This window comes from Pseudomonas sp. C 49-2 (assembly GCF_003970195.1).
Lineage (GTDB): Bacteria > Pseudomonadota > Gammaproteobacteria > Pseudomonadales > Pseudomonadaceae > Aquipseudomonas > Aquipseudomonas canadensis.
This window is the reverse complement of the sequence record NZ_RXYG01000004.1, coordinates 401,349-492,593: the sequence shown is the minus strand read 5'-3', so window position 1 is coordinate 492,593 and position 91,245 is coordinate 401,349. Positions and strand designations below refer to the sequence as shown.

Genomic DNA, 91,245 nt, shown 5'->3' with positions numbered 1-91,245 from the left:
ACCTGCACGGCGGTGCGCACTTGCTCGGTGTAGTGGAACCGGTTCAATGCCGGTTCCAGGGCGTCGCCGCCACTCATGGGCTGGTAGATCACCGGGCAATCGGTGTGGGTGCCTATGGTGCCCAGGCCGCCGACGCGGTCGGTGAGGACGAGGGTGTGGCCGTCGGCGCGGTGTTCGAAGGTGTAGAGCAGGCCCTCTTCGGCGGCGAGGCGGGCGATGAAATCGAGGTCGGTTTCACCGGCTTGCACGCAGTATTCGCGCGGTTGGTGCTCGAAACAGATTTCGTTGCGGATGTCGGTGAGCTTTTGTTCGGCCAGCACGCTGGTGATGATCTCGGGCACGGTCTGGGCCTGGAAGATGCGCCAGTTGGAGCGTAGATCGAAACGCTTCAGGGTCGGCTCGACCACAGCGGTGTAGCGGGTGCGGCGAAAGCCGGTGTCGCCCTGTTGGAACAGGCTGACCAACCCGTGGACGTAGCGCACTGGAGTGTCATCGCGCCAAATGGTGAACACGGCGGCGAGGTCGAGCATGCGGTAGAAGTCGATGGCCGGGTGATGGCTGACCAGCTCCAGCTCAAGTTTGAAGGGCTGCGAGAGGCCTTCTTCGAGGGTGAACGAGACCACTTCGAAGGGATCGCCCCGCAGCGGTTCAAAGGTGAAGCGAAGGTCTGATTGAGCGGCCATGACGTGCTTCCTGCAAATCCAGCGAGCCCGTCGGTTGGGGTGACGGGGTGGCATGGGCATCTATATCGATAAGTTGATGTAGGTCCTATCTGAATCATGTCTTCAGGTGGTGGCCTGTTTAAATAGGAAAAGTCGCTGCTTGATGAAGGGCGCTTCCCAATCAGGTGCTTATCGCTGGCGCGGCGAGGACGTTTCGTCTGAGGATGGAAAAAGATCCGACGTCAACGAGGAGGACATGCTGTGGAAGTCGTCACCGGGGAGCTTGATCACCAGGGGAGCAACCCTTTGCTGGACCGCTCAGCGCCTTTGCGCAGGGCAGTGATGCGCCTGGGGTTGATTTGTCTTGATCGTGAGTGGCGTGGCACGCAGGCGCAGTACCGTTTTCAATGCCCGCGCAACCATGTGTTCTCCAGAGCGTTCACCACCATCACCCAAAGCCGGTCAGGCGGATGCCGACAGTGCGTGGAGCAGGATCAGGATGCGCGGTTGTTTACTTTGGCGGCTTCGGCTGGGGTGACGTGCCAGGAGCCACGCTGGTTGGGGGTTACGGCACAACATCGCTTTCGTTGTGCGCAGGGGCATGAATGGGTGCGATCTGGAGCGCGTGTGCTCGGAAACGCCAGTTGCCCTTCGTGCAGGCGTAGTGAGCATTCGGTGCGGTCGCGTCGACACGATGGTTTGCTGAAGTTGCAGGCCACAGCGGCCGCTCATGGCGGCACTTGCCTTGCTTCGGAGTACCTGGGGGGATCTGAGTCTTACGCCTTTCGCTGTGCCCAGGGACATGTCTGGGAGACGAAAGGCAATGAGGTCATCCGGCGCACCTGGTGCCCGGAATGTGCCCGGTTGCGCAAGGTGGTCGGCTATCGAAGCCAAGACGGTTTGGCGCAGCTGCGGCGCAGGGCCACCGAGCGGGGTGGGGTGTGCTTGAGCGACTACTATGAGGGCGGGCGCGCCTATTACCGGATGCGCTGTGCCAAGGGGCACGAGTGGACGGCGCCGGGTAGAAGAATTTTACGCGGAGGCTGGTGCCTGAAATGCGCGTATGACGCCAAGCGGCTGCGTTTGGAGGATATGCTGGTCGCGGCCAAAGCGCGTGGTGGGCAGTGTCTTTCTGCCACGTACGTCAACAACAGCACCAAGCTCCATTGGGTGTGCCACCGTGGACACAGTTGGCATGCGCCGTTCGCCACTATCAGGGCCGGGCATTGGTGCCCGGAGTGTGCGTATATGGCCAAAATCACCAATGCTCACTCCAAGGCCAGGCGCCGGTATGCCAAGGCGGCAACGGGTGACACGGGGCGTGGTGAGATGCCGAGCTCGCGTGTTCAATGAGCCGTTTATGTGGCCTCGTACAGCGCCTGCGCTGAGGCACCGAACTAACTGCCCAACACCACGCCAATACCGCTTTTGTGCTTGACGGATTTCTGGATGCCAAGCCCGGTCTGTTCGGAAAAATCCACGTGTCGACGATCCTGGCGTCCTACATCGCCTACTGCAAGAAGCGTCCGGACCTGCACGCCAAATCCCTCTACAAAATGCCCGGCGGTGTGCCGATGGCCTGGTTTTCCCTGGGGTTTCTCGCGTTTGTGCTGGGCCTGTTGGCGTTGCGGCCGGATACACGCTTGGCGCTGTGCGTGATGCCGGCCTGGTTTATCTGGCTGGGGGTTGCTTATCAGTTTTCACGCTTTAAGGGGGGCCATTGGATCAAGGCGCCGCATTCGGTCACAAGTGATCCGCATCAATGACCGCCTTGGCAAACGCTTCGGGCGCTTCCTGAGGCAGGTTGTGGCCCACGCCGCCGTTGATCAGGCGGAACTCATACTTGCCGGTAAAACGTTTGGCGTAGTCCTCGGGCTGCGGATGCGGGGCACCGTTGGCATCGCCTTCGAGGGTGATGGTCGGCACGCCAATCGAGGGCGCCTGGGCGAGTTTTTGCTCCAGCGGATCGTACTTCGTCTCACCTTGGACCAGGCCCAGGCGCCAGCGGTAGTTGAACACGGTGATCGCGACGTGATCCGGGTTCTCCAGGCCCTTGGCGCTGCGGTCAAAGGTGGCGTCATCGAACTTCCATTGCGGCGAAGCCAGTTGCCAGATCAGCTTGGCGAAATCGTGGGTGTTTTTCTGGTAGCCGGCTGCACCGCGCTCGGTGGCGAAGTAGAACTGATACCACCATTGCAGTTCAGCTTTAGGCGGCAAAGGGTTCTTGCCCGCCGCCTGGTTGCCGATCAGGTAACCACTGACCGACACCAGCGCCTTGACCCGTTCCGGCCACAGCGCCGAAACGATGTCGGCCGAGCGTGCGCCCCAGTCGTAGCCACCGAGTACGGCTTGCTTGATCTTCAGCGCGTCCATGAAGTCGATCACGTCACTGGCCAGGGCAGCCGGTTGGCCGTTGCGCAGGGTGTTGTCCGAGAGGAAACGCGTACCGCCATAACCCCGGGCATAGGGGATCAGCACGCGATAACCCTTGGCCGCCAGCAGCGGTGCGACCTGGGCGTAACTGTCGATGTCGTAGGGCCAGCCATGCAGCAGGATTACCACTGGGCCGGTGGCCGGGCCAACTTCAGCGTAGGCCACGTCCAGCAGGCCGGCCTTGACGTGCTTGAGGGCACCGAAGGCGGTTTGTGGGCTGGCGACGGCGCGGGTAGGCGCCTCGGGCATTTCGGCTCGGGCCATGCCCAGAATGCCGAATTGCGACAAGGCCACGGCCAGGAAAAGGGATTGGCGGTTGAAACGGCGAGTCAACTGAGTGTGCATGGCGAGCCTCCTGCGGCTGGATGTGTGCCGGGTGCTCAGTTGAACGCCGGGCTGTATCTGGCCTGTTTCAGGAAACCCGTTGAGTTAAAGGCTGTGTATCGCAGTGAGCTCTGTACACACTGCGATACAAACCTTGCAGACGTTGAATTGAGAAGCCCCAAGTCACCCCTTCGGCAGCCGCTGCCAGGTAGGACGAATCGGCGGCTAAGACAGCACGATCTCATAGGGTTCACGCATTCTCTCCAGCAGCACCTGGGCCAGCATCGGTGCCAGGCCGATCTGCGGGTCGCCAGCCAACTGGCTGGCATAGGCATGGGCTGCATGGAGCTTGCGTGCGACGGTCCACGTGTCCAGGCGCACCTTGCGTGCACGTTGCCAGGGGATGATTGCGCCTTCCCGAGCGGGCCAGTGCCAGGCCCAGATCGGCAGTTCATACAGACGCGCGCTCACCAGGCTGCAGGCGTTGGCGCTGGCGCGGCCGACGGTGTCGTGGTCGTCATTGCCGTCGTTGCGCCAAGTGCTGAACACGACATCGCCCGGTTGCAAGTAGCGCGCGATGAATTGGCTCAGTTGCGCCTCACGGCCGGCGAGGGCGTCGTCACAGAAGCCGCCGCGAATCCACTTCAGGCTGTGCAAGGGCATGCCCAGGCGGCGTAGGGCCTCGACACTTTCCTGGGGCCGTACCACGCTCAGGCGGCTGGCGGGCCAGACGTCGGACCCTGGGTGGCTGGCGCTGCCATCGGTGATCGAGATGAGTTGCAATGGATGCTCCAATGTACTGAGCAATTGCAGCAGGCCGCCACAGGCCAGTACTTCGTCACCGGGATGGGGGGCGATGATGACCACACGCGCGCCGGGTGGCACCAATGAGGACGGGGAGATAGGAGGGATTTGCGCCAACTGCGGGGCGCTGTTCCAGATTTGCTCGGGGCCGCGACGGCCGTCGCTTAAGGAAGCAAGCTTCATGGGGTGTCACATCCTTGTCGATTGATGCTGGGTCGTGGTCCGTTGACGGGACGACACTCTTCTATCCACTACAGGCTCCGCCGCAGTGGTTGCATGGCACTCCACCCTTGGAACGCCAGCAAGGCGTCATCAGCATAGACAAGGATCTGTCGGTTTTACATTTTGTAATGTCGTTTTTTTCAAGTAGCGTGCATCAGGGTCTTCAAGTAATCACCGAAACCACCCTGGGCGCGGGCGTCCAGGCGCGCACTGGTGATCACCTGCGGGGTATGGCTCCAGGCGATGGAGGCGCCGCACAACTCCAGGTTACGCACCAATTGCACATCCTCATGGCACGGCAGGGGTTCGAAGCCACCGGCGCGGACATAAGCGCCAGCGCTTACACCCAGGTTGGCACCGTGGATGTGCCGATGGCCGTCCCGCGCCTCGTAAGCCTGGTTATAGCGAATCTGCGCTGCAGAGTCGAAACCTTCACCCCAGGCGTCCACGGTGACCGTGCCACACACAGCATCGGCTCCCAGCGCCAATTGGGCCACCAGCCAATCAGGCGCCACGCGGCTGTCGGCGTCGGTGCAGGAGATCCAACGTGCACCCTGGTTGAGCAGATGCCGCGCGCCCACGCCACGTACGTGTCCCACGTTGCGCGCCTGGACTTCCAGGCATTGCACTGGGTAGGCCTGGGCAATCACGGCGCTGTCATCGCTGCAACTGTCGAGTACAACCAATACAGTCACTTCCTCACCCAGTAAACCTGGATGGCTGGCCGCGATCAATGCCGCGCTCAGGCAGTCCGCCAGCAAGGCCTCTTCATTATGTACCGGGATCAGAATGCCGATCATCGCAAGCCCTCTAGGGTGGCGACCGAAGTGCCGTCACGGCTCCACAAGTCGAGTAGGAAGTCGTGTTCGTGGTGGCTGCAGACGTGAGGCATGTCTAAACGCTGATGGAGCAGGGTGTGCACCTGCTCGGCAGTTTGTGGGCAACCTTCGATGGCGGGGCGCCAGTGACAGGCCAGCACTTGGCCGTTGTCGGTCAGCGAAACGCGAGCACGATCTACCAGCTCGCTCAGGTCATCGGCGTCGAGGTAATAACACAATTCGCTAAATACGATCAGCTCGAACTGGCCCGCGGGCCACTGTTCGGGCAATCGACTTTGCTGCACCTGGGCATGCGCAAAGCCCAGCAAGCGACTGCGTGCCAGGGCGACGGCGGCCGAGGCCGTGTCGCAACACAGCAGGCGGTCACAGCGGGGCGCGAGTTCGAAGCTGAGTTCGCCATTGGCGCAACCGGGCTCGAACACCGAGGCATAACGTGGCCGGGTGAGCACCGCCAGGGTCAACGCGCGTTTGCGCCGTTCGTACCAGCGTTGGCGAAAGGCCCAGGGGTCGTCGTTATTGGCGAACAATTGGTCGAAATACGGTGTGGCCACACTCATACGAATACCACTTCAAAGGGCTGCAAGAGGCGCTCCACCACATAGGGCGCCAGCACGGGCGCCAGGCCGATCTGCGGATCACCCTCCAACTGGCTGGCGAAGGCATGGATGGCGTGGCGTTTGCGGGCTACCGCTTCACAGGTCAATGGAATCTTGCGGGCGCGGTACCAAGGCACCTGGTCATCCTCGGGCGTTGCCCAGTGCCAGGTCCACACCGGCAGTTCATACAGGGTTGCGCCGACCGCAAGGGAGGCCTTGGCGCTGGCACGGCCGACGGCTTCATGGTCGCAATGACCGTCTTCGCGCCAGGTGGTGAATACGACGTCGGTGGGTTTGAGGTAACGCTGGATAAACGCCGCGAGTTCATCCTCCCGCGCCGCCACCTTACTGTCGGTAAACCCCGCACGCAGCCATTTCAGGCTGTGCAGCGGCAAGCCGAGACGATGCAGCGCCTGGGCCGATTCCTGGGGGCGCACGACGCTCAAGCGCTCGACTGGCCAACGCCGCGAGCCGGGATGACTGGCGCTGCCATCGGTCACCGAAATCAGTTGGATCGGACGGCCAAGTGCCGCGAGCCCCTGCATCAAGCCACCACAACCCAGCACTTCATCATCCGGATGGGGGGCGATGATCACCGCCCGGTGGCCTTCGGGAACCAATTGCGCAACGCTGATCGGCGGCAGCTCGGCCATCTTTGGCGATGCCTGCCAGCGATGCAGCGGCGTGCCTTGGCCAACGATTGGATTGGGTTTCATAACTGCCACCTCCCTGTGGGTTCGCCGGCGACCAACTCGCCAAGGCCGGCCAAGTCGCGCTCGGCGTGACTCTGGCGTACATACACCGGCAAGTCCGCCATCAACTGGGCGAAATGCGGATCCTTGCAGTACGGCCCCGCACCCACAGCGCGTCCGACGTGGTGAATCACTTGTTCGACGGTGTCCTCGATACAGGCCCGAGTCTGTTGCGCCAGCAACCTGCCATTGGCCTTGGGTTCGCGGTCGACCTGTTCCGCGCTGGCGCGCAGTACACAAGCGGCGCTGTTCAGTGCGCTGTCGACCGCCCCGAGGTGGGCGAGGGCGTGGGGCTCGGGGCGTTTGCTGCACTGCTCACGCAAGACTTCTGCCAGGCGTTGGGCCGCGCCGTACCAGCAGGCGGCAATGCCAATGCCGCCTTGCCAGAAACCGGGTCGCGCGAGGTAATCACCCGGTCCGCCCACGGCCAGCCCCCAGGCCTCGTCGAACACTATTTCCACACTGCCGGTGGCGGCCATGCCCACGGCGTTCCAACCTTCGTCCGTCACGACGATACCGGGTTGATCCATAGGCACCGCCACCAACTGCTGGCGGTCTTCTTCGTCCCAGGCCGTCAGCAAGCCATGGCTGACCACCGCCGCGCCGGAACACCAGGCTTTACGCCCTTGTACCTTCAGGCGATGGCCATCTTTGAAAACGCGCACCTTGGCGGTGGGTGGCTCAGCTGCCCACATGCCCCAAATGCTGCCCAAGGGGGGTAAGGGGCTATTGAGTTCGGCAATGATTGCCAACGCGTCGGTGTGGCCCTCGAACAGCTTGCACAAGCGCAGGTCATGGGCAGCCACCTGTGCCAAGCGGCTGAACCGTTCCAGTGTCTGACCGCTGCCCGGTAAGGGCAGCTGGTCCAGGCCTTCCTCCTGAAGCGCCTTCAGGGCCGCGCCCAGGGCTTGCGTGTCCGCATAGCCCCGGTAGCCTTGAAGGAATCCATGCAGTGCCATTTCACACCTCGTCTTCACGCTGCAATTCAAACAGTAACAACGAACGCCCAGTCACCGCGTACTCATGATCAAAATCAAAGCGTTCCTGGCCACGTACCGCCGGGGAGTTGGTGTCGAGCATGCAGGTCCAGAACTCGCCTTCGGGCACTGGCGGCAGGCGGAAATTGACCATGTCGTGGTGGGCATTGACCACCAGCAGCAAGGTGGCATCGGCGCCGGCACGGCGTATCCCGGTTTCCTGGGCGCGGCCATCCATCAACATGCCCAGGCAGCGGCCGTGGCTGTCTTGCCACTGTTCGGTGGTCATCTCATTGCCATCCGGCGCGAGCCAGGTGACGTCCTTCACGCCGATGTCTTCGTTGTAGTCGCCCACCAGAAAGCGCCCACGCCGCAGAATCGGATAAGCCAGGCGCAGCTTGATCAGACGCTTCACAAACTTGAGCAAGGCCTTGCCGTCGTCGTCCAGGTCCCAGTTGACCCAGCCGATCTCGCTGTCCTGGCAATAGGCGTTGTTGTTGCCGTGCTGGGTGCGTGCGAACTCATCACCGGCCACGATCATCGGCGTGCCTTGGGCGAGCAGGAGGGTGGCGAAGAAGTTGCGCATCTGGCGCAGGCGCAGTTCGTTGATTTCCGGATCGTCAGTCGGCCCTTCGACGCCATGGTTCCAGGACAGGTTGTTGTTACTGCCGTCCTGGTTGTTTTCGTCATTGGCCTCGTTGTGCTTGTCGTTGTACGACACCAGGTCGTGCAGGGTGAAGCCGTCGTGGGCGGTGATAAAGTTCACCGAACTGTAGGGACGACGGCCACGATGGTTGAACATCTCGCCCGAAGCGGTCATGCGCCCGGCAAAGTCCGCCAGTTGGCCGTCATCGCCTTTCCAGAAAGCACGCACGGTGTCGCGGAAGCGGTCGTTCCATTCCACCCAGCCCGGTGGGAAGTTGCCCACCTGATAACCGCCGGGGCCGCAGTCCCACGGCTCGGCGATCAATTTGAGCTGACGCAATACCGGGTCCTGACGACAAGCGACCAGGAAGCTGTGACGTTCATCGAAACCATCGCGGTAACGGCCAAGAATGGTCGCCAGGTCGAAGCGGAAACCGTCGACGTGCATCTCATTGGCCCAGTAACGCAGGGAGTCGGTGACCATCTGCAACACGCACGGATGGCTCAGGTCCAGGGTATTCCCGGTGCCGGAATCGTTGATGTAGAAACGCTTGTCATCCGGCATCAGGCGGTAGTACGAAGCGTTGTCGATACCGCGCATGGACAGGGTCGGGCCACGCTCGTTGCCCTCGGCGGTGTGGTTGTAGACCACATCGAGGATCACTTCGAGCTTCTGCTCATGCAGGTGCGCGACCATCTCCTTGAACTCGGCGATCTTGCCGCTGGCGAGGTAGCGCGGGTCGGGGGCGAAAAACGCGATGCTGTTGTAGCCCCAATAGTTGGTCATGCCTTTTTGCAGCAAATGCTGGTCGTTGACGAAGGCATGCACGGGCAGCAGCTCGACTGACGACACACCCAACTGGCGAATGTGCTTGAGCACGTCGTCTTCCATTAAGCCAGCGCAGGTGCCGCGTACGGACTCGCCCACGGAAGGGTGGCGCATGCTGATCCCGCGCAGGTGGGTCTCGTAGATGATCGTGCGGTCCCACGGCACCCGCACCGGCTGGTCGTTGCCCCAGGTGTGTGCCGGGTCGATGACTTTGCATTTGGGCACGAAGGGTGCGCTGTCGCGTTCGTCGAAACTGAGGTCGTCGTCCGGGTGACCGATGGTGTAGCCGAACAGCGCCTCGGACCATTTCAATTCGCCCACCAACTGCTTGGCATAGGGGTCGATCAGCAATTTGTTGTGGTTGAAACGGTGGCCGTTGGCGGGGTCATACGCACCATACACGCGGTAGCCGTAAATCAGCCCTGGGTGGGCGTCGGGCAGGTAGCCGTGGAAGGTTTCGTCGGTGTATTCCGGCAGTTCGATGCGCTCCAGCTCGACTTCGCCGGAATCATCGAACAGGCACAGTTCGACCTTGGTCGCGTTGGCCGAGAACAAGGCAAAGTTGACACCCAGGCCGTCCCAGGTGGCGCCAAGGGGGAAGGGCAAACCTTCACGAATCCGCGACGGCTCGTTGCCCGGCGTCGAAGGGGTTTTATCGGGTTTGCTCATTGAGTTGCTCCTGCAAAGGTCTTTTTTCGGGCCGAACACGGCCGTGCTGACGTGAGGTCAGGCAAATGTCTGATAAGTGCAAATCATTGTAGGAGCCGGCTTGCCGGCGATAGCGGCGGTACTGTCAACCTCTGCGTCGACTGCGATTGCGCGATCGCCGGCAAGCCGGCTCCTACAGGTCGGGTCAGCTGGCGGGCTTGCGCGGCGCCTTCGGCTTCTTCTCGGCGGCAGGCTTGGGAGGAGGCGCAGGCTTGGCTTTCGCCGGCGGCTTGGGAGCGCTGGCCTTGGGCTTGGCCGCTGCCTTGGGTTTGCTTGGCGTCAGCGCTTCGGCTTCCGCCAGTTTGCGCGCCATCTCCCAGTGGCGTGCATCTTCACCATGGGGTTTGCCTTCGGACTCCCAGATCTGATGCGCCAGTTCGCGTATGCGTTTGTCTTCAGTACTCATCACAATGCTCCTCACAGAAAATTTTCAGCTTTCTTGATCATCAGGATTGATAAAGACATTGACCGGGAAATCCCCCAGGGCAGCGCTAACCAACAGCTCCTTGTCTGGTGTGACTGCGCCTGTATGAAAAAGTCCCTTCCAGTTTTGCGTTGTGGCGGCGAACGGTAATTTCACCCGTGTATCGCCCCAAACCTGCGCATTGATCTGAGGGTGCACACCGTTTTCAAGCAGGTGATGGGGCCAGCGTGGCACCAACACCAGCAGGTACTTGCCCTGGTGTTCGCGAGAGAATGCGACCACCCGGTCAGCGTGCTCGCCGACCACTTCCAGCGGCGTGTAGGTGCCGCTGCGGAACAATTCAGGCAGGGCCTTGCGCAAGGCCAGCACCTGAGCAATCAACGCCTGTTTGATACGCCCGTCGCGCCAGTTGAACAACAGTTCGCCGATGTCCGGTGGAGTCGCCAGCGCCTGTTGCCGTGCGCTGAAATCCACCGGGCGACGGTTGTCCGGGTCTACCAGGCTTAAGTCCCAGAACTCATCGCCCTGGTACAGGTCCGGCACACCCGGCACGGTCATACGAAGCAAGGATTGCGCCAGGCTGTTCAACGCGCCCGCCGGGGCAATCGCCTGAGCGGCATTGCCGATGGCGGTGCGCAGCGCGTGGCCTTCATCGCTGAGCAACAGCCGTGAAAGGAACGTTTCGACGCCTTGTTCATAGGCTTCGTTGGGCGCGCTCCAGCTGCTCTGCAACTTGGCTTCGCGCAGGGCCTTTTGTTGCCACTGCCACAGGCGCTGCTGGTAGCCGTCAAACTCAGTGCCCTGATCCAACGGCCAACTGCCGAGCAAGACTTGATAGAGGATCAATTCGTCGCCGGCCGAGGGGGCGGTGTCGGTTCGCAATGGAGCGGCCAGGGTGCGCCAGTGTTCCACCTGTTCAACAAACCACGGCGCGCATTCACTCAACACCGCCAGGCGCGCACGGGTGTCTTCGCCGCGTTTGTGGTCGTGGGTGGCGGTCGCCAGGAGGTTGTCGGGGAAGGTCCGCAAACGCTGCTGGTTGACAGCATGAAAGTCGGCCAAGGGCGCGCTGAACTGCTCTGTGCTGAAGCCCACGTCGTTGCGCGACAGCAGTACCGCCGAGCGATAGAACGCGGTGTCCTCCACGGCCTTGGCGGCGGCGGGCGACGTCAATTGCTGGAAACGCACGCAGGCATGCTTGAGGATCTTGCGTTCACGGCCTACCGGGCGATTGCGCCAGGGTTGACCGCCCAACCATTTTTCCAGGTGATCGAGTACCGGCCAGTCGCCTTCGCCTAAGGTGGTGCGTGCGCCGTCCATGGCGTGTTGGAACACTTGGTCGTCAGCGTCGCTGCGGCCACGTGCGCTGATGTAGGTGCGGTACACCGGGAAATGCACGATCAGTTCCTGCAACGCGCGTCGGATGGCGCCTAGCGTCAGGTCGCGGGTCATCACATCGTCGCGGGCTACTTGCAGCAGGGCCTGGGCCACACTTTCGAAGTCGCCGCCGAGTGAGCCGTTGAGGATTTGCTGGCGCGCCAGTCGCGCTTCCTCGAGGAAGGCCGAGGGCCGTTCGCTGTGACGGGTCCACAGTTCGGCCAAAGGTTCAAAACCGTCCGGGTGATGTTGCAGCAGCGACAGCTGGTTCATGAATTCGTAGCCGGTGGTGCCGTCCACCTGCCAGTCTTCGCGCAGGGTTTCGCCTGCACCGAGGATTTTTTCCACGAAGATCGGTAAATGCCGCTGCGGTGACAGCGAATCCACCCGGCGCCGCAGCTTGCGGCAATACCCGCGCGGGTCGGCCAGGCCGTCGATATGGTCGATACGCAGGCCATCCACCAAACCTTCGCTGATCAGTTCGAAAATCTTGCCGTGGGTGGCTTCAAATACGGCGGTGCGTTCCACGCGCAAGCCGCCCAGTTCATTGACATCGAAGAAGCGCCGCCAGTTGATATCGTCCGCTGCGGTGCGCCAGCTGGCGAGTCGATAGGCCTGTTGTTCGAGCAGGTGGTGCAGGCGGTCAAAGTCGAACGTCGCCAACTGTCTGTTGATGGCCTGGCGTACTTCGTCTTCAGTGGCCCGTTCGGCCAGGGCTTGTTTGAGCCAGACGGCCTCGTGGTAAGCATCATCCTGATAGGCCAGGGCGCTGAAGCGGTCGGACAAGGGCTTGAGTAATTCATCGCTACCCAAAATCGCCGCGTAGTCCCGTGGGCAGATCGGAAAGCGATGCTCGTAATGCTCGACGTAGAAAGCGCCGTGGGTGGCATCGAACTGCAGGGTCACGGTGCCAGTCTGCAAGGCTTCGCCGTAGTCGCTGCCGAGGAACGGCATCAGCAACTGGCCTTTGAGCAGCGGGTCGGGCGAATGCCACTGGATATCGAAGAACTCGCTGTAGGGGCTCATGCGCCCCCATTCCAGCAGGTCCAGCCACCAAGGGTTATCCGCGCCACCCACGGCCATATGGTTGGAAACAATATCGAGGATCAGGCCCATGCCGTGTTCACGCAACGCGGCGACCAGGCGGCGCAAGGCGGCTTCGCCACCCAGTTCAGGGTTGACGCGGGTGGGGTCGACCACGTCGTAGCCGTGCATGGAGCCGGCGCGGGCGCTGAGCAGCGGTGAAGCGTACAGGTGGCTGATGCCGAGGTGGGCGAAGTAGGGCACCAGGGGCACCGCGTCGTCCAGGGTAAAACCTTTATGAAATTGCAGGCGCTGGGTAGCGCGCAGGGGCAGTGCTTTCATCGGTCACGCTCATAGGCTTGGTTGCGCGCGACGGCCAACAGTTCGAGGCGGCGGGCGGCCCCGGCATTGTCGAGCAGGCTGGAGGCCTCACCCACAAAGCGACGGCGCCAATTGGGGTGGGTGTCGGTGGTACCGGGCAGGTTGGCCTGCTCCTCGACGCCGAGCGCATCCTCCAACGGCAACAGCACCAACGGTGCGCGGGTGTGGCCGAGGTAGCGCACGCTGGCGTCGATCATATGGTCGGTCTCGTTGCGGATCTCATCGACGAAGTTCTGCGGGTCCTGGCTCAAGGCCTGACGCAGTGCCTGGCGTTCGCGCAGGCGGTGTTCGCTCCATTGCTCCACGGTAGGCGCATCGATAAGGCCGAGCTGGATGTTCCAGTCGATATCGCGGCTGTGCCACCAGCCGTTGAGCGTCGGCAAGTCGTGGGTGCTGGTGGTGGCCAGGGCGTTGTCCGTCCAGTCGAGGATCGGCTTGAACTGGCCGTCGTGGTTTTGCTCGAACAGCAACACGCGCATGCCGAGGATCGAGCGGGCGATGAGTTTTTCGCGCAGGCCGTCCGGCACCGTGCCCAGGTCTTCACCAAGCACGATGGCTTGGTGGCGATGGGATTCCAGGGCCAGCAGGCGTAACAGGTCGTCCACTGGGTAATACAGGTAGGCGCCTTCACGCGGCGAGGCGTCCATGGGCATCACCCACAGGCGTTGCAGGCCCATCACATGGTCGATACGCAGGCCACCGGCATGGGCGAAGTTGGCGCGCAGCATCTCGATAAAGGCGCGGAAGCCGTTGCGCTTGAGGCCTTCAGGCGAGAACGCGGAGATGCCCCAGCCTTGCCCGGCGCGATTGAGAATGTCGGGTGGCGCGCCCACGGTCAGGTCCGCGAGCAGTTCATCCTGGCGGCTCCAGGCTTGGCTGCCGCCGCCGTCGGCGCCCACGGCCAGGTCGGCGATCAATCCGACGCCCATGCCACTGCCGCGAGCGGCTTGTTGCGCGCGTTCCAGGCAGCGGGCGATCAGCCATTGGCTGAAGGCGAAGTAGCCGATCTCATCCTGGTTTTCTGCGGCAAAGGCTGCGAGTGCCGGACTCTGCGGGTTGCGCCAGTCTTCGGGCCAGTGGCGCCAGTCAAGATCCTCACCTTTGGCGGCGCGCGCGGCTTGCACCGCTTCGAAGCGGCAATGGTTTTCCAGCGCTTCACCACCGGCCTGGCGGAAACTCAGAAAATCGGCGTGTTGTGGATGCTGGCCGTGGCGGAAGTCTTCGTACAGCGTCCGCATCAGACGCTGCTTGGCCTTGGCAGCTGTGGGCCAGTCGATCAGGCTGTGTTGTTCCAGGTCGTGCAGTTCATCCGTCAGGCCGAGGGATTCAATGGCGTTGCGCACTTCGCGCTCACCCAGGATGCAACCGGGCGAGGCGTACAAGCTGTTGAGGAACAAGCGACTGGAGGGCGAATACGGGCTGTAGCGCTCGGTGTCGGCGCTGAACATGGCGTGCATCGGGCTGATTGCCAAGGCATCGGCCCCGCGTTCGGCAGCCGAACGGGCCAGATGTTCCAGGGCCAGGGTGTCGCCGAAACCGCCATCGCCCAGGCGGCGCAAGCTATACAGTTGCGCGCTGAGGCCCCAGGCACGGGCGGGGCGACTGTCGACGGCCTCGGCGACGCTGTAGCAGTGGGTGGGGGCGACGGCCAGGGTGAACGTCTGCTCGGCGATATGCACTTGGTGATAACCGAGGGCGATGACGCCGGGCAACACGGCGTCGCCATCGAGGCGCAGCTCCAGGGTTTCACCGTCTTCGAGGCTGACCCGGCACAGGGTGTCCGGTTCAAAGTAACGGGCCAGATCCAGGCCTTCGCCGCTGTCGATGGTCATCAACGGTGGCAGGTGTTTGTCTTGTTTTGCCTGTTCCAGTTCAAGCAGGCTGGCGTCGATCTCGGCATCGCTGTCGGCCGGGTGGCCCAGGCCTTTGAGAACGGCGCGCAAAGCGTCGGGTTTCACACGTTGCGGGCGGCCGTTTGCGTCGATCCAATCGACGGCCAGGCCCGCTCGGCTGGCGAGGATTTCCAGGTTCGCTTCGCTCAAGGGTGCTCTCCAACAGGGGATAGGGTAACGCGTGCGCTGTACGCCGGCAGATGGGCGCCGAGGTTGGCAGGCGTTTCGAAAAGGACAGCGCCCGCCGCCGGGTGATCCAGCGGCGCGGCACTCAGGTTGAGGTCGATCTGCAACAGGCTGCCGTTGCCCAGGCGCCAGCGTGCGCTGACGGCCCCCTCGGCCAGCACCTGCGCACCCAGCGCGAGGCTGCCCGGCAAGTGCGGCACGATATGGTGGTGGCGCAGGTTCAGCAGTTGGCGGTAGAGCTGGGCGTGCGGGTTGTCGGTAAACGAGGGGGCCGATTGTTCAAAGGTGGTCGCGTCGTTGGGATCGGGAATGCGTTCACGTCGTTCCGGATCCTTGAACGCGGCGAAATCAGCAAACTCATTGCGCCGTCCTTCACGTACCGCTTCGGCCAACTCGCCGTGATGGTCGGTGAAGAACAGGAACGGCTCGCTGGCGTTGACTTCGTCGCCCATGAACATCAGCGGGATCATCGGTGAAAGCAGCAGGAGGGTGGTCGCCGCGTTCAACGCTTGTGGCGAGCACAGCTGATGCAGGCGCTCGCCCAGCGCGCGGTTGCCGATCTGGTCATGGTTCTGCAAAAACGCCACAAACGCGCTTGGCGGCAGGTGCCCACTGGGTTCGCCGCGTTCATGACCATGCCGAGTGGTATGCCCCTGGAAGATGAAGCCTTCGCCCAGGCAGCGCGCCAATTTGGCGGTAGGCTCCTCGGCGAAGTCACTGTAGTAGGCGTCGGTTTCGCCGGTCAGCAGTACGTGCAGGACGTTATGAAAGTCATCATTCCATTGCGCGTCGAAATCGTGTTGCAGCAGGCTGGCCTGATTGAGCTCGTTTTCCAGCATCAGCCAGACGTGTCGGCCAGTGTCGACTTGTTCGCGAACGCGGTGAGCCAGTTGTTTCAGAAAATCCGGGTTGTCGATGGCATGTACCGCGTCCAGGCGCAGGCCGTCGAAACGGTATTCGAGCAGCCACATCAAGGCGTTATCCAGGAAGAAGTCCCGCACTTCACGCCGGTCGAAGTCGATACCGGCGCCCCAGGGCGTGTGCACGTCTTCCTGGAAGAAACCTTTGGCGTACTGGCCGAGGTAGTTGCCATCGGGGCCGAAGTGGTTGTAGACCACGTCGAGGATCACCGCCAGGCCGTGTTCGTGGGCGCTGTCGATCAGGTGCTTGAGTTGATCAGGCGTGCCGTAGGAAGCCTGGGGTGCATAGGGTAGGACGCCGTCATAGCCCCAGTTGCGTTCGCCGGGGAATTGCGCCAACGGCATCAATTCAATCGCGGTCACACCCAGCTCGGCGAGGCGTGGCAGGTGCTTCTCGACGCCGGCGTAGCCGCCCATTGCGCCGACATGCAGCTCATAAATGACGGCTTCGTGCCAGGGACGGCCTTGCCACTGGCTGTGGCGCCATGGATAGGCGAGGGGATCGACCACCAGGCTCCAACCGTGCACATCCGAGGCCTGGGCCCTGGAGGCAGGGTCGGGTACATCCACTTCCCCGTCGATATTGAAACGGTAGCGCGTGCCCGCCGGGCACGCTATTTCGGTTTCAAACCAGCCTTCCGCCTGCGGCAGCATGGCAATGGACTTGCCGTTTTCCAATTCAACGCTGACATAAAACGCGTCTGGCGCCCACAAGGCAAAACGCGTGTGTTGCGCGTCCAGCATGATTGCGCCGTGGGGCCAGGTTTCCAGAGTCCGTAACGGCATCTATAGAGACCTCCCGTTGATTATTTAGCGGATTTCCCCAAGGCCTTGGCCACAAGCTGTTCGTACAGTTCGGCGTAGGGTTCCACCGCCTGGCTCCAGTTGAACGGTTGCGTCATCGCTCGGCAGCGCATGGCATTGAGCAGGCCAGGGTAGGCAAACACCTTGAACGCGCGGCTCAAGGCTTCTTTGTAGCTCTCGACTGTGGATTCATTGAACAGGAAGCCGGTCACGCCATTTTCGATGGTGTCGGCCAAGCCGCCGGTGTTACGCGCAACGGGCAGCGAACCGAAGCGCTGGGCGTACATCTGGCTCAGGCCGCACGGCTCGTAGCGCGATGGCATCAGCAGGAAGTCACTGCCGGCGAACATGCGCCGGGCATCGGTCTCGTTGAAGCCGATACGCACACCGATCTGCCCAGGGAAGCGCAGCGCCAGTTCACGCATGGCGTTTTCTTCTTCCGGCTCACCGCGACCGATGATCGCGATCTGCCCACCTTGCTCGACAATAAAGCTGGCCACGGCTTCGGTCAGGTCCAGGCCTTTTTGAAACACTAGGCGTGAGACCACGGCGAACAGCGGGCCGGTGGATTCACTCAGGCCAAACAGCTCACGTACCTGGGCTGCGTTGACCGCTTTGCCTTCCCAGTCGCCGATGTTGAAGTTGTGGGTCAGGTGCGGGTCGGTGGAGGTTTCCCAGCTGTCTTCAATGCCGTTGGGAATGCCGCTGAGCAAGCCTTGCTGGGTCTTGCTGGCAAGAAAGCCATCAAGGCCGCAGCCGAATTCCGGGGTGGTGATTTCCCGGGCGTAGGTGGCGCTCACCGTGGTGATGTGGCTGGAATACGCCATGCCGGCCTTGAGGTACGACATCTTGCCGTAGAACTCCATGCCTTCCTGCTGCAAGGCGTGGGGTGGAATGCCCAGTTCCGGCGTCGAGGCCAGGCTGATCACGCCCTGATAAGCCAGGTTATGAATGGTGAACAGCGTCGGCGTGCGTGACCCACGCCAGTGCATGTATGCCGGCGCCAGGCCAGCGGGCCAGTCGTGGGCATGCACCAGGTCCGGGCACCAGTGGATTTGCGCAAGGTTGGCGGCCATGTCGGCGGCGGCCAGGCCCAGGCGGGCGAAACGAATGTGGTTGTCCGGCCAGTCGCGGCCGTTATTGGCGCCGTAGGGCGTGCCTTCGCGCTCGTACAGCTCGGGGCAGATCAGGACATAAATGACCAGGCCGTCCTTGAGGTCCATGCGCCCGATCTTGCACGGCGGCAGCGCGGCGTGGCCGCCCAGCTCACCGATGATATGGATCGGGTTATCGCTTTCCATCACCTGCGGGTAACCGGGAATCAACACCCGCACGTCGTGCAGGTGGGCCATGGCGCGGGGCAGGGCCGCGGACACGTCGCCCAGGCCGCCGGTTTTCACCAGGTCGGCAAATTCAGAGGTCACGAACAGGACTTTCTTGCGATTAGGATTCTGACTCACGATCGGCCGCACAGTGGTGGGCAGGTCGACCAACGAAGGTCCCCCTACCGGCTGACTGACACGCTCTCCCTGAATATCTACAGCGGCACTGATCATAGTTCTCTCCCACATGTTGGTCGGCTAATGGCCCGCTGCCATTAGCTCCGATGGCCACATCCTGCGGCCAGGCGCACAAGCACTGTACAAACTGGCAAGGCGTATGCCAGTTGCACGGTTAGCCAAAAAAGATTGGATGGACGGGCATTTCGCGTGAACCACGCGTGCACGCCTTACCTTAAAACTGGACCTACGGCAGAGTTGGAAAGTTTCGATTTTTTGCGGGGTTTTTGTTTTCGAACGGACCCATCGGTCATGAGTCTAGGACAGATCCTAGAGCTTGTAGGGTTTCGAGGAGAATTTTGTAGGACAAAAACTTGTAACCATATGCTCTCGTAGAAAACACCGGTATGTAGTAAGCAGGCTTGCCCTGCGCTGGAGTGCGAAGCGCTCCCGACCGGATCTCGACATCAGCGCCGCTTAGCGCCCCAGCGCAGGGCAAGCCTGCTCACCACATGCGGGTTGCCCTTGAATGGTGCGTCAGCCCAGCACGCGAATGGGCACGCCGCTCGCCCACGCGTGAATATCTTCGATCATCTGCGCGTAAAACTGCCGGTAATTCTGTTCACTCACATACCCCACATGCGGCGTCGCCAGCACATTGGGCAGGCGGCGGAAGGGGTGATCCACCGGCAACGGCTCCTCGGCATACACATCCAGCGCCGCTCCCGCCAAGCGACCGTTTTCCAACGCCTGCACCAGCGCCGATTCATCCACAATCGGCCCACGCGCTGTATTGACCAAGCGAGCGCTTGGTTTCATCCAGCTCAGTGCTTCGGCATCCACCACCCCACGGCTGCGGTCGCTGAGCACCAGGTGGACGGTGAGAATATCCGCCTGTTCGAACAATGCTTGCTTGCTGACCCAGGTCACGCCCGATTCCGCCGCGCGTTCCGGCGTGAGGTTTTCACTCCAGGCAATCACCCGCATGCCGAACGCCTGGGCAAACCGCGCCACTTTCTGGCCGATGCTGCCGAGGCCGAGAATGCCCAGGGTCTTGCCATGCAGGTCACCGCCCAGGCCAATCTGCCACTGGCCGGCGCGCAAGGAATTGGCCTCGGCCAGCAGATTGCGGGTGGAAGCCATGATCAGCGCCCAGGTCAACTCCGGCGCGGCGTGTTTATAGCTGTCGGTGCCGCAGACCGTGATGCCCAGCGCCTTGGCCGCCGGAATGTCGATGGCCGCGTTGCGCAGGCCGCCAGTGACCAGCAATTTAAGTTTGGGCAGACCCTGCAGTAGGGGCTTGTCGAAGGTCGAGCGTTCGCGCATCACGCAAATCACCTCGAAGCCCCGCAAACGCTCGATCATGGCGGCGGTATCGGCCGGGTAATCGTGCAGGAAATGCACCTGGCCCACGCCCTCAAGCACTGACCAATCCACCACGCCACTGGCCACACTCTGCCAATCATCAATGACTGCAATCTGTACCGACATTCACGAGTGCCTCGAAGTAGGTTGGATTAAAGCGCGTTCAAACCCTGCAACAGCGCTGTGTGAAACCGAGCCGGTTCCTCCATCTGCGGTGCATGCCCCAAGCCCGGGAATTCCACCAGGGTTGCATGGGGAATCAACTGGGCCACTTGCTTGCCCAACACGGCATAGTTGCCGAGCTTGGCCTTGACCGCCGGCGGCGCGACGTCCTTGCCGATGGCGGTGTTATCCGCCGTGCCGATCAGCAGCAGCGTGGGCATCTGCAAGTTCTTGAATTCGTAGTACACCGGCTGGGTGAAGATCATGTCGTAAATCAGCGCCGAGTTCCATGCGACCAGGGTATGCCCCGGGCCGTTGCTCAGACCGGCATACATGTCCACCCAACGCTCGTACTCGGGCTTCCAGCGCCCGACGTAATAGGTGTTGAGTTGGTAGTTGCGAATGCCGTCGGCGCTGACTTTCAGTTCACGCGCATACCATTGGTCGACGGTGAGCGACGGCACGCCCAGCGCCTTCCAGTCTTCCAGGCCAATCGGGTTGACCATCGCCAGCTGTTCAGTCTGTTCGGGGTACATCAGCGCATACCGGGTGGCGAGCATGCCACCGGTGGAATGGCCAATAACGGTGGCCTTTTGAATGCCGAGTTTTTCCAGCAGTTGATGGGTGTTGGTCGCCAACTGCTGGAAACTGTATTGATAATGGTCAGGCTTGCTGGAGCTGCAAAAGCCGATCTGGTCCGGCGCAATGACCCGGTAACCGGCGTCGCTCAGGGCCTTGATCGAGCCCTCCCAGGTGGCGCCGCAGAAGTTCTTGCCATGCATCAGCACCACGCTGCGACCGTTGGCCTGCCCTTTGGCGGGCACGTCCATATAGCCCATTTGCAGGGACTTGCCCTGGGATTGAAAGTCGAAATGCTTGAGTGGATAGGGGTATTCAAAGCCTTGCAGCTCGGGGCCGTAGACGGGGCCTTCAGTGGCGGGAAGGGTGCAGCCCGTCAGCAGGCTGGCGAGGCAAAATGTGCGGATACGTGGCATGGGCGAACTCCGGGAACAATAGCCGGATACTGTGGAGTGGGGATTAAGGGCAGGTTAACGCTGTGTCGAGCGCAATTGCGGCCATAAAAAAGGCGAGTTTATCGGTTGGATAAACTCGCCTTCTCTGTTCTTTTCAACGGGCTCCGGTTTTAGAAGATTCCGTAACCGTCGAAATTCCCATTACCCCAAGTATCACGTACGAATCCCTGGCCATTGTAGACCCTGACCAAATAACGACTTGAAGGAGATATTGGCGGAAAGCCTTCGTTCACCCATGCTTCTCCCGTGCGAGGGAACTGGAGTCCGAACCTTGAATTGAGCGAAGACGCTGTACTAAATGTGAGCATCGAGCCACCTGAGCCGCCAATGGTCGCGAGCATTTGATCAAACGTGCCGTTCCCGACCAGCCTGCAAATTCTGCCGCCACCCGATACCTGGATGTTGTAACTCTTCGACTGACTATTCTGGTCACGAACAGTGATCGTCGTCGTGCCGGTGCCCGTGAACGTCAATCGTGCCGAGTTATTAACGACAGCGACTGACGTGTTGCTGGAGGAATACGATAAGGTTCCTTCACCACCACTGCCCTGCCGGATAGTACCCGTATAAAGCACGTCGGTAAATCCGAAGCCTTGCAGCAACCAGCCCCCTAGATTTACGAACATGGTACTTTCATCCAGGGTTATCGGACGCACGGTCGTCACCGTGTAGCGGGTCTCAGAGAAGTCGACCGCCTGCTCTACATCATTGGCCCGGGTGTAAGCCACTTTGAGTACCACCCTGATAATCGTGTTATTAGCCAGCGCCGCCAGCCAGGTCCTCAGTACTGGTTTGTTGGTAAACCCGTTCGCTGCCTCGGTGGCGTTGATAGCCTCACCTTCAAGCACGGGCAGTATATTTTCACCCGCGATGCAGTACAGCCATACGCGTTGTTCCCTGGCGCTCAACGCCCATTTCACGACTGCGGCGTTGGGGTTGCCGCTGATGGTTGGCAGATTTATCACGCCGTTGTTGGTGATGTTGTTGATCAGGGGCGCCGGCAAGTCTATGGCAGGAATGGTGTTGACCCGTACCGTCTGCACTTCGGATGGAATCGGCTCGGGGGAACCCTCGCGCAGCACCGAATACTTCAACTGCACGGTGCTGTTCACGCTGTAATTCAGGAAACCCGCGCTGGTGAGGTTGAAGACCACTGTCCCGCCGTCCTGGCCGTCGAGTGTCCTCTGTTCTTCCGTGCAATCATGGAAAAACCAGCTCAAGGTTATTTTGTCTGTACTGCTCATTCCATCGTAACGGACGGTCACCGTGGTGTTGTGCTCAATGGGCAATGGATCCACCGTCACATCCGCCCCGACCCCGGAAGCACCGCCGATAAACGGATGTGGCAGCACGCCAGGAACGGCCTGTACGACATACTCGCGCACGCGGAACAGGGTCGCATGGCTCCTGTCGGAGCTGCGATCAAAGCTGACCCAAAAGCTGATCTTCAGATTCGAGCCATCCTTGAGCTTGCGCAACTCATCCACCGGCGTCGGTGGCATGATGCCTTGCGTCGCGCCGTCGATCGTGACCAGGTTCGCTGTGTAGGTGGCCTCTAAGAACCGCCCGCCGTCGTCGTATTCGCCTTCATATACCATCCACATCCGCTGGACCGCGTGAGAAAACTCCCACACGTTGATCAGGGTGCGCTCCAGGCCGTTGAGTCGGGCAATATCCAGTAATGGGCTGTCCTGCCCTTCGATGGTGGGGATCGGCAGTGTGGTCAGGGGCAACAACTGCAACAGCAGAATCGGTGACGGTATTTTCTTTGTTCCGCGCAGCACAAAATACTGCACGGTAATGACGCGGCCTGCGGGCAGAATGTTGGCTCCGATCACCTCACTGGGTACATCGAAATGCAAGGTTTTAGAGGTATTGCCAAATTTAGTCTCCTCGTGTGTACCAATGTCGGGTAGCCCACTCCACACTGCCAGGATCCTGTCACTCGGCGACATTGTCAGGAACGAGACCTCAATGGTCGCCTTCACTGTGGCGGACTCCGGACGCAGTTCGTCAGGGTGCCTCGAAGCTTCGAGTACTTCCGGTCTAAGCAATACCCCCAGCGACTTGCCGACAGTCACTTCAAGCACTTCAGAGCGCAGCGTGGTCAAGCCGCGAATGAGGGTATAGCTGAACCGAATCGTTCCATTGTTGTTCAAGTCGACAAATTGACGATCCACCGAGAACGCAATTTGCCCCGGCACCAGCACATCAATTTCTCCCCCGGTACTGCCACCCACCCCTGAGCCAATCCAGCGCCAGATTACTTTGTCGCCTGGCACAAAGCGGGTATAGGGGAGCGTGGCGTTGACCTGGAAGATCACATCGTTCGGGTCGAGGTTTTCGTACTCGTCTAGCGGGTCAATCAAGGGGGCCGGCAGGTCGGCATGACGTGCGCCAATCTCTACTATCCGGTGATCGGATTCACGGACCGTCAGCACGCCAGCATCCAGCACTGTGTTCACTCCGTCGTTGACGCGATAGAACACGTTGACCGGGCCGAGCCCAATGAACTGGGCAAAGTTAGCCGCCGTTACAATGCGAAAGCGTGTGGGCGGCGGAGGAGCACCGGCTTGCTGGGTTTGTTCATAAAACACTACGCCGCCACCCGTTTGCTGCGCCTCCATGCGTAACGTGACGGGGAAATTCGCGTTGTAAGGGGTGTATTCCGGGAAGTTGATTTTGAGGAAAGGAACGGTCGGATCGATCAGACCCCCTTCATCCTCCTCGATATCAACCGCCGGCATGGTGGACGAGGTACCAAAAATCGTGACGGTCGTACGACGGGAGTTGCCTATCACGGTGCCCAGTGGGAATTCCAACCGGTGGGTAATTTGTAGAGAACCGTTGATCAAGCGTTTGATGACGCTGTTTTCGACGGTAATAAATCGCGTCAAGCCGACAGTGGCAGTCACCGGTGGCAATTGAACTTCGTACGGCGGAGCGCTGTTGTCGTCAAGCAGCCCGCGCAGCGTCACGATGATCTGGGTACCTACAGGTGTGGCGGTGTTGTTGGGGGGCAGCCTGCGAGGCACAGTGACGCCCACCTGGAAGAGCGCTTCGCTCTGTGTGTCAAAGTTGACCGACAGTGTCGGATCTCCGTCGACCAGAAAGAAGGGGCTTTCCAATAGATTTGGATCCAGGTCACTTTCCAGGCGTACCGCGTCGGACCACTGTTGAACTTCCCCGGAGAAGTTCAGTACGACGTCGTAAACCCGAAACCTGATGATGACCTGGCCGCTGCCGCCTGGCAGCAGGATAATCTCCGGCGGGACGAACACCTCAATGGGCGCGCGCTTGCGGGCCTGGTCTTCGCTCAGCACTAGGGTCACCAAGTGGCCGTTCCAGTACAGCTCGACAGTGTCCCCCTTGTACGCGTCAGGGTAGTGCTCGATGGTTATGAGCACCCCTTCGCTCGCGCGATCGAGGTCCAGCACGGCATCCGGGCCGCTCAGGTCGGCCGGCAGATGAAGACGCAACGCTGAATGGTACGGCTCCCCCGGGTCCTGATCGACTCCACCTGGGCGGGTGGCCTTGATAAAAAAGGTTTGTTCCCGCGACGTGCTTACAGTTCCACTGCCGCTGCGCCTGACCTGCCCATAGCAGGGGAATACACTGCCTACTTCGCCCGGCCTGCCAAATGGCACATTTTCGCGGAGTACCCAGAGCTGGAAGCGGTTCTGGCCGATTTGACCAGGCTGGATTTCCGCCCAGGCCTTGGGAACGCGTTTGTCTCCCATATAAAATTCGTAGATATCGCCGATACTTGGTCTGGTCCAGCTATCAAAGGTAATCAACAAGCGGTTTTCAAGACTTCGAATGCCCACCCCTACGTCAGCAGGAGGGTCCACTACCGGACGCACAGTGTTGTCATTGTAGGGCGGTGGTTCCAGGTCCGCGGTGCGCGTGGTGTACAGGACGGGTAGCTTGTCGAGGGATTCGTCTGACATGGTGGTGCTCCTTGTAGGCTCATTTGAGAAAGTGCCATGCAAGGTCAGCAGACACCGGTCAGATGCCAGCGTCTAGCTGTGAGAAATGACAGTGGCGACTAACGGTCAGGGGACTAGAGGCGGGTCCACTGGCTATAGGTCAGCCATGCCAGCGCGCCATACCGGGTTGCTTTGGCCAGGGTCACCAGCAGCAAAAAACGCCACAACGGCTCACGCATCACCCCAGCGACCAACGTCAGCGGGTCGCCAATGATCGGCACCCAACTGAGCAACAACGTCCAATGGCCCCAACGCTGGTAATGGTTACGGGCTTTGTCCAACTGCTTGTCGCTGACGGGAAACCAGCGCCGCCCCTTGAAGTGCTCGACCCAGCGCCCCAGCCACCAGTTCACCACCGAGCCCAGCACATTGCCCAGCGTGGCAACGCCCAGCAGCAGCCACAGGCTGTAATGCCCGCTGAGCAGCAGACCCACCAGCACGGCTTCCGACTGCAGAGGCAACAGCGTCGCGGCGCCAAACGCCGCGAAGAATAACCCTAGATAGCCGGCGATCATTGCGCCGGGTATTGCGCCACCACCACGTCTTTGCCTTCACGGGTCAGGCCGATGACTTGATAGGCCTCGCTGCGGCCTTCGACTTCCATGCCCGGTGAGCCCATGGGCATGCCCGGCGCGGCGAGGCCCAGCAGGTCATCGCGGTTGCGCAACGCCAGCACCTGTTCGGCGGGCACGTGGCCTTCGACAAACTTGCCGTCGATCACGGCGGTGTGACACGAACCCAGGCGCGGCGCCACGCCCAGGCGTTGCTTGACGGCGCTCATGTCGGCTTCGACGTGGTCATTGACCTTGAAACCGTTGCTTTCCAGGTGACTGATCCATTTTTTGCAGCAACCGCAGTTGGCGTCACGGTGCACGTCGATGGGAATCAGGTCGGCGGCCTGGGCCAGGGTGGTGGTGAACAGGGCTGACAGCAGGGCCAGGCGCAATGTGGTTTTCATAGGAACTCGTGTGTAGGAGAGGGCCGTTGGGATGGCGGCGATCATGACGCTGTCATCGCAGGCAAGCCAGCGCCTACCGGTTGGGAATGTTTCCAAATTATACGAAGGGTGGGTTTTCCAAGCGGTGCTTGAGCTGGCCCAGGGCAATGGTCGACAACTCGATCATGCGTTCATGCAAGGTGGCCAATTGCAACTCGGTCTCGTAGGTCAGCACCCGCTTGAACAGCGTGCCGCCCTGATGAGGCAGCAGGTAGTAGTGAATGGAGCCATCAACGGCCAGGGAGGTGAACACTGTCTTGAATTCGCCAGGGCGCCGGGCGATCTGCACGCGGTAACTCATGGGCACGCGCACCCCCAGCAAGTCAATGAACTCGGTAAAACGTTCACCGGCAGGCAATGAACCGGTGGTGCCGGTATCGGCGCTGAGGGACGTGGGGTGCCATTCGTGCCAGCGATCCGGTTGGGTCACATAGTCGTAGACGGCCTCAATGGGGGCTCGGATAAAGCGTTCCTGACTGATCCGCTCCAAACGGACCGACTGCTCGGCAGCTCGCACGGCACACCTCCTGTGTTGCGACTAGGAGCTGTCAGAATAGTCCCACTCCCGCACATTGCACGGGAGTGTTTCAGCCGTTTATCAGCGCACCTTGAATCGACCCATCAAGGCAATCACCCGGCCATTCGCCTCCAGCAGGCTTTGGGTATTGGTTTCGGTGGCATGGCCGCTCTGCACCAGTTCTTCGACCATTTGTCGGATCTGCACCATGCTGCGGTTGATCTCCTCGGTCACCGCGCTCTGCTGCTCGGCCGCCGTGGCGATCTGGGTGCTGAGGTTGTTGATATGGCTGACCGAACCGGCCATTTCATCCAGGCCAGTGTTTACCCGTGCCGTGGCATCCGCCGCCGACTGGCAACTGGCCTGGGTGTTTTCCATGGCGGCCACCGAGGAACTGACGCCCGCGGTCAGGCGCGTGAGCATGTCGTTGATCTGCGAGGTGCTGGCCTGGGTGCGGGCAGCCAGCGCACGCACTTCATCGGCCACCACCGCAAAGCCCCGGCCTTGCTCGCCGGCACGCGCGGCTTCAATCGCCGCGTTGAGGGCGAGCAGGTTGGTCTGGCCGGCAATCGCACCAATCACACCGAGGGTTTCAGTGATGCGTGCGGCGTCCTGGCGCATGTTTTCCACGCTGTGGGTGGCGCTGGACACTTCGCCGATCAAGGCGCTGACGCTGGTGGATGCTTCACCCACCACCACGCGGGAGCGGTCGGCATGCTCGTTGGCGCGCTGGGTGAACGCGGCGGTTTCGGCGGCGTTTTGCGCGACGGTGTCGGCGGTGGAACTCATTTCGGTGATGGCGGTGACCGTCTGATCGGTCTCCGAGGCATGTCGCACCAGGATCTGGTTGGTGTGCGCCGAGGTGCGTTGCAGTTGCTCAAGACTCGACGACATGGCGCCGGTGGCCTGGGTCACTTCACCAATCATGTTCTGCAGATAGACGATAAAACGGTTCACTGAGTGGCCAATGGCGCCTAGCTCGTCTTCGGCACGGATGGTGATGCGTCGCGTCAGGTCGGCATCGCCGGCAGACAGCGCGTCGATATTGGATTTCAGCGACTTCATGCGCTGCACCAGTTGGCGGATCGCATACACCGCGAGCAGCACCAGCAGCAACACCATGGGGATTTGCAGCAGGGCCAGGGTGCCGAGTACGTCATCGCGCTGTGCAGTGATCAGCGAGGTGGGCAGGGCGGTGGCGAGGAACCACGGCGTGCCACCGATCGGGCGCATATAGAAGGTGCTGGCCACGCCCTGATTGTCGAACTCGCTACGCTGCAGCGCTTGGTCTCGATTGGTCAGCGCCTTGCTGACCTGGGCGGCAAACGCTGAGGTGCCGGTGAGTTCGCTGATGTTTTTCAACACCACCGGGCCGCTGATGCGCGAACTGTTGCTGATGATCTTGCCGTCGCCCTCGACGATCAGCATTTGCCCGCCGATGTCTTTTTCTTTGCTGGCTACCAAGTCATTAAAGAAGCCCAGCGTCACGTCGATGGTGGCGACGCCATAGGGCGCGCCGTCACGCTGGATCGCCATGGCGCAGTTGGTGCGCGGCTCCTGGCTGGCGTCGTCCTTATAGGCGGCGGCCCAGGCGCATTGTCCACGCGGGGAGGCCAGGCCGCCTTTGTACCAGCTCTGGTCGTAATAGTTGGGAGCGGGGTCGCTGTTCCAGAAAGTGTTGACTGCCAGTTTGCCCGAAGCATCCCGGTGCCAGAACGTGCTGTGCTTGTTGCGCCCCGGTGTGCGCTGGTTGGGCAGCGGCCAGATCCCGCCACCGAAGACTTTCAGCTCGCCGTACTGGTCGACCAGGCCAGGCAGGACCTTGTCGATGGCATCGCTGTCGAGCAACGGGATGGTCTGGGTGATGCTGCGTTGCTGGGACTGAACCTTGTTCAGCTCGCCCTGGATCTGTTCAGCCACCTCGGCGATGCGGTTGAGCACCACCTGTTCTTCGGTGTGACGCAGCGTGGGCGCGACCAACTGGCCGATGCCCACTACGGTCAACACAAATAACACCAGGACGAACAGCACCAGGAACAGGGTATAGCGGGCTTGGATGGAGCGCAGTGGGGGCATGGGGTCGTCCTTACGAAGCATTTATGACCGACGCGGCTTTGTTGGAGCTTCATCGGGCTATCGGCTTGGCGAGGAGGAGCTTTAGGTACGGTCGTGCAAGAAAAAACAGCGCCCGTTAAGGGCGCTCCTTCGCTTAGATATCCAGCATGGTCATCACGGCTTCCGGGTAACGCAGGCCGGCGGGTGCCTCGACAGGGAAGATCGCTTCCAGCGCCGCCAATTCGGCCGGGCTGAGGCTGATCGCGAGGGCGGCAACGTTCTCTTCCAGGTACTTGCGCTGCTTGGTGCCGGGAATCGGAATAATGAAGTCACCCTGGGCCAGTACCCAGGCCAGCGCGAGTTGACCTGCACTCACGCCTTTGTCGGCGGCCAGTGCTTGCACTCGCTTGACCAGTTCCAGGTTTTTGCCGAAGTTTTCGCCCTGGAAGCGCGGGCTGAAGCGGCGGTAGTCATCGGCACTGAAGTCATCCGGGCTTTGCAGGGCGCCGGTGAGGAAACCACGCCCCAGCGGGCTATAAGGCACAAAGGCAATGCCCAGACGTTGGCAGGCGGCGAGGCAGCCGTTGTGTTCCTGATCACGGCTCCATAGCGAATATTCGCTTTGCAGGGCGCTGATCGGATGCACCTTGTGGGCGCGCTCCAGGGTGGCGGCAGACGCTTCGCTCAGGCCCAGGTAACGCACCTTGCCCTGTTGCACCAACTCGGCCATGGCGCCGACGGTTTCTTCGATGGCGACATCCGGGTCGATACGGTGCTGGTAGTACAGGTCCAGTGTGTCGACGCCGAGGCGTTGCAGCGTGCCGTCAATCGCCTTGCGAATGTACTCGGGGCGACCGTTGACGCCACGCAACGCAGGGTTGGCCGGGTCGCGCACGATGCCGAATTTGCTGGCCAGGAACACCTGGTCACGTTTACCCGTGATGGCTTTGCCGATCAGTTCTTCATTGGTGTGCGGGCCGTAGATGTCGGCGGTATCCAGAAAGTTGACACCGAGTTCCAGCGCGCGGTGCAGCGTCGCGGTGGCTTCCCGGGTGTCGCTGCCGGGCGTGTAGAAATCGCTCATGCCCATGCAGCCGAGGCCGATGGCGGAGACGAGGGGACCGTTGTTACCGAGTGGGCGGGTGTGCATGGGGTCAGCTCCTGGTTGGGAAGGCCTGCATTGTCACGCTCGACAAAATCGGGATAAACCGGCTAAAAGCACTAACACTATTCGGTATTTCTAAATAATCAGCTTAAGGAGCCGGCGCTTGGACCGTTTCAACGCGATGCGCGTGTTCACCCGGATCGTCGAACTGCGGGGCTTTGCCAAGGCCGCCGACAGCCTGCAACTGCCCCGTGCCTCGGTGACGGTGCTGATCAAGCAGTTGGAAGCGCACCTGGGTGTGCAGCTGTTACAGCGCACCACGCGGCAGGTCAGCCCGACGCTGGATGGCGCGGCGTATTACCAGCGCTGCGTGCAATTGCTGTCGGATCTTGAGGAAACTGAAGCGGTGTTTTCCGCCAGTCGGCAGAGTCCACGTGGCACCTTGAGCATTGATATGCCGGCGGGTATTGGCCGTTTTCTGGTGATACCCGCACTGCCCACGTTCACTGCCCTGTATCCGCAGATTGAGTTGGAAATCGGCTTGAATGACCGACCCGTGGACCTGATCCGTGAAGGCGTCGATTGTGTGCTGCGCGGTGGCCTGGCACTGGACGATTCTCTGGTGGCGCGACCGCTGGCGATGATGGATCAAATCACCCTGGCCAGCCCCGCTTACCTTGACCGTATGGGTGTGCCCGACACGCTCGACGACTTAGCCCACCATCAGATGGTCGAATACGTCTCGGCCGCCAGCGGCAAACGGTTTGGCTTGGAGTTTCTACTCGCATCCCAATTGCGTACGCTCAATTTGCCAAAGGTGGTCGCAGTCAACAGCGCCGACGGCTACTTCTGCGCTTGCGAAGCTGGCTACGGGTTGATTCAGGCGCCGTACTATCACGCCAGACAACGACTGGCCCAAGGCACACTGGTGGAAGTACTGCCCCGGTTTGCCGTGCCAACAATGGCCTTGACGGCGCTGTACCCGCCGCACCGCCAACTGTCCCAACGCGTACGGGTGTTTGTGGATTGGCTGGTCGAACTCTGCGCCACCCCCGGCACCGGTTTGCGACGCTAAGCCTGTGCCTTTCGATAGGCGCCAGGCTGTTGCCCCGTCACCTTGTGAAACGCCCGGGTAAACGCGGCCACCGACTGATAACCCACCGCCAGCGAGACATCCGCCACCGTGTGGTCCTGCTTGAACAACTGGCAGGCATGGCGCATGCGCATCATCAGCAGCACCTGGCCCGGTGACTGTCCACACAGTTCATTGAACCGTTTGAAAAACGCCGAGCGCGACAGCCCGGTGCAAGCGGCCATGCTTTCCAGGGTCCAGGCATTGGCCGGGTGCGCGATCAACTGCTCCAGCAAACCGGCAAACGCCGGCTGCCGACCCAGCGCCGCCAGGCCGCCCAGTTCGCTGTTGTCCAGCACCTGTTGACGCAGTACGTACAGAAACAGCAGGTGGCAAAGCCGTTCCAGCAAGGCCGAAGAGGGCGCAGGCAGGCGCTGGCATTCTTGCAGGATCAGTTCGAACAGGTTGCGCGCGGCGGTCAGAGAGGGATCGCCCGCCCGCAGGATGATCCACGCGGGCAGGGTGTCGACGATCATCGCTGACAATCCCGACTGGAAGTGAAAGAACCCACACACCAGGCCGACGCCATCGCTGGCGGCGCTGTCCAGGGGCACCATTGGCACACGCGGGCATTCCTGCGCACCCACCGCTGTAGGCTCGCCGGAAAGGCGATATTCCAGGTCGCGCAACAGGAACACCGCATCGCCGTTGTCGAGGCGATGAGGCGTGGCGTCGCCGTCGATATGCAGCCAGCACTGGCCCTGCACGATCAGGTGGAAACTCGCGCTCGCCAGGCCATGGGTGCTCGCATGCCAGTCGCCGCAATAACGACCCACATGGAATAGGCTGGTGTCGAGTTCGAGGCTGTCTAATAACCAATCGACAAGTGCACTGGACGAATTCATCTAATGGAAAGACTCAAGAGCAAGTAATCGCTACTTTAGACTATTGAGGCGATTTTTTATAACCAACAGACTGGGTACACGAACCCATCAGGAGACTGCTCCATGTCCCGTGTACCCTTGCTCACCCCAGAAACCGCGCCGGAAGCGGCCAAGCCTTTCCTGGAAAACGCGCTGAAAGGCTCGGGCTTTATCCCCAATCTGCTTGCGGTGCTGGCCAATGCGCCGGCCGCGCTGGAAACTTACATCACCGTCTCCGCTTTGAACGCCAAATCCGAACTCGCCTTGGCCGACCGCGAAGTGGTGCAACTGATTGCCGCCACCACCCACGGCTGCGATTTCTGCGTGGCCGGCCACACCGCCGTGGCGCGTAACAAAGCCAAGTTGCCGGAAGCCGTCATCGAAGCCCTGCGTCAACGCGGCGAGTTGCCCAATGCCCGCTATGAAACCCTGGCTGCCTTTACCCGCGAAGTGATCGCCACCCGGGGTGATGTGAGCGATGCGGGCTATGACGCATTCCGCGCCGTCGGTTACACCGAAGGCCAGGCCCTGGAAGTGATTCTGGGCGTCAGCCTGGCAACCCTGTGCAACTTCGCTAACGTGTTTGCTCGTACCCCGCTGAACCCCGAGCTGGCGCAATACCGTTGGGAAAAATCCGCAAGCTGAAGTTGGCCCACCTGCTGTAAAGGAGAAACAGGAATGCTTGACCCCATCTTGAGCCGTTGGCTCGACATCCAGGCGCAGGCCTTGGACGTGGGCAGTTGCGATCCACAGGAAGTTCTGCCACGGCTGGCAGAGGCCAACGTGTTGCGCATCGGCGTGCCGGCTCAACTGGGCGGCCTGGGCGGCGATGTGGCTGGCGCCGTGGAGGCCATCGCCAATGTCGCCAGCCATTCCCTGGCGGCGGCGTTCGTGTGCTGGGGCCAGCGCTCGTTTATCGAGTATTTGCTGCAGAGTCCGAATGCACGGTTGCGTGAACAGCTGCTGCCGGATTTGCTCAGCGGCAAGTTGGCGGGAGCGACGGGGCTGTCGAATGCGATGAAGTTCTTGTCGGGCATCGAGACCCTGCAGATCAGTGCCGAGCCTTCCAACGATGGCTGGACCCTCAACGGCCGCCTGCACTGGGTGACCAACCTGCGCAAGAACGGTTTTGTCGCGGCGGCGGCCATCGAACTGGCGGAGGGTGGCGCGCCGTTTATCCTGGCCATTCCGGACTCGGTGGCAGGCTTGCAGCGCTCTCGCGACCTGGAACTGCTCGGCTTGCAGTCAAGCAACACGGCGGCCCTGGATTTGGATGGCGTGGAGCTGAGCCGCGATTGGCTGCTGCATGAAGACGCACGCACATTCCTGCCGGCGGTGCGCCCGGCGTTCCTGGGCCTGCAGTGCGGGATGTCCATCGGGTTGGCACGTCGTTCCCTGGCGGAAGTCGCCAACCATCTGGGCGCGACCCGCACGGTACTGCGCGAAGAACTGGAAACCCTGCGCGTGACCCTGGACCACTTGGTCAGCGACTTGAAAAGCGGCCTGCTTGCCGGGCGTTTTGCCGCCGAACCGGTGCCGTTGTTCAAGCTGCGCATCGCCCTGGCGGAGACTGCCGCCAGCGCCGTGCAACTGGAGTTGCAGGCCAGCGGCGGCAAGGCCTATCTCACCGCCCACGGCAATGGTTTTGCGCGACGTTGGCGTGAGTCGGCGTTTGTGCCGATCGTGACCCCAAGCCTGGTGCAATTGCGTACTGAACTGCAGCGTCAGGCCAACCTATGACAAGTGCCGTACTGAGCGCCCAGGGGATCTGCCTGGGCTATGCCAGCGGGCCGGTGTTGCAGCACTTCGACCTGCACTTGCAACCCGGTGAAGTGGTGTCGATCCTCGGTCCCAGCGGCGTGGGCAAGTCCAGTCTGTTGCGCGTCCTCGCCGGTTTGCAGGCACCGCAAGGCGGCAGTGTGCGCGTGTTGGGCGAGCCCTTGAATGGTCCCCATCCACGCGTGGCGGTGGCGTTCCAGGACCCGAGCCTGTTGCCCTGGCTGAGCCTGGAAAAGAACGTCGCCTTTGGCCTGGATTTCGCCCGGCAACCCCATTTGAGCGCTGACGAGCGCCGCCAGCGCGTCGATCATGCCATTGCCGCCGTCGGCCTGGAGCATGCGCGCCAGCACTTCCCGGCGCAGCTGTCCGGCGGCATGGCCCAGCGCACCGCATTGGCCCGTTGCCTGGCGCGCCAGCCCCAGGTGCTGTTGCTGGATGAACCCTTCGGCGCCCTGGACGAAGTGACCCGCGCCGACATGCAGCGCCTGCTGCTCAAGGTCAACCGCGAACAGGGTTCGGCGGCGGTGCTGATCACCCATGACATTGACGAAGCGCTGCTGCTGTCCGACCGCATCTTGCTACTGGGCAACCGCCCAGCGCGGGCGTTGGGCGAATGGCTGATCGACCTGCCGCAACCCCGCGAAGAACAGGTAGAAGCCATTGGCGCGCTGCGCATCGACATCCTAAAAACCTTACGGCAGGCGAGCCGCCCTCAACCCAACCCCCTTGATCTGCTGGAGCCTGCCCATGTGCCTGGATGACCTGACCCATTCGCGCCGCGACTTTCTCAAACTCTCCGCCGTACTCAGCGCCGCCGGTGCGTTGCCGCTGCTCAGTAGTTTGCAAGCCCGCGCCGCCAGCGAGCCGGATGCACCGGTGCGCATCGGCTACCTGCCGATCACCGACGCCACGCCGTTGTTGGTGGCGCACAACAATGGCCTGTTCGAGGCCGAAGGCATCAAGGCTGAACGCCCGGTGTTGCTGCGCAGTTGGGCGCAGGTGATCGAGGCGTTCATCTCGGGCCAGGTCAATGTGATTCACCTGCTGTCGCCGATGACTGTATGGGCACGTTACGGCAGTAAGGTCCCGGCCAAGGTGGTGGCCTGGAACCATGTGGGCGGCTCCGGCCTGACCGTGGCGCCGGGCATCACGGACGTGAAACAGCTGGGCGGCAAATCGGTAGCAATTCCGTTCTGGTATTCGATCCATAACGTGGTGGTGCAGCAGTTGTTCCGCGACAGCGGCCTCACGCCAGTGGCGCGGGCGGCGGGCAGTGCGATTGCGGCCAATGAGGTCAACCTGATCGTGTTGCCGCCTTCGGACATGCCACCGGCCCTGGCCAGCCAGCGCATCGATGGGTATATCGTCGCCGAACCGTTCAATGCCCTGGCGGAAAACCTCAAGGTCGGCCGCGTGCAGCGCTTTACCGGCGACGTGTGGCGCAACCACGCGTGCTGCGTGGTGTTCATGCACGAACACGACCTGGTCAACCGCCCGGAGTGGTCGCAGAGGGTGGTGAACGCCATCGTCAAGGCGCAGGTCTGGACTCGCGACAACCGCGAAGAGGCGGTGAAGTTGCTGTCCAAGGACGGCCCGAACCGCTACACCCCGCATGCCGAGCCGGTATTGAGCAAAGTACTCGCACCCGCCGCAACTGACCGTGCCGCCTACCTGGCAGACGGTGCGATCCAACACGGCAATTGGGATGAACACCGTATCGACTTCCAACCTTATCCATTCCCCAGCTACACCGAGGAGTTGGTGCGGCGTCTGAAGGACACCTTGATCGAGGGCGACAAGAAATTCCTCGCTGACCTCGACCCGGGCTTCGTCGCCAAGGACCTGGTGGACGACCGCTTCGTGCGCAACGCCATTGAGGCCGTGGGCGGCATGAAGACCTTTGGCTTGCCGGACGGCTATGAGCGACATGAGGAGATCGGCGTTTGAACAACCGTGAAATCCCGGGCTGGTTGCTCGGGCTGAGTGGCTTGGCGGGGTTGCTGTTGCTCTGGTGGCTGGGGGTGAAGGTGTTTGGCGCGACGGATGGGTTGTCTGCGCGTTTTTCCCTGGCCGCCACCTTCAGTAGCCTGTGGGAATTGCTGGGGCGCGGTGAGCTGTATCTGCACATTGCTGTGAGCCTGAAGCGCATCTTTGTCGGGTTGTTCCTGGCGTTGTTGGTAGGCGTTCCGTTGGGGCTGCTGGTGGGCAGTTCGCGCAAGCTGGAAGCGGCGACTACGCCGGCCTTTCAGTTCCTGCGCATGATCTCGCCGCTGTCGTGGATGCCCATCGTAGTGATGCTGATGGGGGTAGGGGATCGGCCGATCTATTTCCTGCTGGCGTTTGCCGCCGTGTGGCCGATCATGCTCAACACCGCTGCCGGCGTGCGCCAGTTGGACCCGCGCTGGCTACAGCTGAGCAGCAGCCTGAGTGCGACGCGCTGGGAGACCTTGCGCCGGGTGATCATTCCCGGTGTGGTCGGGCACGTGCTGACCGGCGTGCGTTTGGCCATCGGTATTTTGTGGATCGTGCTGGTGCCGTGCGAAATGCTCGGGGTCAGTGCCGGGCTGGGGTATTACATCCTCGACACCCGTGATCGGCTGGCCTACTCGGAGCTGATGGCGATGGTGCTGCTGATCGGGTTGCTGGGCTTTGCGCTGGATGCCTTGGCGCGTTGGCTGCACCAGCGTTGGGTGCACAGCGCGTAAAGTTTCCAGCGACCGGAGCTTAGAAAACACCGCCTCGGCTCCGGTCTGCCTCGTTTAAACTTTTACATCGATCTGCAGATCGCCTGCCGACATGTCGGAGCCGGATAGCGTGGACGATGGAACTCTGGGCACGTTCGCCTTGCGTACCGCACTCTGGGGAATCGCCGCGTTTTGATAGACCGAAATACCGATGCCCCCGGTTAGTTCGGCGATGCCAGGGACACCTTCCGAGGTGTTCATGTGCGCTCGACCTACCCAAACGACCGATTTTCCTCCCAGTTCATTTTTCATGACTTGTCTGGCACCGTAATAGTTCATCTCTTCAAGACGTTGTTTGGACAACGCTTTGAAGGCAGTAGAGGATTTTGGCAGTGTATCCAATGGGGAAAAATAGCCGGGGTTGTCTGAATGCCGAGTCAAATAGCGATGTTCGAGCGGCATGAGTTCTATATCGAACTCATCAGCCGCTTTTTTTAACTCGTCATAAATGGTGCTTCCACCGGCCCGGTTTTTGATGTTGTTTGCGAGCGCCGCATCTGCGATCAGGCCATACGCATCGAGCGTGGCAGCTTCCAGGTAAATGGCGTTGACGCCCGAGTCCTTGAAGGTTTTCATGGCGTCACGCATCAGCACCAGGCTTGCGACTTCACTATGGTTTTCGCCAAACACCAGCACATCGGTTTTAGTCAGTGCGTCGGCAATCATTTCGTTAGGGCGTGTTGATGCGGTGATATCAGGTATCACGGGGCGTGGGGGCATGCCTCCCGCAGCCATATCTTTATAGAAACCGTTCATTTCCAGAGTGAATTTCTCTCGGGTGAAGGGCAGTCTATCGGCCGCGAAGTGATCGGATATCAGGGCACCATTGGTGCTGGCGCTGGTCGCGTACTCATCTGAGGGCAACGGTTCTCGAGGGCGGGTATCCGGTTGTTTGGGGCGAGCAGGCCTGCTTATCGGATTGTAGCGTGCGCTGTGACGCGTTCGTGGGGACGGCGGCATCAGCACATCCCTGGGGGTAAAATCTTCGAGGGGGGGGCCGTAAGGCTGTTGCTGGCCTGAATCGAAGGCGAACCATTTGCCCTCATGTTGCACCGCACTGCCTTCCAGGCGTCTTCCTCCCTGGTTGATGATGCCGGTTGCGGCCGCGTCAAACCGGTAACTCGCGTCAACCAGGTCACTGCCATAGGCCATGCCGCGCAGGCGCTGAACGCCTTCACCGACAGCGCTGGCACCGGCCAACGTCAGTTTTCCCGCACCTATCGCCAGATCGCCTACACCGCTCAAAGGATTAAGCGCACTCAACGTATTGGCCCCGATTATTCGGGTTGCGCGCAGTACTGAGGCCAAGGCAGAGCCGCCCTTGCTTGCACCGCTCACCACTTTTGCCACCGTGCCCACGCCTGCGGTAACCAGCCCGAATACATCGAACGCCAAGTCCGTGATGCCGTCCTTATAGTTGCCCTTCTGGAAGTTGACGATGGCGGACCTGAAAGGGATAAGGTCAAGCAAAAAATTGCCAATTGAATCGAGGGTGTCAGTGCGTTTTTCCGATCCTGTTCTGCCGGCGGCCTGGCGTTTGACGGAGTCGCTGTCGATCTCCAGCCCTTTGACGACCGTTGCGGCGACTTGCTGAACCCTTGAGTTGCGAAAGTGGTTGGGAGGCCTGCGGCTGTGCTCTAGGGCTACGGTCACGTTACGGTTGGCTGCGTCGGGGTAGTATTCCTCGAACTTAACGACTTCTGGACCTCTGACGTCATTTTTAGGTTCTCTGCTGGATTGATCTGCTGGAATCCTCTGGAGGGTGCCCTTCTCGGTATCGAAGGCATAAGACTGAATTTTTCCCTCTCGCTTGGCTTCCACTCGTATCGTTTTACTTGTATGGAATAATCGATCGGAAACGAATGGATTGCTTGATTTCATGTAACTCTTTTCCGTGAAAAACCTGAGCTCGCCAAAGTTGAATTGGTCACGATCCTCTAAAGGAGCATGCGTGATCGCATTCATTATCAGGTTCTTCTTGATGGCCTTGTAGTGATCAGTCACGTTGTCAAAGGCTGTGTTGAACGCAGCAGGAATATTGAATTCATTGCTATGGGTAAATGCAGTGAATGCTTCAAGATCAAGTGTGTTTGTTCCGAACACTTGCCAACTGTCGTGGAGTTTCAGCCCCTGCATGGTGACGTCCAGCATTGAATATGGATCGCTGAAACGCATGCCTCTGGTTTCGGGGCCGTAGTTGATGCGTAGTATTTTTTGTTCAAAGTCGATGCCATCCCCCCATTTTTTTTTCAGCAGGTCCAGCGCCATTGCTTTTCGATCGGGCATCGGAATGTCGAGCAGTTCGGAGGCTGCTTTCACGTCACTGTGTTGCTGGTTGAACACGGAGCGGGCGTGTTCTATCACCTCGGCGGTGTATTCCTCATCTTCGTATTTAGCAACTACTTGATTGGCAACGGCCCAGTCGATCAATACCGCTTTCTGGGTCGATTCACTGGCCGGCAATTTGGTTTCGGCATCCCGCATGACCTCACCAAAACTCATCGAGGCGGTCTTGCCTGGGCTGTCGGCTTCGACCCTGGCCACTGCCAGGCACAGATTCGCCCACGCCTGGGTGCCGATATTGACCCCTTCGGGAATGTCCTTGACCAAAAACTGCGGTGCGACCCGCGCCAGCAGGACGCGTGCTCCCAACTCGGGTACCGAGGTGCGACTACGCAGGTGCTCCGCAAGCGCGCTCACCACGTCTGCGGGCGCCCTGTTCCAGTAGGTGTCGGCAGCGAGATTGAAGCCCGCGACATGGTTGCGCACCGGACGGTCGATGGACTCGGGGTCAAGGCCCAGATGGATGGCCGCCAAAATACCCTCGTTGGCGCTGCGGTCCGTGGGAATACTTCCGAGAGTGCGCTGGATCGCTTCGCCCAGCGCCTGCGATCTGTTCGAGTCGAGCAGTTTTTCCAAGGCCTTTGCCGGGTCTTGCATGTCGGTTGTCGAAAGTCGCACCGCACCGGCCAGGTAGTCCAACGCGCCCCAACGAGGATTTATCAGCGGCAAGCCGTGCAGGTTGGCGTTGTTGCTGCGAACGACGTCGAGCACTTTGCGCTGGTTTACTTCGCTAAGGGGGTTGGCCCAGGACAACGCGCCAGCGAAGTTGCCTAAGGGGTGCGTCAGCGTGTGATCGATGAGTGCCCCCGCCAAGTCCTGCAACTCAATCCCCGTAGTTGGCATGTAAGTGCCCTTGGACTGGATGAACGCTTCAAGACTGACGCTGGGCTGCATCAGGTTCTGATCGCGGCGAAACGAGGAGTTGGGATGGATCGCCACGCGGTTTTCCTTGAGAACGGCAATCACATCTGTCGGCCCAGCGTTCGCAGGGAGTTTTTCGAAGGCTGCAAGAAGTGCCTGGGCCAGTTTCTGCAAGTCGCTCCGGTCCGCCAGGGCGACTCTCAGCGCTTGCCGCCCGTTTGGCAGCGCGACCTCAGGCTCCGATGGGGATTCGGGTGCTGGTTGAGGTTCAAGAGATTGTTCGGTGTTGCTCAGGAGTATGGAGGGTGGAGCGTACGTGGAAGGCTGCTGGCTATTGAACGAAATCAAAATCTTCACCTCTCTGAAATGCACATGGGCGCGCAAGCTAAGCGCACTGTTGGGTGTGCGATTCAGAGTCAGCTGTTCCTGTCGGGAGGCCCAAGAAGTGTGAGAGAAGAATTCAGTGTCGGAAGGTAATTTAGTCAGGATAGCGAAAACGGTAGGTGTTCCTTGGGGCGGCAGGATCAATCTGGCGTGGGGCAAGCCAAAGAATTTAATCCCCTGTAACATGGAGCGCTTCCGACGTCCGTCCATTCCGTTCACTGAATCAGTGCGGGGCAGGTTCGGCGATACACCGCAGTTGCATTTATCAGTTTCAGGAACCCGTCATGACACAAAAGCAGCGTTTGAAATATTCGATTCTGATTGCCCTGGCCGTACTGGCGACGATGTTTGGCCTGTCCTATTTGCAGAACACCGGGGTTATCAGTGAGAAGACATTCCAGACCATCGCCATTGCCGTCGCCGTGGTTGTAGTCGTGATCAACGGCATCATGCGCCGCAAGGTCAAGCTATAAGGGCGATCAAGCGCGACCTTCGAGCACCTTGGCAGCCTCTTCATGGAGGCTGTAGCTTTTATCCGCATTGAGGGTGATCACGCCCTCGCTGCACAGGCGCTTGAGCACCTCGCGCACGCTGAGAAACGACAACGGGATGCCCAGCTCCAGCAGATGACTGTGCACACCGCGTACCCCGAGGGTGCGCCTATTGTCGGCGGCGGTGAGCAGGGCGTCGATGACCTTCAGCCGGATCAGGCTGGTGCGCAAGCCAAAACACTTGAGCAGGTGGCGGATACGCTGGTTGCCTTGTTGTTCGGGCGCTTTGCCGAACGCTTGTGCGCCGTTGCCGAAACTGGCCTCGGCAGCCGGTGAATGTCCATCCGTGGGCACTTGCGGGTTGTACATGCAAAAACTCCTTATCAGAGCCTGATCAGGAAAAAATGAGCGCTCTTGGTTAATAAGACGAACGAGCGAGCGAAATCATGAAGTCCCGGATGTAGAAATTTTGTCGGTATCGGTTTTGTCACATCTGCGCCGCCTTAAATAAACGTGCCGTCGCGCTAAATTATTCCTGGTGATTTGCGTTCTTACGGTGGGGTCATTACCCCTTGTGAGGCGGTTAAATCTGACGGTGGAGTTTGCGTGATTATTTCCAATGGGTTGTCCAGGGTATGTGTGGCGGGCGTGTTGCTGGGCTTGAGCCTGGCCGTCTCGGCGCGGGAACAAGTGACGCAAGCCTCGGCGGATATCCGGCGTACCAGTTACGGCGTGCCGCACATTCGCGCCAGCGATGAGCGTGGCCTGGGCTTCGGCATCGGCTACGCCTACGCCCAGGACAACCTGTGCCTGCTGGCCAATGAAGTGGTCACGGTGAATGGCGAGCGCGCCAAGTTCTTCGGCCCCGAGCAGGCGACCCTGGAAGAGCGCAACAACCTGGCCAGTGATGTGTTTTTCACGTGGCTCAATACGCCGGAATCGGTCGCCGCGTTCTGGAAAGCGCAAAGCCCGCAGATCCAACAGCGTATCGAAGGTTACGTGGCCGGCTACAACCGCTACCTGAAAGAGCAGGGCGCTCCGGCGCAGTGTCAGGCGGCGTGGGTGCGGCCCTTGGTGGCTGAAGACTTGGTCAAGCTGACCCGTAGGTTATTGGTGGAAGGCGGTGTCGGCCAATTCGCTGAAGCCCTGGTCGGTGCGACGCCGCCCCACGCCACAGCCAGTGTACCGACCGACTCGAAAGCCTTTGAATTGGCCGCCGCCAATCAGCAGCGCTTCGCCTTCGATCGCGGCAGCAACGCCGTGGCGGTGGGCCGCGATCGATCGTTCAACGGGCGCGGCATGTTGCTGGCCAACCCGCATTTCCCGTGGGTGGGCGGCATGCGCTTTTATGAAATGCACCTGACCATCCCCGGTCAGCTGGATGTCATGGGCGCGGCGTTGCCGGGCCTGCCGGTGATCAATATCGGCTTCAACCAGCATGTGGCGTGGACCCACACCGTGGACACGTCCAAGCACTTCACCCTGTATCGCCTGACCCTGGACCCGAAGGATTCCACGCGCTATCTGCTTGATGGCAAATCCGTTGCCCTGGATAAAACCACGGTGACGGTGCAGGTCAAACAAGCCGATGGCAGCCTCAAGGGCCAGTCGCACACCGTCTATAGCTCGCAATTCGGCCCGGTGGTGCAATGGCCGGGCAAGCTCGACTGGGACAGCCATTACGCCTTCAGCCTGCGTGACGCCAACCTGGGCAACGACCGCGTGCTGCAACAGTGGTACGCGATGAACCGCGCGGGCAGCCTCGACCAACTGAAAGCCTCGGTGCACACCCTGCAAGGTATCCCGTGGGTCAACACCCTGGCCGCCGATGACCAGGGCCAGAGCCTGTACATGAACCAGTCGGTGGTGCCCAACGTCAGCGCGGCCAAACTCGCACAATGCAGCGACCCACGTGCCGGCCTGCAGATGATCATGCTCGACGGCGCCCACAGCGCCTGCGCCTGGGACGTTGACCCACGCGCAGCCCAGGCCGGCATCTTCGCGGCCGACCAACTGCCGCAACTGCAACGCACCGACTACGTCCAGCACTCCAACGACTCGGCCTGGCTGGCCAACCCCAAGGCGCCGCTCACCGGCTTCTCCCCGGTGATCAGCCAGGACCACATCGGCCTTGGCCCGCGCGCGCGTTTTGCCTTGCAACGCCTGCAAACCCTGGACAAACCGATCAGCGTCACCGACCTGCAAAACATGGTGATGGACAACGAGGTGTACCTGGCGAGCCAAGTCATGCCCGACCTGCTCGCATTCTGCGCCAAAGACCTCGGCGCCGACGCGACTGCGCTGCAACCCCTGTGCACCCACCTGAAAAACTGGGACCAGCACGCCAACCTCGACAGCGGCATCGGCCTGGTGCACTTCATCAACCTGGTGCAACACCTGCAGCAAATTCCCGATGCCTGGCGCGTCGCCTTCGACCCGGCGCAACCCCTCACCACGCCACGTGGCCTAGCTATCGACCGCACCGATGTCGCCAAAGCCCTGCGCGAAGCCATGCTGGCGTCCACCGCCGACGTCGCCAAACTCGGCCTCACCGCCGACAGCACCTGGGGCGACTTCCAAGTCTCCGGCCAAACCCCGATCCACGGCGGCCCGCAAGAACTGGGGATCTACAACGCCATGCAAACCGTGCCCCGCGCCGACGGCAAGCGCGAAGTGGTCAGCGGCACCAGCTACCTGCAAATCGTCACCTTCGACGACGAGGGGCCCCACGCCCAAGGCGTACTCGCGTTCTCAGAGTCCAGCAACCCGGCGTCAAAACACGCCAAGGACCAGACCCAAGCCTTCTCCCAGAAAAAGCTCAGCCCGTTGCCCTTCACCGAAGCGCAAATCAAGGCCGACCCGCACTATCAACAACTGCGCATCAAGGAGTAGGGCAGGTGCGCAACCCCTTGATGCCAATACGAAATATTTTTGAAATCAAGGGGTTGCACGCATTGGCAAATACGTACATAATGGCGCCCATCGAACGCAACGAAGCATTAAAAACTTCAATGTATTCAATGAGTTAGAGTAGAGGCAGGGTTTTACAGCCCACTCAAGTTTTTATCCGGTGAGTGTCAGCAGTCAGGACATTGATCGTTTGAGGCCGAGTAGCAAAATGGTTATGCAGCGGATTGCAAATCCGCCTACGCCGGTTCGATTCCGACCTCGGCCTCCACTCTTTAAAACCCCGTAGATTAACGTCTACGGGGTTTTTTATTGGCTTTGAAAAAGTTTTGGAAGTCCGGCGCGTTAGGAATTGACTCTGAAACGCCTTGCCATTGCGCAAGGCTTTCTGCCGTTCGTCCAGTACATCGCACTCGCTGACCACTACCTGATCCCATGTTTAAGCGCCGATATCCCGAGCGTAAGAACGGAGAGCCAGCATGGAAATCAATGAAAATGCCCCTGGGAATATTTCTCAGCAGGATGTAACCCGCGGCACCGACAATGAGACAGGGCACGATCCGAAGCGCGATGAGGAGGGTGTTCCGTTGCCGCCGGACGATGACGCGCCTCTTGAAGAGGACATGTCGGATGTAGACGCCGCTGATTCAGTGGCGAGCGAGCATCCCGACAACTGAACATTTGTTATTCAATGAGCCCGACCGCTGCGTCGGGCTTATAGGGCCTGAGACCTGACGATCCTCTGGTCTTTGACCTCACCTGCATACGCCCGCAATTTCTCCTGCTGCGCCGCCAGCAGCGCGCAAATCTTCATCAATGCCACTGCCTCATCCGGCGTCTTGCCGCTGGCCGCCAAAGCGCTCAGCTCAACCACCGACCACCCAATCACCGCCGACGCATCTTCCAAGTCGTAGAACAGTTCCTGCTGCGCCGTCCTAGGCCCGTCGAGGCCTTTTATCAACTCATCCATTTATGCATCCTGCCGCTGCAGTTCAAGCCCCATCACATCCATCCCGATTTCAGCCAGGTCCGTCTTGAACGGAATTTCTCCGATCCACTTGAACCCAAACGCCTCATAAAACCGTCGTGCATCGGGATTGGACTTGAGCACCGTCAGCCACAGCGAGCGCTCACCACGCGTTACAGCCTGGTCGCAAATGAACTGCATAAATCGCTTCCCATACCCGCGCCCTGCGGCGGATTTTAGAAAGTAGATCTTGCGCAGTTCTGCGCCAACTTCGCCTGTTATGGGCGCCGGCGCCGACCAGTTGATCTTTGCCAGGCCTACGACTTGCGCGTTGTCATCTGAAGCGAGCAGCCATAGAGGGCTGTCGGATGTTTCGAGTGATTGGCGCAAGGCGTCGTGGGAAAAGTCCCGATCAAGAAACGCCTGCAATCCGGCAGGCGACCAGATGTGTGCAAAGTGTTCTCGATAGGTGGTGCAGCCGACTTCGTGCAGGGCTTCAAGATCGGCTGGGGTCGCTGGATAGATACGGAGCATGGTGGTTCTCGTGTCAGTCGGTTGCCAGGCGGTGATCATGCGACATTCGCGCTTAAGGAACGAGGCTATCGTCGAAATCTTCACGTTCGATGGTTGCATAAGCTTGCTCGCGAATCCCGCCTTCGGAATAGGTACAAAGCCGCCGTGTGGCTTTTTTTCCCTGCGGACGCACGACCACTCCCTCGCTCATCTCGGGGTCGTTGGGTTCTCCGGGTGTAAAGTTGGTGCGCACCATACGGTCGAAAACGGTGTAGGTAACCCCATGATTGGTAAAGCGCAGATGGGCTTCGCCTCCACCGGAGTAGGCCGTGGAACTGAGCCAGAAGTGACCCTTCGGTGGGCTCGGTTTTTCGGGGTAGCTCAACTCGATTTTGCCGGGCGTACCAAATCGGTATTGCACATAGCCGGTTGTCGCTGAGAAATCGTGCGATGCGCAAACCGAGATCATTTTCGGCCCGGAGTTGCAGCCGAACAACAGTGTTTCTTGCGTCTTGCACAGATAGTTCTGTTCCGACGTCCCCGCAAGCGCTTCGAGCGCAATGGCACCCATCGTCAGGAAGCAAATGCCCTTTAGCATCGTGACGTTAATCCCCATGAGTTTTCCCGTTTTTTCAATGGAACCGTTATCAGTATTTATTCTGGTTGGATGCTCATGACGCAGTGTGTATTCCCAGTCAAGCGTGTGCAAATGTCTCACTTGCCCCCAGTCACATCCAGAAAGGTCCCGGTAACAAACGACGCCTCTTTACCTGCCAGCCACAGTATGGCCCGCGCCACTTCTTCGGGCTCGCCGCCCCGGCCCATCGGGATGCTTTCCTTGACGCGATCCACTCGACCCGGTTCTCCGCCGCTGGCGTGCATTTCGGTGTAGATATGTCCTGGGCGAACGCAGTTGACGCGGATGCCGTCGCGCGCGACTTCCTTGGATAGCCCGATGGTGAAGGTTTCCAGTGCTCCCTTCGACGCTGCGTAGTCGACGTACTCGTTGGGGCTGCCCAACCGCGCGGCGCCCGAGGAGACGTTGATCACGCTGCCGCCGTTGCCGCTGTGTCGAAACGACATGCGCTTCACGGCTTGCTGCGCGCAGAGCATCGGGCCGATGGCATTGATTGCGAAGATGCGTTGCATGCGGGCAAAGTCGAGGTCTTCAAAGCGCGATTGAAGCGCGATGATTGCGGCGTTGTTGACCAGAACGTCGATGCGGCCGAACGTCTCGTCGATGGCTCGAAACAGATGCGCGACCTGTTCCGGGTCGGCACTGTCGGCGCGTATGGCCAAGGCGCGACGTCCGAGCGCTTGCACGTCGGCCACCACGCCGAGTGCGGCGGCCTCATTGTTGATGTAGCTGATGACGACGTCATAGCCTTGCGCTGCCGCGAGCCGCGCCGTTGCCGCGCCTACACCCCGGCTTCCGCCGGTGATCAGAATCAGGGGAGCTGAAGAGCCGGTAGCCATGTCTTGAACCTTTTAAGAGGGAGGTGAATTTAGCCAATTAGCATCGTGCCGGTGGCAATCACCGCGCACGCCAGGACTTTGCGGACAGTCAGTACCTCGCCCAGGAAGAAATAACCGATCAACGCCGCAAACAGTACGCTGGTCTCGCGCAACGCGGAAACCGATCCCATCGGCGATTCAGACATGGCGTAGATAACAATGCCGTAGGCCAGCAGGGAGACCAGCCCACCCATCAAAGCTGTGATGAGCCCCGGGCGCGGGGAAAGCAGGCTGCGTGCGCCGCGCAGACCGATATAAACCAGTGGCATCAGTACGCCCCAGAGGGCGCACATCCAGGCGGTATAGGCCAGCGGCGCACCTGAAAGTCGCGCGCCTATGCCATCGGTGACGCTGTAGGCTGCGATGAAAAAACCCGTGCCCAAGGCGTAAGGCAAGCTGGGGACCGCGAGCCTGCCCTGCCTGAAAGCCAGTGAAATAATGCCGCCCGACACCAGTGCAATGCCGAACAGGGCGCTGGTGCTGAGGGTTTCGCCAGCAAACACCATGGCGAACAATGTGATCAAAATGGGCGAGGAGCCGCGGGCGATCGGGTAGGTTTGCCCGAGATCACCCACTTTGTAGCTGCGCACCAGGAACAGGTTATAACCGACGTGCAAGACACCCGAGAGCGCGGCGTAAGGCCAACTGGCAGCGGCAGGCGCCGGGAGGTACAGCGCAAAGCCCATGCTGACGAGGGCGACCGACAGGCACATCACGGTCATCGACCAGAGCCTGTCGGTGCCGACACGCAGCAGCGCGTTCCAGCTGGCGTGCAAGAGGGCGGCGAAGAGGACGAGTAATACGATAGGAAAGGGCATGCGCCATGTTAAGCAAACTGGGGGCTGGACAACAGCGAAGTCCCTTCATCCTGGCATGAGCCATTACTCATACTATCAACGATAGTGTTGCTGGGCCTGAGTCGACTCCGCCAGCAGCCAGTTACGAAAGCTGATGATGTGAGGCTGTGTTTCGACCCCTTTGGGACAGACAAAGAAATAGGCGACCGGTGAGGCGAACGGCACATCGAACAGCCTTATGAGGCTGCCGTCGTTGATTTCGGCCTCGACATGGCCGCTACGGGCCAAGGCGATGCCCTGGCCCAGCAAGGCGGCTTCTATGGTCATGTTGGTGTCAGCAAACCTGACGCTTTCCTTGAGTGTCGAAACGCCCACGCCGACGTGCTCGAACCAGGCTTCCCACTTGGGCACCAGGTCTGCGCCGTCACGCGTAAGTAGCGGGTAACGCAACAATTCGGCGGGCTCGTTTGGGGTACCAAAACGGTTAAGCAGGTCAGGGCTGGCCACCGGGAAAATTTGCTCCCTGAGCATGAACTCCGAATGCAAGGCAGGGTAATGACCGTTGCCCAGGCGAATCGCGACATCTGAATCGGCGCTGGAAAAGTTGATCGCTTTGTCACTGGTTTCCAGCGTGATTAGAATTTCCGGGTGCTGCTGCGACAGACCTGGCAACCGGGGCAGCAACCATTTCAGTGCGAAAGAATAGGTGGTGCTGACCTTGAGCCGAACCCTGCCTTTTTGTTCTCTAAGGTCCGTCAATGTGGCTTCCAGGTTCATGAAAAACTCGCGCACGATAGGCGCCAGTGCCGCGCCGGCTGGGGTCAGCCGCAAAGACTTGCCGCGTTGGAAGAGTTGTAACCCCCAGAGGTCTTCAAGGTGCTTGAGTTGGTGGCTGACGGCGCTCTGGGTCACATGCAATTCTTCTGAGGCTGAAGTGAACGTCGCATGTCGGGTCGCGACTTCGAACGCGCGAAGCGTGGCAGTGGGGGGGAGATCTCTCATTGGTGGGTCCCGGCGAGCCTTGTGGTAATCAGTTTTTCCATGAGTGTAGGCTCATGCCAGCCGAATGGTGTGCGCTCATTGAAGCCGGACAGCCTGGCGTTGTGGATTGTTGTGAAGCACAGGTTAATGGCCCATTGCCCATGCTAACGTCGGCGCCAGGCTATCGTCAGCACGACGATTTCATTCGTACCTTCAGGGGAGCAGCGCCGATGTCTACTACCGTAACGCCCGCCGGCAGCGGGGCAAACACGCCTAAAGCGTCACCATCGGCGTTCGATGACAAGTTGAACATTGCCAAGTCCAGCAAAGTGATTGCCGACTATATGCGCCAGACCGCCAAGTCGGCGCAAATCACCGAAATCAGCACTGCCAAAAAAGCCGAGCTGGACTCGACCAAACAACGGCCGCAGAACTGACGGCACCTTGTACCGCCGGGCTTACAAACCCTACCAACAGGTTACACGATAGCCGTGACGCATTTGAGTTGGCACTGTCATATCCAGCGAGAAGTTAATCTCGTCAAGTAAGAGAGTGTGGTCATGAAGTTGAGTTATCTAACCAAGGCGGCAGTGGTTGTCGCGCTGTTGTCGACCTTGTCGGGCTGCTGGATGTTCATGTCGCCGGGTGGCGGCGGTGGTGGTGGTCACGGTGGAGGGCACGGGCAAGGCGGCGGCCCTGGCGGTGGTGGCGGCCCGCGCTGACGGGTAGAGACTGGAGGCAAGCCTGGATGAACGGCTTGCCTCTTTTTTTGCCTCCGATAAACCCCAGGCAAAGAAAAGCCCGCGTGGGGCGCGCGGGCTAAAAGGATGTTCATTAGGAGCTGGATTCACCATATGCCCCTATCTGTGAAAGGTTTGTGAAAGCTTTGGCAAAAAAGTGTATGCCTCAATCGTAACGTGGCTGTACGGGGCAGGGCAGTCCATAACCCTCTACTGTCGCTGGCATACCCCTCCGCTTGGATGCCGCGTTATGTTCATGTCTACCAGCTTGTTGTCAGCTTTTGTGCTGTTTGCCTTCGTGTCTTCGATCACCCCGGGGCCCAATAACACTATGTTGCTTGCGTCGGGGGTGAACTTCGGGTTTCGCCGCTCGATGCCCCACGCGCTGGGGATCAGCATTGGTTTCATGCTGCTGGTGATTTCGGTAGGCCTGGGGTTGGGTGAGGTGTTCAAGGTGTTTCCGTGGGCGTATACCGTGCTGCGCTACGTGGGCGCAGCCTATCTGCTGTACCTGGCGTGGAAGATTGCGACGGCGGGCGGCATGTCCGACAGCCCTGATGAACAGGGCAAGCCCATGACCTTCCTTGGCGCTGCGGCGTTCCAGTGGGTGAACCCCAAGGCCTGGATCATGGCGTTGGGGGCAATCACCACCTATACGCCGGCTGAAGGCTACGTCACCAATGTGCTGGTGATTGCGCTGGTGTTCGCCGTGGTCAACCTGCCCAGCGTCTGTGTGTGGGTCGTGTGTGGCAGCGGCTTGCGCAATGTGTTGCGTGAGCCGCGCTGGTTGCGGGTGTTCAATTGGTCGATGGCGGTGTTGCTGGTGCTGTCTCTGTACCCGATGCTGGTTGTCAGCTGAGGGCCGCTTCAGACAGGTGAGATGGTTGCCAGCAGGCCGATGCCGATGGTGAGTACCAAAAAGCCGAACAGGAAAAGTGCCATCTTGGTCATAAGGCCTCCGAAGGGAAGGGGGTGGGGATGGCGCTATTGTCCGTCCAGGAGGCGTTTCGATACAGATGCAGATGGCAAAGAAAAAACCGTATCAGATGCGCTTGCGGCTGTTCTGCCGGGGGCTTTGAAGGGGTAAGGTTTTTTCAGGCTCAGTGCCTGAGACAGCCAACGCATTTGCCCCTAAGATGGCGCCCACTGCATCAACAATAAGAGTGGGCCAACCCTCGATGGAAAGACGTCAATTCAGCGGTGGCATGAAAGGCAAGAACCTGCGCTACCTCAACGAAACCTCGCAGCCGGCGTCGGTCACCCGCGTCGGCTTCCTGTTGCTCGAACACTTCTCCCTGCCGGCTTTCACCCAGACCCTCGACACGTTCGTTACCGCCAACCTGCTGCGTCCCGACCTGTTTGCCTCGCGTACGTTCGGCTGTGATGAGGGTGAAGTCATCAGCGACCTTGGTCTGGTGATCCGCCCGGATGCACGCCTGGACGTGGTTGCGCTGCAAGACCTGGAACTGCTGGTGATCTGCGGCGGCTTTCGCACGGAACTCAAGGCCGGCGAAGACTTCATTCATTTGCTGCGCGCTGCCGCCGAACAGGGCATCAGCCTCGCCGGCCTGTGGAACGGCGCTTGGTTCCTTGGCCGTGCCGGACTGTTACAAGGCTATCGCTGCGCCATCCACCCGGAACATCGCCCGGCACTGGCAGAAGTGTCCAAGGCCACCCACGTCACCAGCGAACCCTACGTGATCGATCGCGACCGCCTTACCGCCTCGAGCCCGTCTGGAGCCTTCCACATGGCGCTGGACTGGATCAAGGGCCTGCATGACAAGGCTCTGGTCGAAGGTATCGAAGACATCCTGGCCTTTGAAGAGTCCCGCTACCGGCGCATCAAACCCACTGAAAACGTCAGTGTCAGCGCGCCCCTGCGTGAAGTGGTGAAGCTGATGGACGCCAACCTGGAAGAACCCCTGGAACTGGATCAACTCGCGGTCTACGCCGGCCGCTCCCGGCGCCAGTTGGAGCGCTTGTTCAAGGAACAACTGGGCACCACGCCGCAGCGCTACTACATGGAACTGCGCGTGACCGAAGCGCGGCGGCTGTTGCAGCACACCGAGTTGTCACAGGTGGAGGTGCTGGTGGCGTGTGGGTTTGTTTCGCCCAGTCATTTCAGCAAGTGCTATAGCTCGTATTTCGGATATCGCCCCTCGAAGGAGAAGCGGTTGGTCAAGTAAGGTGCTGACTGACCGATTTTCTCAAGGAAGGATTATGCCTCTGACGCTTTTGGATCGTTATCGCGGTAGTTTGCTGGGCCTGGCCTGCGGCGATGCAGTGGGCACAACAGTTGAATTCATGCCACGCGGCACATTCACACCGCTCACCGATATGGTGGGTGGAGGTCCGTTCAGCCTGAAGCCGGGCCAATGGACAGATGACACCTCAATGGCGCTGTGTTTGGCCGAAAGCCTGCTGTGCAAAGGTGGATTCGACGCAGCCGACCAGATGGGCCGTTATTTGAACTGGTGGAAGTGGGGCTACTTGAGCTCCACGGGCGATTGCTTTGATATCGGTATGACCGTGCGCTCTGCACTCACGGCATTCGAGACGCACGGTGATCCATTTGCGGGCTCTACTGATCCTTTTTCTGCGGGCAACGGCTCGCTTATGCGTCTCGCGCCGATAGTGTTGTTTTACTTCCCTGACGTTCACTCTATCGACGATTTTTCCCGTCAAAGTTCTCGTACGACGCATGGCGCTCAAGAGGCAATCGAGTGCTGCGTGGTGCTGGCGCGGGCAATCAGTAATGCGTTGAGTGGTGCGACAAAGGAGCAGATGTTGAGTGTTTCACGCGCCGGTATCTCTGCGCCGAAGGTCGTAGCAATTGCCCAGGGGGATTATTGCAGCAAGAGGCTCGCGCAAATCACGGGTTCTGGTTACGCGGTGGCCTCATTAGAAGCGGCGCTGTGGTGTGTCCTTCAGACTGACAACTTCGCCGACGCGGTGTTGGCGGCCGCGAACCTGGGCGATGATGCCGACACAACGGCTGCTATCGTTGGGCAATTGGCGGGCGCATATTATGGCGTGCAAGGTATTCCGCAGGCGTGGTTGGAGAAGCTTTGCATGCGTGATGACATTGAAGAAATGGCTGACGCATTGTTCAAGGCCTCTACTTAAAACCTGTTACCCATCAACTAAGGGATCACGAAGCTCCCTGAAGTGAGCCGATTTGCTGGGGTAAACAGGCTTGTTGTGGTGAGCAGGCTTGCCCTGCGCTGGGCCGCGGAGCGGCCCCACTACAGGCACCGCAATTCTTCAGTCGGACATCGGCCGTCTGGGTTTAGGGCTGCTTCGCAGCCCAGCGCAGGGCAAGCCTGCTCACTACAGAGAGCTCAGAATCGGTCCAGGCGATAGGGGGCCACTGACGGTGCCTGGCCCACTCTCGCCAACTCCCCAACCCACTCCGCCGTCACCGCCGCCTGCGTCAGCCCTAAATGCTGATGCCCAAACGCAAGCAGCACCTTCCCGTCACACACTCGGTCAATCACTGGCAGTGAGTCTGGCAACGACGGCCGAAACCCCATCCACGGGGTTGCACCTTCTGCACTCAAGTCCTCGCGAAACAACCCCTTGCTCAACCGATGCAGTTGCCAGGCACGCTCCATATTCGCAGGGCGATCAAGGCCGGCGAATTCCACCGTGCCGGCCAGGCGCAAGCCGTCGGTCATGGGCGTCATGATGAATTTGCGCTCCAGGGAGGTGACCGCAAACGGCAGACGGTGGTGTTCATGGGGCAGCATCAGGTGGTAGCCGCGCTCGGTGTCCAGCGGGACTTTTTTGCCGGTCAGGGCGGCGGTCAGTTTGGCCGAATGGGCGCCGCAGGCGATCAGCACCTGGCGTGCGCTCAGCAGCCCCTGGTCAGTGGAGAGTGAGATGCCCTGTGCGTCGACGCGGCCATCCAGCACCTGGCGGTTAAGAAACTGCACGCCGCTGGCCCTGGCTGCCCGCACCAGTTCGCAGACCACGTGGTAAGGATCAAGAAAGTGCCCGGTGCCGGGAAAAAACAGCCCGCCCTGAATGTTGTCGCTCAACTGCGGTGCAGCCCCGCGTATGGCATCGCTGGACCAGAACGCCACCGGCACCTGCTGCCGTTGCATGCGCTGCTGCAAGGCATTGAGGGCTTCCCGTGAATCCGCCCGTTCAAACACCAGCAGCGAGCCATCCTCACGCAGCAACTCCGAGCACCCGATGCTGTGCAGCAGGCGCTGCCACGCGCCCAGGCTGCCTTCATTGAGCGCGCGGATACCCGCGACTGTGCGTTGATAGTTCGCCGAACGCAGGTTCAGCAGCAAACGCACGAACCAGGGCAGGGCGTGCGGCAGGTATTTCCAATCCAGGCGCAGCGGGCCCATGGGGTCCAGCAGCATGCCGGGCAAACGTTTGAGGATCGATAGGTCGGCGATGGGAAACACTTGCTCGGTCGCCAGGTGCCCGGCGTTGCCGTACGACGCGCCCATACCGGGTTCCTGCTGGTCGACCACCAGTACTTGGCGCCCCTGACGCGCCAGTTGCAGGGCACAGGCGACGCCGATGATGCCGGCGCCGACCACGATGATATCCGGATCGGACATGGCCTACGCCTCCCTCTGGCCATCGAGCAAGCGCCGCAGCAGCAAAGGGTTGCCGTTCTGGAGCGCGGCAGGCAACAGTGCATCGGGGAAGTCTTGATAACACACGGGGCGCAAAAACCGTTGGATCGCCGCCGTGCCCACCGACGTGCTGCGCGAATCCGATGTGGCGGGAAAGGGCCCACCATGAACCATGGCATCACAGACTTCCACACCCGTCGGCCAGCCGTTGACCAGCAGGCGACCGGCCTTGCGCTCAAGCACCGGCAGCAGGGCTTTGGCACTTGGCAGATCGTCGTCATCCATCTGCAGGGTGGCGGTCAGTTGGCCTTCCAGGTGTTCGGAAACCTGGTGCAGCTCCTCGCCGTTGGCACATACGACGATCAATGAAGCGGCGCCGAAGACTTCGGCTTGCAGGTGTTCATTCGCTAAAAACGCTGGAGCCTGAGTCACGAACAAGTGGGCCTGGCCTCTGTTGGGGCCTTCTGCTGGCAACCCTTTTGCCGCCACCTTGGCGTGTTCTGTCAGTACGGCCACGCCTGAGTCGAAGGCACTGAAAATACCGGGGGTCAGCATGGTCTGCGCTGCACAGTTGCGCAGCATGTCACTCGCCGTGCTGATGAAGCGATCCAGCGCAGGCCCTTGGACCGCGATCACCAACCCAGGGTTGGTGCAAAACTGCCCGGCGCCTTGGGTCAGCGACGCCACGAAGCCTTTTGCCAACGCTTCGCCGCGCGCGCCCAATGCGGCTGGGAACAGGTACACCGGGTTGATTGAGCTCATTTCCGCATACACCGGAATTGGCTCTGCCCGTGCCTGCGCCGCCTGGGTCAACGCCACACCACCGCTGCGCGAGCCGGTAAAGCCAACTGCCTTGATGCGCGGATCGGTGACCAACGCAATCCCCACCTCGCGACCTGAACCGTACAGCAACGAAAACACGCCCTCGGGCAAACCACAGGCCTGAACGGCTTGCGCCACCGCCCGGCCTACCAGTTCACTGGTGCCTGGATGCGCGCCATGGGCCTTGACCACCACCGGGCAACCGGCGGCCAGCGCGGAGGCGGTATCGCCACCCGCCACGGAAAACGCCAGGGGGAAGTTGCTCGCACCAAACACGGCCACCGGGCCCAGCGCGATATGGCGCTGGCGCAGGTCTGGGCGAGGCAGCGGCTGGCGTTGCGGCTGTGCAGGGTCCACTCGTACATCCAACCATTCCCCGGCGCGTACGGTGCGGGCGAAGGTGCGCAGTTGGCCGCAAGTACGCCCGCGTTCGCCTTGAATGCGTGCGTGGGGCAGGCCGGTTTCTGCGACGGCACGTTCGATCAGCTCATCACCCAGGGCTTCGATTTGCGCGGCGATGGTCTCAAGGAATGTGGCTCGGACCTCCAGCGAGGTTTCGCGGTACCCTTCAAACGCTGTCCACGCCAGAGCGCACGCCTGGGCCACTTGTTCGCCGTCGCCGCCCGGATAGGCCGGTTCCAGGGGGGTGTCGGTCGCGGGATTGATCGCCCGGATCGCCTCGCGATTGCCGGTAGTGGCGTGCTGACCGATCAGCATTTTGCCCGTCAGAGTCATGGGATCGTCCTGGTAGAAAAGAGGTTGGCCGCTGCGAGAATCGCAGCGGCGCGCAAGGGGTCAGGCGACGTTCTGTTCCGCCGACCAGTTGGCGTACCACTGGCGGAACAGCGCGTACTGGTTTTCGGCGTAACGACGTTGCGCGTCGCTGAGCGCGTCGGTTTCATTGAAGTGCAGGGCGTAGCCTTTATCACCATTGAGCACCATCAAATGCTTGTAATACAGCACCAGGTCGCAGCCCTCATCGAAGGACGACAGCACCGCCAGCGCGGCTTCCAGTTCTCGGGCCTGGCGACGGGCCTTGGCATCGCCCTTGGCGGCTTTTTTGCTCAAGGCCACCAATTGCAACACTTCCCGAGGGAGCGCGTTGCCGATGCCGGTAATGGCGCCGGTGGCGTTGCAGTTGACGAAGCCGTGCACCACCTGGGTGTCCACGCCGACCATCAAGGTCACGTTATCGTCCTGGGAGGTGATGTGTTCGGCGGCGTAGCGCAGGTCGGCACCGCCGCCAAACTCCTTGAAGCCGATCAGGTTCGGGTGTTCGCGGCGCAGTTCGAAGAACAGGTCGGCGCGGGTGGCGAACCCGTAGTAGGGGCTGTTGTAGATCACCGCCGGCAGATTCGGCGCGGCCTTGAGGATGGCCGAGAAGTGCGCCTTTTGCGCGGTGGCCGACGCTCCACGGGACAGCACGCGCGGAATCACCATCAGGCCGTGGGCGCCGACCTTGGCCGCATGGGCGGCATGGGCCACGGCTTCGCGGCTGTTGACCGCGCCGGTGCCAACGATGGTCGGCACACCGGCTGCCACCAGGCGTGCCACGCCTTCCTGGCGTTCGGCCTCGGTGAGCAACGGCCAGTCGCCCATGGAGCCGCAGTACACCACGGCACTCATGCCGATATCGATCAACTCGCGGCCCTTGGCGACCAGGGCGTCGAAGTCCGGCTTGCGCTCGGCGGTGCACGGGGTCATCAGGGCGGGGATGCAGCCGGTGAAGATGTTGTCGCTCATTGTTCTAACTCCTTGGAACGTTCAGTACAAACAGGGAAGGGCTCAGATGCCCCAGGCAAAAGGGTCGCGCTCGTCGATCAGCAAGGTGCTGTCGGCGGTCATGTAGGCGCTGCCCGTGATGAAGGGGCGGATGTGCTCGCCGTCCCATTCATAGCGGCCTTCGAATTGGCTGCCGGTGATGCTGGCTTGGGTCCAGGTTTCACCTGGCTTGAGTTTTTCATCGGCGGCCAGGCAGGCCAGCTTGGCGCTGGTGCCGGTGCCGCAGGGCGAGCGGTCGTAGGCTTTACCGGGGCACATGACAAAGTTGCGGCTGTCGGCAAGGTCGTCATCGGCGAACAACTCGATGTGGTCGATCAGTGCACCGTCTACACCGTGAATGCCTTGCTCTTCCAAGGCCTTGAGCATCGCCCAGGTGTAGTCGGTAAGCGCATCCACGTTGTCCATCTGCAAGCGTTGGCCATGGTCCGACACCAGGAAAAACCAGTTGCCGCCCCAGGCGATATCGCCGTAGGCCACGCCGTGTCCCGGCACTTCCACCGGCACCTGCTGGCGCAGGCGATAGGAGGGCACGTTGCGCAGGGTTACGCTGCCGTCTTCGTGCAGCGTGGCCGCCACCGGGCCAACGGGCGTGTCGATCGTGTGCACGCCGGGCTGGATACGCCCCAGGTGGTGCAGCGACGCAACCAGGCCGATGGTGCCGTGGCCGCACATGCCGAGGTAACCGGCGTTGTTGAAGAAGATCACACCACAGATCGCGCCTGGCGTAACGGGCTCGCAATACAGCGCGCCCACCAGTACGTCATTGCCACGCGGCTCCAGCAGGCAGGCGCGGCGCCATTGATCATGCTCAGTGCGCAGGCTGTGCAGTTGATCGGCAATCGTGGCGCCGTTCAGCGCCGGGAAACCGCTCATGACCAGGCGCGTCGGTTCGCCGCCGGTGTGGGAGTCGATGACATGCAGTCGCTTCATAAAAGGCTCCTGAATCAGTAAGTCGCGGGTGTCAGCGGCGCGTGAGGTTCGTCGACCGCTTCGCTTTCATCGGCTTCGTGTTCCAGCCGTACCAGGTGAGCCGGCACGCCAGTGGCTGCGCCCCAGTAGTAAATGCCGAGTGCGCAAGCGGCGACGACAATCGTGTCGAGCGGGTGGCTGATCACGCCGATGCCGCCAAAACTGCCGAGTTTGGACAGCAGGATGGTCACCGCGTAGAAGCCGATCAGCCAGGCAGACGAGCGCACTTGCTGCTTGAGGTTGATGTGTGCGGTCGGCACCCAGCGTGCGCACAGCAGGTACACCACGAACATCAGGATCTGCAGGCCGAGCAGCCAGGACACCGTGCCCCAGCCAGACCAGTACACAATCAGCGCGGCGATGATGAACGACAGCGGGCCCAGCACCGCCATGCCCTTGACCCGGAACGGCCGCGCCATCTGCGGGGCATTGCGACGCAGCGCGGCGACAGTCACTGGGGCCACGGCGTAGCTGAGGATCAGCGCCGCAGACACCACATTGATCAGTGCTTCCCAGGACGGGAACGGCAGGGTCCAGAACACCGACAAGCCAAAGGTCAGCCATAGCGCGGGCCGTGGAATGCCGGACTTCTCATCGATACGCGTGAAAATCTTGAAGAACGTGCCGGTCTGCGCCCAGCCATACACCACGCGAGGTGTGGCGTTCATGTAGATATTGCCGCAGCCACTGGGTGAGATCACGGCGTCGGCCACCACCAGATAGGCCAACCAGCCCACGCCCAGCGCCAGGGCGATATCCCGATATGGCAGCGCCAGTTCCTTGCTGATCCCGGCCCAGCCATTGGCAAGCATTTCCGTGGGCACGCCACCGAGGAAGGCGGTTTGCAGCAGCACGTAGATCGCGGTCGACAACAACACCGAAAGGATCAAGGCAATTGGAATCGTGCGTTGCGGGTTCTTCACTTCACTGGCCACCGAGATGATCGGCGTCAGCCCCAGGTAGGCAAAAATCACCCCGCCGGCCGACACCGCCATCTCGATGCCCGACAGCCCAAACGGCGCGAAACCCTGCACCTGGAAGTTCGCCGGTTTGAAGAAGGTGAACAGCACGCCAATCACCAACAGCGGCACGATGAACTTGAATACGCTGACCAGGTTATTGGCGATGGCGAAGGTCTTCACGCTGCGGTAATTGAGCACGAAGAACAGGCAGAGCAGGGCGAATTGCACCAGCCAACCCAGGGTGGTCGGGTCGCTGGAACCGGCCTTGGTCAGCTCCGGAAACCACGCCGCCGCGTACTGCCGCGAGGCGACCACTTCGATGGCCACCAGGCTGGAAAACGCGATCAGGGTAATGAAGCCCATCAAGTAGCCCAACAGCGGGCCATGGGAGTAGACCGGGTAGCGCACCACGCCGCCGGCACGCGGCAATGCGGCGCCCAGTTCGCAGTACACGATGCCCAGCAGCAGTACTGCGAAACCACCGATGAGCCAGGAAATAATGCCCGCCGGGCCTGCGATTGCGGATACGTGGCTGGCTGCGAACAACCAGCCCGAACCAAAGATGGCACCCAACCCGATAAAGGTCAGGTCCATCAGGGAAAGCTGTTTCTTGAACTTGCCTTGAGCTGACATAGCGTCGCCTTCTTGTGAGTTATTGGATAGGCATGCAGTGCCCATACAGTGAACTCATGAACGGCGGCGCGATTGATGTTTTTTGCTGGCATCGATGACGAAATCAGCACAGTTTTGGTGGCTCGACAGGGGGCCGGGCATCGTGCAATCTGCTACCCCTCCAGGCAAACAACGGGGTTCAACCGTCATGATGCAGAGCGCGTTTGCGACCCTTTGCCAAGGGAGCAACCCCCAAGACATCGAACAGTTATTGGACATTGTCGCGCAGCTATTGCCGATGCTGGACGTGATCCCCAATGCAGCGATTTTCATCAAGGACACCCAGGCCCGCTATGTGCTCGCCAACCGTACCCTGGTGCAGCGCTGCGGCCTCAAGAAGCTGCAACCGCTGCTGGGCAAGACCAGTGCCGAAGTCTTTCCTGCGCAATTGGGGCCGGGCTACACCGAGCAGGACCGGCGCGTGCTGGAGCAGGGCTTTGTGCTGGAAGATCAGCTGGAACTGCACCTGTACGGCACCCGCGAACCCGGCTGGTGTTTGACCCACAAGTGGCCGCTGTACAACCATTCGGGCGCGATCATTGGCCTGGCGGGTATCTCGGTCGACCTGCAAACCGCCAGCGAAAGCCACCCGGCGTACCAGCGCCTGGCCGCCGTGGACGCGCACATCCGCGCGCACTTCAACCGTCGTGTGCCCTTGGGTGAATTGACACGGATCGCAGGGATTTCGGTGGCGCAGTTGGAGCGCTACTGCAAGCGCGTGTTCCACCTCACGCCACGGCAGATGATCCAGAAAGTGCGGCTGGAGCATGCGCACCGGCTGTTGCACACCGATCTGCCGATCACCGAAGTGGCGTTGCAGTGCGGGTATACCGACCACAGCGCGTTTACCCGCCAGTTCAAGGCGTCGACGGGGTTTACGCCGAGGCAGTATCGGCAGGCGACGGGGGGCGCGGGCGAGTAATTCATCTAACGGATTGCTGTTTGGGGATAGGTTCTTTGCCTTCAAGGAGCCGGGCGGGACTGCTTGGTGGCGATCAGCTATCATGGCGCGCATTCGCACCGCACCGTTAATTGCAAAACAGGATGACTCAGTGACTCAAGGATTAGTGTGCAGGCTTAAACGCAGTTTCAACGCCTTTCTCAAAACGTGGAACGCCGATAAGGCCATTCCCAAGAATTCCGGGGCTTTTGAACCACTGACGCCTGCGTTGCTTGAGGGCAGTCAAGCGGATCGCTATGAGAGTGTGTTTCTGCACGCGCTGCAAAATGAGCAGGTTCGTAATATTGCGCTAACAGGTGGCTATGGTGCAGGTAAGAGTAGTGTTATCAGGACCTTTTTTGATCGCCACCCCGCGTACAAACATGTTCTGATTTCACTGGCGACCTTTACTAAGGAAAGTCCAGCCGGGTGCGAAACAGATCCCGATCTTATGTCGCGTATTGAAGAGACAATCGTCCAGCAACTGTTGTATTCCGTCCCTGCGAAAAAACTGCCGAAAACGCGATTGAAGCGCATCGTACAAGCCTCCAATTCCAGTATTGCGCTGCACACGGTGTTCTTTGCATTGCTGATTGTCAGCGTTCTGCGAATGTATCTGCCCTCCGTCAACATGCTCCCGAAAATCGACCCCGCTTGGCTTGTTCCAGCACTCATGCGGTTACCCGATTGGATCGCTCTGGCGGTTGCAGGTGCGTCGAGCCTGTACATTCTTCATTCTGTGCTGAAGTACCTCTCGCTCTTCAGCATTGATGGCCTGACGCTGAAAGGCGGAAAGCTCGAAGCGACTCATCATGGGTCCGTACTGCATAAGCACGTCGACGAAATCATCTACTGTTTTGAGCGCAGCGATATCGATGTAGTGGTTATTGAGGATCTCGACCGGTTTGGTATTCAGGATGTGTTTTTTCGGTTGCGCGAAATCAACTTCACAATCAGGCAGTCCCCGCAAATCAAGCGTCCCGTGTATTTCATCTATGCCATCCGCGATGAATTGTTCTCAGTGGGTGAGAAGACCAAGTTCTTCGACCTGGTTATACCCGTGATTCCCGTCGTCAGCTCGGAGAACTCCGGGGAAAAGATGATGGACTTGTTGGGGGCAGAGCGCTTTAAACCTGTGATCGGGCGTCTTGATCGCGGGTTGATCGAGACTGTGTGCGAGTACATTGATGAGATGAGGCTGATCAAGAATATCGTCAATGAGTTTGACATTTTCTCCAGCCTGCTCGGCGACCGTGGCGTGGTTCTTGACGCAAACAAGCTGTTTGCGATGGTGGTCGTGCGCAACTTGTACCCGGAAGCTTTTGCCGAACTGATCAAGCGCAGTGGGGATATCTATTCGATATTCACCGCGTTTCCTACGTGGCGAGCTGAGCAGGTACGTAGTATCGAATTCGATATCCGTTACTTCCAGGACCGCAACGCGGACATGGCACCAGAGTTTCTAGAGCGGGAAATCGAACCGCTCAGAACTAAGCATGTACGGGCCAAGCGAATGACGTTCAAAGTTGCAGCAAGGCAAGCGTACGGCGATGTTCTAGCCCAGAAGCTGACTGGACTCGAAGCCGTGATAGATATGATGCGGAGCGGTTTTTTTGATACTGATTACCACGATTACCTGAGCTTCTTTTATGAAGGGGCTCTGACGCAAGATGACAAGAACCTTATCCTGGCCTTACGGCGAGGCGAGTCTCCGCAGGTTATGACCGTGGTCAACGACCCTGCGAGGGTGCTTGGCAAACTTGAACATGATTCCCTGGAAGAAGGGCGCGGCTTGATCTCAGGATTGGTTGAATACCTGTGCAGCCAAAGCAGCGCTTCGGATGAAGGGCCCCACGCTGGAAAACTGGCTACGATCCTCAACGCGGCGCCTCAATACATGGACCGCTTTGCCGAGATGGCCGATTCACTTTTGCTGAGCACGCATGCACCCGCCTTAATTCAGGCTATCTACGAGACAACTCCCATGATGTTGGAGCAGCTGGTGATATCTGTGCCGAGCGGGCCCAGGCAGGCTTTGCTTTGCACCATTTTCAGCAGCTTGAGCTCCGATCAGATCGCCGCATTGGATGAGGGCGGCATGGGCATACTGCACAGCGTTCAAGAACTGCCGGACGTTACCGATTTAGTCCCGCTGCTCACACAGGGCGAAGGTGCCTGGAAGTGGTTGCATGAACAACCTGTGCAGTTTCATAACCTCAGCGATGTAACCCGCGCAGATGACCTCAAGCAGTTAGTAAGCCTGGGGTTTATCGAACCTCGACTGGATATGCTTCGCCTGATTTGTTCAACGTTTGAAACAGATTCAGGCAATGACGAACGGATCACCTACCGCCGGCTATTGGCCCTGCAATTGAGCGGTATGGAAAAGCTGTTGGATAACGCCCCGCATACGCTCATCAAGGAACTGCTCAGCCAGAGCGATGTGTTGGATGAGTCCGCTGAGTCTCTGGCAAAATTGCTTGCCGCAGCGGTGGACAAGCCTGGTCAGGTTACTTCATTGCTTGAACACACCGTATGTCAATTGACGGCACTTGAAAGTGCGCCCCAAGCTATCTGGTCGCTCCTGTTAAGTGCTGAAAGGATCAGTGACAAATCTCAGGCAGTCTGGACGTATTTTCGAGCTATCCCTCCATCCAGCAACTTTCGCCGGAGTATTTTCGCACCGCTCAATGATGAGTTCAGTAAAGTGCCCGAAAAGGGGGTTTTGACCACTTTCCTTGAGCGTCATGCAGAAGTCCTGGCCGACACGCTCTGGACTCTGCATCCCGAGCACAATCACGCACTACAACGGCATTTGCTTCAGGATCCGGTAATACGCAATGACACGCTCAGGCTGTTGCTGTCTACAACCACTCTGGAGTCGATTGAAATCTTGAGCAAAGTCCCGCAAGCGCGCTGGGGGATGCTTGTTTCTTCCACCTTCCTGCCGTACACCGAAGAAATCAGTAGCATTGTCCAAAAGAACGCCAGCCAGCCTGAAGCTGAGCGTTTTGAGCAACGTAAGCTTGAATTCGATGCAACGAATCGCGCCACTACGCCTCATATGACTACGACCGGCGTTACCGATACCTGATACCTCCGCGTCGGGCTCATTCACGACAATAGGGACCAGGCTTATGACGGCGGCTGAAAACAACCATGTGAACTGGCTGGTGGAACAATCGATGCTGCACGCGGCACGCCAGCGGGCCAAGCTCTATTCGGGCCAGGGCCGGTTGTGGCAACAGCCGTATGCGCAGACCCGGCCCCGTGATGCTTCGGCCCTGTCGTCGGTGTGGTTTACCGCGTACCCGGCGTCCATCGTGACCCGCGAGGGCGGCACGGTGCTGGAGGCTTTGGGGGATGAGGCGCTGTGGCATGCGTTGTCGAAGATCGGCATCCAGGGTATCCACAATGGCCCGCTGAAGAAGTCCGGCGGCCTGAAGGGCACGCAGCACACGCCAACCATCGATGGTAATTTCGACCGCATCAGTTTCGAGATCGACCCGCAGTTGGGCACCGAGGCACAGTTGCAGGCGTTGACGCGCATGGCGGCGGCACACAATGCGGTGATCATCGACGATGTGATCCCGTCCCACACCGGCAAGGGCGCGGATTTCCGCCTGGCCGAGATGGCCTACGAGGACTATCCCGGCCTGTACCACATGGTAGAAATCCGCGAGGAGGACTGGGCGCTGTTGCCCGACGTCGCCGAAGGCCGTGACGCGCAGAACCTCAGCCCCGCCCAGGCCGATGCGTTGCGTGACAAACACTACATCGTCGGTCAGTTGCAGCGGGTGATCTTCTTCGAACCCGGCGTCAAGGAAACCGACTGGAGCGCGACAGACGTGGTACTCGGTGTGGATGGCAAACCGCGTCGCTGGGTGTACCTGCATTACTTCAAGGAAGGCCAGCCGTCGCTGAACTGGCTGGATCCGACTTTTGCCGCGCAACAGATGATCATTGGCGATGCGCTGCACGCCATCGACGTGATGGGCGCGAAGATCCTGCGCCTGGACGCCAATGGTTTTCTCGGCGTGGAACGCAAGCTGGACGGCACGGCCTGGTCCGAGAGCCATCCGCTGTCGATCACCGGTAACCAGTTGCTCGGCGGCGCGATTCGCAAGGCCGGCGGTTTCAGCTTCCAGGAGTTGAACCTTACCGTGGATGACATCGCTTCCATGTCCCATGGCGGCGCCGACCTCTCCTATGACTTCATCACCCGACCCGCGTACCAGCACGCGCTGCTGATGGGCGATGCCGAGTTCCTGCGCCTGATGCTGCGTGAAATGCACCGCCAGGGTATTGATCCCGGTTCGCTGATCCATGCGTTGCAGAACCACGATGAACTGACCCTGGAATTGGTGCACTTCTGGACGTTGCACGCCCATGACACCTTCCTGTACCAGGGCCAGACCTTCCCCGGCAATATCCTGCGTGAGCATATTCGCGAACAGATGTACGAGCGTCTGGCCGGTGAGCACGCGCCGTATAACCTCAAGTTCGTGACCAATGGCGTGTCGTGCACCACCGCGAGCATTATCACGGCAGCGCTGGGCATTCGAGATCTGGAGGCGATCACCGCTGCGGATATCCAGCAGATCCGCCAGATCCATTTACTGTTGGTGATGTACAACGCGATGCAGCCGGGCGTGTTTGCCTTGTCGGGCTGGGACTTGGTGGGCGCGCTGCCGCTGGCGGCTGAAGAGGTCGAGCACTTGATGCAGGATGGCGATACCCGCTGGATTCATCGCGGGGCTTATGACCTGGTGGACCTGAATCCAGATGCGGAGCTTTCGGCGGGCCATATGCCGCGTTCGAAAAGCCTTTATGGCAGCTTGAACAGCCAGTTGCAGGATCCTGAGTCCTTCGCCTCGCAACTGCAGAAAATCCTCGCTGTGCGCCGTGCCTACGACATCGCCGCCAGCCGCCAAATTTTAGTGCCGGAGGTTGAAAACTCGGCGTTGCTGGTGATGGTCCATGAATTACCGGCCGGCAAAGGCACGCAAATTACCGCGCTGAACTTCGGTGCTACACCCATCACCGAAACCCTGCACTTGCCGGATATCGCTGCCGGGATGGTGGTGGACATCATCAACGAGAGGGTGGAGGGCGACCTGACGGCGGAGGGTGAATTCACCATCACCCTGGATGCGTACGAAGGGTTGGCACTGCGGGTGGTCAGCAGTTCACCACTGTGACCACCCCCCAAGATCAATAGAGCTGGGGCACGATCAATTCCGGCGGGGTCGGGTTGCGCGAGTAATCCTCCTGCCGCACACGCTGCGGCAGTTCGATCACCGGTAGCTCGACTTCCTCATACGGCATCTGCCCAAGCAAATGGTGGATGCAGTTGAGCCGGGCTTTTTTCTTGTCATCGGCCTGTACCACCCACCACGGCGCTTCGGCGATGTGGGTGCGCTCGAGCATGATTTCCTTGGCTTTGGTATAGGCTTCCCAACGCCGACGTGACTCCAGGTCCATGGGGCTGAGCTTCCATTGCTTGAGCGGATCGTGGATGCGGCTGAGAAAGCGCAGATGCTGTTCCTGGTCGGAAATGGAAAACCAGTACTTGATCAGCTGGATACCGGAGCGGGCGAGCATGCGCTCGAACTCGGGCACGGTGCGGAAGAATTCTTCGTACTGGTCCGCGTTGCAAAACCCCATGACCTGCTCGACGCCAGCGCGGTTGTACCAGCTACGGTCGAACAGCACGATTTCGCCGGCGGCTGGCAGGTGCGAAACGTAGCGCTGGAAGTACCACTGGGTCTGCTCGCGGTCATTCGGCGCGGGCAGGGCCGCGACTCGGCAGACCCTTGGGTTCAGGCGTTGAGTGATGCGCTTGATCACGCCTCCTTTACCGGCGGCATCGCGCCCTTCGAACAGGATCACCACTTTGTGACCGGTCTTGACCACCCAGCTCTGCAATTTCACCAGTTCGCCTTGCAGACGGAACAGTTCGCTGAAATAAATCCTGCGCGCGGCTTTCTCGGCGCTTTCACCGATGTGCTCGTCAAACAGCGCGTTGAGGTCGTGCCCGTCTTCGGATAACTCCAGTTCCAACTCTTCGTCACTGTGATCCAGCAATTCACGATGGATGCGCTGCATCAAGGCATCTTCTATTGAGGACATGGGCGGAACTCGCGTGGTGGGGGATGGCAAAGTCTTAGTCGCATTTTGTTACTAACCAATGACATCAAATGCCGTGATTGCGGTGGGAGAGGGGGACAACCAGGCGTTTTGCCACTCCACGTTCATAAAACCGTAACAAGAATGTTGCAGAGTTCCCGGGCCCGAAATCACAAGGATTTTCCTTAATGAAACGTCTGATGAAGTCTGCTGCACTCGCCGTTGCGGTTTCTCTCAGTGCCACCTCGGTGTTTGCTGCCGAGAGCATCCGCCTCACCGGTTCCGGTGCGAGTTTCCCAGCCCCGATCTACCTCACCTGGTTCAAGGATTTCAGCAAGAAAACCGAGGGTGTCACCGTTGATTACCAATCCAAAGGTAGCGGTGCGGGCGTACAGGACTTCCTGAACAAAACCGTCGACTTCGCCGCCAGCGACTCGGCCATGAAAGACGAAGACATCGCCAAGGTTGCCGAAGGCGCGCAACTGCTGCCGATGACTGCCGGTGAAATCGTGTTGGCGTTCAATCTGCCGGGCAATCCTAAAGAGCTCAAATTGCCACGCGATGTGTACTCCAACATCTTCCTGGGCAAGATCACCAAGTGGAACGATCCGAAGATCGCTGCCGCCAACCCAGGGCTGAAACTGCCAGACATGCCGATCACCGTAGTCGTACGTGCAGACTCCAGCGGCACCACCGCTGTGTTCACCAAGCACTTGGCTGCGATCAACCCTGAGTTCCAGAAAGACCTGGGCGAAGGCAACACCGTCAACTGGCCTGCCAGCGACAAGTTCATCAAATCGCCGAAGAACGATGGTGTGACCGCCACTGTGCGTCAGACCCCAGGCGCGATCGGCTACATCGAATACGGCTTCGCCAAACTGGCCAAGGTTGACTTTGCCCAGCTGCAGAACAAGGCCGGCAAATATGTGGTACCGAACGCCGAAAGCGGCGCCGAAGCCCTGGCTGCGGTGAAAATGCCGGAAAGCCTGGTGGCCTGGCTGCCGGACCCGGATGGCGCCAAGTCCTACCCGATCACTTCCTACACCTGGATGATCTTCCGCAAGGACAACGGCAACCCAGCCAAAGCCAAAGCCATGCGTGAAATGGTCGAGTACAGCCTGACCGAAGGTCAGAAAATCGCCGACTCGATGGGCTACATCCCACTGCCTCCATCGGTTGTCGATCAAGTTCGCAAAGCTTCCGCCAACATCCAGTAAGGCCGCCAGGCCGCTCCCGGCATGGGCTGTCAGCCATGCCGGTAGCGTTCCCCCCTTGTTCCGGAATTAGCCAATGAACACACCTTTTGTCGTACCGGTTAACCCGGATTCTGCGTGCCAGCCACCCTCTACGAAGGATTTCCTGGTTGACCGCACCTTCCGTGCACTTGCACGCATAGGCGTAGTGCTGGTGCTGGCGCTGGTTTTCGCGCTGGTCTTCGAAGTAGGACGCAAGGCACTTCCCGGCATGGAAAAGCACGGTTTTGATGTGCTGTTCGGCAGTGTCTGGGACGTTAACCAAGGCAAGTACGGCATTCTGCCAGCTATTTGGGGCACGCTTTACAGCGCCCTTATCGCGTTGTTGATCGCAGGTTTTTTCGGCGTCAGCATGGCGATTTTTCTCACCCAGGATTTCCTGCCGGCAAAACTCGCGGCGGTGTTTCGCACCATCGTTGAACTGCTCGCAGCCATCCCCAGCGTGGTCTACGGCCTCTGGGGCATTTATGTGGTGATCCCGGCCATCCGCCCGCTGACTGCGTGGCTGAACACTGAACTGGGCTGGATCCCGTTTTTCGGCACATCCCTGAGCGGACCGGGCCTGCTGCCGGCGGCACTGGTGCTGGCCATCATGATTCTGCCGACCATTGCCGCTGTTTCCCAGGATGCTCTCACCGGTGTGCCGATGAAAACCAAGCAGGCCGCCTACGGCATGGGCACCACCCACTGGGAAGCGATTCTCAAGGTGATGGTGCCATCCGCCGCGACCGGCATCTTCGGTTCCCTCGTGCTAGGCCTCGGTCGCGCCCTGGGTGAAACCATGGCCCTGGCCATGCTGGTGGGCAACGCGAACAACATCTCGCTTTCGCTGTTTGCACCGGCCAACACCCTGGCGGCCTTGTTGGCGCTGAACTTCCCCGAAGCCGGCCCGAATGAAATTGAAGTGTTGATGTACGCCGCACTGGTCCTGATGTTTATCACGCTGCTGGTGAACATCATCGGTTCGATGATCATGGTCTACGCCCAGCGGGGTACCAAATAATGACTGATCTCTCTACGCCTATCACCGCCATGCCTAGCCTGCAGCGTCGGTTCGAAGGCCGCGCATTGCGCAGCCTGGTGCTGACCACGCTGGTGTGGCTCGGTGCGCTGCTGGCCAGCGTGCCGCTGATTTCCGTGCTCTACATGCTGATCACCCGTGGCGGCGCACGCCTGAGCCTGGAAGTGTTCACCGAACTGCCGCCCACCGGGTTCGAGACCGGCGGTGGCTTCGGTAACGCCATGGCGGGTACGTTCGTGATGGTCGGTATCGCTGCCGCCATCGCCGTTCCGGTCGGCATCCTGGCCGCCATCTTCCTTGCGGAACTGGGCCCGGACAGCAAACTGGCGAACGCCTCGCGCTTTGCCGCCAAGATGCTCACCGGCTTGCCATCGATCCTGGCGGGTGTGTTCGCCTACGCCTTGGTGGTGATGACCACTGGAACCTACTCGGCGCCGGCCGGTGGCGTGGCGCTGGCGGTGCTGATGCTGCCGATCGTGGTGCTGACGGCTGAAGAGTCGATGAAGATGGTGCCCAAGATCATGAAGGACGCAGCGTACGGCATGGGCTGCACCCGCTCGCAGGTGATCTGGAAAATCGTCTTGCCCACCGGCATGCCCGCGATCTTGACCGGCGTGATGCTCGCTGTAGCACGTGCCGCCGGCGAAACCGCACCTCTGTTGTTTACCGCGCTGTTCAGTAACTACTGGATCTACCACGACGGCAGCCTGGCGGTCATGAATCCGACGGCGTCGCTGGCCGTGTTGATTTACAACTTCTCCGGCATGCCTTTCGACAACCAGCTCGAGCTCGCATGGGCGGCCTCGTTGGTGCTGGTAATGATCGTGCTGGTCGTGAATATCGTGAGCCGTATTTTCGGCAAGCCCAAGTACTAAGAACGGGAGCACCTGAATTTTGAACGTCTCAACTGCGCAAAAAGCCGCTCCGTTTGTCACCCAGGCACCTGTGGTCATGGACTGCAAGCTGGACAAGATTTTCTACGGCAACTTCATGGCGGTGCGTGATAGCCATGTGCCAATCGAGAAAAACAAGATCACCGGCTTCATCGGCCCGTCCGGCTGCGGCAAGTCCACTGTGCTGCGCAGCCTCAACCGCATGAACGACCTGGTGAAAGGCTTCCGTTTCGAAGGCCACGTGCATTTCCTCGGCCAGGACGTGTACGGCAAGGGCGTGGATCCGGTAGTCGTACGTCGTTACATCGGCATGGTGTTCCAGCAGCCAAACCCGTTTTCGATGAGCATTTTTGACAACGTGGCCTTTGGCCTGCGCCTGAATCGCTACAAGGGCGACCTGGGCGACCGCGTCAAGCACGCGCTGCAAGGCGCGGCGTTGTGGGATGAGGTCAAGGACAAGCTCAAGGTCAGCGGCCTCTCGCTGTCCGGCGGCCAGCAACAACGCCTGTGCATCGCCCGCGCCATCGCGACCGAGCCGGAAGTGCTGCTGTTGGACGAACCTTGCTCGGCGCTCGACCCTATCGCCACGCGCCGTGTCGAAGAACTGATGGTCGAGTTGAAAAAGGACTACACCATCGCGCTGGTCACCCACAACATGCAGCAGGCGATCCGTGTGGCCGACACCACCGCGTTTTTCTCGGTGGACATCTCCCAGGGCACCCGTACCGGTTATCTGGTGGAAATGGGCCCGACCGCGCAGATTTTTGAAAACCCGCGTGAGCAAATGACCGGGGACTACATCAGCGGCAAGTTCAGCTGACCCATGCACCGGTTTTCAGGAATGCCAATGCCTGCAACACATCGTCTTGATCTGGCGGCGATCGAACGCGCACTGCGTGAGGTCCAGGCCCGTTTTGCCCAGCTCAGCCGGGACTTCACCGAGCCACGCGACCCGCTGACAGACGAAGTGCTGCAGAATGTGCTTGAAGGTTATGCCCTGATTGACGACTATGTTGCGCGCGGTGTCGACCTGTTCGACCTCCAGCAACTGAACCTGATGCTGGAGATCAATGCCACGGTGCTCTGTGGCAAAGACCCGGTACGCCGGCAGGAATACGCGCAGCATCTGGCGGCGACCGAAGTGCACTTTTTCAACAATGTCGAAGGTGGCATCAAGGATCTGTACAACTGGTATTGCAAGCACCATAACGAATCCGTATGGAAGCGAGCAGCCGGTGTCTACGTGCGGGTCCTGAGCAAGCCGCAGTTGTTCATTGAAGGCAATCACCGCAGTGGGTCGCTGATCGTCAGTTACCTGCTGATGCGCGAGGGGTTGCCACCGTTTGTGCTGACCCTGGACAACGCCGAGGGTTATTTCAACCCGTCCTCGGTGATACGCAACTCCGCCAAGCATGGCGTCATGGCCTTGTACGAATTGCCCAAGATCAAGAAAAAATACGCAGCGTTCCTGGAAGATAACGCCCCAGACCCAACCGAGTTTTTCCTGAGCGACACACCAGCGCCCGCCCACCTAGGGGGCCATTGATGGGAAGGTACCCAGTGCTCGACACGATCAAGCGTGTGTTCAAGCGTCAGCGAATCCGTATTTCGTTCGACATCGACGACACACTGGCCTGCCAGCTCCACCACAGTGCGACCGAACACAGCCGCTTGCCGGCGTGTGTGCACCGTTGGTTGGGTGAGCCCCTGCGCAGCGGAACACGCTCTTTGACCCGTGAGCTGCGTCGCCAGGGCTGCAGTGTCTGGGTCTACACCTCGTCCGGCCGCACGCCGTCCTACATCCGCCGTTGGTTGTTGCTGTACGGCATCCATGTCGACGGCGTGGTCAACAGCGTGCGACATAACCAGGCCCTGACCGAACGCGGGCTGACGAGCACACCGTCAAAATTCCCACCGGCCTTCGATATCGATTTGCATGTTGATGATTCCGAAGGCGTTCAGCTTGAAGGCTTCGACCACGGGTTTCGCGTGGTGGTCGTGGACCCGCAAGATGAGCAGTGGGCGCAGCGTGTGTTGGAGGCTGTTGCACAGGTCCAGGCGCAGCTGGCTCGCCAACAGCCGCAGAGGCACAAGGTGCCGGTACCGGTTTATCCAGGGCTGACGTTGAACGGATAAAACAAATGGGGCGACTGATTGATCAGTCGCCCCTCGTGTTTACTGGGTGTTCAACGCCCCAAGAAACTCAGTATGCCGCAACACCTTCGAAAACATCGACAGCGTGAAGTTTTCGGCCGCTTTTTGCTGTTCGTCGGTGAACGTCGCTGTGCAGTCGGCCAGCGTCACCACGTTATAACCCTTCTCATAACCTGATCGAACTGTGCCTTCGACGCAGCAGTTGGTCAGGAATCCCGCCACCACCAGGTTCTGGATGCCATTGTTGCGCAGCACCAAGTCCAAACCCGTGGTTGCAAAGCCATCCAGCCCGCGCTTACCTTCCACAAGGATATCCCCGGGTTCACGGCTGATCGCCTCGGTAATCTCGGCGCCCCAACTGCCGGAAAGGAAAGCTGCGCCATCGGCAACGCCCTTCAAGATTCCATAGTCACGCGTCGTCAGTTCCGGGTAGCCCTCAGCGAACTGGATCGGCAGGTGAATGATCTTCACGCCCAGCACGCGTGCCTGTTGCACGGTCGTCGCGGTGTTGGCCAGCATGTCGGACTGGTGCATCACGTCTTTGACGGCGTCATGAAACACGCCACCTGCGGTGGTGAAGTCGTTTTGGAACTCAATCAGGACAAGTGCGGTGGCGTTTGGATTCATGATGAGGCTCCGAGAGGTGTCACTGGATTTGAGCCTTCAGAGTATATTCACTGAATTAACGCTCACAAGGACAGTGCAATGACCCGCTATTTCAAACATCCAGAGAGTGACCAGGTCGAAGAAGTCGATGCGTTCCAGGTGTTGGCCGTATTGTTTCTCGGCCCCCTCTACCTGCTCTTCGCAGGTCTTTGGCGCCACCTGCTGATCTGGGCTATGGCATTAGGGCTGGGTTTTCTCGCAGGCCCGCCTTGGGCGGCGATTCCCATTGCCGGGCTGCCCATCATCTACTGCTTCCTGATCCGTAAAATCGTCGTCGCTGAGTATGTGAAGAAGGGCTGGGTTGAAGTGCCCGACCCAGCGCTCGCGCTAAAGAAACCAACGCCAGCGGCAGAATCTGTCGTCGAGTAGTCACCGGGGGGCAGGCTTCACTGGTCGACATCGCGTAAACCGGTATTCAAAGTGGCAATGGCCTGGGTCAGTTGCATGTCAGACATCAGCGGCGCGCTATAACTTGACCGGTAGAAGCGCGACGCCTGCTCGAACTGCGCGCCACGGATCTCACCCCCTGAGCCGATAAACGCGAGAGCATCACTTTTGGATGACTTGAACTGGTTGGGAATGGCAGCGGTTAAGGCCGTGGCGCCTGAGACAAGTATAAAGGGTGCAACCGAAGTGATCATGAGCGCGGCTTGAAATGGGTTGTTGTTTTCAGCGGCGGCGACTGGATTGCCGAGCAATGCCGAGGCGGCGATTGCCACTATCTTCCATGAGTCCATTCTGCGGTGTGTCCATTCCGTTGGGAGGGCGCCACGATAACAGAGTAGCGGGCTCATCGCGTTGGCTGAGTTTGCGGGCTTTCGTCCAGATGCTTGCCTAGCTCACTGATCTAGCAAGCTTTTTTGCCGGCTTCCTGAGCTAAGAAAGCCGCCCTTCGACCTTGCATCAAAGCGACTGGATCTATATATTCCCAACCCTGCAACACGCGCTGCCGCCCGAATGGCGAAACTGGTAGACGCATGGGACTTAAAATCCCCCGCTCGTAAGGGCGTCCCGGTTCGATTCCGGGTTCGGGCACCATCATTTTGTTTCACGACATCCCAGGAGGTCGCTGAAACCCACAGAGAACCTGCCTTGTGCAGGTTTTTTGTTTTCACGATATGCCCTCCATATTCATTCCAGCCCAACATTTTTAGGACATTAACTAGTACATCCTGAGTTCAATTTTTGGTGATGTACTAGATGGCACTTACTGACTCCGCTGCGAGGCAGGCGAAACCTAGAGTCAACAGCTACACCCTTCGGGGCACTGGGGGGCTAGCGTTGTACGTCGACAAAAATGGATCGAAAGCTTGGCACTTCCGTTTTACATGGCGCCATAAGCAGCAGCGCATCTCCTTGGGCGCTTACCCCGAGCTGTCGCTCAAAGAGGCCAGGGTGTTGCGGATCAGGCCCGTTCACTGGTTGAGAAAGGCAGTGATCCTCGCCGACAGCGCCGGGATGACCAGCTTGCTGCGCAAGCGGACGCCCTCAAAACCTTTGAAGTCGTTGCTAACGAGTGGCACGCCTTCAAAGCACCGCGCATGCTCAAGGCGAAAAAGGGAGGCGCAACTCAATCACGTCGTTACCTGGATAAAGACCTGATACCGGTACTGGACACCCTTCCAATCATCGAAGTGAAAAAATCCGATGTGCTGATACCTATTCGCCGGATCGAAGCACGCGCTGCGTTGTGTGTCGCTAGAAAATGTAGAGCGTGGCTCAAAGAAGTTTTCCTCTATGCGATCGCCATCGGCTATATCGAGAGCAACCCTGCCTCTGACTTGGATATTGTCGCAGTCAAGGAACCGCCGGAGCGTCACAGCCCAATGCTTCTCTTGTCTGAGCTGAAAGATTTTCTGATCGCTTTGAGAGATTTCCGATGTGCCGAGTACACCAAGTGCGCTATTCGGATCTTGTTATTCACTGGTGTGCGCACAGGTGAGCTGAGGCATGCCACCCGTGAGCAGTTCGACTTGGACGCTGCGCTTTGGACAATACCTGCGGATGCAGTAAAACAATTGCGCAAAGTGATCAGGGGAAAGGATGGCGACAAAGTCCCACCGTACCTCGTGCCCCTTTCGCGCCAGGCGATTCAAGAAATAAGACGAGTGTATGAAATCACGGGCAATTTCCCGCTATTGATACCCGGCCGCATTGATCCTCGCATGCCAATCAGTGACGGTACGATCAACATTACCTTGAAGCGCCTCGGATACGAAGGTCGATTGACCGGGCACGGAATACGCGCCACGATCTCCACGGCGCTTAATGAGTTGGGCTATAACGAGGATTGGATCGAGGCGAAGCTGTCTCATGCGAGTTCAGGTAAGACGCGGAAAACTTGTAATCACGCTGAATATGTCCAGCAGCGACGCAGCATGATGCAGAATTGGGCGGACTATTTAGACGGGCTATTATAATACCCTTGCGTATAAGGGAAGTTGCCACGGTAGTTGAATGCACCTGTCTTGAAAACCGGCGAACGTTAGATGGGCGCCCGGCCAATTGCGCAAGGTGTGTTTGGCGGGCGCTTACGTATTAAGGCCGCTAGGCCGAGTTGCTTTCTCTTCGAAACCAAAAAAAGCTAAGGTCAACTGAGTTTTTGAGTACGGATAATTCCGTTCGCTCAATTCCCCCGTGTCGTACAACCCGAGGTGTACAGCCTCGCCGGCGAACTTGCGCTAAGTGAAACAGGTCCACGGAATCGTGCGTGCCGGGTGTGCAGTTGCCGAACTGTCGAGATAGCAATATAGAAAAAATAGCAGGGTTTTTCCTGGAAAAAATGTGGCCCACCGTGTGTGCATCCGCCACCGATGCGCGAGCTCTCATGCAGTCGAAAGATTCGTTCTTTAAAGAGATGAAAGAGTGAAAGGGCATTTGCTCACGGGCTTGGTTTTTCGGGATCGTCGTTGCGATCGGGTTGGGTGTATTAGGATTACCGGCTTCCCGTTCAGCTGGTCTTAACCCAACTGTAGAGTTCGCCGGTGTCATGACGTTGGCAAACTGGCTTCTCGTTGCGTGTTATGGGGTGTGTTGTGGATTGGCTGCTCTTCTGCTGGGGAGCCGGCGTGAGGTGTTGGCCAGCGTCAACACTTTTTTTACCTCTCCGGCTGGCTGGTGGTACTCAAGAAGTTTGAGATGCCAGCGCTAGGCGCACGCTTGAAGTCCATGACGCATAGTTGTGCTTCGCTCAGCTATGATCAAGCTGTGACGGCTGCAATCCATCATAGCCAGATGGCAACGGTCTCAGATTACATAGTCTTGTTTGGGTACATATTGTTCGTCCTCCTTGGCGTCATCAAAATGCAGCGTGTTCTTCATGACTTCGGACGCACGCGTGCCTGGTTATCCACGGCGATCGGGATGGCGCTGCTGAGCTTGATGGTTTCGTATGTCTAGGAACCCATCGTCTCTCAGTTGACGTGCAGCTACGCCAGTCAGTCCTGAAGGCTGTCTTTCAGAAACGCTTGCGCCACGGTCAGCCCAGCCATACCCAGCACTGTCCTTGCTCAGGGCGCTCTGCAGTGTAACCAAGTGGCTGGACATGACCCTGATAAACAAGGTGCCTGATGGCATCTTCGTTACTGAATAAACGGTGTAAGCACTCCTGCTCTTGCGTCCATGAGCAGTGGCACAGAGGCTGATTTACGTGGAAATTGCATCCCGGTTGAATTTGTTGGGGGCGTACCGTGGAACGGGCTGAGCTGTAAAATGAGGCCTGGCATTGTGCTGCTCGATCGTATGGGCAAGTTTTGCCAGATGTCATTCGTGGTGCGCTTCACACCTATGCACGTCCGCCTGGGCATGACGACATGACTCGGCTGTATCTAACAAGCTTGGGCGACGCGGCCTTCAAGGCGCTGCAGGCTTGCCTGAACGACGACTGGAGCAATGACGACCCGCTGGCATCCGTTTTCTGGGTGCGGCTGCATAAACGCGATTATCTCTACTATTGTGTCTTGCAGCGTCTGGTCAGCGATCAATTGGCAACTGATGAGATGAGGGATGCAAGGTTCGCGGTGGATCTCGGGTTATAGGGCGGCCATGTTGGCCGCAGGCGCAATCCTTGGGGGCTTACTCAATGGTTTGGGAAAGTGAAAGCTGGAAGGTACCTCTGCTGAAACTGGCCAAGCGCCTCGCATCTCTCAAGGCGTCTAGAGAGCTATCTGAAGATCAGCTTGCCCTGATCGAGCGAGATATCTTCATAGGGTTTTACTCGGTGAGAAAGCTGACTGAAACCCCCACGAAAGTGACGGATCAGACAAGAACCATGCTGCTCGCGGTCAGCAAGTTCGCCAACCTCAAGCCTGTGACCTGGCGTAATAATCATAGGCTTGACCAGCTCTATAACCTCAACAAAAGCAATCAAGAGAAACGGGACATTCCCTTCGTTTGCGGCAGGATCATACACAGCTTCATTTTTGCACCCTGTGTTTCGGAAGAGGGCGGGCTGTGTGGGGTGTTTTTCACCTCTGATCTTGATAAAGACAAGTTTTTGCTCTTCATGGACATCGATGAAATGATCGCGCTGTTCAGGCAAGTCGGCAACGATAACCCCAGCGTGATCGAATCCTCTCGTGATTTGGTCACGGGCGTCGAGACGCTGATCGTCAAATGAGCTTGAGGCTCGACTCATGCGCATCTAAGGTGGGGGTGAAGACTATTTGCTGAGTTTCTCCGGTTGCCTAGTCGACCTTCGTTCTCACCTGATGCCGGTAATCACCTGTAATTTGACAGTGGCACTCTGGTATCATTTTGCGATTAAATTGGATCGCATTATGCATCAGGGAGGCATTTGGTCAGGTTATGGAAGGTGCAGAGTCAAACACGATTCATGAGGCGTCCGCAGCAGCTTTGGGATTTTATTTCCAGAGCCAGTTCGCTCTACTGACGCTTATATCGCAGACGAATGATGACGCTGCGGTGGCAATCGAAAGGCTGGACGACGTAGAGCTCAAGGCCAACGGCCAGACCCTCCTATACCAACTTAAGCATTCCGTCCAAGAAAATCCTCCCCCCGTCACCCTGGCATGCGTAGCGTTGTGGAAAACCATCAAGGTATGGATTGATGCCGTCCCACTCGTGTCACTAGCCGATACGACCTTCTGCCTTGTTTCGGTAGGCAGCGTACCCAGCGACTCTCCCTTAATGGCTCTGTGTGATCCTCAGGCGAATCGAGAGACCCTGCTCAAGGCGATGCTTGAGGAAGCCAGTCGTGTCGTCGATGAGCGCACCGCTGCGAAGGCCGCAGGTGACAAACTACCCCATGGACCACGTGCTGCGGGTTGTGAGGCGTTCCTCAACCTTGACCTATCAACCCGATCGAGTCTGCTACGACGGATCCGCATTCAGCACGGCACTGTCACAGTTGGGCAGATCCCTGAGACGCTGTCCAAACACCTGCACTTGCTCCCGAAGGATCAGCGCTTCCAAGCTGCTGAGCGACTGCTTGCGTGGTGGGATCAGCAGGTGGTGTACACCCTGTGTGGCAAGCGCGATCGGGTAATTCAGCGCAGCGAAATGGAACACAGCATCTCCTCCATCATCGCGCATCTGGACGACGAAAAACTGATCGCCGATTTCGATATGGCCAACCACCCAGATGACTATCAGCCTGACAGTATGCTGTACCGTCAGATTGGTCTGGTTCGGGGCAAAGCATTCGATCTCACTAGGGCCGTTCGCGAGCAATGGCGGGCGGCGCAGCAACGGGCCAAGTGGATCGTTGATAAGCCCCAGATGCGATCGAAGATCGTCACCTACGACGCAAAGCTCACCGAGTATTGGTCAGATCGCCACGTTCGAATGACTGATGAATGTGAGGGCTTAGACCCTTCTGAAGTCGAAGCAAAAGGACTGGAGCTCCTGCGTTGGACTCACGACGATGCTCACAAAGATGTAGAGCCGATAGCACCGAGCTGGAGCGGACACTACTACGTGCGGGGCACCTATCAGGTGTTGGCTATCGACCGGCTGGTGGGGTGGCATGTCGACTATCTGAGCCTCCTCAAGGAGTAGAACATGACCATTGCCCATGACATCTATGCCGAAACCAACCCGGCCTATTGCGCTGCGTTACTGACCAACTTCGTTTCAGAGTACTGCTCTCGCAGCAACACGCCGCCAGACCTCACGTTGTGCTACGCAGCCTTGCCACTCGCGCTGTCAGGTGACCTAGCGTCTACCTTTGCAGGTACCGATCGAAGGACGGGCCTGCTGGAGTGGCTGCATCGCAGCCCGTTCATTCAGATCCGGCTTGCAGATCGAGTGAATGGCTCGCTGGATATCGTTAACGAGGCGATCCAGTTTGCGTGCTTCAGCCAATTGCTCATGGTCAATGCCGAGGGTCGACTCGTCTTGGGCGCAGCCTCGTTGCGCAAAGTCTTCACCAAGCAATTGAGTGAGGAGACCCGGAACATTTTCAAGAACATTGACCGGCTGGGCTGCTGGTTTGCCCTGGCCGGCACTACACGGACTGTATTCGACATGATGGGGCTAGAATTGTGAGCCGCTGGAACATCTCAAACATCTTTTTCATCGGCGAAGGCGGGCGGGTTCGCATCCTTGATCTGCGGCTGGGCGAGGTGAACATTTTTACCGGTGCCTCCGGTACCGGTAAATCCACCCTGATCAAAGCTATCGATTACTGCCTTGGCTCCAGCAAGTGCGAACTCGCAGCTCATGTGAAACGCCACAGTGTGGCGGTCGGTGTGAAGTGGGTGCTGGATGGTGCGCAAATGATTACGGCGCGCCTCGTCCCGCCTGTGGGCCAAGGCACCAGCACTAAGATGTTCGTCAGCAATGGGCGGAACTTGCCAATTCCCGACACTGTTCACCAGCTCCAAGGTGCTACGACGGTCGATGCGGGTAAAGCCTTTATCGAGCGAGCATTTGGCATCGGCGGTGTGTCTGACGTCTCCGATGACAAAATCTCCCGTAAATGGCGCCCGACGGTGCGCCACGCCACAGCCTACATGTTTGTTCCCAAGGATGTAATCTATAACGAAACGGCTTTGCTTCATGGGCTGGATCAGGCTGACGAGGCTCCAGCGATCATCGAGACGATGCCCTATTTCTTGCGGGTCGTGAACGAGGACACCGTGCTCCAGGAGCGGCGCTTGCGCGATCTTCGCAAACAGCTTGAGCGAGAGGAGCGACAGCAGCGAACTCGCCAGGCAGCCGGCAGCGAGTACAAAAAGCACGCCATGCGCTTGCTGCTCGATGCGAGTCGCAGCGGCCTGTGCGACCTCCCCTTGGACGACGCTACCGAGCAGGAATTGGAAGCCATCCTGCAGCGGGTCAAGCGGATCAATGCCAAAGCGGTGTCGAACCCCAACGAAAGCGAGCTAGGTAACCTGTACGAAAAGCGGCGCAGCCTACTGAGTGACATCGAGAAAGCGCGAAGGCAATCCCGTGCGACCCGTTCGGCGCTTCAGGACATGGTGGGTTTTCAGGGAGCCGTCCAACGCCAATACGAGAAGCTGAAGATTGCCGAGCACCTTCAGCGGGCTGCTGGTACTTGTCCATTGTGCGACACACCGACGGAGCGTGGCATTGCGATCTCCGAAGCGATCCACCGATCCATCAAGATCGTGCGATCGGAAAGCGTGGCGGTCGAGAGTGTCAGGCCGCGCCTGATCGAACATGAAGACTCGTTGCAGATCGAGATCGATCGACTGAATATCAAGCTGCGTGAAACCGATGAGCGCATCAAGACTTGGGTTCGGCAAAGTGATGAAGCCAAGCAAATGGATAGCTTGGCCCGATACCATTCCCATCTGCTGGGTAAGGTGTCGCAGTTTTTGGAGATGAATCCGACCAGGCCGCAACCCGGCTCTGACGTCAGTGTCCTGCATGAGCAGATTCACAGACTCGAAGCGCTGATCGACAGCAATTCCAAACAAGTGTTGCTCTCGCGCGCCGAACGCAAGGTGTCGCAATACCTGTCGGAGGCGTTCGCCAAGTTGCCTACGGTCGCGCCATGCATTGGGGCAGACCTTGAGTTCTCCTCCAAACCACCGGAGGTGGCGATCATTGAGGACGGCACAGGAGTCGTTCTCCGACTGCATGATGCAGGGTCGGACGAAAACTACCTGGCAATCCACATTGCCCTGTCCTTCGCGCTGCAGAAGTATCTGGGTGAAATCAATGCTCCAGTACCAGCCTTCCTCGCGTTCGACCAGATTAGCCGACCTTACTACCCGCAACGTGGGGAAGACGAGTCGACGATTGGAGAAAACGAAGAGGTATCGGCCATGCGTCGACATATCGACTTCCTTTTCAAGGAGACGGCTGCCCAGGAAGGTCTGCAGGTGCTGCTGATTGAGCACGCCTTCTTCGGGGATGATCCCCGCTACGTAGCGGCTACCCGCAAGCGGTGGAATAAGCTCTCCGAGGAAGCCCTGATTCCTCGGGATTGGCCGAAGAGGCCGGATACCCAATAAGAACTCTGCCCCCCTAGGACAGGTATGGTGTGAGCAACTGCTACACATACGGCCGTACAGCTGAGGGGGAATTTATAAAAATTTAAAGTGGCCTTGATATATGACGGCGGTTGATGAAATGGGTGATTCGGCTTCGAATGAAGGCTCTAAAGGCGAAGAGGGTTCGGGGTATCGTTTAGTTAGAACTTCGCGGTATAGGGATAAGGAAACACGTAAGCTGCGTGTAGGTATTGTGGCGGTAGTGTTTTTGGGGTTGTCGGGGCTTGCCATTCTCACCAATCCAGACATTTTTTATTTCTTTTATCCTAGGGCTTATGAATTTAATAGGTCTATGCCTCTGGGTATAGGGCTATTTCTGATGTTCTTGGGGTTTTCGGTTGGTGCCATGCTTTACTTGCAGACCGGCTTCACTGTCCGCGAAGAAATGGTCGAGACGAATTATATGGGAGGGTCAGAACACAGGCCGCCTAAACCCGAAAAGAGCATGCACCTGGCTGATGGTGGCTCTCCAACAGTGGTCGATGCTCAAGCAGGGAGAGAATCTGTTCCGAACCCTAATGGTGGGTTCGGGCTGGGAATCACAGACTACGATGCGATGGTATCGCTCTTTTTAGCGCAGTCTCGAAAAGACCCTAAGGAGGTCGTATGGGCCGATTTGCTGGCCCGTGCGAAGAAGGCTAATAAGATTTCGCATTTGGATGGCGATTTAATCAAAGGTTTCGAGCAATCCCGGCATCGTCTGCTCAAAGAGGTGGAAAGCCTAGGGCGGCGAGGGAACTTCAACCTTGTTCTTGGAATGATGATTTCAGCTGTAGGTCTTTTCGTGCTGGCAACTGTATTTATTGGATCGGGGTTCTTAAATACCTTCGCAGCCGCCAATGAAGCCTCTAAAGCTGTTGCAGAGTCGCCCAAGGAAATAAAGGACGCAATATCTTTTGCTATCACATATCTTCCGCGGTTGACTTTTGCTCTAGTTATTGAGTTGTTTGCTTTTTTCTTCTTGAGACTTTATCGGGCAAGTCTTAGTGAGATTAAGTATTTTCAAAATGAAATCACCAATATTGAGGCTAAATCGCTCGCGTTGCGCGCATCTCTCCTGACGGATTCTTCTGTTTCATTAAATAAGGCGATAGCTTCGTTGGTGGATACTGAAAGGAATCATATCCTTCAAAAAGGTCAAAGTACGATAGAGTTAGAGCGTGCAAAAATTGAGGTTTCAGGTATGGCGAATGTGGCCAAGAACGCGGCAGGCTTACTTGAAGTCCTCAAGCCGAAGAATTAAGTGCCTCTTTTTATCGGTGTACAGCCGGTTAGCACGACCGGCTGATGGCTGTGGGGGTGGGTGGTTTAACGTGCGTGCGTGGCCTGTCCTAGATAAATACCGCTTCGTAATCCTCTGTTCGTTCGCCAGCGGGCCAGTACTCTGATTACCCGCTCCGGCGTCCAAGCCACTGTGCTCGGCCAGAGCGCGTCGCGTTTACCGGTCGGTGGCAAGATCCGCGCCGGGATCAAGGTGCTGACCCGGCAAGCGGCCGAGCAGCCCCAAGCGCAGGCGCTCTAAGAGCAGGGCGTGGCCACCGGCCAGTCATTCGACGAAATCGAAGCCGCCATTCTCGCGGCGCTGCCTACCCTTAAACACCCACTGGTCCCGCGTAACGTACCTTGGTTTGCCCTCATGCAGGTACAGCGTGAACTCGCCGTTGTGTTTTTCTAATGGGCATACACGTGGTCGATCTGCGTTCCCGCCAGCACCCGAGACTGGAAGTCGTAGCGGTGGTCGTGGATTGCTGAATGCTCAAAGCAGGCGCGGCAACTCAGGGTTCCAAACGTGCAGGCGATAATCGCTCTCCAACTGCACCTGCACAAAGCCCAGGCCGTGGAGGGTGATCTTTTCGGTCATTACATCATCAATGATTATGGCAATAAGGCTCCGTGTAACTCCTCGGGTTGGGAGGGATTTTTGGGTGCGAAACTCTGTGAGATACTTGTTGGCTAATTGATATCTAAACGGATTTTGTAGTGAGGGGATCTGAGGCTCTAAGTATTGCCAGTTCTATTGCCACGCTTACTGGTGTGTCATTCACATGGCTTGTCACAGCGGGTGAATTCCGAGACGCATCAGCTATTGAGATCGCCTTCAAAGGTGTCTCAGCAATAATCGCGGCGCTGCTTTCAATCGGGGTGGTTTTTCTAATTGTTCGATCATTCGCACACGCGCTGCATATTACGCCGCCGCGCAATCATGGTTACATCTGGAGTTTTGGTCTGGCGGCAGCAATTTTGGTAGGGGCTGTCTCGCTCGGTATCATCGCCGGATGTGCGACTTTCTTCTGGGAGGTTCATTACTAGCAGGCATGACTTCGTCCTTGCCGCTGTAGCGGCTGACTTTGAAGGGGGCGTTGCTTCCATAACCGTCGAGCTAGAACTGGTGTGCGGTGGAGGCGAATTGCTACTCTTGGCAAACATCCAAGGAATGGGAACACGCCAATGGACGCCAAGAACATTCAGAAGCTTCAGCAACTGAAAGAAGAAATGGAGTTTCTGAAGAAACAGAAGGCAATCACTACTCCCCATGTTCCAGGGCAAAACTTTAGTGACGAATCAAAAAAATTCTTTGCGGGGGTTTCAGAAAAAAAGCGAGACGACCTTGCGCGCCAGTTTCGGCAGGAGAAAAGATCCGTACCTTCTAGTGATCCAACTCCAGATCATGAGGTTGATGAAACAACGCTAGAGTTGAGACGCGAGTTTGCCCGCCTCAACAAGATCCGCGAATTTCAAGAGATAGTAGGGAACAGAAAACTGAGTCGAAAAGCCTCGAAAGCAGCTATTAAAGTGGCAAAAACGGCAGCCAGCGACTCAGCCATGGGCAGGCCAATCAAAAAGGCAAGGAAAACCAAAACGTCGAAAAAGTCGGCAGGGGAGCGAATTGAAAAAATATGCTTCAACTGCAAAAAGCAATTCCACATCTACTCCAACTGGGCTAACCCTCCAGCTCTCTGCGCTGCATGCACAAAGTATGTAAATGATGCCTACCTCCCATCAAACCCCGGCCGCTCTGTTCCTACTGGTTGGATTCACGTTGTGAGTGGCGGCGCTCCGGGGCTTGGCAAGCGCTAAATACCCTTGTCCTGTTGTCTTTCGATAGCATCCGATGCGGGTGCCCGTGGCAACGCCTTGGGCTCACGTTCGACTTGGCGAAGCGTGCGCACTTTTATCGCTCCTTCGACACCCACCGTCTTTTGTTCTGGGCGGTAGCGCAAGGTCGCCAAGTCGCACTGAAGCACGCTCTATTCAAGGCGCATTTCAGTGATGGGGAGAACATCAGCCGTCGCGATACCTTAGTGGTCTTGCCGGTGAAGCATGGCTCTCCACCGAACGTGTTCAAGGAGTGCTGGACAGTGGGGAGTTCGGGGATGAAGTGCGGGAGCTTGAAGCGTTTTATCTCAGGCGGGGGATCAGCTCTGTCCCGGCCATGGTGCCGAATGGGCGTCATCTGATGGCCGGCTCGCAGTCCGTCGAGGAATACGAACAAGCCATCAGGCAAATTGCGGATGGCGCCGTGACTACACAAACGGCTGGCCACTGAAACCCCGTGGCAAACGCTGCAGGCCAGGCAGGTCGGTAAGACGCTGCACGTATGCACTGCGCCATTCGAGGGCTGTGTGGGTCTTGGCTTTTCGATTGGCACGGCGAGCGGCGTTGCGCTGGGTCCGACGCGCTTCTTTATAGGCATCGGTATTGCGGCAGGTACGGCATTTGACCCGGTTCAGCTCGGTGCTGGAAGGGAGGTTGGTGCCGTGGTGGCCACAGGCCAAGTGACCTGCAACCTTGAAGTGAATGACCATGTAAGCGTCTCCTTCTTGGGGGTACGCACATCGGTAGACCCACGATGCGCGCGGGGAGGGCGGGGTTTTGAAAAACCTCGACACCTAGGGTTACGACCCCAACAACCAGACAGCGTTCGGTTTTGGCTATAGACCTGTTCAAGCCTGGCACCTGAGGCTAACCTGCCACGCTACCCATCAAGAATAAGGAAGCAATGATGAGCGTCGATTCCCTGCCAATCGAGGGCAGTTGCCGTTGTGAGTGTGTGCGCTTCAGCGTGAGTGCCGCCCCGGTGATCACCATGGCCTGCCATTGCACCGGCTGCCAGAAGATGTCTTCCAGCGCGTTCTCACTGAGCGCGCTGATTCCCGCCAGCGGCTTCACGGTGACCCAGGGTTGCCCGGTGATCGGCGGTATGCAGGGCGTGGATCGCCATTATTTCTGTCCCCATTGCATGAGCTGGCTGTTCACGCGACCCCATGGCATCGATGAGTTCGTCAACGTGCGCGCCGCCTTACTGGATAACGCCAGCGGTTACGTGCCGTTCATGGAGACCTGGACCCGCGAGAAGCTGCCGTGGGCCTCCACCCCAGCGGTGGAAAGCTTTGCTCAGTTGCCCGAGCCTCAGGAATTTCCGCGCTTGATGCAGGCCTACGCCGAGTTCAGTCGATCAACGCCAGCAAATCAGTAGTGCCCACATCCAACCCCGCCTGGGTCAGCAAGGTTGTGGCCTGGCCCCGGTGGTGGGTCTGGTGATTGAAGAAGTGCACCAACAGGCTGAAGAAGTTTTTATCGGCGCTCACGCCGCGCATGTTGCTGTAATGCAGGCGATGGTCCAGGTCGATCTCCTGCACGGTGTGGCTCCAATCGACAATGAGTTGATCCAGCCAGCTGCGATGGGCTGCCAGCTCGCGTATATCCGCGAAGGCCAATTGTTTGAGATCGGCGGGGGCAGAAACTGCATTCAGCGGAGCCAAGGCTGCGTAGCCTGCTGGATGCTGCGCAAAACGCTTGAGCCAGACGGTATCGCCCAGCGCCAAGTGGTTCAGCGTACCGAGGATCGAGCCGAAAAACGCCTGTCGATCCCTCGCCAACTCCGCGTCCGTCAGTGTCAGGGCCGCGTCATAGAGCTTGCGGTTCATCCACTGGTTGTAATTTGCCATCAGTGCGATGTGCTCAGTCCGGTTCACTTGGGTTTTCTCTGGAAGTCGCGATAGCGTCATGATAGGCCGTGACCGCCCGGCGGTCATGGTGTTCCGGCAAGGCCGGGCTATGGTTGATAGACGCCAACGCTGCGCCCTCGGAGGGTGACACCATGAACACCAGTGATTTACTTGAACAACTCTTGCGCGCCGGGCAAGGCGGCAGTGCGTCATCCGGCGGACTGGGTGGGCTCCTCGGTGGGTTATTGAAAGGCACCAGCACGGGCAATGCATCAACAGGTGGCGGCCTGGGTGATTTATTGGGCGGTCTGGGTGGCATGTTGGGTGGCACCACGGGCACTCGTCTCGCGCAAGGGCGTTCCGGTGGGATGAACTACGCCGCACTGGCCTCCCTCGGAATGGCAGCATTCCAGGCTTATCAAGCCTGGCAACGGCAGCAGGCCACTGCGCCGCAACAAGCCTTGCAGACGGTGGACCAGCTTGACGGTCCCGCAGCAGAAGCCCACAGCCACGCGGTATTGCGTGCCTTGATCGCCGCCGCCAAAGCCGATGGCCGCATGGATGACAAAGAAAAGCAGCTGATTTCCAGTGAGCTGGGCCGCCATACCGACGACCCGCAACTGCAACAGTGGCTCGACGCCGAAGTCGCCAAGCCTCTGGATGCCACGGATTTCGCCGAGTTCGCCAGTGACCCGGCCATGGCGGCCGAGGTGTACCTGGCCAGTGTGATGTTGGTGGACGACCAGCAGGACGCCGAGCGCAACTACCTGGATGACCTGGCGGGGCAGTTGCAAATCGACCCGCAATTGCAACTGCACCTGGAACAACAAGCCAAGGCCTAGAACCGTAATGTGGCCCCGGTGGTGAGCCATTGCGCGCGCTCACCGATCAGACTGCGCCCGAGCACCAGGTCCATGTCGACAAATTCGCCGATGTGAAACCTGGGCCCGGCCTGCCATGCCTGGTCGCCGCCGTCCTGGCCGTAACGCTCGGCGATCAGCGTCAATGAATGCGCCACCTGGTACTCAAGGCCAGTGCCCCAGGTCAGGCGGTGTTTTTGGTCGCCGTCGTTGTAGGCGTGGGACCAACCGGCATTCAGGTTCAACCGCAGTGGCTCCAGTGGCTGCCATGTCAACGGGATATTGAAGTCGGCGCCATCAAAACCATGTCGGCGGTCGTGTGCAAAATGCGCACCGGCTGACACGGCCATTTCCAGCCCCAGATCTTCCCGCGACCATACGTGCGCCTTGAGCTGTGGGTTCACTTGGGTTTCGCCCTTGTCTGCGCTGGTAGCGCGGGACAGGGCTGCGCCCCATTGCACCGAAGGCAGCGCGGCGAAGGTGCAGGCAGGCGACAGCGTTTCAGTGTGAGTGCTGCCATCGTGGCGGTTGGCGGTGTGCCAGGCGTCGACATTGCATTCGCCCGGCGCATTAATCGCGCCGTCATCGACCACGTAAGAACCACCGGCCGCATTGGCCTTGGACAGCAAGGCAATCGTCAACAGGATGCCCAGGGTCAGCCCGATAAAGATCAGGTTGCGCTGCAACGCGCGACGCTTGGCCGGTGGTAGCAGCAACAGAGTATGACGCGCACCTCGGTAGTGACGCGCACGGTATTTGGCGAACCCGTCCTGGCCGGGTTGCGTGTGTTTTTTGTGCATGATGCACCTCGCATGAATTCAGCTTTCTACGGTCAGCACCGAAATGCCGCTGGCTTTGGCCTGGCAGACCAGCTCGCAAGTGTCGTCACCACCGGGTAGGGCGATGACCACGTCCGGGCGGCTGTCGGTCAGCATGAAATGGTTGCGCTGGCGTTCCGCCTGCTTGCCGTGGCGTTGCCAATTGGGCGGGTAGCGCACCACGTCGATGCTCAGTTCCCGTGCCCAGTCCTCGACGTCGCTGCCGAGGAATTGGTTGCCGCCGTGGATCAATACCTGCACCGGGCGCAGGCGGTGGTAAGCGTCCAGCACTTGGCGGGACATTTTGGTGTCGGCGTAATGACGACCTGCACAGATCAAGACGCGCATAAGGTGACTCCTTGTGTTGCACGGTGGCGGCCGGGCGACCGCCACCGTTTAAACGGCGGGGGAGATCAGTACCACTGCTTGAAGCGGCGGATGTAGATCGTCTTCATCAGTTGGGCCACGCAGCAGTAGCTGAGCAGGGTGCCCACCAGCCATGGGAAGTACGCCAGTGGCAACGGTTGCAGGCCTACCAGGGTGCCCAATGGCGAGAACGGCACGTAGATCCCCAGCACGATCACCACACAGGTCATCATCAACACCGGCCAGGCGGCGGTGCTCTGGAAGAACGGGATCTTGCGGGTCCGTAGCATGTGCACGACCAGGGTTTGCGAGAGCAGCCCCTCGATGAACCAGCCGGACTGGAACAGGGTCTGCATTTCCACACTGTTGGCGGCGAACACGTACCACATCAGTGCAAAGGTGGTGATGTCGAAGATCGACGAGGTCGGCCCGATCCAGATCATGAACCGGCCGATGTTCTTCGCATCCCACTTACGCGGCTTGGCCAGGTACTCCTTGTCCATCTTGTCCCACGGCAAGGCGAGCTGGGAGATGTCGTACATCAGGTTCTGCAACAGCAGGTGGATCGACAGCATCGGCAGGAACGGAATGAACGCACTGGCCACCAGCACCGAGAACACGTTGCCGAAGTTGGAGCTGGCCGTCATGTTCAGGTACTTCATGATGTTGCCGAAGGTTTCGCGGCCCTTGAGCACGCCTTCTTCCAGCACCATCAGGCTCTTTTCCAGCAGGATGATGTCGGCCGATTCCTTGGCGATATCGGTGGCCGTATCGACCGAGATACCCACGTCGGCATCGCGCAGTGCCGGTGCATCGTTGATTCCATCACCGAGGAAACCCACGGTGTGGCCGTTGGCTTGCAGCGCCTTGAGCACGCGGGACTTCTGCAGCGGTGTCAGCTTGGCGAACACGGTGCGTTCTTCCACGCGGCGCAGCAGCGTGGCGTCGTCCATGGCTTCAATTTCAGCTCCCAGCAGCGGCTGGCCTGGATCGAGACCGACCTGGCGGCAGATCTTGCTGGTGACCACGGCGTTGTCGCCGGTCAACACCTTGATTGCTACGCCGATCTGTTGCAGTGCCGCAATCGCGGGGCCGGCTGTTTCCTTCGGTGGATCAAGGAAGGTCAGGAAGCCCTGGATCACCAGGTTGCGCTCGTCAGCGGTGGTGTACTGCTGGCGTGCCATCGATTTAGGAATGTGGCGGGTGGCGACCACCAGCACACGGAACCCGTCTTCGTTGTAGTCGTTGGCAATCGCCAGCAGTTCTTCACGGCGACGCTCGTCCAGCGGCACGGCGGCGCCCGCTTCCATGACATGGGTGGAAATGCTCAGCATCTCTTCCACGGCACCTTTGCACACCAGCAGTTGGTCGTCGGCAGCATCCTTGACCACGATCGACAGGCGACGGCGCACGAAGTCGAAGGGCAACTCATCGACCTTGCTGTAGGCGAACGGCACCTTGAACTTCGGGTTCTGCTCCGAGAACTCCACGACCGCCTGGTCCATCAGGTTCTTCATGCCGCTCTGGTGATGGCTGTTGAGCCAGGCCAGGGACAGTACGGCATCATCACGCTGGCCAAAGGCGTTGACGTGGTGTTCGAGGATGATCTTGTCCTGGGTCAGCGTGCCGGTCTTGTCGGTGCACAGCACGTCCATCGAGCCGAAGTTCTGGATCGCGTTGAGGCGCTTGACCACCACTTTGCGCTTGGCCATGGCGGTGGCGCCCTTGGCCAGGTTGGCGCTGACGATCATCGGCAGCATTTCCGGGGTGAGGCCGACGGCCACCGCCAGGGCGAACAGGAACGCATCGCCCCAGTCGCCCTTGGAGAAACCGTTGAGCAGGAACACGATCGGCACCATCACCAGCATGAAGCGGATCAGCAACCAACTGACGCTGTTCACCCCGCGATCGAACGCGGTTTGCACTCGGGAACCGACAATCGCTTTGGCCAGGGAGCCAAAGTAAGTGCGCGGCCCGGTGGCGACCACCACGGCTTTTGCACGGCCGCTGACCACGTTGGTGCCCATGAAGCAGATGTTCGGCAGGTCCAGCAGGTTGCCCTGGTCGGCAACCACTGGCCCGGCGGATTTCTGCGTGACGTTACCCAAGGTGTCGTACTTTTCCACCGGCAAGGCTTCGCCGGTGAGCACCGCCTGGCTGATGAACAGGTCGCGGGATTCGATCAGGCGGATGTCCGCCGGGATCATGTCGCCGGCCGATAGCTGCACGATATCGCCGGCCACCAGCTCGCGCATCGGCACTTCGCGCAGGGTGGGTTGCGAACCTACCTGTTCACGGCGCAACACGGTGGCCGTGGTGCGTACCATGGCTTTCAGGGCTTCGGCGGATTTGGCCGAGCGGTGTTCCTGCCAGAAGCGCAGCAGGCTGCTGAGTAGCACCATGGTCATGATGATGATGACTTTGGTTGGGTCAGCGTCTTCGCCTTCCTGCATCGGCAGCCAGCAGTCCGTGAAGAAACTGATACCGGCCAGGGTCAGCAGCACATAGATAAAGGGGTTATTCAGTGCCTGCAGGAACTGGACGATGGCGTGAGGCGGCTTATCGTGGGCAACTTCGTTGTAGCCTTCACGTTGCAGGCGAGCGGAGGCGTCCAGTTCGGTCAAGCCGTCCTGGGTGGCACGTACGTTCGCCAGGGTGGCCGACAGGCCGTTGTGGGCTTCGCGGGCGGCACGCATCGACAGTTTGGTGTCGGCGTCGGTGCCATTCTTTTTGTGCAGAGGCGGGTTTTTTACGGCGCTCATTGTCTGTACTCCTGTCGCCAATTTTCGACAAAACATACCCGGTACTTACCTGAATACAGGCGAGCGAAAGCATGCCGAGTCGCTAACTTCGCGATCGGTTTAAATAAGGTGTTCACATAACTTCTACAGTGCCCGCTAACAGCGCGTTAGTTAACTAGCGCGCAGCGGGCTACTACTGGACGTGTTCATAAAGAACTCCAGAACATGGATCAGGAAGTTGCTGTTTCCAGCCGGGTCAGGCGGCGCGAGCGCTCACATAAAGACCGAGCATCAAGCTGGCCTGGGCCAGGCTGGAAACCTTGGGTCTCTGTGGGTCTTGAGGGTCGGCGTGATCCCAGTGCTGCACCAGTTGGCCGCTTTCCGGGCAGATACGCCAATGCGCCAGCGGGTAGGCCGGGCGCACTTGAGGGGAGGGTGCAGCAAAAGCAGAGCGGGTAGGCGAAAAACCTACGGGCTCACGGCACAGCTTGGCGCGCAGGGCGGCCGCTAGTGTGCGTACATCAGGCAAAACAAGGGCTTGGAAGGTCATAACACACCTCGGGACCGGACGAGCGACCGGCGAGGCAGTTACGGTGGAGCATCGAGCTCTAGCGCAGCTTACCGGACCGGGGTGGCGAGTCCTGTCATATTCTGGGTTTGGCGCCCGATGCCCGCGTAAGCGGTGTTCGGACAGCGACTAGATACTGTGTCCATTGGCTTCTTTTGTGAGGTTTAAAAAAGGCCCCAGTTGCGGGCACGGGCAATCTACTCACGACGCCGCAGGATGTCAACGCTTAATGTATTAATTCATTACAAGTTCAGAGTTTGTTCAGACAGAAGGCCTGTTTCATTTCGTTAGGTACTTACACTTAGTCAGGGTTTCGAGTGTGAGGGTATTTATTCTCCGCTAAGGAGATGAGCGGGCTTGCCCGTATCCCCCCTGGGAGGATACGATCAGCGCATCGCCGAAGGAGCCTCTCAATGAGCGAACATGCCCACCAAACCCACGAAGCCATCGTTAAACGCCTCAAGCGTGCCGAAGGTCATTTGCGCAGCATCACCAGCATGATCGAGGCGCAGCGCCCGTGTGTGGATATCGCCCAGCAATTGCACGCGGTGGAGAAAGCCATCTGCCAGGCCAAGCGCACGCTGATCCAGGACCATATCGACCATTGCCTGGAAGGCAGCGTGACGCTGGATGGCCAGGCCTCGTTGGCCGAGCTCAAGCAACTGACCAAGTACCTGTAGGCCGCGAGGGGAGATTCCCATGTTCGATGTGCTGAGCAATAAGACGTACCGGCGCCTGTTCTTCGCTCAGATTATTGCGCTGATCGGCACTGGCTTGACGACGGTGGCCCTGGGGCTGCTGGCATTCGACCTCGCGGGTGATCAAGCCGGTACCGTGCTCGGCACGGCGTTGGCGATCAAGATGGCGGCCTATATCGGCGTTGCGCCGGTGGCGGCAGCCTTTGCCGAGCGTTTGCCGCGCCGGGCGATGCTGGTTAGCCTGGACCTGATCCGCGCCCTGATCGCCTTGGCGTTGCCGTTTGTCACGGAGATCTGGCAGGTCTATCTGCTGATTTTTGTGCTGCAGTCTGCCTCGGCGGCATTTACGCCGACCTTTCAAGC

At 59.3% G+C, this 91,245-nt stretch carries 82 protein-coding genes, 2 tRNA genes and 2 pseudogenes (1 of these 86 cut by a window edge); 41 read left to right on the top strand and 45 right to left on the bottom strand.

The features are described 5' to 3' along the window. On the bottom strand, positions 1 to 683 hold a 683-nt coding region (gene tssI / locus EJ576_RS11145; protein WP_126570360.1), incomplete at its 3' end, for a type VI secretion system tip protein TssI/VgrG. Positions 684 to 2,146: 1,463 nt separating this feature from the next. Here tssI and EJ576_RS11140 point away from each other — a divergent pair. Then, positions 2,147 to 2,428, top strand: a pseudogene (locus EJ576_RS11140) (amino acid transporter); the annotation flags it as partial. On the opposite strand, the gene EJ576_RS11135 reads toward EJ576_RS11140, so the two are convergent. The 20 genes from EJ576_RS11135 to EJ576_RS11040 all read right to left on the bottom strand — a co-directional run bounded on the left by EJ576_RS11135 (position 2,406) and on the right by EJ576_RS11040 (position 29,566). Next, positions 2,406 to 3,440: an alpha/beta fold hydrolase gene (locus EJ576_RS11135; RefSeq protein ID WP_126570359.1), complete on the bottom strand. Its 1,035-nt coding sequence runs from the start codon at positions 3,438 to 3,440 to the stop codon at positions 2,406 to 2,408. The pseudogene EJ576_RS11140 and the gene EJ576_RS11135 sit on opposite strands and share 23 nt — an antisense overlap. A 204-nt stretch (positions 3,441 to 3,644) precedes the next feature. Beyond that, the gene (locus EJ576_RS11130) at positions 3,645 to 4,406 is read right to left on the bottom strand and encodes a PIG-L deacetylase family protein (protein WP_122727263.1); all 762 of its coding nucleotides are present in this window, start codon (positions 4,404 to 4,406) and stop codon (positions 3,645 to 3,647) included. 179 nt (positions 4,407 to 4,585) lie between these two features. Then, positions 4,586 to 5,245, bottom strand: a complete 660-nt coding sequence (locus tag EJ576_RS11125; RefSeq protein ID WP_122727262.1) for a glycosyltransferase family 2 protein — start codon at positions 5,243 to 5,245, stop codon at positions 4,586 to 4,588. Further along, a complete protein-coding gene (locus EJ576_RS11120; RefSeq protein ID WP_122727260.1) occupies positions 5,242 to 5,841 on the bottom strand; it encodes an SAM-dependent methyltransferase in 600 nt (199 codons plus the stop codon). Before EJ576_RS11120 ends, EJ576_RS11125 begins: the two co-directional genes overlap by 4 nt. Beyond that, the gene (locus EJ576_RS11115; RefSeq protein WP_028616297.1) at positions 5,838 to 6,596 is read right to left on the bottom strand and encodes a PIG-L deacetylase family protein; all 759 of its coding nucleotides are present in this window, start codon (positions 6,594 to 6,596) and stop codon (positions 5,838 to 5,840) included. The genes EJ576_RS11120 and EJ576_RS11115 overlap by 4 nt, the downstream gene beginning before the upstream one ends. Further along, positions 6,593 to 7,591 carry an acyl-CoA dehydrogenase gene (locus EJ576_RS11110; RefSeq protein ID WP_126570358.1) on the bottom strand — a complete coding sequence of 333 codons (999 nt, stop codon included), beginning with the start codon at positions 7,589 to 7,591 and terminating at the stop codon, positions 6,593 to 6,595. Before EJ576_RS11110 ends, EJ576_RS11115 begins: the two co-directional genes overlap by 4 nt. A gap of 1 nt (position 7,592) precedes the next feature. After that, positions 7,593 to 9,752, bottom strand: coding sequence for a glycogen debranching protein GlgX (gene glgX, locus EJ576_RS11105; protein ID WP_028616295.1), 2,160 nt, complete (start codon positions 9,750 to 9,752; stop codon positions 7,593 to 7,595). 184 nt (positions 9,753 to 9,936) lie between these two features. Further along, positions 9,937 to 10,197, bottom strand: a complete 261-nt coding sequence (locus tag EJ576_RS11100; RefSeq protein ID WP_122727254.1) for a DUF2934 domain-containing protein — start codon at positions 10,195 to 10,197, stop codon at positions 9,937 to 9,939. A 24-nt stretch (positions 10,198 to 10,221) separates the two neighbouring features. Then, the gene (locus tag EJ576_RS11095) at positions 10,222 to 12,957 is read right to left on the bottom strand and encodes a malto-oligosyltrehalose synthase (protein ID WP_126570357.1); all 2,736 of its coding nucleotides are present in this window, start codon (positions 12,955 to 12,957) and stop codon (positions 10,222 to 10,224) included. After that, positions 12,954 to 15,038: a 4-alpha-glucanotransferase gene (gene malQ, locus EJ576_RS11090; RefSeq protein WP_126570356.1), complete on the bottom strand. Its 2,085-nt coding sequence runs from the start codon at positions 15,036 to 15,038 to the stop codon at positions 12,954 to 12,956. The genes EJ576_RS11095 and malQ overlap by 4 nt, the downstream gene beginning before the upstream one ends. Further along, positions 15,035 to 16,780, bottom strand: a complete 1,746-nt coding sequence (gene treZ, locus EJ576_RS11085; RefSeq protein ID WP_126570355.1) for a malto-oligosyltrehalose trehalohydrolase — start codon at positions 16,778 to 16,780, stop codon at positions 15,035 to 15,037. Before treZ ends, malQ begins: the two co-directional genes overlap by 4 nt. 20 nt (positions 16,781 to 16,800) lie before the next feature. Further along, entirely contained in the window at positions 16,801 to 18,354 is a 1,554-nt protein-coding gene (gene glgA / locus EJ576_RS11080) for a glycogen synthase GlgA (RefSeq protein WP_073860001.1), read from the bottom strand. Positions 18,355 to 18,834: 480 nt separating this feature from the next. Next, entirely contained in the window at positions 18,835 to 19,788 is a 954-nt protein-coding gene (locus EJ576_RS11075) for a D-2-hydroxyacid dehydrogenase family protein (protein ID WP_126570354.1), read from the bottom strand. 26 nt (positions 19,789 to 19,814) lie between these two features. Further along, positions 19,815 to 20,819, bottom strand: coding sequence for an alpha/beta fold hydrolase (locus EJ576_RS11070; protein ID WP_122727244.1), 1,005 nt, complete (start codon positions 20,817 to 20,819; stop codon positions 19,815 to 19,817). Between the two features lie 149 nt (positions 20,820 to 20,968). Then, positions 20,969 to 24,808, bottom strand: coding sequence for a hypothetical protein (locus EJ576_RS11065; protein WP_126570353.1), 3,840 nt, complete (start codon positions 24,806 to 24,808; stop codon positions 20,969 to 20,971). 113 nt (positions 24,809 to 24,921) lie between these two features. Further along, positions 24,922 to 25,362, bottom strand: a complete 441-nt coding sequence (locus tag EJ576_RS11060) for a YqaA family protein (RefSeq protein WP_126570352.1) — start codon at positions 25,360 to 25,362, stop codon at positions 24,922 to 24,924. After that, positions 25,359 to 25,805 (bottom strand): DUF411 domain-containing protein, encoded by a 447-nt coding sequence (locus EJ576_RS11055; protein WP_122727238.1) that lies wholly within the window; start codon positions 25,803 to 25,805, stop codon positions 25,359 to 25,361. The genes EJ576_RS11060 and EJ576_RS11055 overlap by 4 nt, the downstream gene beginning before the upstream one ends. A gap of 97 nt (positions 25,806 to 25,902) precedes the next feature. Beyond that, entirely contained in the window at positions 25,903 to 26,361 is a 459-nt protein-coding gene (locus EJ576_RS11050) for an SRPBCC family protein (protein ID WP_126570351.1), read from the bottom strand. Positions 26,362 to 26,442: 81 nt separating this feature from the next. After that, a complete protein-coding gene (locus tag EJ576_RS11045) occupies positions 26,443 to 28,437 on the bottom strand; it encodes a methyl-accepting chemotaxis protein (RefSeq protein WP_122727234.1) in 1,995 nt (664 codons plus the stop codon). A gap of 133 nt (positions 28,438 to 28,570) precedes the next feature. After that, the gene (locus EJ576_RS11040) at positions 28,571 to 29,566 is read right to left on the bottom strand and encodes an aldo/keto reductase (RefSeq protein ID WP_122727232.1); all 996 of its coding nucleotides are present in this window, start codon (positions 29,564 to 29,566) and stop codon (positions 28,571 to 28,573) included. A gap of 118 nt (positions 29,567 to 29,684) precedes the next feature. On the opposite strand from EJ576_RS11040, the gene EJ576_RS11035 reads away from it, so the two are divergent. Next, on the top strand, positions 29,685 to 30,596 hold the full coding sequence (locus tag EJ576_RS11035) for a LysR family transcriptional regulator (protein ID WP_122727230.1): 912 nt from the start codon (positions 29,685 to 29,687) through the stop codon (positions 30,594 to 30,596). Here the strand turns inward: EJ576_RS11035 and EJ576_RS11030 are convergent. Continuing rightward, positions 30,593 to 31,498, bottom strand: coding sequence for an AraC family transcriptional regulator (locus EJ576_RS11030; protein ID WP_126570350.1), 906 nt, complete (start codon positions 31,496 to 31,498; stop codon positions 30,593 to 30,595). The two genes, EJ576_RS11035 and EJ576_RS11030, sit on opposite strands and share 4 nt — an antisense overlap. A 102-nt stretch (positions 31,499 to 31,600) precedes the next feature. Between EJ576_RS11030 and EJ576_RS11025 the strand changes: the two genes are divergently transcribed. The 5 genes from EJ576_RS11025 to EJ576_RS11005 are packed head-to-tail and all read left to right on the top strand — an operon-like array spanning position 31,601 to position 36,000. After that, positions 31,601 to 32,161 (top strand): carboxymuconolactone decarboxylase family protein, encoded by a 561-nt coding sequence (locus EJ576_RS11025; protein ID WP_122727226.1) that lies wholly within the window; start codon positions 31,601 to 31,603, stop codon positions 32,159 to 32,161. A gap of 33 nt (positions 32,162 to 32,194) precedes the next feature. Beyond that, on the top strand, positions 32,195 to 33,256 hold the full coding sequence (locus EJ576_RS11020; protein ID WP_122727223.1) for an acyl-CoA dehydrogenase family protein: 1,062 nt from the start codon (positions 32,195 to 32,197) through the stop codon (positions 33,254 to 33,256). Then, positions 33,253 to 34,056, top strand: a complete 804-nt coding sequence (locus tag EJ576_RS11015; protein WP_126570349.1) for an ABC transporter ATP-binding protein — start codon at positions 33,253 to 33,255, stop codon at positions 34,054 to 34,056. The genes EJ576_RS11020 and EJ576_RS11015 overlap by 4 nt, the downstream gene beginning before the upstream one ends. After that, the gene (locus tag EJ576_RS11010) at positions 34,043 to 35,242 is read left to right on the top strand and encodes an ABC transporter substrate-binding protein (RefSeq protein WP_126570348.1); all 1,200 of its coding nucleotides are present in this window, start codon (positions 34,043 to 34,045) and stop codon (positions 35,240 to 35,242) included. Before EJ576_RS11015 ends, EJ576_RS11010 begins: the two co-directional genes overlap by 14 nt. Beyond that, positions 35,239 to 36,000 (top strand): ABC transporter permease, encoded by a 762-nt coding sequence (locus tag EJ576_RS11005; RefSeq protein ID WP_126570347.1) that lies wholly within the window; start codon positions 35,239 to 35,241, stop codon positions 35,998 to 36,000. The genes EJ576_RS11010 and EJ576_RS11005 overlap by 4 nt, the downstream gene beginning before the upstream one ends. Before the next feature lie 54 nt (positions 36,001 to 36,054). Here the strand turns inward: EJ576_RS11005 and EJ576_RS11000 are convergent, their stop codons facing one another. Next, a complete protein-coding gene (locus tag EJ576_RS11000; protein WP_126570346.1) occupies positions 36,055 to 39,813 on the bottom strand; it encodes a membrane-targeted effector domain-containing toxin in 3,759 nt (1,252 codons plus the stop codon). A gap of 98 nt (positions 39,814 to 39,911) precedes the next feature. Between EJ576_RS11000 and EJ576_RS10995 the strand changes: the two genes are divergently transcribed. After that, entirely contained in the window at positions 39,912 to 40,100 is a 189-nt protein-coding gene (locus EJ576_RS10995) for a hypothetical protein (RefSeq protein ID WP_010210250.1), read from the top strand. Positions 40,101 to 40,106: 6 nt separating this feature from the next. On the opposite strand, the gene EJ576_RS10990 is transcribed toward EJ576_RS10995, so the two are convergent. Then, positions 40,107 to 40,487 carry a fe2+ zn2+ uptake regulation protein gene (locus EJ576_RS10990; RefSeq protein ID WP_068932928.1) on the bottom strand — a complete coding sequence of 127 codons (381 nt, stop codon included), beginning with the start codon at positions 40,485 to 40,487 and terminating at the stop codon, positions 40,107 to 40,109. A 237-nt stretch (positions 40,488 to 40,724) separates the two neighbouring features. Between EJ576_RS10990 and EJ576_RS10985 the strand changes: the two genes are divergently transcribed. From EJ576_RS10985 to EJ576_RS10975, 3 genes are all read left to right on the top strand, one after another. Then, positions 40,725 to 43,010 carry an acylase gene (locus EJ576_RS10985; protein WP_126570345.1) on the top strand — a complete coding sequence of 762 codons (2,286 nt, stop codon included), beginning with the start codon at positions 40,725 to 40,727 and terminating at the stop codon, positions 43,008 to 43,010. A gap of 212 nt (positions 43,011 to 43,222) precedes the next feature. After that, positions 43,223 to 43,296 (top strand) — tRNA-Cys (locus EJ576_RS10980). A 208-nt stretch (positions 43,297 to 43,504) separates the two neighbouring features. Continuing rightward, the gene (locus tag EJ576_RS10975; RefSeq protein WP_028616273.1) at positions 43,505 to 43,702 is read left to right on the top strand and encodes a hypothetical protein; all 198 of its coding nucleotides are present in this window, start codon (positions 43,505 to 43,507) and stop codon (positions 43,700 to 43,702) included. Between the two features lie 38 nt (positions 43,703 to 43,740). Here EJ576_RS10975 and EJ576_RS10970 read toward each other — a convergent pair whose 3' ends face one another. From EJ576_RS10970 to gcvA, 6 genes are all read right to left on the bottom strand, one after another. Then, positions 43,741 to 43,995: a hypothetical protein gene (locus tag EJ576_RS10970; protein ID WP_126570344.1), complete on the bottom strand. Its 255-nt coding sequence runs from the start codon at positions 43,993 to 43,995 to the stop codon at positions 43,741 to 43,743. Beyond that, positions 43,996 to 44,526, bottom strand: coding sequence for a GNAT family N-acetyltransferase (locus EJ576_RS10965; RefSeq protein ID WP_126570343.1), 531 nt, complete (start codon positions 44,524 to 44,526; stop codon positions 43,996 to 43,998). Positions 44,527 to 44,578: 52 nt separating this feature from the next. Next, entirely contained in the window at positions 44,579 to 45,214 is a 636-nt protein-coding gene (locus EJ576_RS10960; protein ID WP_126570342.1) for a hypothetical protein, read from the bottom strand. A gap of 5 nt (positions 45,215 to 45,219) precedes the next feature. After that, the gene (locus EJ576_RS10955) at positions 45,220 to 45,981 is read right to left on the bottom strand and encodes an SDR family oxidoreductase (RefSeq protein ID WP_122727205.1); all 762 of its coding nucleotides are present in this window, start codon (positions 45,979 to 45,981) and stop codon (positions 45,220 to 45,222) included. 29 nt (positions 45,982 to 46,010) lie between these two features. Continuing rightward, positions 46,011 to 46,838 (bottom strand): DMT family transporter, encoded by an 828-nt coding sequence (locus EJ576_RS10950; RefSeq protein ID WP_126570341.1) that lies wholly within the window; start codon positions 46,836 to 46,838, stop codon positions 46,011 to 46,013. Positions 46,839 to 46,913: 75 nt separating this feature from the next. Continuing rightward, positions 46,914 to 47,819, bottom strand: a complete 906-nt coding sequence (gcvA, locus tag EJ576_RS10945; RefSeq protein ID WP_122727201.1) for a transcriptional regulator GcvA — start codon at positions 47,817 to 47,819, stop codon at positions 46,914 to 46,916. 209 nt (positions 47,820 to 48,028) lie between these two features. Between gcvA and EJ576_RS10940 the strand changes: the two genes are divergently transcribed. The 5 genes from EJ576_RS10940 to EJ576_RS10925 all read left to right on the top strand — a co-directional run bounded on the left by EJ576_RS10940 (position 48,029) and on the right by EJ576_RS10925 (position 51,664). Then, positions 48,029 to 48,235 carry a hypothetical protein gene (locus tag EJ576_RS10940; RefSeq protein ID WP_126570340.1) on the top strand — a complete coding sequence of 69 codons (207 nt, stop codon included), beginning with the start codon at positions 48,029 to 48,031 and terminating at the stop codon, positions 48,233 to 48,235. 123 nt (positions 48,236 to 48,358) lie between these two features. Beyond that, positions 48,359 to 48,520, top strand: a complete 162-nt coding sequence (locus EJ576_RS29775; RefSeq protein ID WP_178083531.1) for a hypothetical protein — start codon at positions 48,359 to 48,361, stop codon at positions 48,518 to 48,520. A 268-nt stretch (positions 48,521 to 48,788) separates the two neighbouring features. Continuing rightward, positions 48,789 to 49,397 (top strand): LysE family translocator, encoded by a 609-nt coding sequence (locus EJ576_RS10935; RefSeq protein WP_123477598.1) that lies wholly within the window; start codon positions 48,789 to 48,791, stop codon positions 49,395 to 49,397. Positions 49,398 to 49,716: 319 nt separating this feature from the next. Next, complete coding sequence (locus EJ576_RS10930; RefSeq protein ID WP_073860000.1) at positions 49,717 to 50,724, top strand: GlxA family transcriptional regulator; 1,008 nt, start codon at positions 49,717 to 49,719, stop codon at positions 50,722 to 50,724. A 34-nt stretch (positions 50,725 to 50,758) separates the two neighbouring features. After that, entirely contained in the window at positions 50,759 to 51,664 is a 906-nt protein-coding gene (locus EJ576_RS10925) for an ADP-ribosylglycohydrolase family protein (protein WP_126570339.1), read from the top strand. Positions 51,665 to 51,879: 215 nt separating this feature from the next. On the opposite strand, the gene EJ576_RS10920 is transcribed toward EJ576_RS10925, so the two are convergent. Genes EJ576_RS10920 through EJ576_RS10900 form a run of 5 tightly spaced genes read right to left on the bottom strand, consistent with a single transcriptional unit; the run spans position 51,880 to position 58,304 of the window. Beyond that, on the bottom strand, positions 51,880 to 53,118 hold the full coding sequence (locus tag EJ576_RS10920) for an FAD-binding oxidoreductase (RefSeq protein ID WP_126570338.1): 1,239 nt from the start codon (positions 53,116 to 53,118) through the stop codon (positions 51,880 to 51,882). Between the two features lie 3 nt (positions 53,119 to 53,121). Next, entirely contained in the window at positions 53,122 to 54,693 is a 1,572-nt protein-coding gene (locus EJ576_RS10915; protein WP_126570337.1) for an aldehyde dehydrogenase (NADP(+)), read from the bottom strand. A 60-nt stretch (positions 54,694 to 54,753) separates the two neighbouring features. Then, on the bottom strand, positions 54,754 to 55,701 hold the full coding sequence (locus EJ576_RS10910; RefSeq protein ID WP_123477591.1) for a dihydrodipicolinate synthase family protein: 948 nt from the start codon (positions 55,699 to 55,701) through the stop codon (positions 54,754 to 54,756). A 42-nt stretch (positions 55,702 to 55,743) separates the two neighbouring features. Beyond that, positions 55,744 to 56,670 (bottom strand): 4-hydroxyproline epimerase, encoded by a 927-nt coding sequence (locus EJ576_RS10905; RefSeq protein WP_126570336.1) that lies wholly within the window; start codon positions 56,668 to 56,670, stop codon positions 55,744 to 55,746. 14 nt (positions 56,671 to 56,684) lie between these two features. Beyond that, positions 56,685 to 58,304 (bottom strand): APC family permease, encoded by a 1,620-nt coding sequence (locus tag EJ576_RS10900; RefSeq protein ID WP_122727185.1) that lies wholly within the window; start codon positions 58,302 to 58,304, stop codon positions 56,685 to 56,687. A 187-nt stretch (positions 58,305 to 58,491) separates the two neighbouring features. Between EJ576_RS10900 and EJ576_RS10895 the strand changes: the two genes are divergently transcribed. The 3 genes from EJ576_RS10895 to treS all read left to right on the top strand — a co-directional run bounded on the left by EJ576_RS10895 (position 58,492) and on the right by treS (position 64,484). Continuing rightward, on the top strand, positions 58,492 to 59,265 hold the full coding sequence (locus EJ576_RS10895; protein ID WP_122727183.1) for an AraC family transcriptional regulator: 774 nt from the start codon (positions 58,492 to 58,494) through the stop codon (positions 59,263 to 59,265). A gap of 82 nt (positions 59,266 to 59,347) precedes the next feature. Further along, positions 59,348 to 62,377 (top strand): hypothetical protein, encoded by a 3,030-nt coding sequence (locus tag EJ576_RS10890; protein WP_126570335.1) that lies wholly within the window; start codon positions 59,348 to 59,350, stop codon positions 62,375 to 62,377. A gap of 43 nt (positions 62,378 to 62,420) precedes the next feature. Further along, a complete protein-coding gene (gene treS / locus EJ576_RS10885; protein WP_126570334.1) occupies positions 62,421 to 64,484 on the top strand; it encodes a maltose alpha-D-glucosyltransferase in 2,064 nt (687 codons plus the stop codon). Between the two features lie 13 nt (positions 64,485 to 64,497). On the opposite strand, the gene ppk2 is transcribed toward treS, so the two are convergent. Next, positions 64,498 to 65,415, bottom strand: a complete 918-nt coding sequence (gene ppk2 / locus EJ576_RS10880) for a polyphosphate kinase 2 (protein ID WP_122727176.1) — start codon at positions 65,413 to 65,415, stop codon at positions 64,498 to 64,500. A gap of 185 nt (positions 65,416 to 65,600) precedes the next feature. Between ppk2 and pstS the strand changes: the two genes are divergently transcribed. The 6 genes from pstS (at position 65,601) to EJ576_RS10850 (ending at position 70,715) form a co-directional block, all read left to right on the top strand. Beyond that, entirely contained in the window at positions 65,601 to 66,629 is a 1,029-nt protein-coding gene (pstS, locus tag EJ576_RS10875) for a phosphate ABC transporter substrate-binding protein PstS (RefSeq protein WP_016978033.1), read from the top strand. Positions 66,630 to 66,702: 73 nt separating this feature from the next. Continuing rightward, complete coding sequence (gene pstC / locus EJ576_RS10870; RefSeq protein ID WP_016978032.1) at positions 66,703 to 67,668, top strand: phosphate ABC transporter permease subunit PstC; 966 nt, start codon at positions 66,703 to 66,705, stop codon at positions 67,666 to 67,668. Continuing rightward, entirely contained in the window at positions 67,668 to 68,561 is an 894-nt protein-coding gene (pstA, locus tag EJ576_RS10865; protein ID WP_028616256.1) for a phosphate ABC transporter permease PstA, read from the top strand. Before pstC ends, pstA begins: the two co-directional genes overlap by 1 nt. Before the next feature lie 76 nt (positions 68,562 to 68,637). Further along, positions 68,638 to 69,399, top strand: coding sequence for a phosphate ABC transporter ATP-binding protein PstB (gene pstB / locus EJ576_RS10860; protein ID WP_010210300.1), 762 nt, complete (start codon positions 68,638 to 68,640; stop codon positions 69,397 to 69,399). Between the two features lie 27 nt (positions 69,400 to 69,426). Continuing rightward, entirely contained in the window at positions 69,427 to 70,125 is a 699-nt protein-coding gene (locus EJ576_RS10855; protein WP_028616255.1) for a hypothetical protein, read from the top strand. Then, positions 70,125 to 70,715, top strand: a complete 591-nt coding sequence (locus EJ576_RS10850; protein WP_122727172.1) for a hypothetical protein — start codon at positions 70,125 to 70,127, stop codon at positions 70,713 to 70,715. Before EJ576_RS10855 ends, EJ576_RS10850 begins: the two co-directional genes overlap by 1 nt. 39 nt (positions 70,716 to 70,754) lie before the next feature. On the opposite strand, the gene EJ576_RS10845 is transcribed toward EJ576_RS10850, so the two are convergent. After that, a complete protein-coding gene (locus EJ576_RS10845) occupies positions 70,755 to 71,360 on the bottom strand; it encodes a cysteine hydrolase (RefSeq protein WP_126570333.1) in 606 nt (201 codons plus the stop codon). Between the two features lie 78 nt (positions 71,361 to 71,438). Here EJ576_RS10845 and EJ576_RS10840 point away from each other — a divergent pair, with 78 nt between their 5' ends. Further along, complete coding sequence (locus tag EJ576_RS10840) at positions 71,439 to 71,768, top strand: hypothetical protein (protein WP_126570332.1); 330 nt, start codon at positions 71,439 to 71,441, stop codon at positions 71,766 to 71,768. A gap of 17 nt (positions 71,769 to 71,785) precedes the next feature. Here EJ576_RS10840 and EJ576_RS10835 read toward each other — a convergent pair whose 3' ends face one another. Continuing rightward, complete coding sequence (locus EJ576_RS10835) at positions 71,786 to 72,136, bottom strand: DUF2388 domain-containing protein (protein WP_126570331.1); 351 nt, start codon at positions 72,134 to 72,136, stop codon at positions 71,786 to 71,788. 214 nt (positions 72,137 to 72,350) lie between these two features. Between EJ576_RS10835 and EJ576_RS10830 the strand changes: the two genes are divergently transcribed. From EJ576_RS10830 to EJ576_RS29670, 10 genes are all read left to right on the top strand, one after another. Beyond that, positions 72,351 to 72,437 (top strand) — tRNA-Leu (locus EJ576_RS10830). 162 nt (positions 72,438 to 72,599) lie between these two features. After that, positions 72,600 to 73,001, top strand: coding sequence for an Arm DNA-binding domain-containing protein (locus EJ576_RS30005; protein WP_256656598.1), 402 nt, complete (start codon positions 72,600 to 72,602; stop codon positions 72,999 to 73,001). After that, positions 72,941 to 73,819 carry a site-specific integrase gene (locus EJ576_RS10825; RefSeq protein ID WP_256656597.1) on the top strand — a complete coding sequence of 293 codons (879 nt, stop codon included), beginning with the start codon at positions 72,941 to 72,943 and terminating at the stop codon, positions 73,817 to 73,819. Before EJ576_RS30005 ends, EJ576_RS10825 begins: the two co-directional genes overlap by 61 nt. A 1,392-nt stretch (positions 73,820 to 75,211) precedes the next feature. Continuing rightward, entirely contained in the window at positions 75,212 to 75,436 is a 225-nt protein-coding gene (locus EJ576_RS30000) for a hypothetical protein (RefSeq protein ID WP_256656596.1), read from the top strand. Between the two features lie 44 nt (positions 75,437 to 75,480). Then, entirely contained in the window at positions 75,481 to 76,017 is a 537-nt protein-coding gene (locus tag EJ576_RS10815; RefSeq protein ID WP_126570330.1) for a hypothetical protein, read from the top strand. Positions 76,018 to 76,205: 188 nt separating this feature from the next. Continuing rightward, positions 76,206 to 77,417 (top strand): ABC-three component system protein, encoded by a 1,212-nt coding sequence (locus tag EJ576_RS10810; protein WP_126570329.1) that lies wholly within the window; start codon positions 76,206 to 76,208, stop codon positions 77,415 to 77,417. Between the two features lie 3 nt (positions 77,418 to 77,420). Beyond that, entirely contained in the window at positions 77,421 to 77,906 is a 486-nt protein-coding gene (locus EJ576_RS10805; RefSeq protein ID WP_126570328.1) for a three component ABC system middle component, read from the top strand. Continuing rightward, entirely contained in the window at positions 77,903 to 79,843 is a 1,941-nt protein-coding gene (locus tag EJ576_RS10800; protein ID WP_126570327.1) for a DUF3732 domain-containing protein, read from the top strand. The genes EJ576_RS10805 and EJ576_RS10800 overlap by 4 nt, the downstream gene beginning before the upstream one ends. A 100-nt stretch (positions 79,844 to 79,943) precedes the next feature. Then, positions 79,944 to 81,125 (top strand): hypothetical protein, encoded by a 1,182-nt coding sequence (locus EJ576_RS10795; protein ID WP_126570326.1) that lies wholly within the window; start codon positions 79,944 to 79,946, stop codon positions 81,123 to 81,125. Positions 81,126 to 81,413: 288 nt separating this feature from the next. Beyond that, a complete protein-coding gene (locus EJ576_RS29670) occupies positions 81,414 to 81,557 on the top strand; it encodes a hypothetical protein (protein ID WP_158628948.1) in 144 nt (47 codons plus the stop codon). Positions 81,558 to 81,580: 23 nt separating this feature from the next. Here the strand turns inward: EJ576_RS29670 and EJ576_RS10790 are convergent. Next, positions 81,581 to 81,761 (bottom strand): annotated as a pseudogene (locus EJ576_RS10790) (hypothetical protein); the annotation flags it as partial. Positions 81,762 to 82,330: 569 nt separating this feature from the next. On the opposite strand from EJ576_RS10790, the gene EJ576_RS10785 reads away from it, so the two are divergent. Then, positions 82,331 to 82,960, top strand: a complete 630-nt coding sequence (locus EJ576_RS10785; RefSeq protein ID WP_126570325.1) for a hypothetical protein — start codon at positions 82,331 to 82,333, stop codon at positions 82,958 to 82,960. Positions 82,961 to 83,406: 446 nt separating this feature from the next. On the opposite strand, the gene EJ576_RS10775 is transcribed toward EJ576_RS10785, so the two are convergent. Beyond that, positions 83,407 to 83,688, bottom strand: coding sequence for a hypothetical protein (locus EJ576_RS10775; RefSeq protein ID WP_126570324.1), 282 nt, complete (start codon positions 83,686 to 83,688; stop codon positions 83,407 to 83,409). 197 nt (positions 83,689 to 83,885) lie between these two features. Here EJ576_RS10775 and EJ576_RS10770 point away from each other — a divergent pair, with 197 nt between their 5' ends. After that, positions 83,886 to 84,359 (top strand): GFA family protein, encoded by a 474-nt coding sequence (locus EJ576_RS10770; protein ID WP_123477572.1) that lies wholly within the window; start codon positions 83,886 to 83,888, stop codon positions 84,357 to 84,359. On the opposite strand, the gene EJ576_RS10765 is transcribed toward EJ576_RS10770, so the two are convergent. Then, on the bottom strand, positions 84,331 to 84,858 hold the full coding sequence (locus EJ576_RS10765; protein ID WP_123477571.1) for a DinB family protein: 528 nt from the start codon (positions 84,856 to 84,858) through the stop codon (positions 84,331 to 84,333). The genes EJ576_RS10770 and EJ576_RS10765 overlap by 29 nt on opposite strands. Positions 84,859 to 84,983: 125 nt before the next feature. Here EJ576_RS10765 and EJ576_RS10760 point away from each other — a divergent pair, with 125 nt between their 5' ends. Then, positions 84,984 to 85,673: a tellurite resistance TerB family protein gene (locus tag EJ576_RS10760; RefSeq protein ID WP_126570323.1), complete on the top strand. Its 690-nt coding sequence runs from the start codon at positions 84,984 to 84,986 to the stop codon at positions 85,671 to 85,673. Here the strand turns inward: EJ576_RS10760 and EJ576_RS10755 are convergent. The 4 genes from EJ576_RS10755 to EJ576_RS10740 all read right to left on the bottom strand — a co-directional run bounded on the left by EJ576_RS10755 (position 85,670) and on the right by EJ576_RS10740 (position 90,166). Continuing rightward, on the bottom strand, positions 85,670 to 86,491 hold the full coding sequence (locus EJ576_RS10755; RefSeq protein WP_126570322.1) for a hypothetical protein: 822 nt from the start codon (positions 86,489 to 86,491) through the stop codon (positions 85,670 to 85,672). The genes EJ576_RS10760 and EJ576_RS10755 overlap by 4 nt on opposite strands. 18 nt (positions 86,492 to 86,509) lie before the next feature. Continuing rightward, positions 86,510 to 86,857 carry a DUF2493 domain-containing protein gene (locus tag EJ576_RS10750; RefSeq protein ID WP_028616245.1) on the bottom strand — a complete coding sequence of 116 codons (348 nt, stop codon included), beginning with the start codon at positions 86,855 to 86,857 and terminating at the stop codon, positions 86,510 to 86,512. A gap of 65 nt (positions 86,858 to 86,922) precedes the next feature. After that, entirely contained in the window at positions 86,923 to 89,637 is a 2,715-nt protein-coding gene (gene mgtA / locus EJ576_RS10745) for a magnesium-translocating P-type ATPase (protein WP_028616244.1), read from the bottom strand. A gap of 235 nt (positions 89,638 to 89,872) precedes the next feature. After that, the gene (locus EJ576_RS10740) at positions 89,873 to 90,166 is read right to left on the bottom strand and encodes a hypothetical protein (protein WP_016975784.1); all 294 of its coding nucleotides are present in this window, start codon (positions 90,164 to 90,166) and stop codon (positions 89,873 to 89,875) included. Between the two features lie 431 nt (positions 90,167 to 90,597). Here EJ576_RS10740 and EJ576_RS10735 point away from each other — a divergent pair, with 431 nt between their 5' ends. Next, positions 90,598 to 90,864, top strand: a complete 267-nt coding sequence (locus EJ576_RS10735; RefSeq protein WP_068933064.1) for a metal-sensing transcriptional repressor — start codon at positions 90,598 to 90,600, stop codon at positions 90,862 to 90,864. A gap of 19 nt (positions 90,865 to 90,883) precedes the next feature. After that, positions 90,884 to 91,245 carry the start of an MFS transporter gene (locus EJ576_RS10730; RefSeq protein ID WP_126570321.1) on the top strand. It continues 946 nt past the right edge of the window, so 362 of the gene's 1,308 nt are visible here — the first part of the coding sequence; the start codon lies at positions 90,884 to 90,886; the stop codon falls past the right edge of the window.

Bases quoted from the DNA above. Each gene is read 5' to 3' on its own strand.
- EJ576_RS11135 (WP_126570359.1), bottom strand. From the start codon at position 3,440: ATGCACACTCAGTTGACTCGCCGTTTCAACCGCCAATCCCTTTTCCTG.
- EJ576_RS11130 (WP_122727263.1), bottom strand. From the start codon at position 4,406: ATGAAGCTTGCTTCCTTAAGCGACGGCCGTCGCGGCCCCGAGCAAATC.
- EJ576_RS11125 (WP_122727262.1), bottom strand. From the start codon at position 5,245: ATGATCGGCATTCTGATCCCGGTACATAATGAAGAGGCCTTGCTGGCG.
- EJ576_RS11120 (WP_122727260.1), bottom strand. From the start codon at position 5,841: ATGAGTGTGGCCACACCGTATTTCGACCAATTGTTCGCCAATAACGAC.
- EJ576_RS11115 (WP_028616297.1), bottom strand. From the start codon at position 6,596: ATGAAACCCAATCCAATCGTTGGCCAAGGCACGCCGCTGCATCGCTGG.
- EJ576_RS11110 (WP_126570358.1), bottom strand. From the start codon at position 7,591: ATGGCACTGCATGGATTCCTTCAAGGCTACCGGGGCTATGCGGACACG.
- glgX (WP_028616295.1), bottom strand. From the start codon at position 9,752: ATGAGCAAACCCGATAAAACCCCTTCGACGCCGGGCAACGAGCCGTCG.
- EJ576_RS11100 (WP_122727254.1), bottom strand. From the start codon at position 10,197: ATGAGTACTGAAGACAAACGCATACGCGAACTGGCGCATCAGATCTGG.
- EJ576_RS11095 (WP_126570357.1), bottom strand. From the start codon at position 12,957: ATGAAAGCACTGCCCCTGCGCGCTACCCAGCGCCTGCAATTTCATAAA.
- treZ (WP_126570355.1), bottom strand. From the start codon at position 16,780: ATGCCGTTACGGACTCTGGAAACCTGGCCCCACGGCGCAATCATGCTG.
- glgA (WP_073860001.1), bottom strand. From the start codon at position 18,354: ATGATCAGTGCCGCTGTAGATATTCAGGGAGAGCGTGTCAGTCAGCCG.
- EJ576_RS11075 (WP_126570354.1), bottom strand. From the start codon at position 19,788: ATGTCGGTACAGATTGCAGTCATTGATGATTGGCAGAGTGTGGCCAGT.
- EJ576_RS11070 (WP_122727244.1), bottom strand. From the start codon at position 20,819: ATGCCACGTATCCGCACATTTTGCCTCGCCAGCCTGCTGACGGGCTGC.
- EJ576_RS11065 (WP_126570353.1), bottom strand. From the start codon at position 24,808: ATGTCAGACGAATCCCTCGACAAGCTACCCGTCCTGTACACCACGCGC.
- EJ576_RS11060 (WP_126570352.1), bottom strand. From the start codon at position 25,362: ATGATCGCCGGCTATCTAGGGTTATTCTTCGCGGCGTTTGGCGCCGCG.
- EJ576_RS11055 (WP_122727238.1), bottom strand. From the start codon at position 25,805: ATGAAAACCACATTGCGCCTGGCCCTGCTGTCAGCCCTGTTCACCACC.
- EJ576_RS11045 (WP_122727234.1), bottom strand. From the start codon at position 28,437: ATGCCCCCACTGCGCTCCATCCAAGCCCGCTATACCCTGTTCCTGGTG.
- EJ576_RS11040 (WP_122727232.1), bottom strand. From the start codon at position 29,566: ATGCACACCCGCCCACTCGGTAACAACGGTCCCCTCGTCTCCGCCATC.
- EJ576_RS11030 (WP_126570350.1), bottom strand. From the start codon at position 31,498: ATGAATTCGTCCAGTGCACTTGTCGATTGGTTATTAGACAGCCTCGAA.
- EJ576_RS11025 (WP_122727226.1), top strand. From the start codon at position 31,601: ATGTCCCGTGTACCCTTGCTCACCCCAGAAACCGCGCCGGAAGCGGCC.
- EJ576_RS11020 (WP_122727223.1), top strand. From the start codon at position 32,195: ATGCTTGACCCCATCTTGAGCCGTTGGCTCGACATCCAGGCGCAGGCC.
- EJ576_RS11015 (WP_126570349.1), top strand. From the start codon at position 33,253: ATGACAAGTGCCGTACTGAGCGCCCAGGGGATCTGCCTGGGCTATGCC.
- EJ576_RS11010 (WP_126570348.1), top strand. From the start codon at position 34,043: ATGTGCCTGGATGACCTGACCCATTCGCGCCGCGACTTTCTCAAACTC.
- EJ576_RS11000 (WP_126570346.1), bottom strand. From the start codon at position 39,813: ATGTTACAGGGGATTAAATTCTTTGGCTTGCCCCACGCCAGATTGATC.
- EJ576_RS10995 (WP_010210250.1), top strand. From the start codon at position 39,912: ATGACACAAAAGCAGCGTTTGAAATATTCGATTCTGATTGCCCTGGCC.
- EJ576_RS10990 (WP_068932928.1), bottom strand. From the start codon at position 40,487: ATGTACAACCCGCAAGTGCCCACGGATGGACATTCACCGGCTGCCGAG.
- EJ576_RS10975 (WP_028616273.1), top strand. From the start codon at position 43,505: ATGGAAATCAATGAAAATGCCCCTGGGAATATTTCTCAGCAGGATGTA.
- EJ576_RS10970 (WP_126570344.1), bottom strand. From the start codon at position 43,995: ATGGATGAGTTGATAAAAGGCCTCGACGGGCCTAGGACGGCGCAGCAG.
- EJ576_RS10965 (WP_126570343.1), bottom strand. From the start codon at position 44,526: ATGCTCCGTATCTATCCAGCGACCCCAGCCGATCTTGAAGCCCTGCAC.
- EJ576_RS10955 (WP_122727205.1), bottom strand. From the start codon at position 45,981: ATGGCTACCGGCTCTTCAGCTCCCCTGATTCTGATCACCGGCGGAAGC.
- EJ576_RS10950 (WP_126570341.1), bottom strand. From the start codon at position 46,838: ATGCCCTTTCCTATCGTATTACTCGTCCTCTTCGCCGCCCTCTTGCAC.
- gcvA (WP_122727201.1), bottom strand. From the start codon at position 47,819: ATGAGAGATCTCCCCCCCACTGCCACGCTTCGCGCGTTCGAAGTCGCG.
- EJ576_RS10940 (WP_126570340.1), top strand. From the start codon at position 48,029: ATGTCTACTACCGTAACGCCCGCCGGCAGCGGGGCAAACACGCCTAAA.
- EJ576_RS29775 (WP_178083531.1), top strand. From the start codon at position 48,359: ATGAAGTTGAGTTATCTAACCAAGGCGGCAGTGGTTGTCGCGCTGTTG.
- EJ576_RS10935 (WP_123477598.1), top strand. From the start codon at position 48,789: ATGTTCATGTCTACCAGCTTGTTGTCAGCTTTTGTGCTGTTTGCCTTC.
- EJ576_RS10930 (WP_073860000.1), top strand. From the start codon at position 49,717: ATGGAAAGACGTCAATTCAGCGGTGGCATGAAAGGCAAGAACCTGCGC.
- EJ576_RS10925 (WP_126570339.1), top strand. From the start codon at position 50,759: ATGCCTCTGACGCTTTTGGATCGTTATCGCGGTAGTTTGCTGGGCCTG.
- EJ576_RS10920 (WP_126570338.1), bottom strand. From the start codon at position 53,118: ATGTCCGATCCGGATATCATCGTGGTCGGCGCCGGCATCATCGGCGTC.
- EJ576_RS10915 (WP_126570337.1), bottom strand. From the start codon at position 54,693: ATGACTCTGACGGGCAAAATGCTGATCGGTCAGCACGCCACTACCGGC.
- EJ576_RS10910 (WP_123477591.1), bottom strand. From the start codon at position 55,701: ATGAGCGACAACATCTTCACCGGCTGCATCCCCGCCCTGATGACCCCG.
- EJ576_RS10905 (WP_126570336.1), bottom strand. From the start codon at position 56,670: ATGAAGCGACTGCATGTCATCGACTCCCACACCGGCGGCGAACCGACG.
- EJ576_RS10900 (WP_122727185.1), bottom strand. From the start codon at position 58,304: ATGTCAGCTCAAGGCAAGTTCAAGAAACAGCTTTCCCTGATGGACCTG.
- EJ576_RS10895 (WP_122727183.1), top strand. From the start codon at position 58,492: ATGATGCAGAGCGCGTTTGCGACCCTTTGCCAAGGGAGCAACCCCCAA.
- EJ576_RS10890 (WP_126570335.1), top strand. From the start codon at position 59,348: ATGGCGCGCATTCGCACCGCACCGTTAATTGCAAAACAGGATGACTCA.
- treS (WP_126570334.1), top strand. From the start codon at position 62,421: ATGACGGCGGCTGAAAACAACCATGTGAACTGGCTGGTGGAACAATCG.
- ppk2 (WP_122727176.1), bottom strand. From the start codon at position 65,415: ATGTCCTCAATAGAAGATGCCTTGATGCAGCGCATCCATCGTGAATTG.
- pstS (WP_016978033.1), top strand. From the start codon at position 65,601: ATGAAACGTCTGATGAAGTCTGCTGCACTCGCCGTTGCGGTTTCTCTC.
- pstC (WP_016978032.1), top strand. From the start codon at position 66,703: ATGAACACACCTTTTGTCGTACCGGTTAACCCGGATTCTGCGTGCCAG.
- pstA (WP_028616256.1), top strand. From the start codon at position 67,668: ATGACTGATCTCTCTACGCCTATCACCGCCATGCCTAGCCTGCAGCGT.
- pstB (WP_010210300.1), top strand. From the start codon at position 68,638: ATGGACTGCAAGCTGGACAAGATTTTCTACGGCAACTTCATGGCGGTG.
- EJ576_RS10855 (WP_028616255.1), top strand. From the start codon at position 69,427: ATGCCTGCAACACATCGTCTTGATCTGGCGGCGATCGAACGCGCACTG.
- EJ576_RS10850 (WP_122727172.1), top strand. From the start codon at position 70,125: ATGGGAAGGTACCCAGTGCTCGACACGATCAAGCGTGTGTTCAAGCGT.
- EJ576_RS10845 (WP_126570333.1), bottom strand. From the start codon at position 71,360: ATGAATCCAAACGCCACCGCACTTGTCCTGATTGAGTTCCAAAACGAC.
- EJ576_RS10840 (WP_126570332.1), top strand. From the start codon at position 71,439: ATGACCCGCTATTTCAAACATCCAGAGAGTGACCAGGTCGAAGAAGTC.
- EJ576_RS10835 (WP_126570331.1), bottom strand. From the start codon at position 72,136: ATGGACTCATGGAAGATAGTGGCAATCGCCGCCTCGGCATTGCTCGGC.
- EJ576_RS30005 (WP_256656598.1), top strand. From the start codon at position 72,600: ATGGCACTTACTGACTCCGCTGCGAGGCAGGCGAAACCTAGAGTCAAC.
- EJ576_RS10825 (WP_256656597.1), top strand. From the start codon at position 72,941: ATGCTCAAGGCGAAAAAGGGAGGCGCAACTCAATCACGTCGTTACCTG.
- EJ576_RS30000 (WP_256656596.1), top strand. From the start codon at position 75,212: ATGACTCGGCTGTATCTAACAAGCTTGGGCGACGCGGCCTTCAAGGCG.
- EJ576_RS10815 (WP_126570330.1), top strand. From the start codon at position 75,481: ATGGTTTGGGAAAGTGAAAGCTGGAAGGTACCTCTGCTGAAACTGGCC.
- EJ576_RS10810 (WP_126570329.1), top strand. From the start codon at position 76,206: ATGGAAGGTGCAGAGTCAAACACGATTCATGAGGCGTCCGCAGCAGCT.
- EJ576_RS10805 (WP_126570328.1), top strand. From the start codon at position 77,421: ATGACCATTGCCCATGACATCTATGCCGAAACCAACCCGGCCTATTGC.
- EJ576_RS10795 (WP_126570326.1), top strand. From the start codon at position 79,944: ATGACGGCGGTTGATGAAATGGGTGATTCGGCTTCGAATGAAGGCTCT.
- EJ576_RS10785 (WP_126570325.1), top strand. From the start codon at position 82,331: ATGGACGCCAAGAACATTCAGAAGCTTCAGCAACTGAAAGAAGAAATG.
- EJ576_RS10775 (WP_126570324.1), bottom strand. From the start codon at position 83,688: ATGGTCATTCACTTCAAGGTTGCAGGTCACTTGGCCTGTGGCCACCAC.
- EJ576_RS10770 (WP_123477572.1), top strand. From the start codon at position 83,886: ATGAGCGTCGATTCCCTGCCAATCGAGGGCAGTTGCCGTTGTGAGTGT.
- EJ576_RS10760 (WP_126570323.1), top strand. From the start codon at position 84,984: ATGAACACCAGTGATTTACTTGAACAACTCTTGCGCGCCGGGCAAGGC.
- EJ576_RS10755 (WP_126570322.1), bottom strand. From the start codon at position 86,491: ATGCACAAAAAACACACGCAACCCGGCCAGGACGGGTTCGCCAAATAC.
- EJ576_RS10750 (WP_028616245.1), bottom strand. From the start codon at position 86,857: ATGCGCGTCTTGATCTGTGCAGGTCGTCATTACGCCGACACCAAAATG.
- mgtA (WP_028616244.1), bottom strand. From the start codon at position 89,637: ATGAGCGCCGTAAAAAACCCGCCTCTGCACAAAAAGAATGGCACCGAC.
- EJ576_RS10740 (WP_016975784.1), bottom strand. From the start codon at position 90,166: ATGACCTTCCAAGCCCTTGTTTTGCCTGATGTACGCACACTAGCGGCC.
- EJ576_RS10735 (WP_068933064.1), top strand. From the start codon at position 90,598: ATGAGCGAACATGCCCACCAAACCCACGAAGCCATCGTTAAACGCCTC.